The organism is Anaeromyxobacter oryzae, assembly GCF_023169945.1.
GTDB classification, from domain to species: Bacteria; Myxococcota; Myxococcia; order Myxococcales; family Anaeromyxobacteraceae; genus Anaeromyxobacter; species Anaeromyxobacter oryzae.
Genome location: NZ_AP025591.1, coordinates 1008211 through 1123553, shown reverse-complemented (window position 1 = coordinate 1123553; position 115343 = coordinate 1008211). Strand labels below are relative to the sequence as shown.

89 protein-coding genes and 3 tRNA genes (2 of these 92 only partly in view) are annotated in these 115343 nt (G+C 72.7%); 51 read left to right on the top strand and 41 right to left on the bottom strand.

What is annotated here, in order from left to right:
* The 8 genes from AMOR_RS04795 to AMOR_RS04760 form a co-directional block, all read left to right on the top strand.
* Positions 1-35, top strand: partial view of a fatty acid--CoA ligase gene (locus AMOR_RS04795; RefSeq protein WP_248358985.1) — the 3' end only. Its footprint begins 1603 nt before the window's first position; only the last 35 of its 1638 coding nucleotides appear in the window; its start codon lies off the left edge, out of view; the stop codon is at positions 33-35.
* 61 nt (positions 36-96) lie between these two features.
* Complete coding sequence (argJ, locus tag AMOR_RS04790) at positions 97-1416, top strand: bifunctional glutamate N-acetyltransferase/amino-acid acetyltransferase ArgJ (protein ID WP_248358983.1); 1320 nt, start codon at positions 97-99, stop codon at positions 1414-1416.
* 123 nt (positions 1417-1539) lie between these two features.
* The gene (locus AMOR_RS04785) at positions 1540-2145 is read left to right on the top strand and encodes a hypothetical protein (protein WP_248358981.1); all 606 of its coding nucleotides are present in this window, start codon (positions 1540-1542) and stop codon (positions 2143-2145) included.
* An 18-nt stretch (positions 2146-2163) separates the two neighbouring features.
* A tRNA-Cys gene (locus AMOR_RS04780) sits at positions 2164-2235 on the top strand.
* A gap of 419 nt (positions 2236-2654) precedes the next feature.
* Positions 2655-2861 carry a hypothetical protein gene (locus AMOR_RS04775; protein WP_248358979.1) on the top strand — a complete coding sequence of 69 codons (207 nt, stop codon included), beginning with the start codon at positions 2655-2657 and terminating at the stop codon, positions 2859-2861.
* Entirely contained in the window at positions 2858-3076 is a 219-nt protein-coding gene (locus AMOR_RS04770; RefSeq protein ID WP_248358977.1) for a hypothetical protein, read from the top strand. Before AMOR_RS04775 ends, AMOR_RS04770 begins: the two co-directional genes overlap by 4 nt.
* A gap of 105 nt (positions 3077-3181) precedes the next feature.
* Entirely contained in the window at positions 3182-3463 is a 282-nt protein-coding gene (locus AMOR_RS04765) for a hypothetical protein (protein ID WP_248358974.1), read from the top strand.
* A 96-nt stretch (positions 3464-3559) separates the two neighbouring features.
* Positions 3560-4108 (top strand): hypothetical protein, encoded by a 549-nt coding sequence (locus tag AMOR_RS04760; protein ID WP_248358972.1) that lies wholly within the window; start codon positions 3560-3562, stop codon positions 4106-4108.
* Positions 4109-5405: 1297 nt separating this feature from the next.
* Here the strand turns inward: AMOR_RS04760 and AMOR_RS04755 are convergent.
* Positions 5406-5792 (bottom strand): hypothetical protein, encoded by a 387-nt coding sequence (locus AMOR_RS04755; RefSeq protein ID WP_248358970.1) that lies wholly within the window; start codon positions 5790-5792, stop codon positions 5406-5408.
* A 706-nt stretch (positions 5793-6498) separates the two neighbouring features.
* On the opposite strand from AMOR_RS04755, the gene AMOR_RS04750 reads away from it, so the two are divergent.
* Both AMOR_RS04750 and AMOR_RS04745 read left to right on the top strand, forming a co-directional pair.
* Entirely contained in the window at positions 6499-7308 is an 810-nt protein-coding gene (locus tag AMOR_RS04750) for a hypothetical protein (protein ID WP_248358968.1), read from the top strand.
* Positions 7309-7331: 23 nt separating this feature from the next.
* Positions 7332-7730: a type II toxin-antitoxin system death-on-curing family toxin gene (locus AMOR_RS04745; RefSeq protein ID WP_248358966.1), complete on the top strand. Its 399-nt coding sequence runs from the start codon at positions 7332-7334 to the stop codon at positions 7728-7730.
* A gap of 346 nt (positions 7731-8076) precedes the next feature.
* On the opposite strand, the gene AMOR_RS04740 is transcribed toward AMOR_RS04745, so the two are convergent.
* Together AMOR_RS04740 and AMOR_RS04735 are read right to left on the bottom strand one after the other, a co-directional pair.
* Entirely contained in the window at positions 8077-8664 is a 588-nt protein-coding gene (locus AMOR_RS04740; protein WP_248358964.1) for a hypothetical protein, read from the bottom strand.
* On the bottom strand, positions 8661-9269 hold the full coding sequence (locus tag AMOR_RS04735) for a TetR/AcrR family transcriptional regulator (RefSeq protein ID WP_248358960.1): 609 nt from the start codon (positions 9267-9269) through the stop codon (positions 8661-8663). Before AMOR_RS04735 ends, AMOR_RS04740 begins: the two co-directional genes overlap by 4 nt.
* A gap of 247 nt (positions 9270-9516) precedes the next feature.
* Here AMOR_RS04735 and AMOR_RS04730 point away from each other — a divergent pair, with 247 nt between their 5' ends.
* From AMOR_RS04730 to AMOR_RS04715, 4 genes are all read left to right on the top strand, one after another.
* Positions 9517-11337: a hypothetical protein gene (locus AMOR_RS04730; RefSeq protein WP_248358959.1), complete on the top strand. Its 1821-nt coding sequence runs from the start codon at positions 9517-9519 to the stop codon at positions 11335-11337.
* A gap of 348 nt (positions 11338-11685) precedes the next feature.
* Entirely contained in the window at positions 11686-11925 is a 240-nt protein-coding gene (locus AMOR_RS04725) for an SHOCT domain-containing protein (RefSeq protein ID WP_248358957.1), read from the top strand.
* A gap of 225 nt (positions 11926-12150) precedes the next feature.
* Positions 12151-14967, top strand: a complete 2817-nt coding sequence (locus tag AMOR_RS04720; protein ID WP_248358955.1) for an MGH1-like glycoside hydrolase domain-containing protein — start codon at positions 12151-12153, stop codon at positions 14965-14967.
* Positions 14968-15135: 168 nt separating this feature from the next.
* The gene (locus AMOR_RS04715) at positions 15136-16986 is read left to right on the top strand and encodes a sensor histidine kinase (protein ID WP_248358953.1); all 1851 of its coding nucleotides are present in this window, start codon (positions 15136-15138) and stop codon (positions 16984-16986) included.
* A gap of 42 nt (positions 16987-17028) precedes the next feature.
* Here AMOR_RS04715 and AMOR_RS04710 read toward each other — a convergent pair whose 3' ends face one another.
* From AMOR_RS04710 to AMOR_RS04650, 13 genes are all read right to left on the bottom strand, one after another.
* A complete protein-coding gene (locus AMOR_RS04710; RefSeq protein ID WP_248358951.1) occupies positions 17029-17682 on the bottom strand; it encodes a hypothetical protein in 654 nt (217 codons plus the stop codon).
* Positions 17679-18386: a VIT1/CCC1 transporter family protein gene (locus AMOR_RS04705; RefSeq protein ID WP_248358949.1), complete on the bottom strand. Its 708-nt coding sequence runs from the start codon at positions 18384-18386 to the stop codon at positions 17679-17681. Before AMOR_RS04705 ends, AMOR_RS04710 begins: the two co-directional genes overlap by 4 nt.
* 47 nt (positions 18387-18433) lie before the next feature.
* A complete protein-coding gene (locus AMOR_RS04700; protein WP_248358947.1) occupies positions 18434-18883 on the bottom strand; it encodes a Crp/Fnr family transcriptional regulator in 450 nt (149 codons plus the stop codon).
* 23 nt (positions 18884-18906) lie between these two features.
* Positions 18907-20343, bottom strand: coding sequence for an efflux transporter outer membrane subunit (locus tag AMOR_RS04695; protein WP_248358945.1), 1437 nt, complete (start codon positions 20341-20343; stop codon positions 18907-18909).
* A complete protein-coding gene (locus tag AMOR_RS04690) occupies positions 20340-23528 on the bottom strand; it encodes an efflux RND transporter permease subunit (RefSeq protein ID WP_248358942.1) in 3189 nt (1062 codons plus the stop codon). Before AMOR_RS04690 ends, AMOR_RS04695 begins: the two co-directional genes overlap by 4 nt.
* 3 nt (positions 23529-23531) lie before the next feature.
* Positions 23532-24815, bottom strand: a complete 1284-nt coding sequence (locus tag AMOR_RS04685) for an efflux RND transporter periplasmic adaptor subunit (RefSeq protein WP_248358939.1) — start codon at positions 24813-24815, stop codon at positions 23532-23534.
* A 122-nt stretch (positions 24816-24937) separates the two neighbouring features.
* Positions 24938-26422, bottom strand: coding sequence for an alpha-amylase family protein (locus AMOR_RS04680; protein ID WP_248358936.1), 1485 nt, complete (start codon positions 26420-26422; stop codon positions 24938-24940).
* Positions 26423-26641: 219 nt separating this feature from the next.
* Positions 26642-29020: a hypothetical protein gene (locus AMOR_RS04675; RefSeq protein ID WP_248358933.1), complete on the bottom strand. Its 2379-nt coding sequence runs from the start codon at positions 29018-29020 to the stop codon at positions 26642-26644.
* Positions 29021-29091: 71 nt separating this feature from the next.
* The gene (aspT, locus tag AMOR_RS04670; RefSeq protein ID WP_248358930.1) at positions 29092-30774 is read right to left on the bottom strand and encodes an aspartate-alanine antiporter; all 1683 of its coding nucleotides are present in this window, start codon (positions 30772-30774) and stop codon (positions 29092-29094) included.
* A gap of 4 nt (positions 30775-30778) precedes the next feature.
* Complete coding sequence (locus AMOR_RS04665; protein ID WP_248358927.1) at positions 30779-31969, bottom strand: DcaP family trimeric outer membrane transporter; 1191 nt, start codon at positions 31967-31969, stop codon at positions 30779-30781.
* Positions 31970-31990: 21 nt separating this feature from the next.
* Complete coding sequence (locus AMOR_RS04660) at positions 31991-33073, bottom strand: type II asparaginase (protein ID WP_248358924.1); 1083 nt, start codon at positions 33071-33073, stop codon at positions 31991-31993.
* 13 nt (positions 33074-33086) lie between these two features.
* A complete protein-coding gene (gene aspA, locus AMOR_RS04655; protein ID WP_248358921.1) occupies positions 33087-34547 on the bottom strand; it encodes an aspartate ammonia-lyase in 1461 nt (486 codons plus the stop codon).
* A 37-nt stretch (positions 34548-34584) separates the two neighbouring features.
* Positions 34585-35919: an anaerobic C4-dicarboxylate transporter family protein gene (locus AMOR_RS04650; protein WP_248358919.1), complete on the bottom strand. Its 1335-nt coding sequence runs from the start codon at positions 35917-35919 to the stop codon at positions 34585-34587.
* 187 nt (positions 35920-36106) lie between these two features.
* Between AMOR_RS04650 and AMOR_RS04645 the strand changes: the two genes are divergently transcribed.
* Positions 36107-38011: a PAS domain-containing hybrid sensor histidine kinase/response regulator gene (locus AMOR_RS04645; RefSeq protein WP_248358917.1), complete on the top strand. Its 1905-nt coding sequence runs from the start codon at positions 36107-36109 to the stop codon at positions 38009-38011.
* Positions 38012-38083: 72 nt separating this feature from the next.
* Here the strand turns inward: AMOR_RS04645 and AMOR_RS04640 are convergent, their stop codons facing one another.
* Together AMOR_RS04640 and AMOR_RS04635 are read right to left on the bottom strand one after the other, a co-directional pair.
* Positions 38084-39781 carry a L,D-transpeptidase family protein gene (locus AMOR_RS04640; protein ID WP_248358915.1) on the bottom strand — a complete coding sequence of 566 codons (1698 nt, stop codon included), beginning with the start codon at positions 39779-39781 and terminating at the stop codon, positions 38084-38086.
* 65 nt (positions 39782-39846) lie between these two features.
* Positions 39847-40413: a DUF882 domain-containing protein gene (locus tag AMOR_RS04635; RefSeq protein ID WP_248358914.1), complete on the bottom strand. Its 567-nt coding sequence runs from the start codon at positions 40411-40413 to the stop codon at positions 39847-39849.
* Positions 40414-40637: 224 nt separating this feature from the next.
* On the opposite strand from AMOR_RS04635, the gene AMOR_RS04630 reads away from it, so the two are divergent.
* Positions 40638-40991, top strand: coding sequence for a response regulator (locus tag AMOR_RS04630; RefSeq protein ID WP_248362465.1), 354 nt, complete (start codon positions 40638-40640; stop codon positions 40989-40991).
* 72 nt (positions 40992-41063) lie between these two features.
* Here the strand turns inward: AMOR_RS04630 and AMOR_RS04625 are convergent, their stop codons facing one another.
* Positions 41064-41876, bottom strand: coding sequence for a hypothetical protein (locus AMOR_RS04625; RefSeq protein WP_248358912.1), 813 nt, complete (start codon positions 41874-41876; stop codon positions 41064-41066).
* Between the two features lie 638 nt (positions 41877-42514).
* Here AMOR_RS04625 and AMOR_RS04620 point away from each other — a divergent pair.
* Positions 42515-45139 carry a PKD domain-containing protein gene (locus tag AMOR_RS04620; RefSeq protein ID WP_248358911.1) on the top strand — a complete coding sequence of 875 codons (2625 nt, stop codon included), beginning with the start codon at positions 42515-42517 and terminating at the stop codon, positions 45137-45139.
* A 179-nt stretch (positions 45140-45318) separates the two neighbouring features.
* On the top strand, positions 45319-45633 hold the full coding sequence (locus AMOR_RS04615) for a hypothetical protein (RefSeq protein WP_248358909.1): 315 nt from the start codon (positions 45319-45321) through the stop codon (positions 45631-45633).
* Between the two features lie 74 nt (positions 45634-45707).
* On the opposite strand, the gene AMOR_RS04610 is transcribed toward AMOR_RS04615, so the two are convergent.
* The 5 genes from AMOR_RS04610 to AMOR_RS04590 form a co-directional block, all read right to left on the bottom strand.
* On the bottom strand, positions 45708-46727 hold the full coding sequence (locus AMOR_RS04610; RefSeq protein WP_248358907.1) for an NAD-dependent epimerase/dehydratase family protein: 1020 nt from the start codon (positions 46725-46727) through the stop codon (positions 45708-45710).
* On the bottom strand, positions 46724-51505 hold the full coding sequence (locus AMOR_RS04605; protein ID WP_248358905.1) for an AMP-binding protein: 4782 nt from the start codon (positions 51503-51505) through the stop codon (positions 46724-46726). Before AMOR_RS04605 ends, AMOR_RS04610 begins: the two co-directional genes overlap by 4 nt.
* Positions 51502-53115, bottom strand: a complete 1614-nt coding sequence (locus tag AMOR_RS04600) for a lactate racemase domain-containing protein (protein WP_248358903.1) — start codon at positions 53113-53115, stop codon at positions 51502-51504. The genes AMOR_RS04605 and AMOR_RS04600 overlap by 4 nt, the downstream gene beginning before the upstream one ends.
* A 5-nt stretch (positions 53116-53120) precedes the next feature.
* On the bottom strand, positions 53121-53798 hold the full coding sequence (locus AMOR_RS04595; protein ID WP_248358901.1) for an HAD family hydrolase: 678 nt from the start codon (positions 53796-53798) through the stop codon (positions 53121-53123).
* A gap of 75 nt (positions 53799-53873) precedes the next feature.
* Positions 53874-54836 (bottom strand): NAD-dependent epimerase/dehydratase family protein, encoded by a 963-nt coding sequence (locus AMOR_RS04590; RefSeq protein ID WP_248358898.1) that lies wholly within the window; start codon positions 54834-54836, stop codon positions 53874-53876.
* A 145-nt stretch (positions 54837-54981) separates the two neighbouring features.
* On the opposite strand from AMOR_RS04590, the gene AMOR_RS04585 reads away from it, so the two are divergent.
* The 12 genes from AMOR_RS04585 to ccoS all read left to right on the top strand — a co-directional run bounded on the left by AMOR_RS04585 (position 54982) and on the right by ccoS (position 68187).
* Positions 54982-55389: a hypothetical protein gene (locus AMOR_RS04585; RefSeq protein WP_248358895.1), complete on the top strand. Its 408-nt coding sequence runs from the start codon at positions 54982-54984 to the stop codon at positions 55387-55389.
* 54 nt (positions 55390-55443) lie between these two features.
* Positions 55444-57450: a molybdopterin oxidoreductase family protein gene (locus tag AMOR_RS04580; RefSeq protein WP_248358892.1), complete on the top strand. Its 2007-nt coding sequence runs from the start codon at positions 55444-55446 to the stop codon at positions 57448-57450.
* A 107-nt stretch (positions 57451-57557) separates the two neighbouring features.
* Positions 57558-59615 (top strand): PAS domain-containing sensor histidine kinase, encoded by a 2058-nt coding sequence (locus AMOR_RS04575; RefSeq protein WP_248358889.1) that lies wholly within the window; start codon positions 57558-57560, stop codon positions 59613-59615.
* A gap of 180 nt (positions 59616-59795) precedes the next feature.
* Positions 59796-61229 (top strand): cbb3-type cytochrome c oxidase subunit I, encoded by a 1434-nt coding sequence (locus tag AMOR_RS04570; protein WP_248358887.1) that lies wholly within the window; start codon positions 59796-59798, stop codon positions 61227-61229.
* A gap of 14 nt (positions 61230-61243) precedes the next feature.
* Positions 61244-62254 carry a cbb3-type cytochrome c oxidase subunit II gene (locus tag AMOR_RS04565; RefSeq protein WP_248358884.1) on the top strand — a complete coding sequence of 337 codons (1011 nt, stop codon included), beginning with the start codon at positions 61244-61246 and terminating at the stop codon, positions 62252-62254.
* Between the two features lie 13 nt (positions 62255-62267).
* A complete protein-coding gene (locus AMOR_RS04560) occupies positions 62268-62549 on the top strand; it encodes a hypothetical protein (RefSeq protein ID WP_248358881.1) in 282 nt (93 codons plus the stop codon).
* Positions 62550-62616: 67 nt separating this feature from the next.
* Positions 62617-62757: an LPXTG cell wall anchor domain-containing protein gene (locus AMOR_RS04555; protein WP_248358878.1), complete on the top strand. Its 141-nt coding sequence runs from the start codon at positions 62617-62619 to the stop codon at positions 62755-62757.
* Complete coding sequence (locus tag AMOR_RS04550; RefSeq protein WP_248358876.1) at positions 62747-63979, top strand: 4Fe-4S dicluster domain-containing protein; 1233 nt, start codon at positions 62747-62749, stop codon at positions 63977-63979. The genes AMOR_RS04555 and AMOR_RS04550 overlap by 11 nt, the downstream gene beginning before the upstream one ends.
* Complete coding sequence (locus tag AMOR_RS04545; protein WP_248358873.1) at positions 63976-64797, top strand: FixH family protein; 822 nt, start codon at positions 63976-63978, stop codon at positions 64795-64797. Before AMOR_RS04550 ends, AMOR_RS04545 begins: the two co-directional genes overlap by 4 nt.
* Positions 64798-64799: 2 nt before the next feature.
* On the top strand, positions 64800-65474 hold the full coding sequence (locus AMOR_RS04540) for a sulfite exporter TauE/SafE family protein (protein ID WP_248358870.1): 675 nt from the start codon (positions 64800-64802) through the stop codon (positions 65472-65474).
* Positions 65471-67972 (top strand): heavy metal translocating P-type ATPase, encoded by a 2502-nt coding sequence (locus AMOR_RS04535; protein WP_248358868.1) that lies wholly within the window; start codon positions 65471-65473, stop codon positions 67970-67972. Before AMOR_RS04540 ends, AMOR_RS04535 begins: the two co-directional genes overlap by 4 nt.
* Positions 67969-68187 (top strand): cbb3-type cytochrome oxidase assembly protein CcoS, encoded by a 219-nt coding sequence (gene ccoS / locus AMOR_RS04530; RefSeq protein ID WP_248358866.1) that lies wholly within the window; start codon positions 67969-67971, stop codon positions 68185-68187. Before AMOR_RS04535 ends, ccoS begins: the two co-directional genes overlap by 4 nt.
* Before the next feature lie 130 nt (positions 68188-68317).
* Here ccoS and AMOR_RS04525 read toward each other — a convergent pair whose 3' ends face one another.
* Positions 68318-70282, bottom strand: coding sequence for an ATP-binding protein (locus tag AMOR_RS04525; RefSeq protein ID WP_248358864.1), 1965 nt, complete (start codon positions 70280-70282; stop codon positions 68318-68320).
* Positions 70283-70500: 218 nt separating this feature from the next.
* Between AMOR_RS04525 and acnB the strand changes: the two genes are divergently transcribed.
* A complete protein-coding gene (gene acnB, locus AMOR_RS04520) occupies positions 70501-73050 on the top strand; it encodes a bifunctional aconitate hydratase 2/2-methylisocitrate dehydratase (protein ID WP_248358862.1) in 2550 nt (849 codons plus the stop codon).
* 61 nt (positions 73051-73111) lie between these two features.
* Here the strand turns inward: acnB and AMOR_RS04515 are convergent, their stop codons facing one another.
* Both AMOR_RS04515 and AMOR_RS04510 read right to left on the bottom strand, forming a co-directional pair.
* Positions 73112-73576: a DUF2383 domain-containing protein gene (locus AMOR_RS04515; RefSeq protein WP_248358861.1), complete on the bottom strand. Its 465-nt coding sequence runs from the start codon at positions 73574-73576 to the stop codon at positions 73112-73114.
* 72 nt (positions 73577-73648) lie between these two features.
* Positions 73649-74116: a ferritin-like domain-containing protein gene (locus AMOR_RS04510; protein ID WP_248358860.1), complete on the bottom strand. Its 468-nt coding sequence runs from the start codon at positions 74114-74116 to the stop codon at positions 73649-73651.
* 155 nt (positions 74117-74271) lie between these two features.
* On the opposite strand from AMOR_RS04510, the gene AMOR_RS04505 reads away from it, so the two are divergent.
* Complete coding sequence (locus AMOR_RS04505) at positions 74272-74949, top strand: NUDIX hydrolase (RefSeq protein ID WP_248358858.1); 678 nt, start codon at positions 74272-74274, stop codon at positions 74947-74949.
* A 103-nt stretch (positions 74950-75052) separates the two neighbouring features.
* Here AMOR_RS04505 and AMOR_RS04500 read toward each other — a convergent pair whose 3' ends face one another.
* Positions 75053-77431 (bottom strand): OmcA/MtrC family decaheme c-type cytochrome, encoded by a 2379-nt coding sequence (locus AMOR_RS04500; protein ID WP_248358856.1) that lies wholly within the window; start codon positions 77429-77431, stop codon positions 75053-75055.
* A gap of 300 nt (positions 77432-77731) precedes the next feature.
* On the opposite strand from AMOR_RS04500, the gene AMOR_RS04495 reads away from it, so the two are divergent.
* The 7 genes from AMOR_RS04495 (at position 77732) to AMOR_RS04465 (ending at position 83129) form a co-directional block, all read left to right on the top strand.
* Positions 77732-79153 (top strand): aspartate ammonia-lyase, encoded by a 1422-nt coding sequence (locus AMOR_RS04495; protein WP_248358853.1) that lies wholly within the window; start codon positions 77732-77734, stop codon positions 79151-79153.
* 24 nt (positions 79154-79177) lie between these two features.
* A complete protein-coding gene (locus AMOR_RS04490) occupies positions 79178-80443 on the top strand; it encodes a GspE/PulE/PilB domain-containing protein (RefSeq protein WP_248358851.1) in 1266 nt (421 codons plus the stop codon).
* Positions 80444-80464: 21 nt separating this feature from the next.
* Complete coding sequence (locus AMOR_RS04485) at positions 80465-81010, top strand: hypothetical protein (RefSeq protein ID WP_248358848.1); 546 nt, start codon at positions 80465-80467, stop codon at positions 81008-81010.
* 52 nt (positions 81011-81062) lie between these two features.
* Positions 81063-81404, top strand: coding sequence for a hypothetical protein (locus tag AMOR_RS04480; protein ID WP_248358845.1), 342 nt, complete (start codon positions 81063-81065; stop codon positions 81402-81404).
* Between the two features lie 5 nt (positions 81405-81409).
* Positions 81410-81483, top strand: a tRNA-Gln gene (locus AMOR_RS04475).
* Positions 81484-81543: 60 nt separating this feature from the next.
* Positions 81544-81618 (top strand) — tRNA-Glu (locus AMOR_RS04470).
* 644 nt (positions 81619-82262) lie between these two features.
* Positions 82263-83129 carry an alpha/beta fold hydrolase gene (locus AMOR_RS04465; RefSeq protein ID WP_248358843.1) on the top strand — a complete coding sequence of 289 codons (867 nt, stop codon included), beginning with the start codon at positions 82263-82265 and terminating at the stop codon, positions 83127-83129.
* A 106-nt stretch (positions 83130-83235) separates the two neighbouring features.
* Here the strand turns inward: AMOR_RS04465 and AMOR_RS04460 are convergent, their stop codons facing one another.
* Positions 83236-83457, bottom strand: a complete 222-nt coding sequence (locus tag AMOR_RS04460) for a hypothetical protein (RefSeq protein ID WP_248358841.1) — start codon at positions 83455-83457, stop codon at positions 83236-83238.
* A 403-nt stretch (positions 83458-83860) separates the two neighbouring features.
* On the opposite strand from AMOR_RS04460, the gene AMOR_RS04455 reads away from it, so the two are divergent.
* The gene (locus AMOR_RS04455) at positions 83861-84571 is read left to right on the top strand and encodes a sensor histidine kinase (protein ID WP_248358839.1); all 711 of its coding nucleotides are present in this window, start codon (positions 83861-83863) and stop codon (positions 84569-84571) included.
* A gap of 79 nt (positions 84572-84650) precedes the next feature.
* Here the strand turns inward: AMOR_RS04455 and AMOR_RS04450 are convergent, their stop codons facing one another.
* From AMOR_RS04450 to AMOR_RS04430, 5 genes are all read right to left on the bottom strand, one after another.
* A complete protein-coding gene (locus tag AMOR_RS04450) occupies positions 84651-86432 on the bottom strand; it encodes an FAD-dependent oxidoreductase (protein ID WP_248358837.1) in 1782 nt (593 codons plus the stop codon).
* Between the two features lie 108 nt (positions 86433-86540).
* Positions 86541-88469, bottom strand: coding sequence for a hypothetical protein (locus AMOR_RS04445; RefSeq protein ID WP_248358834.1), 1929 nt, complete (start codon positions 88467-88469; stop codon positions 86541-86543).
* A gap of 133 nt (positions 88470-88602) precedes the next feature.
* Positions 88603-89934, bottom strand: coding sequence for a cbb3-type cytochrome c oxidase subunit I (locus AMOR_RS04440; RefSeq protein WP_248358832.1), 1332 nt, complete (start codon positions 89932-89934; stop codon positions 88603-88605).
* Positions 89931-90653: a c-type cytochrome gene (locus tag AMOR_RS04435; RefSeq protein ID WP_248358830.1), complete on the bottom strand. Its 723-nt coding sequence runs from the start codon at positions 90651-90653 to the stop codon at positions 89931-89933. Before AMOR_RS04435 ends, AMOR_RS04440 begins: the two co-directional genes overlap by 4 nt.
* A gap of 162 nt (positions 90654-90815) precedes the next feature.
* Entirely contained in the window at positions 90816-91760 is a 945-nt protein-coding gene (locus AMOR_RS04430; RefSeq protein WP_248358828.1) for a LysR substrate-binding domain-containing protein, read from the bottom strand.
* Between the two features lie 78 nt (positions 91761-91838).
* Here AMOR_RS04430 and AMOR_RS04425 point away from each other — a divergent pair, with 78 nt between their 5' ends.
* From AMOR_RS04425 to AMOR_RS04415, 3 genes are all read left to right on the top strand, one after another.
* Complete coding sequence (locus tag AMOR_RS04425; RefSeq protein ID WP_248358826.1) at positions 91839-93077, top strand: MFS transporter; 1239 nt, start codon at positions 91839-91841, stop codon at positions 93075-93077.
* Positions 93078-93198: 121 nt separating this feature from the next.
* Positions 93199-94320: a hypothetical protein gene (locus AMOR_RS04420; RefSeq protein ID WP_248358825.1), complete on the top strand. Its 1122-nt coding sequence runs from the start codon at positions 93199-93201 to the stop codon at positions 94318-94320.
* Positions 94321-94331: 11 nt separating this feature from the next.
* Positions 94332-96545 carry an Ig-like domain-containing protein gene (locus tag AMOR_RS04415; protein WP_248358823.1) on the top strand — a complete coding sequence of 738 codons (2214 nt, stop codon included), beginning with the start codon at positions 94332-94334 and terminating at the stop codon, positions 96543-96545.
* Positions 96546-96560: 15 nt separating this feature from the next.
* Here AMOR_RS04415 and AMOR_RS04410 read toward each other — a convergent pair whose 3' ends face one another.
* The 3 genes from AMOR_RS04410 to gltX form a co-directional block, all read right to left on the bottom strand.
* Positions 96561-98879 carry a glutamine--tRNA ligase/YqeY domain fusion protein gene (locus AMOR_RS04410; protein ID WP_248358821.1) on the bottom strand — a complete coding sequence of 773 codons (2319 nt, stop codon included), beginning with the start codon at positions 98877-98879 and terminating at the stop codon, positions 96561-96563.
* A 107-nt stretch (positions 98880-98986) separates the two neighbouring features.
* Positions 98987-99382: a hypothetical protein gene (locus tag AMOR_RS04405; protein WP_248358819.1), complete on the bottom strand. Its 396-nt coding sequence runs from the start codon at positions 99380-99382 to the stop codon at positions 98987-98989.
* An 84-nt stretch (positions 99383-99466) separates the two neighbouring features.
* The gene (gene gltX / locus AMOR_RS04400) at positions 99467-100882 is read right to left on the bottom strand and encodes a glutamate--tRNA ligase (RefSeq protein WP_248358817.1); all 1416 of its coding nucleotides are present in this window, start codon (positions 100880-100882) and stop codon (positions 99467-99469) included.
* A gap of 35 nt (positions 100883-100917) precedes the next feature.
* On the opposite strand from gltX, the gene AMOR_RS04395 reads away from it, so the two are divergent.
* Together AMOR_RS04395 and AMOR_RS04390 are read left to right on the top strand one after the other, a co-directional pair.
* Positions 100918-101436, top strand: coding sequence for a hypothetical protein (locus AMOR_RS04395; RefSeq protein ID WP_248358814.1), 519 nt, complete (start codon positions 100918-100920; stop codon positions 101434-101436).
* Positions 101433-102419, top strand: a complete 987-nt coding sequence (locus AMOR_RS04390; RefSeq protein WP_248358811.1) for a matrixin family metalloprotease — start codon at positions 101433-101435, stop codon at positions 102417-102419. Before AMOR_RS04395 ends, AMOR_RS04390 begins: the two co-directional genes overlap by 4 nt.
* Here the strand turns inward: AMOR_RS04390 and amrB are convergent.
* Positions 102416-103219: an AmmeMemoRadiSam system protein B gene (gene amrB / locus AMOR_RS04385; protein WP_248358808.1), complete on the bottom strand. Its 804-nt coding sequence runs from the start codon at positions 103217-103219 to the stop codon at positions 102416-102418. The two genes, AMOR_RS04390 and amrB, sit on opposite strands and share 4 nt — an antisense overlap.
* Before the next feature lie 27 nt (positions 103220-103246).
* On the opposite strand from amrB, the gene AMOR_RS04380 reads away from it, so the two are divergent.
* Positions 103247-103633, top strand: a complete 387-nt coding sequence (locus tag AMOR_RS04380; RefSeq protein ID WP_248358806.1) for a response regulator — start codon at positions 103247-103249, stop codon at positions 103631-103633.
* 196 nt (positions 103634-103829) lie between these two features.
* On the opposite strand, the gene AMOR_RS04375 is transcribed toward AMOR_RS04380, so the two are convergent.
* Positions 103830-109043 (bottom strand): MopE-related protein, encoded by a 5214-nt coding sequence (locus AMOR_RS04375; protein WP_248358804.1) that lies wholly within the window; start codon positions 109041-109043, stop codon positions 103830-103832.
* 138 nt (positions 109044-109181) lie between these two features.
* Here AMOR_RS04375 and mrtX point away from each other — a divergent pair, with 138 nt between their 5' ends.
* Both mrtX and AMOR_RS04365 read left to right on the top strand, forming a co-directional pair.
* Positions 109182-109967 carry a myxosortase MrtX gene (gene mrtX / locus AMOR_RS04370; protein WP_248358802.1) on the top strand — a complete coding sequence of 262 codons (786 nt, stop codon included), beginning with the start codon at positions 109182-109184 and terminating at the stop codon, positions 109965-109967.
* Positions 109968-110034: 67 nt separating this feature from the next.
* Positions 110035-111084 (top strand): deoxyguanosinetriphosphate triphosphohydrolase, encoded by a 1050-nt coding sequence (locus tag AMOR_RS04365; protein WP_248358800.1) that lies wholly within the window; start codon positions 110035-110037, stop codon positions 111082-111084.
* Between the two features lie 34 nt (positions 111085-111118).
* Here the strand turns inward: AMOR_RS04365 and AMOR_RS04360 are convergent, their stop codons facing one another.
* On the bottom strand, positions 111119-111964 hold the full coding sequence (locus AMOR_RS04360; RefSeq protein WP_248358798.1) for a class II glutamine amidotransferase: 846 nt from the start codon (positions 111962-111964) through the stop codon (positions 111119-111121).
* 203 nt (positions 111965-112167) lie between these two features.
* On the opposite strand from AMOR_RS04360, the gene dnaK reads away from it, so the two are divergent.
* From dnaK to AMOR_RS04345, 3 genes are read left to right on the top strand one after another with little or no spacing between them, the layout of a single operon-like run.
* The gene (gene dnaK / locus AMOR_RS04355; protein ID WP_248358796.1) at positions 112168-113778 is read left to right on the top strand and encodes a molecular chaperone DnaK; all 1611 of its coding nucleotides are present in this window, start codon (positions 112168-112170) and stop codon (positions 113776-113778) included.
* A gap of 36 nt (positions 113779-113814) precedes the next feature.
* On the top strand, positions 113815-114378 hold the full coding sequence (locus tag AMOR_RS04350; RefSeq protein ID WP_248358794.1) for a J domain-containing protein: 564 nt from the start codon (positions 113815-113817) through the stop codon (positions 114376-114378).
* A 5-nt stretch (positions 114379-114383) separates the two neighbouring features.
* Entirely contained in the window at positions 114384-115106 is a 723-nt protein-coding gene (locus tag AMOR_RS04345; protein ID WP_248358791.1) for a CvpA family protein, read from the top strand.
* A gap of 5 nt (positions 115107-115111) precedes the next feature.
* Here AMOR_RS04345 and clpX read toward each other — a convergent pair whose 3' ends face one another.
* Positions 115112-115343 carry the end of an ATP-dependent Clp protease ATP-binding subunit ClpX gene (gene clpX, locus AMOR_RS04340; protein ID WP_248358788.1) on the bottom strand. The gene runs 863 nt beyond the window's last position, so the window shows 232 of its 1095 coding nt (coding positions 864-1095); its start codon lies off the right edge, out of view; it ends in the stop codon at positions 115112-115114.

The following is a 115343-nucleotide window of genomic DNA, read 5'->3' as shown; positions in this document are numbered from 1 at the left end:
TGAACAAGCGGGCGCTGCGGGAGAAGCATCTCTAGGCTCCCCGCCGTCGCGTCCGCCCGCGTTGACGCGACCGCCGGAGCGCGATACACGCGCGCCATGCCGAGCACCTCGCTCACGTTCGCGTCGAAGGCCGAGCACCGCGCCTGGCTCGAGGCCCAGGCGGCCCTCCCGGAGGGCTTCCGGGTGGGCACCTGCACCTTCGACTTCGTCCCGGTGGAGGTGCCCAAGCCCGGGCGGATGAAGCTCACGCTCGTCGCCCTCGACCGGCCGTCGCCCGCGTTCGCCGCGAAGTTCACCCGGAACGCGTTCCCCGGCGCGCCCGTCATCGTCGGCCGCCGCCGCCTCGGCGGCGAGGCGCTCGGCGCGCTCGTCGTGAACAACAAGGTCTCGAACGTCTGCGCGCCGGGCGGCGTCGAGGCCTCCGAGCGCGTGTGCGCCGCGGCGGGCCGGCTCCTGGGCCTCGCGCCGGAGCAGGTGCTGCCGTGCTCCACCGGCGTCATCGGGTGGCGCTTGCCCGTCGACCGGATGGTCGAGGAGCTCCCGGCCGCGCACGGGGCGCTCCAGGCGCGCTCGGTCCTGCCCGCGGCCGAGGCGATCATGACGACCGACCTCTACCCGAAGATCCGGCGGGCCGACGTCGGCGGCGGGAGCATCGTCGGGATCGCGAAGGGCGCGGGGATGATCGAGCCGAACCTCGCCACCATGCTCGTGTTCATCCTCACCGATCTCGACGTGCCGCGCGGCGCGCTCCGGGCCGCGCTCGACGCCGCCGTGGACGCGACGTTCAACTGCATCTCCATCGACTCGGACACGAGCACGTCGGACACCGTCGCGCTGGTCTCGTCCCGCGCCCGCCCCGCGCCGCCGGCGGCGGACTTCGCCGCCGCGCTGGCCCACGTCTGTGGCGATCTCGCCGAGGACGTGGTGCGGAACGGCGAGGGCGTGCACCACGTCATTCGCGTCCGCGTGACCGGCGCGCCGTCCTTCGAGGCCGCGCGCACCATCGGCAAGGCCGTGGTGAACTCACCGCTGCTCAAGGCCGCCGTCAACGGCAACGACCCGAACGTCGGCCGGCTCCTCTGCGCTGTCGGGAAGGTCGCCGGCGCCGCCGGGATCCCGGTGGACCCCGCTCGCGCCACGATCAAGGTGGGCGGCGAGACGGTGCTCGAGGGCGGCGCGATGCGGCTCGATCCCGCCAAGGAGGAGCGCCTCGTCCGCCACATGCGGACCGCCGAGCTGTACGCGAGCGCGCCCCCCGCGGATGGGCTCACGTTCCGCCCGGCGGTCGACTTCCCGCCGCACGAGCGGCGCGTGGAGATCGACGTCGACCTCGGCATCGGGTCGGAGTCGTGCGCGGTGCTGGGCGCGGATCTCTCGCACGAGTACGTGACGGAGAACGCGGACTACCGGAGCTGAGCGCCCGCAGCCGCTCCGTCCGCCGCGCGCCCGCTCCGTCCGCGCCCGAGCCGCCGCCTCGCCCGCGCCGCCCGAGATCCCGCGGGATCCTCCCGGCACCGCGGCTGCAAGGCGCAGGTCCGCATGCCAGCCATCCACCGCGCGACGCCGCCCGCTCGCGAGCGCGACGCCACACCGGCCCGGCGCGCGGCTTCGCGATTCGCGGAGGCGCTCCGTTCCGCGCGGCGCGCCGCTGCCGGCGGGAGCCGGGCGCAGGCGGTGCGCGCCGGATCGCCCGCCCGCCGCACCACACCGGCGACGGTCGACGGCGAACGGCGCGCCTCCGGGTCGAGCGAGGAGGCGGCCCGCGGCGCCTGCGAGGTCGCGCAGCAGCGCTCGACCGCCGACGTCCAGGCGACCGCCTCCGTCGACGCGCTCCGGGCGGGGGTCCGGGCGCTCCCCGCCGCGGTGGAGGCCGCGCGCGTCGCCGGCGGCGACCGGGTGGCGCTCGCGTTCGGCAGCGCGCTGGGCGTCGATCTCCGCGGCGGCGCCGCCGGCCTGGAGCTCACGCTCCGCCCCGCCGCCGCCCTCGAGCGCGCCGCCCGCGCCGAGCTGCCCGGCCTCGTCGCCGCGCTCCGGGCGCGCGGGATCCGCGTGGCGCGCGCGACCGTCCGGTCGCGCGACGCCATCACCGATGCGGGCGACCGCCCGGGCACCGGGCGCGTTGACGCCGCCCCGGGCCTCCGGTAAGAAAGTCCGTCTCGGTACGGCACCGTCGCCAAGTGGTAAGGCCCGGGTCTGCAAAACCCGTATTCGGCGGTTCGAATCCGCCCGGTGCCTCTCGGTGAAGGGCCCGAAACCACTAAGGTTTCGGGCCCTTTGTCTTTCCTGGAGAAGGGCGTGCCGACTCGCTCTATTCCCACTCCATTCGCGACCGCAGATCGCTGATGTAGAACGCAGCATGCCCTGGGTCGACACCTGGCGCGGCGGGCGCGTGTGGCAAGAGCAGGACGGGACGCGCGTCTACTACATTCGCCGGAAGGTGAACGGTCGGTCGTAGGAGGTCTCGACGCGGTGCACGAACGAGCGCGCCGCGCTCCATGTCGCGCGGTTCGAGCGCGACCCCGACGGCTACGACCCGCGCACCGCGCTCGCCGGCGAGGCGATCCGCCTCACGACCGAGCTCGCGCTCGACTTCCTCCGCTGGTCCCGTGACCAAAAGGGGATGAGCGTCAGCATCGCCTGGTACCGTTCCGCGCATGAGGTTCGAGGTCGACCGAAGCTGCACAGGGTCGTTTTCGGAGCGAGACGAGCACGGTCAGGTGATTCTCGACGGTCGGCTCATCCTAAGCGTGCCGGACCTGGCAGCGCTCGTGAAGCTCGCGTACCGATACGACTCCGTGCGCGTGCTGCCACCGCGGCCGGATCTGGAGCCGAAGCTCTACCGGCTTGAGCTCATCGGATGAAGTTCGAGACAAATAAGCTCCTCGTCGCGGGCGCCGCGTGGCAACGCATGCGGAAGCGAGACGGCGACACGTTCATGCCGATGGACCGGCCCGTGCTCGACGTCGCCGACCTCGACGCGCTCCTCCGCCTCGTCGACGAGCATGGCAGCGTCGCGATCGAGAGCCCGGTGCCCGGGCGCGACCCGTCGTTGCCTTGCCTCAATATTGGGTCGTAGACGAGCCGCGCTCTGTCAGCCGGCGCTGCTACGCTCTGATCGCGCTCATCAGGCGCCAGGGGCTGCATGTCCGAAGCGAATCGGTCTCGGGACGACGTCCTTGAGATGATCCAGACCATCGACATCGAACTCGTGCGCCGGCACACGCGGCCGGACGCCAGCTACGACGAGGCCGTGGAGGCCTTGGACCATCCCGAGAACGCGAGCACGGAGGCGCTCCTGCACCACCGGCACGCGCTCGAGATGACCATCGCGCGCACGGACCAAGAGACCGCAGTCCAGGCAGCGCGGGAGAGTGCGCGGTGGACGATGATCGCGGGGATCGCGACCGCGCTCGCGACGTTCGCGGCGCTGGTCACGACCATCCTCGCTGTCGTTCATAGGTAGACGGAGGTGAGGCACGTCGCCGGGCAGTCCGTCCTGCTTCGATCGTCGGCGCCTAAGTACTGCACCCTGTCAGCCTCTCCGGGTACACCATCGGATATGGCGGACGGTCCGTTCTGGCAGCAGTGCGTCGTGTCGGCGGTGCAGGGCTTAGGCCTTGGTGCCGCCGCCTTCGGCGGTTGGCTCGTGTTCCGGCATCAAGAACGCGTGAAGTGGGACGAGCATCGTTTCGCCGAACTGCGGAAGCTGCAGCTCGAGGCTCTGCTTGAGGCTCTTAGCGCCGTCGGGAGATATCACTTGCAGCAGACGCGACACTTCATCAAAGCCCGCAAGCTCCCGAACGCTCCTACCGTAGAGCAGCGCGCTCAAGTCGAGGCGGCGCGCGTTGCTGCAGTAGCGGAATTCGATGAGGCGCTGAGGATTGTCGCCGCGAAGAATTTCTTGCTCGGCGGTGAAGTCGGCATCGTTTTGGAGACGCGCCTCGTGGAGATCAGCCACGCGAAGACTTCGGAGGAGGCGCGGCAAGCCTGGACTGCAATGGAGACCGACCTCGCGCGCTGGGTCCCGCCGCTGCAACCCACTGTAGATGGAGGACTGACGCCGCAATTGGTGCAGGCCTTGGAAGCGGCACTGCGAAGCGCCGTCTAGCTTCCCTTGTGGTGATCGTGCATGGACTCCTCCGGTTAGTGGATTCGGAGCGCAGCGTCGCGACCGAGGATGGTGCGCCGGGGCCAGACTTAACGTGAAAAACTATGTCTACAAAGCGACCCCCGACGCATGCCTTCCTTGGGCGGTCGCTCGAAGCGTGGTCAGCAAGGACTCGGTGGCGCGCGGGTTACCCTCCGATCGTCACGACCTCGTTCACGACTCAGTGTGTTGCCGCCGCGTGAGTGTACGAGTACCGTGCGCCGCTCCTGGGCGCAGGGGCTGCGTCGGAGCCATCCCCCCGTGCGCTTCGGTGCGCCCTGCGCCCGGGTTCCCGACGAGGCGGATTAGAGCCCACGCCCCGGCGCTCGCTGGGGCTGCCTAGTCCGGCGCCGGCGCGCCGTCCGCGATCCTGTTCAACTTCGCGAGGAGCGCGCGCGCCTCGGCGTCGCGGCACGTTCGGCAGCCACCGAACGCGGCGACGTCCGCGAGCCGGCGCGGCCGCCTTCATCGCGAAGGTCATGCGCGCCTCGGCGAGCTCGCGGTGGAGCTGCTCGACCCCTCGTCCATGAGGCGGCGCGAGGTCGCGGCGTCGAGCTGCTCGCCGATGTAGAGCGCCCTTCGCCAGGCGGCGAGGTTCTCGGGGTGACACGGGGGCCGAACATGGCGGGAGAGGCGCTACTCGGGTCGGCTGACTCCTGCCAGGCGAGGGACGATGCCGCCGTTCGTGCGTGGCGGCACCCGGCGCGCCCCGCGAGACATGGGCGGAGGCGCGTTCTCGTAGGTTCAGGGCCGTTGCCGTCGCTTGTGCAGTCTCGACTGCGGCTCGGGTGGGGCTGCCCCCCTGCCAGGCGCCCGTGGGGTTGCTTTCTTACCGTCGGGCCCGATACAACTTGGTTGTGGGGAGTGCAGCCATGAAGCGGCGTGATCGCGCACCGGCGCCGAGCGGCGGAACGCCACCCAAGTACTACCGGTTCGTCCGACGGGGGCCCGGTGCGCGTCTTGTTTACCGGTATCGCGACCCCTATTCGAAGACTGAACGATTCGTTGTCGTATTGCCGAGCGGGCGAGTCGTGTACTCAGACGAGAAGGGAAACGTTCCGACACCTGCAGGCTCGGGCTTCTTCACGTCCGGTGCCGCAATCGGCGCGGTCATCGGGGCGCTTGCTGCTGGCCTCATCGGTGCCGGTATCGGTGCAGCAGCGATGGGCGTCGTGGCGGCGGTCGCTGGTTCGTCTTATCGGCACCACGCGATGGCAAAACGGAACTCTGTCGACCCTCACGTAACGTAAGTGGAGCGCTACGCCTCCGGAGGCTTCGGAGGTGTTGGTGCGTTCTTCGGGCCTGGCGGCAACATCACCGTCCGAATCTGTCGAACGACGGAGTTCCCGAGGAAGATCGTGGTGAGGGACCCCGCGACGACAAGTAGAGTCGGAGATGCGCGGTCGACGGCCGGTGGTTTCGTCAGCAGAAACACCGCGACGACGACCACGACCGAGATGATGCTTCCGGCGATGCTCACGAATGGTAGCAGCTCGTCACGACCAGGGACCGTACGGTCGCGCGTGTAGCGAACCAGGAACGTGAGCGCAATGAGCGCGAAGACGACCGCACCAAGAGCACGCGCGTCCTGAACGCAGTCGAGAAGCCAGAGGCCGACGCCGTTTGCGAGCTCTCCGGTTTTCAACGCGAGTACCTTGTGCAGAACAGCGCACGCGACGTTCGCACTGCCGGTCCCCCTGTAAATGCGGCGACGAAACGTACCACGCGTACCGGGATCAAGCACAGTCCTGCGGGCGTCGCGTCCGTTGAAAGCGGCGCGTCGCTGCGACGGGATGCTTTACGCAGCTTCGCTCTCGAGCCCCGCGTCGTCCCCGTACTTGCGCTCCTCGACGTCCTCCGTGAAGTCGAGCGGGATGGAGATCGGCTCCTCCGTCGGATGCGTGCTGCGTCCTCACGCTCTTCGTGATGGCGCCGGTCGCGGAGCGCGCGGCGGGAGCGGATCCGGGCCGCGCCGGGTTGAGCAGGGCATCGCCGGCAGCCTCGCGGCCGCGTTCCTCGATGTCGCCCCGGGACCGGACCCGCGCGCCGGCCGATGACGACCTTGCCATCCTCGTCACGGCGTTCGTCGTGTCCGAGCTCGGCGAGCGCGGCGTCGGCGACGCCGCGTGACAGCTTCGTCGCTCGCGCAGACCCGGGCGAGAGGGGATAAGTCGGTCACGGCGCAGAGCGTACCGGGAACGTTCGCGGGGCGGGACGGCTCTCTGGCGACAAAGCGGCGACCGGTTGCACCCTTGCGTGGCGGCTACCCTGCGAGGAAAACCACTCGGGACGCCATGGGACAGGAACTTGACGGCCCTCCGTAGTATGTACGACTAGCAGAGGAGGCAGGCGTGCAGGAGACGCAGCTCCACATCCACTGGGACGGGACCGCGCCCGGGTTGGCGGAGCACCGGCTCAGCCTTGACGCGTTCGGCCCAGCGCTGACCGCTCTGCTCGCCGCGGTCCGCCGGATCGCGTCCGGACTCGTGCGCGATGCCAGCGACGATCCGAACTACGGCCGCAAGGGCGGCCGCCTCGCCGAGCGCGCGCGGCTCCTCGACCTGGAGCTCACGACCATCGGTGAGGGCTCTCTTGAACTCGGCGCCGTCTGCCGGATGCGTGTAGAGCCCGGCGCGAACATGCCGCTCCTCGAGGACCTGCCTGAGCGCGCGACGCGACGACTGCTGACCGCGATCGAGGCGGAGGGTAGGGGCCGCGCGGAGAACGCGCTCGTCCGTCGGTACCTCTCGCGCCTTCCCAGCGGTATCCATGGGCAGCGGTACGAGCTTCGCCGGAACGGCGCGATCCTCCACGAAGTGAGCCTCGGGACGATGAAGCTGCCGGAGCTCCCGCCGGCGGCTCCCGCGTTGCTTGAGGTGAAGGGCGCGATCGTGGGGCTCGGGTTCGAGTTCGACGCTCCAGAGGTGCGGATCTCGGCGGACGAGCGAAAGTACTCGTGCACCGCGACGATGGAGCAGGTCGAGCGCGCCATCGAGCTTCGGCAGGAGCCGGTTAGAGCGATGATTCTGCGGTCGGGACGTGCTCTGAAGCTGCTCTGGATTCGGCCGATGCGAGAGTCCTTCACGTTTGCGGACCCGCGCGCGCGGAAGGAGTACCTCCTGTCCCACTGGGAGGAGCTCCTCAAGAGGCTCGCGCAGTGAGCGAGACGCCGTGGGATGAGTTCGTGACGGAGGCTCGCCTCGAGGATCTCCACGAGGCGAGCCTCCAGAAGCACGGTGGCGACCCCGGCACGTTGAAGGTCGGCTGCGTGAACGCGAGCCTGGGCGCCGCGTGGAACGCGCAGGCGTACCTGGGCGAGGACGACTCGACTCAGAAGCTCCTGTTCGCGGCGCATCTGCTCTACTACCTCGCGCGAAACCACTGCTACGTGGACGGCAACAAGCGCATCGCGTGGCTCGCCGCGACCGAGGTGTTGGCCGCCATGGACCTCACGGTCGATGCGACAGTGGATGAGGCGGAGGCCTTCGTCACGCTCGTCGTGGAGGGGACGGCCGACCAGAGTGCGGTCCTCGAGTGGGTCGCTGAGCGACTAGCCGCAGCGTTCGCGGTTCGCCCGCAATAGCTGGCCCGCGCGCGCACAGCGCGCCAAGTCCCCGGCTCGATCTCGACGGCGCCCCACGCTGCGCACCTTGCCGAGCGCAACGTCGTCGTCGCCGCTCGGCAGGGCTCGTCGCGGAACGCGAGCGCGCGCAAAACCCGTATTCGGCGGTTCGAATCCGCCCGGTGCCTCTCGGAAGTCCCAGTACTTCGGCGCACCTGAGCGCGCGAGCCCTGCAAACCGGGCTCGCGCGCTTCATCGTTCTGGCCCCACTCGCCCCACTTCGGCGCGAGAACCCGGGGGCGACGTCGGTGGGACGATGGCGCGGCCGGCTCGATCGCGCCCGCCTCCGCGAACCGCCGCAACTCGGTCACGTGCCATTTGATTGCGATTGCGGGTTCGACGTCGTCGCGTCCTCGTGGGTCACTCCTGGGCCAGCGTCCCTCTCGCTCCCGGATGCAGGCGCTGCCCTGGCCGACCACACCACGAAGAACCGGTCCTCTCCGCAGCCCATGGCGCGGATGACGGCCTCGTCGTCGAGGCCCGGTAACCGTCGCTGGAGCGCGTCCAGGAGCTCCGACTGCACCGCGACCTCGTGCGGGACGATGACCTGCGGCATCTCGCTGCCGGTGTGGAAGCCCCAGAAGACATCCTCCAGGTGCGGTCCTTCGGAGGTCGTCCGGATTCGCACCTCCGTGAGGTCCGCCCAGGCGGCTCGCCGGCAGACACCGCCGGGGTATGCGCATTCGATGCCGGCCTCGTCCACGCGCAGGCGCAGCTGCGTCTTCCTTTCCAGCCGTTTCTGCAAGCGCTTCAGGAGCGGCAGCGCGGCCAGCACGATCACGATGACGACGAGGGCGGTCGTGGGGACCTCCTCCCGGCCGGCGGCGTGATGCTGCACGGGAGGCGCACCGATCGCGCCCAGCGCGCCGAGCACCAGAAGACAGGGACCGGTCATGGCAGAGCCCCCTGGATCAGCATGCGCGCGAGCCGTCGCGTGGCTCCAGCCGCGGAGCCCCGAGGGACGAGCTCCGGCGCCGTCACCGACACGAGCAGGTAGCCCTGGATGGCGGCGTGAAGCGCGGCGGCGATGACCTTCGCTTCTGCAGGCTTCCCGCCCGAAGCCGCGAGCGCCTCCATGACGAGGGCCTCGACGGCGGCCGCGGAGGTCCGGAGCGCCACGCCGTAAGCCTTCTTCACCTTCGCGTCCCGGATGGCTTCCGCTCCGATGGCGACCCAGCACGCGACCGCCTCGGGGTCAGGGTCAGCCTCTCTGGAGAGGAAGGCGTCGAGGTATACCTCCAGGCGCTCCAGCGGCTCCTTGCCACCGCGCGCGAGGGCGCGCTGCGCGCGCTCGCCGGCCTCCCGGACCAGCTGCTCGAGGAGGGCGAGGAGGATCTCCCGCTTGTCGTGGAAGTGGTAGTGGACGAGCCCCGGCGCGAGGCCCGCCGCACGGGCGATCTCGGCCACGGACGCACCCTCGTATCCGCGGCGCGCCATGACCTTGCGGAGGCCGGCGACGATCTCGGCGCGACGCTCCTCGGTGTTGGTCGGGCGTGCCATAGTTGGTTGGTTGACCAACCCAGTAACAAGCGATGAATCCTCCGTCAACCCTCCCGGTCACGTGGCCTGAAGAGGGCGCTCGGACGCGACGAGCGAGGCGTCATCCGTGTGCGGCTGCGTCAGAAGAGCGCAGCCATTGCGTACCCCTCGCCGGGGCGCGAGCAGCGGAATCCTTGCTGGCTGCCGATTTCCGGGCGGCATGTGCGCTGCAGCGACCGCGCGCCATACCCACGAATCGAGCGTCGACATGAGAGTCGGATCCATCGTCCCGGCGTGCGCCTCCCTGCTGGCGGTCCTCGCGTGCGGGGGCTCCGCGACGAGCCCGCAGACGGGCACTGCCGGCGGCTCCCCGCCGAGCCCACAGACGGGCCCCGCCGTCGCGAGCAGCGCGACGATCACGCAGTATCAGGACCTCACGGCGAGCGTGCAGTCGGCCGCGGTCTCGTACGGGACCACGATCGCGGGACCCACCATGACGCTCGGGGGTTGTGCTGCCGTGCACGACGCCTACGACGCGCAGGTGCGTCCGTGGATCTCGCAGATGGCGCAGATGAGCGGCAGCATGGACGCGTTCATGGACGCGCACAGCGGGTACACGTACGCGGACATGGCGTGCGTCGCGAACGCGATGCTGCAGGAGCTCGACGCGCACCGGCTCGTCGCGTGTACCTTTTCGACGCTCGGCGGCGACCAGACCGAAGCCGCGCGCCACGTCGGCGTGATGACCTCGTTCGCAAGCCACGCCTACGACCGCTGCGGCCAGATGATGGGCGGCCAGTACACGTGGGCGCCGCCGGCGCCGGTGTGCGGTGGAACCTCGGGCGGCACCCCGACCGATCCCGTGGCGCTCGGCCAGCGAATCTTCGACACGGGCATCGGTACGGACGGGCAGCCGATCGTCCGCAACGGCAGCTACGGGATGATGATGTCGAGCGGGTGCGCCAGCTGCCACGGGTATGACGGGCTCGGCCGCACCATGATGATGTTCACGACCCCGAACATCACGTACGGGAACCTCACCGATCCGTCTGGCATGCTCGACCCGGACGGCAGCCGCGGCCCGACGTACACCGACGATCTGATCCGCCGAGCGGTCACCCAGGGCCTCGATGTCGACGGGAGCGCCCTGTCCACGATCATGCCGCGGTGGCAGCTCGGCGATCTGGACTGGGCCGATCTCCTCCTCTTCCTGAAGACGCTCCCGGCTGCACCCAGCGCGGGCGGCGGGCCGCCGCCGCCGTCGGCCGGCTCCGGAACCATCGCCGGCACGGTGTTCATGGGCGGGATGCAGTCCGGCGCGATCGCGGCCTACGCGGTCGACGGCGGGACGATGGGTCCGCTGCTCGGGACGAGCCCGGTCGCCGCCTCGGGGACCTTCAGCATCCCGGTCGCAGGGTATGCCGGAGCGGTCGTGCTGCGGATGACCGGCGGCACGTTCGTGGACGAGGCGACTGGCACGACGATGGCGATGCTGCCCAGCGACGTCGTGACGAGCTCCGTCCCGTCCTTCGCGGGGGGCTCGGCGATGACCGGAGTCCAGGTCACGCCGCTCACCTCGATGGCCCAGGCCCGCGCGCAGTACATGGCAGGCGGCATGACCGCGGCGAACATCGCGGCCGCCAACACGGCCGTGGGCAACTACTTCGACGTCGGCGACATCCTCATGACCGCGCCGATGAACCCGGCGGTCGCCGGGGCGGGGGCTGCCGCGGACCTGAGCGCGAAGAACTACGGGATGACCATCGCGGCGATCTCGCAGTACGCGCGGACGGTCGGGATGACCTCCTCTTCGAGCATCTTCACCGCCATGATGAGAGACGCGTCCGACGGCGTGATGAATGGCGTGATGGGGTCCACGCCGATCTCGATGAGCGGCATGGGTGGTGGAATGATGGGCGGCGGTGGAATGATGGGCGGGTACACGATGCAGGTGAGCGCCGGCACGAGCGGGCTCGCCACCGCGATGACCACGTTCGTCGGCTCACCTCGGAACGCGTCCGGCGTCTCGATCGCTGACATGCAGCCCCTCGTCGACAAGCTGAAGGCCTCGAGCGGGGCAATCCAGTAGACGCTCAGTTCGCGTCGTCCGGAGCCGCGGGGCCGCTCGCTCGCATCCGCGCCGCGCCACCAAGTTGCGGAGGCCGGCGGGCGCGACCGCAATCCATCTGTGCCTCTCGGACGACATACGGAAACGCGGAGGGCCCCGGAGACGGGGCCCCCTTATTCTTACAACGGGCGCGCTGTGGTTCTCCCGGCGAGCCGGGCCGGCGGTCGACGGCGCCGTGGCGCCAGCTCGTGCGTGCGCGCGGGCAGAGTCTTCGCTGGCGAGCCGTCATCCACGAGCAGTGGATGGACGGCGCGCGAGGTGCGGTACGCCGGCTGGCCCGCCCGCACTCTGCGAGGAGGGAGGCGTCCCATGTGGCACTGGATGGGCAACGGCTTCGGGTGGTGGTTCGGGATGTTCGGCATGGCGCTCTTCTGGCTCGTGTTCGCCGTGGCGCTGGTCTGGGTCATCCGGGCGGTGTGGGATCGGGGACCGGTGCGCGAAGGGCCCGGACGTGCCCCCGACAGCCCGCTCGAGATCCTGCAGCGGCGGTATGCGCGCGGCGAGATCGATCGGGCCGAGTTCGAGGAGAAGCGCAGGGATCTCTCCTGAGCGTGTGCGAGGTCGCGACGCCAGTCCGCTCGTACGCCCCCGGCGGACCGAACCGGTCCGGGTGAAGCGTGCTCCGCGTCTCCGCGCCCGGAACGGAGCGCCGAGGCGATCGAACGGGTGCCCGCGCCCGGGGCGCGCGCGCGTCGGCTGAGACCATCGTCCCATCGCCCGCGCTCCGCGATCGCGCCACGCTGCCTCGTCGAGACGAGCGACGAGGAGACCGCCATGCTGACGACCGCAGGGGTAGGCGCAGAGTCCCGGAGGCTCGACGAGGCGCGCGAACGCGCCGTCCCGTGGAGGAAGTGGGGCCCCTACCTCAGCGAGCGCCAGTGGGGAACCGTTCGCGAGGACTACAGCGAGAGCGGCGACGCCTGGAACTACTTCTCGCACGACCAGGCGCGGTCTCGCGCGTACCACTGGGGCGAGGACGGCCTCGCCGGCCTCTCCGACGACAAGCAGCGGCTCTGCTTCGCGCTCGCGCTGTGGAACGAGAAGGACGAGATCCTGAAGGAGCGGCTCTTCGGCCTCACGAACTCCGAGGGCAATCACGGCGAGGACGTGAAGGAGTACTACTTCTATCTCGACAGCACGCCGACCCACTCGTACATGAAGTACCTCTACAAGTATCCGCAGCGGGCGTACCCGTACGCGGATCTCGTGGCGACGAACGGGCGGCGCGGCCGCCAGGAGCTCGAGTACGAGCTCCTCGACACGGGGGTCTTCGCGGAGGACCGGTACTTCGACGTCTTCGTCGAGTACGCCAAGGCGGCGCCCGAGGACGTGCTCGTCCGGATCACCGTCGCGAATCGCGGACCGGAGGCGGCCCGCGTGCACCTGCTGCCCACGCTGTGGTTCCGCAACACCTGGACCTGGTGGGCGGACCCGCCGAAGCCGTCGCTCCGCCAGGTCGGAGGCCGCGGCGGGTCGACGGTCGTCGCGGCGTCGCACGCGACCCTCGGCGACCGATGGCTGTACGTGGAAGGCGACGTGCCGCTCCTGTTCACCGAGAACGACACGAACACCCAGCGCCTCTTCGGGACGCCGAACGCCGGGCCGTTCGTGAAGGACGGCTTCCACGAGCACGTGGTGCACGGGAACCCGGACGCGGTCAACCCGGCGAAGACGGGGACGAAGGCCGCGGCGCACCGGATCGTCGAGCTGGGGCCGGGCCAGACGTCGGTGCTGCGGCTCCGGCTCTGCGACGTCGCGCCGGAGTCGCTCGACGCGCCGTTCGCCAAGTTCGAGGAGGCGTTCGCGGAGCGGCTCCGCGAGGCCGACGCGTTCTACCGTGCCATCACGCCGCCGAAGGCCACCGAGGACGAGGCGCGCGTGCTGCGCCAGGCGCTCGCGGGGATGCTCTGGTCGAAGCAGTACTACTTCTTCGACGCGGAGAAGTGGCTCCGGGAGCACAAGGTCGATCCGTTCCAGTCGCAGGGCGGCAGCGTCAGCAACGTGCGGAACCAGGAGTGGAGACACATGGTGAACGACCACGTGATCTCCATGCCGGACAAGTGGGAGTACCCCTGGTACGCCGCGTGGGACCTCGCCTTCCACGCCATCGCGCTCTCCGCCGTCGACGTGGACTTCGCGAAGGGGCAGCTCGACGTCATGCTCCGCGAGTTCTACCTGCATCCGAGCGGGCAGATCCCCGCGTACGAGTGGAACTTCAGCGACGTGAATCCCCCGGTCCATGCGTGGGCGACGCTGTTCATCTACCGCATGGAGCAGCGCCTCCGGGGCCAGGGTGACCTCGAGTTCATGAAGCGCTCCTTCGGGAAGCTGCTCTCGAACTTCAACTGGTGGGTGAACCGGAAGGACCGGTTCGGGAAGAACGTGTTCGAGGGCGGGTTCCTCGGCCTCGACAACATCGGCGTGTTCGATCGCTCCGCGCCGCTGCCGACGGGCGGCCACCTCGAGCAGGCGGACGGCACGGCCTGGATGTCCCTCTTCTGCCAGACCATGCTCGACATCGGCACGGAGATCGCGGCGACGGATCCGGCGTTCGACGACCTGTCGGTCAAGTTCGTCGAGCACTTCCTGTGGATTGCCAACGCCATGAACCGCTCCGGCGCGGAAGGCATGTGGGACGAGGAGGACGGCTTCTACTACGACATCCTCCGGCTCCCGGACGGCACCGCCACGCGCCTCAAGGTCCGGTCGATGGTCGGGCTCCTGCCCCTGTGCGCCACGACGGTCTTCGAGAGGTTCGAGCTGGAGCGGACGCCGCGGCTCGTCGCGCACTTCCAGGAGCGGGTGCGGCGGTTCCCGCACCTGCTCGAGACGATGCACGCGCCGGCGAAGGCCCGGCTCGGCGCCGGGGAGGAGCAGTACGCCTACGCGGACCGCGCGATGCTGGCCGTCGTGACCTCGCAGCGCCTGCGGCGGATCCTGGCCCGGATGCTCGACGAGAACGAGTTCCTCAGCCCCTACGGGCTTCGCGCAGTGTCGCGGTACCACAAGGACCACCCGTACGTCTTCCACGTCGCAGGGCAGGAGTTCCGGGTGGACTACCTCCCGGCCGAGTCCGACAGCGGCATGTTCGGTGGCAACTCGAACTGGCGCGGCCCGATCTGGATGCCGGTGAACGTGCTGCTCATCCGCGCGCTCCTCAACTTCTACCTCTTCTACGGCGACGCGTTCCGGGTCGAGTGCCCGACCGGCTCCGGCCGGATGATGAACCTCTACGAGGTGGCGGAGGAGCTCGCGAAGCGCCTGACGCGGATCTTCCTGCGCGGCGCCGACGGCAAGCGGCCCGTGTACGGTGGAACCGAGAAGTTCCAGACGGACCCGCACTGGCGCGACAACCTCCTCTTCTACGAGTACTTCCACGGCGACCTCGGCGCGGGGATCGGCGCCTCGCACCAGACCGGCTGGACCGGGCTCGTGGCCACGCTGATCCGGATCTTCGGCACCATGGACGCGAAGAGCTTCCTCGAGCTCGGCAACAAGGACGCCGCGCGGCGGGAGGTGTCCGGGCAGGCCGCCGGCAAGGGCAAGGGCAAGGGGGGAGCCGCACCGCCCCCTGGAGCGGCTGATCGCTGAGCGACGATCGCTGCCGGAGCGCCGAGCGGTCGCCGCTCCCGCGGGAGGGAGTCACGTTCCGTGACGGCCGCGGCCGATCGACGCGTCCCCCGGAACGGGGCGTCCAGGCGTCCCGAGCGCTGCGTACATATCCGCTCGATGCGGGGAGATGTGCTGCTCCGAGGTCGGGTGGTCGCCGCGTTGCTCACGGTGGCGCTCTGCGGAGCGGCCGGCGCAGCCGAGCCGGATGCGCGCCCCCGCCGCGTCCTCGCGGTCCACGCGTTCGAGCCGGGCGTGCCGGCGAACGCCGTCTTCACCGCTGCGCTCCGGGCCGCGCTTCCCCTCGGGACCGATCTCGCGCTCTTCTCCGAGCACCTCGATCGCCTGAGGTTCCCCGACCCCGCGTACGAGGAAGGCTTCCGGAACTGGCTCCGGGCCAAGTACGCGCGGACGCCGCCCGACGTCATCATCGCGGTCGGCGTGGACGCGCTCGACTTCCTGGCGGACCCCGGGACGACGCCCTTCCCGGGCGTGCCGATCGTGTTCGGGCTCGCCGAGGAGGGCGCGGTCGCGGCGCGGCGTCTGCCCGCGAACGTCACCGGCGTCACGGAGCACTTCGCCGTCCGCGAGACCCTCGCGCTCGCGCTCGCGCTGTTCCCGGACACGCAGCACGTCGTGCTCGTGGGGGGAGCGTCTCCGCAGGACCGACCGCTGAACGAGCTGTTGCGGCGCGAGGCGGCAGGGGCGGGGACCCGGCTCGACGTCGTGGAGCTGTTCGGGCTGCCGATGAAGGGGCTGGAGGAGCGGCTCCGCGCGCTCGCGCCGCGATCGATCGTCCTCGTGCTCGCGCTCTTCCGGGACGGCGCGGGGCGGCAGTGGGCGGGCACGGAGTCCATGCCCCTGATGGTGTCGGCCTCCTCCGCGCCGATCTTCACGCTGCACGCGCACCTCGTCGGCTCCGGGACGATCGGGGGCGTGCTCGTCGACTACGGGGAGACCGCGCGGCTCGTCGCGCGCACCGCGCTCCGCGTCCTCGCGGGCGAGCGCGTCGAGGCGATCCCGGTCCAGCGCAGCGGAGCGAACCGGACCGTGCTCGACGGCCGGCAGCTCGAGCGGTGGAACGTCCCCGACCGCCGGGTGCCCGCCGGCGCCGAGGTCCGCCTCCGCGAGCCGTCGCCGTGGGTGCGCTACCGCTGGGCGATGCTCCTCCTCGCGACCGGGTTCCTGCTCCAGTCGACCCTGATCGCGCTGCTCCTCCTCGAGCGCCGCAAGCGCTGGCGCGCCGAGGCGAAGGCGCGCGAGAACCTGGCGGTGGTCGCTCACATGAACCGGGTCTCCGTCATCGGGGAGCTGGTCGGCTCGCTCGCGCACGAGATCAACTCGCCGCTCGGCGCCGTGCTCAGCAACGCGCAGGCGGCGCAGCGCTTCATGGCCGCGGGGCCGGGGGACGAGGTCCGGTCGTGCCTCGAGGACATCGTCCGCGACGTGAACCGCGCAGGCGAGGTGATCCGGAGGATCCGCGGCGCGCTGCGCCGGGAGAGCTGGACCGCTGCGAAGCTCGACGTCGGGGCCGTGATCCGCGACGCGGTGCGTCTCGTGATGGCGGACGCCCGGGACCGGGGCGTGAGCGTGGAGGTTCAGGTCGCGCCGGGGCTGTCCCCGGTCACCGGCGACGAGGTGCAGCTCGTGCAGGTGTTCCTGAACCTGCTCGTGAACGCTCTGGACGCCGTCGCCGGCCTGCCGGAGCAGCAGCGGCGCGTCCGGATCATCGCGGAGCCGAGCGGCGAGGCGGTCGCGATCCGCGTCGTGGACGCGGGGCCGGGCGTGCCGCCCTCCCTCGCCGCGCGCATCTTCGAGCCCTTCTTCACGACGAAGCCGGTCGGCCTCGGGATGGGGCTCTGCATCAGCCGGTCGATCGTCGAGGCGCACGGCGGGTCCATCCGCGTCTCGCAGGCGCCGGGTGGCGGCGCCGAGTTCGAGGTGCTGCTGCGGGCGACGGGCGGAGCCGCCGGCGGGGGGGAGGCCGAGGCGGTCGGCTGAGCCACGCCTCCGCCCCGGCCGCGGGTCGGTGAGGGAGGGGCTTCAGAACGCGGCCACGACGGCGAGCACGACGGTCGGGTCCGTCCAGCCCAGGTTGAACACGTAGCCGGCGAGCTCGACGTTCCGGTACGAGAGGCCGACCAGGAACCCCCGCTGGAGGTCCAGGGAGGTCTGGTAGGCCTTGGTCCGCTGGATCGCGAGCCCTGCCCGGAGCCACTCGGTGGGCGACCAGTCCAGCTCCGACCACGTGTAGAGGAAGCTCTCCTCCGCGCCGGTCGTGGCGACGAGGTACTCACCCTGGCTCGAGAGGGAGAGGTCCCGGTACGTGATCGAGAGGAGCCAGCCCGGCGCGATGCCCGAGACGCTCCCGAAGACGCCGCCGAGCATCGGCGTGAGCTCGAGCGCGAGCTCCTCCCCGGCGGCCAGCTTCGCGCCGACCCAGAGCGAGCCCGCCTCGATCGCCTCGTAGTTGTACCGCGCCTCGAGGTGGAGCCGGCCGCGGTCCGCCGTGACGTTCGGGTTCACGTAGTCCCGCTCGTGCGGCACGATGAAATAGTACGCGGACGCCGAGACCGCCCAGGCGGCCGCGCCTTCGCCGGTCACGTCCTTCGCCTCCGTCGCGTCGGCGGCTGCGGCCCGGCCGGCCGGCCACGCGAGGAGCGCGACGAGGAGCGCGAGCGGGCCGGAGGGCCTCATCCGCCGAGCGCCACGATGCCGGCGACGAGCACGGCGCCGAGGAGGACCATCGCGAGGCCGAACCGCCAGGGCCGGCCGCCCGCCTGGCGCGCCGCGAGGTGGCCGAGCGCGTACAGCATCACGATGGCGACGGCGTTGGAGAGCCGGAGCGCGGTCCGCGCCTCCTCGACGAAGAAGAACGGGATCACGACCGGGAACGTGGCGACGAACACGAGGAGGCAGACCGCCAGCGCGGCGAGGACGTCGTCGCGCCCGAGCCACGGGCGCGCGGGCGGTGGGGGCGCGCCGGCGAGCCGCTGGCGCATGGTCTCGAGGTCGGCCTCCGTGAGGACCTCCGCGACCACGGGCGGCAGCGCGCCGGCGATGGCGGCGTGGGCGCGCCGGGGATCCGGCGCGCTCCGGACGGCACGCAGGAGCACGATGCCCCGCCCGCGCGCGATGAGCGTCGTGAGGACGTACATCACCGCGTCCGCGATCCCCCAGGCCAGGTTGCAGCCGAGGGCGCCGCGGAGCATCGTGCCGACTTCCTCGCGTCCGCCGGCGGTGACGCTGATCGTCCCCGTGATGGTGACGACCATGATGAGGCCGAACAGGACCTCCGCGAACCGCTCGTCGGGATCGAGGAGGCGCCGGAAGAGGCCCCGGTCCGCTGGGACCGCGAGGTCTTCCGCCGGACGGGTCGGATTCTCCGCCGTGCTCGCCACGATGACCTCCTCGGCTCCGTGCGCCAGCGCGCGGGCGCAACCGGCCCTCAGGGCTCCCCGCCGTCGCGCGCGAGGGAGATCGCGTCGAGGGCCCGGCGCAGCCGTCCCGCCAGCGACCTCGCCACGGCGCGGTACAGCTGGAACGCCGCCTCCGGGTTCGCGCCGAGCTTCTCGACGAGCCTCGCCGGCCGCAGGGCGACCGCATCGACGCGCTCGAGCGCGACGGCCTCCATGCCGGCCGGCCCGCCGTCCAGGATCGACACCTGTCCGATCGACTCCCCCGTGCCGAAGAGCACGGGCGCGCTCAGGTCCTGCCGAGTCGCACGCACCGTCCCGCTGCGGATCAGGTAGAGCGCCTTCGCCGGGTCGCGCTCGGTCGCGATGGTCTCGCCGGGCGCGAAGGTGACCTCCTCCGCGGCCTCCGCCACCAGCGCCAGGACGGGGTCCGGGACGTGCTTGAAGAGGAAGATCTGCTTCAGATCCTGGGCGGTCACCATGTCGTCCTCCGGTTCACGAAGGCTCACTGCTTCAGCGTCCCCGGCGGGGGGGGCGGTGGTTCCTGGGGCGGGGGAGGCGGGGCCTCCTGACGCCAGCCGCCGCCCAGCGCGCGGTACAGCAGGACCAGCGACGTGAGCTCGTCGCGCATCGCGTTCGCGAGGCTGAGCTGCGCGTCGAACTGCTGCCGCTGGGCGTCGAGCACCTCGAGGTAGCTCGAGACGCCCCCCTGGTACCGGGCCATCGCCAGGGTCGAGGCCGCCGTGGTGGCCGTGACCTGGGTCTGGAAGGCGGCGCGCACGTCGCGCAGCTTCAGCACGCCGGCCGACGCGTCGGCCACCTCCTGGAGCGCGACCTCGACCGTCTTGCGGTAGGCCGCCACCGACTGCTCGAGGCGGGCCCGCGCAGCCTCCTCCGCCGACTTGAGGCGGCCGCCCTGGAAGATCGGCGCGAACAGGCTCCCCGCCGTGTCCCACGCCAGCGCCGACGGGTCGAAGACGTCGTTGATGTTCCGGGCCTGCAGCCCGATGAACCCGGAGAGCGACAGCGTCGGAAGGCGCTCCGCCACGGCGACGCCGACGCGCTTGCCCGCCGCGATGATGTTCTGCTCGGCGGCGAGCACGTCCGGGCGGCGCTCGAGCAGCTGGGCCGGGACGCCGGCGGGCAGCTCGGGCGGCTCCGGAAGGTCGGCGAGGGCGGTGCCGCGCTTGATGGACCCGGGCGCCCGCCCGAGCAGCACGCACAGCTCGTGCTCCTTCATCCAGATGAGCATCTCGGTCTGCGGGATCGCCGCCAGCGTGACCGCCAGGTCGGCGCGGGCCTGGTTCACCTCGAGGTCCGACGCGATGCCCCCCTGCCCCCGCGCCTCGAACAGCTGCAGCGTCCCGCGCCGCGTCTCGGCGTTCGACCGCGCGATCTCGAGCTGGAGATCGAGCGCGCGCAGCTCCAGGTACGCCTGCGCCACGCCGGAGACGAGCGACAGCACCACCGCGTGCCGCCCGTCCTCGGTGGCGAGGAGGTCCGCGATCGCCGCGTCGCGCCCGTTCCGCACCCGGCCCCAGATGTCGAGCTCCCAGAAGACCGACGCGTCGACCGAGTAGTGCGCCCGGGGCTTGCCCTCGAGGACCTTGTCGGAGATCGGCTGGCCGTAGCCGCCGGTCGCCTGCGCCGCGAGCTGGGGGAAGAGATCCGCCCGGGCGATCCCGGCGTTGGCGCGGAACTCGGCCACCCGCGCCGTCGCGAGCGCGAGGTCCTGGTTCGCGGCGAGCGCCTCCGCGATCAGCTCCTGGAGCACGGGGTCGCTGAAGACCTGCCACCACGGCAGATCGGCGATCGAGTTCGCCTCGCCGGGCCTCGCGAGCCGGTACTCGGCGGGGACGCCGGCGTCGGGCCGGCGGTAGGCCGGGGCGAACGAGCAGCCCGCGGCGGCGAGGGCGGCGGCGACGAGCGCGGTGCGGTTCACGGGTTGCCTCCCGCCGCCTTGCGCGGCTCGGGCGCGGCCGCCTCGGCGGGCGCTCCTCCCTTGCCCTTCTTCCCGAAGAGCCGCTCGACGACGACGAACAGCACGGGGACGAGGACGACGCCGAGGATGGTCGCGATGAGCATGCCCGCGAACACCGCCATCCCCATCACCTTTCGCCCCTCCGCGCCGGCGCCCGCGGCGCGCACGAGCGGCACGACCCCGAGGATGAAGGCGAACGCCGTCATGAGGATGGGCCGGAGGCGGAGCTTCGCGGCCTCCATGGCCGCCTCGATGTAGCCGAGCCCCTCCTTCTCGCGCGCCTCCTTCGCGAACTCGACGATGAGGATCGCGTTCTTCGCGGCGAGGCCGACCAGCATCACCAGGCCGATCTGGGCGAAGACGTTCGTCACGTACGCCGGGCTGGTGAGCCGCGCGAGGTAGAGCCCCAGGAAGGCGCCGAACGCGGCGAACGGCGTCCCGAGCAGCACGCTCAGGGGCAGCGACCAGCTCTCGTACTGCGCCGCGAGGACGAGGAACACGAGCACGATCGCGAACACGAACACCAGGCCGGCCGTGCCCTCCGCCTGCTTCTCCTGGTACGAGACGTTGGACCACTGGTAGCCCATCTCGGGCGGCAGCACCTGCTTCGCGGTCTCCTCGAGCGCGGCGAGGGCCTGGGACGAGCTGAAGCCCTCCGCCGGCTGGCCGGTGACCTCCGCGGCCCGGTAGAGGTTGAAGCGGTTCGTGAACTCGGGGCCGGCCGCGGACCGGGTCGCGAGGAGGGTGTCGAGCGGGACGGTGCCGCCGCTGGCGGTCCGGACCGAGAACAGCCCGAGGCCCTTCACGTCGCCGCGGTACTCGGGCTCGGCCTGCAGGTACACCTTGTACGTCCGGCCGAACCGGTTGAAGTCGTTGACGTAGGTGCCGCCGAGCAGCGCGCCGAGCGTGGAGTTCACGTCGGTGACGGGCACCCCGAGCTTCGTGACCTTGTCGCGGTCGATGTCGGCGAAGATCTGCGGGACGGCGGCCCGGAAGGTGGTGCGCGCCGACCCGATCTCCGGCCGCTTCCGCGCGGCGGCGAGGAACTTCTCGACGTTGTCCGCGAGGAACTCGGGGGACCCGCCGCTCCGGTCCTGCAGCATGATCGTGAAGCCCGAGCCGGACCCGAGGCCGATGATCGGCGGGGGACCGAAGGTGACCGCGATCGCCTCGGGGACCTTCGCGGCGAGCTCGCGGTTGAGCGCGGCCATGAGCGCGAAGGCGTGCTCCTCCTTGGCCTTCCGCTCCTCCCAGGGCTTCAGCGAGACGAAGAGGAAGGCGGTGTTCGAGGCGTAGGCGCCCGAGACGAGCGAGTAGCCGGAGATCGTGGTGACGTACTCGACGCCCGGCGCCTTCCCGATGAGGGCCTCCACCTTCTTCGAGACCGCGTCGGTCCGCTCGAGCGACGCCGCGTCGGGAAGCTGGATGTTCGCGAAGAAGTAGCCGTTGTCCTCGTCCGGCACGAAGCCGCCCGGGATGCGCCGCGCCACCACCACCGCGAGCACCGTCACGACCGCGACGAGGAGCGCGCTCCGGAACGCCTTCCGGACGAGGATCCCGGTGAGCGACAGGTACCCGTCCGTGAACCGGCCGAACATCCGGTTGAACCAGCCGTAGAACGGCTGCAGCAGCGAGCGCTTCCCGCTCTTCGGCTTCAGGATGAGCGAGGAGAGGGCCGGGGAGAGGGTCAGCGCGTTGATGGCCGAGAAGATCACCGAGATCGCGATGGTGATCGCGAACTGCTGGTAGAGGCGGCCGCTGATGCCGCTGATGAACGCGACCGGCACGAAGACCGCAGTGAGCACGAGGGCGATGGCGATGACCGGCCCCGAGACCTGCCGCATCGCCTCGGCGGTCGCCTCCTTCGGAGACTTCCCCTGCTCGATGTGGTGCATCACCGCCTCGACCACCACGATCGCGTCGTCCACCACGATGCCGATGGCGAGCACGAGGCCGAGGAGCGACAGCGTGTTCACCGAGAAGCCGAGGAGCGGGAACACCATGAAGGTGCCGAGGAGCGACACCGGCACGGTGAGCAGCGGGATGAGGGTGGCGCGCCAGTTCTGAAGGAAGATGAACACCACGATGATGACGAGCACCACCGCCTCGAACAGCGTGGTGATGATCTCGTCGATGCCGGCGGTGATGGCGGCGGTGGTGTCGAGCGTCACCTTCTGCTCGATGCCCGCCGGGAAGCGCCCCTGGACCTCGGCCATCGTCTTCCGCACCGCCTTCTGGACCTCGAGCGCGTTCGAGCCGGGGATCTGGTAGATGGCGATGACCGCGGCCGACTTCCCGTTGAGGCGGCCCACCGCGTTGTAGAGGACCGAGCCGAGGTCGAGGCGCGCGACGTCGCCGAGCCGGACCACCGAGCCGTCCGGGTTCGCGCGGACGATGATGTGCGCGAACTCCTCCGGGGTGAGGAGGCGCCCCTGCGTCTTGACCTGGTACGTGAACTCGGTCCCCTTCGGCGCGGGCGGCCCGCCGATCTGCCCGGAGGGCTGGAGCAGGTTCTGCGACTTCACCGCGTTCACGAGGTCGATGACGGTGAGCCCGAGCCTCTGGAGCCTGTCCGGGCGGACCCAGATCCGCATCGCGTAGTCCGACCCGCCGAACAGCGTCACCTGCCCGACCCCGCTGATGCGCGCGAGCTGGTCGTTGATGTTGATGAGCGCGTAGTTCGAGAGGAAGTTCGAGTCGTACGTGCCGGACGGCGAGGTCAGCGTCACGAGCATGAGCGGGAAGGACAGCGACTTCTTCACGCTCACGCCGTAGTTCTTCACGTCGGTGGGCAGCGACGGGGTCGCCTGCGACACGCGGTTCTGGGTGAGGACGTTCGAGATGTCGAGGTCCGACCCCACCTCGAACGACACCTCGAGCTTCAGGGTGCCGTCGTTCGCGTTCGTCGACTTGAGGTAGATGGACCGCTCGACGCCGTTCACCTGCTGCTCGATGGGCGTCGCGACGGACTGCTCCACGTCGAGCGCGCTCGCGCCGATGTAGGTCGTCGTGACCTGGATGAGCGGCGGGGTGATCTCCGGGTACTGCGCGATGGGCAGGCGCGAGAGCGACACGAGGCCCACGATCACGGTGACGATGGAGATCACCATCGCCACGATCGGGCGGCGGATGAAGAAGTTGCCCATGGCTCACCTCGCCTGCGAGGTCGGCCCCTGCCCGCCGCCCGTCGAGGCCGGCTGGGTGCCCGCGCCGCCGGCCGCGGTGGGCGCGGCGGGAGCGGGTGCCGCCGCGGTGGGCGCCGCCTCCGCCGGGACGGTCGTCGCCTTCACGGGCATTCCGTCGACGACCCGGCGCGCCCCCTCCACGATGACCTTCTCCCCGGGCTTCACGCCCTCCTCGAGGATCCAGAGGCTGCCCACGCGCGGGCCCACCTTCACCTTGCGCGTCTCGGCCTTGCCCTCCGCGTTCACGACCACCACCGAGTACTGCCCCTGCACCTCCACGACCGCGCGCTGCGGGACGAGGAGCGCGCCGGTACGCCGCTCGGCCGCGTACCGCACCTTGCCGTAGAGCCCGGGGCGGAGGAGCTTGCTCGGATTCCGGAACGCGAGGTCGGCGCGGAGGGTTCCGGTCTGGGGATCGACGGCGCGGTCGACGAGGACGATGTGGCCGCGCTCCGGGAACACCGACCCGTCCGCGAGCACGAGCTCGGCGCCTGGGCCCTTGACGGGCGTGCCCTTCGGCGCGGGGGCGTCCGTCCTCGGAAGCGAGCTCGCGAACTTGAGATACAGCGCCTCCGGGATGTTCACGCTCACCCGGATCGGGTCGATGGACGAGATGGTGGTGAGGAGGGTGGCCTCGCCCTTGCCGACGAGGTCTCCGACCTTGCGCTGCGCCTGGCCGGCGAGGCCGGCGACCGGCGAGGTGATGCGGCAGTAGCCGAGGTCGAGCTTGGCGTTCTCCACGAGCGCCTTGGCCGCGTCCACCACGGCGCGCGCGGAGCGCTGGGCCGCGATGGCGTTGTCGAGCTCCGCCTGGCTGATCGCGCGCTGGGCGGCGAGCGGCTTGAACCGCGCCACGTCGAGGTCCGTCTTCGCGAGCGCGGACTCGGCGCGCGCGAGCTCTCCCTTCGTCTCCGCGAGCTTCGCGCGGTAGGGCTGATCGTCGATCGTGAAGAGGAGCTGCCCCTTCTTGACCTCGAACCCCTCCCGGTAGTCGACCGAGCGGAGGTAGCCCTCGACGCGCGCGCGGATCTCGACGTCCTCGTAGCCGCGCAGCGTCGCGGTGAGCTCCGCGCCGATCGGTACGTCGCGCTGGATCACCTCCGTGACCGTGACCTCCGGCACAGGCGGTGGTGCCGGCGCCTCCTTCTTCCCGCATGACGCGGCGAGCAGGGCGACGGCGAGCGCGGCGTGAAAGGGGATCGAACGCTTCGGATCGGCGGACGCGGAGCGACTCTTCGTCGGCGACATGTGATCCTCTCTGTTGCGACCCTGGCGCCGAGTCTCCGGCGGTGACGTCGGGCGATCGAGTGGACCTTGGTCCGAGGAGGACCCGGGCGGGGTGCGGCTGCCGGCCCCGCGGCGCGAATCGATCAGCGGAGCGTGACGAGGTGCCATGCGCCCGCCTCGAGATCGACGAAGAGGCCCGGCCCGGCCAGGTCCGCCCCGGCACGGTCGAACGCCGTGCCGTCCAACGCGTCCTCCAGCCGCCAGCTCCTGCCGGCGACCTCGGGCCAGGGCACGCGCACCAGGGCCTGCGATCGCGCCGGCCCGAGGTTCACGACCACGAGCCGCCGCTCGTCGCCGAGCTTCCAGCACCAGGCGGCGAGGTTCCGGTACGAGCGGTTGTCCTCCCAGCCGTGGAGCTCGCAGGTCGCGAAGGCGCCCTCCCGGTACACGGGGTGCGCGGCCTCGGCGAGGAGCTTCCGGTAGAAGCCAGGGAGGGCGGGGGCCACCGGCTCCTCGGGGCGGCGGGCGAGGAACACCGGCAGGCGGACCTTGCGCCCCTCGAACTGACCCTCGTGGAAGAGGCGCGCGCCGGGAAGCGTCGCGACGGCCACCGCGGCGGCGCGCGAGCGCGGCCCGAGCGCGGCCGCTGCGCGCGGCTCGTCGTGGTTCTCGATGAAGCGGACGAGCCGCTCCTGGTAGTCGAGCCCGGCGCGGAGGTGCTGCATGACGCCCTCGCCCGAGCCCTCCACCATCCGGTCGTAGAGCCGCTTGTCGTAACAGAAGTCGAAGCCGAGCTGCTGCAGCTCCCACTCCATCTCCCAGTACGCCTCGGCGAGGAAGCGGAACCCGGGGCTCCGCCGCCGCACCTCGGCGAGGACCTCCTTCCAGAGCTCCGTGGCGGGCGCCGGCCCGACTCGTGCGCCCCAGGTCCGGGCGAAGACGCGGTTCACGAGCAGCATGGCCATGTCCGCCCGGACGGCGTCGCACTGACCGGCGATCTCCGAGAGCGTGCTCGTGAGCGCGTTCCGGTAGCCCGGGGAGAACGCGTCGAGCTGCACGACGTCAGGCCACGGCGGGAAGTACGGGTCGCGGCCGCGCGCGAGCACCGCGCCGCCGACCCGGAGGAACGCCTCCGGCGAGCGCGCCGCCTCGTCCTCGCCGCCGCGGACGAAGTACTCCGGCGCCTCGCGCGTCCAGGGATGGTCGGGCGCGACGTGGTTCGGCACGAGGTCGAGGACGAGCCGGATGCCGCGCTGCGCGAGCTGCGCCCGCGCCTTCGCGAGCCCGGCCGGACCGCCGAGCCGCGCGTCGACGGCATATCCACGGATGCAGTAAGGCGACCCGACGATGTCGTCGTCCGGCCGCAGGTCGGGCAGCGCCTCGTGGAAGGAGCGGACGAGCTCCTCGTTCGCGAGCGCGATGCGCCGCCCCTCCGGGCTCCGCTCCCAGACGCCCATGAGCCACACCGCGTCCGGCTTCCACCCCGCGAGCGCGTCCCACTCCGCGTCGGGGACGGCGCCCAGCGCGACCCGCTTCCCGCCGGCGCGCAGGCCGACCTCGCGCAGCCACGCCCAGGTGTTCACCTCGTAGATGATCGGATTCCGGGGCCAGGCGGCGCCGAGCGGCATGTCGGACCTCCTCGCGGCTCGCGGGGTTCGGTCGGTCGTCGGCCCGCTCCCCCACGTCGGTCAACCCATGTCGCGACGGTGCGGGCGCGTCGATTGGACGAACGTCCCACGCAGCGCCGCAGGGGAGAGGACGCGCTGCTCGCGCCTGGCCGCGACGACGAGGCTGCCACTTCGGGGCGGGTAAGGCGGTCGCGCGGAGGTCCGGCGCCGGATCCCGAACTATCTCCTGCCGCCGCCCCCGCGCCCCCCACCGCCTCCGCGGCTCCCGCCACCGCCGTAGCCGCCGCTGCGGCCACGTGCGGCGGCGTCGGAGCTCAGGCCGGCGGGGGCGCCCCCGCCACGTGGCGCCGCCTGCGCCTGCGCCTGCGCCGGCGCGGAGCGCGCGCCGCCTCCGCCACCGTACTGCCCCGCGGAGGGGCCTCCGCCCTGCGCCGGGGCCTGCCGCGGCGACGCGCCCGCCTGCTGCCATCCACCGCTGGTGTTCTTGTCCCAGCCGCCGCCCTGGTTCTGGCGGTACACGTTGCCGTTCCGGTCACCGTAGACGTTGTTCGGCTGGTTCGCGACGGACGGCTGACGGACGTCGCCCGTGCTCGAGCGCGGGGCGTTCCGCTTCGCGTTCTCCGGGCGGTTGTAAAGGTTGTTGGACGGCAGCTGCGACGCTGACGGCGGGCCGCCCGGGCGCGCACCACCCGGCCCACCGGGTCCGCCGACGCCACCGGCACCACCGACGCCGCCCACACCACCGGCGCCGCCGACCCCACCCACCCCACCCACACCGCCGACACCGCCGGCCCCGCCGGCCGGCGGCCGCGTGCCGGGATAGCTTCCCCCGTAGCCCGGATAGCGGCCCGGAGGCGGCCGGTACCCCGGCGGCGGCGGGCGGTAGCCGTACGGTGGCCGGGGCGGGTAGCGATAGCCGACGGGGCCGTAATACCCGTGGTACGGGGCGCCGCCGAAGTGGACGCCGACGGAGAAGAACGGCGTCCCGTAGCTCACGCCGACGCCCCAGCCCGTCCACGGGTTGTAGCTGACATGCATGCCGAAGGTCGCGGGCTGCGGGTAATAGACGGCCGGCCCGACGTACGGTGGGTAGTAGAACCCGGTGCCGTAGACGACGGTGCCATAGTACGGGTACGCGCCGACGTAGCCGGGGACGTAGCCCACGTACACGACCTCGGGCGTGGACTGGTACACGTAGACGTACTTCGTGTTGTAGACGGGCGCGCTCGGCGGGACCTGGTCGATGGACGGCGGACGCTTGTCGCTCACCGTCCAGGGCCCCTTCGGCGCGGGCGACACGTACCAGACGGCCTGGTGGCAGCACCAGTACTGGCCCGAGTCCTGGATCACCGAGAACGGCGTGTTCACCGCGTACGCGAGCTTCGTCCCCTCGATGGCCTTGAACTTCGGCTCGCCGTCGTAGGTGACCTCGAGCTTCTGGTCGCGCTTCACGGCGGTGGTCTGGGGGATCTGCGCGTCCGCGATGGCGTCGTCCGCCTCGCGCGTGCCGCTCACGAACGGGCGGACGTCGGCGACGGGCGAGTCCGGCGGGATGGACCGGAACGGCGCCGGGAGCTTGTCCGGACGCACCGGGGTCCACGGCCCCTCGAAGGAGGCCGCCCTGTACCAGCGGCCCGACACGAGGACGAACGTCTCGCTCGTCGGCACGTGCACGAGCACCTTGCCGTCGCAGTTGTCCGCGTAGAGCAGGTTGCCGTCCTTCCCGACCGGCGCGTAGCTGGGCTTCCCGTCGAAGACGATGAGCTCGGTCGGGACGGTCGCGACGACGATCCGGGGCGGCTTCTCCGGCTTTTCCGGCTTGGAGGGCGTCTTCGCCGACGTCGTCGTGACCTCGTCGCCCTCCGCGGCCGGCTGCGGCGGCGGCTTCGGAGGATTCTTGTCGTAGACCGCCTTCACGGCGGGCGAGGGCGCCGCGACCGGCGTCCAGGGCCCCTTGGGATCCGTCGCCTCGTACCAGAAGCTGCCGCCCCCGAGGTAAAGGCGCTTGGTCGCCGGATCGCGCACCACGAAGAGCGGCGTGTTCACGACCCGCTCGAGGCCGGTCTGCTCGAGCGGCCGGAGCGTGGGCTCCCCGTCGTAGAGGAGGAGCACCGCGGGATCGTAGGAGAAGACGAGCTTCGGCGGCGCGACGGCGAGCCCCTTCTCGCTCGCGCGCTCCTTCTGCGTCACCGCGATGGCGGCCTGGATCTCGTCGAGGCTCCCGTGCACGTCCCACCTCGGAACCTCGGCCTCGATGATCTGCGCGACCGCCTTCTCCTTCTCCGGCGTGATGTTCGGGAAGCGGACCTTCGTGACCGTGACCTTCTCCACCTGCAGCTCGCGGCGGTCCTTGTCGATGAGCACCTGCGCGTCGAACCAGAAGACGCCGAACACCGGGGCGCCCGCGCCCTTGGCCTGCCACGAGACGGCGGACCGGCCCGAGAGCGTCACGCCCTCGAGCTTCTCGAGCTGTGGCTGGTAGACGAGCAGCGTGCCCTGCTCGTGCTCGATGGCGCGAGGCCAGCGACGGGCGGGCGGCTCCTCGGCGGCTGCGGCGCTCGCGAGCGTGGCGAGGACGAGGATCGCGATGGTTCTCATGAAGATCCCTTGCCCCGGGATCACCCCGCGGCGGTAGGCGACCTTGGACCGATCCACCTCCGGGTGCGTCCTCAGGTCATCAGCGCCACGATGACCGGGCCCCAGGCGGTGAGCAGGATGTTCCCGAGCGCGTACGGAACGGTGTAGCCGAGCACGGGCAGCTTGCTGTCGGCCGCGTCCTGGAGCGCCTTGAGGCCCGCGGTGGTCGTCCCCGCGCCGGACTCGGCGCCGAGCAGGATCACGGGGTTCATCCGCAGCACGTACCGGCCGAACAGGATCCCGATGACGTGGGGCAGGATCGCGACCACGAACGCAACGAGGACGAGGCTCGGCCCCGTCTGCCGGACCCCGGCCACGAACCCGGGGCCGGCGGCGAGCCCCACCGCGCCGATGAAGGTCGTGAGCCCCACCGTGTCGAAGATCCAGAGCGCCGCCTCGGGGATGCCGCCGAACGTCGGGCTGACGGAGCGCAGCCACCCGAGCAGGAGCCCCGTGCACAGCGCGCCGCCGCTCGTGGTGAGCGTGATCGACACGCCGCCCACCTTCACCGCGATCAGCCCGACGAACCCCCCGAGGACGATCCCGAGGCCCACGAACACCATGTCCGTCGCGGGCGACGGCCGGACCACGTACCCCAGCGCGCGCGCGGCGCGCTCGGCGTCACGCTGGTGCCCCGCGATCTCGAGCAGGTCCCCTCGGTTCACGACCGTGCCCGGCTCGAAGGGCAGCTCCTGGCCGGAGCGCACGAGCTTCCGCAGGACGACGCCACGCCCGTGGGCCGCGGCGAGCTCCGCGAGCGTCCTGCCGGCGAGCGCGCGGTTCGTGACCACCGCCTGCAGCACCGCGAGGGGGAAGTCGAGCAGCTCGCGGTCCTGCACCTCCGCGCCGAGCACGGGCGCGTGCGCGACCAGGACCTCGCGGCGGCAAGCGAGCGCGATCCGGTCTCCGGGGCCGACGACGGTCTCCGGGATGGGATCGACGAGCACGCCGCCGCTCCGGACGCGCTCGACGACGGCACGCGCCCCGCCGAGCGACGCCTCGAGCTGCGCGACGGTGCGGCGTGGGCCGCCGAGCTCGAAGGCGCGCAGGTCCCAGTCGCGATAGGCGGAGCTCACGCCCTCCTCCTCCGCCGCCTTGCCCGAGAGCTTCACCTCGAGCTCGCGCGCCGCGGCGCGGAGATCGATCCGCATGAGCCGCGGGGCGAGCGAGGACAGGAACCAGACGAGCGTGGTGGTGCCCACGAGGTAGGTGACCGCATACGCGACCGGGATCGCGTTGACGAGCCGCGCCCGCTCGGCGTCCGGGAGCGGAAGGCGCTGGATGGCCTCGGCCGCGGTCCCGATCACCGTGGACTCGGTGAAGGCGCCCGCGAGCAGGCCCGCCGCGGTGCCGACGTCGTACCCGAGCAGCTTCGACGCGATCACCGCGGTCGCGAGACACGCGACGCACACGACCACCGTGAGCGCGAGCTGCGGGAGCCCGTCCTTCTTGAGCCCCCGGAAGAACTGGGGACCGACCTTGTAGCCGGTCGCGAAGAGGAAGAGGTCGAAGAAGACCACCTTCACCACGCCCGGCACGTCGACGCCGAGCTGGCCGACGAGGACGCCGGCGAGGAGCGTCCCCAGGACCGATCCGACCGTGAAGGTCCCGATCCGGATCCGCCCGACGGCGAAGCCCATCGCCAGCGTGAGGAAGAGGGCGAGCTCCGGATGCGACCGGAGCACCTCCGCCGCGCTGGCGAGGGGTCCCGCCATGCCGTCAGCTCCTCGGGCCGGACGAGAACGCGTACTTGAAGGAGATCTGCAGGCGGACGTCGTCGCCGCTCGCCCCGCTCTTGTCCTTGCGCTGACCCCAGAGCAGCTCGGGGCCGAAGAGGATGTCCGAGGTCGGGTGAACGAGCACGTTGCCCGAGGCGTACTGCCCCGTCTTGAACGCGGCCGCGGGCTGCAGGCTCGTGTTGTCGAGCCGCACCGTGCTGTAGCCGAACGAGCTCGTGAGGAGCGGGTGCCAGGTGACGTCCGCGTACGCCGAGATCCCGATCAGCTTCACCGCCTCGGGCTTCGGGTCGGCGGCCGATCCGCCCGCGGCGAGATCGGGCGTCGCGTCGTTCATGTAGTTCGAGATGCCCGCGCCGCCCGCCACCGCGACGAGCAGGTTCAGCCGGTCGGGCAGGACGCGGATCGTCGAGCTGGCGTTCAGGCCCCACCCGGTCACGTCGCCCTTGGGCTCGTTGTTCGGGGTGCCGGCCGAGTCGTAGCCGAGCCGGCGGAGAATGCCCGAGAGCTGGACGTACCCCCACTTCTGCGTCACCCGGTACCGCGCGGTCAGGTCCGGCAGCTTGTTGTCGGAGACGAGATCCGGGAGGTCCTCGGGATAGGCCTGGAGGTCGGACCCGGGCCGCTCGAGCGCGATGGCGATGGACTGGGGACCGCCGAACCGGGGCGAGTAGCGGATCTGGACGTTCCGGTAGAACACCATCCCGGAGGGCCCCCAGTAGTCGATGATGTTCGGCCAGTAGTCGTCGTCCATGAAGAGGCTGTCCGTGAGGCCGCCGAGGATCGGGCCCCACTCGCCGTACGCCCGCCGCAGGCGGATCGTGGCCTGGCCGGCGGCGTCGGGCCGGTCGGTGCCGCGCCCGTAGAAGTCGAACTCGATCTTCGCCCGCAGGTCCTGGGGGCCGCCGGGGAAGGTGCCCTTGACGCCGAGGCGGCTCTGGCGCGCGCTGAAGATCGCCTGGCCGTCGCTCCCGAACGTGCCGGACACGGTCGGGACCCGCGTCGGGCGCAGCGTCGAGTCCCAGGTCGGATCGATGCGCCTGAAGTCCTGTATGTAGTCGACCATCGCGAAGCCGTACACGTCGACGGTCGGCTTGGTGGGCTTGTCCTGGGCGCCGGGCAGGGCCGGCAGAAGCGCGGCGGCAGCGAGCGCCGCGAGGGCGGTCCTCGTCATGGTCTTCCCCTCCTGGTACCGCTAGTACTGCTCGAACATCTCCTGGATGGCGGCGCAGTCCTTCGTCTTCGTGAGGGCGAGCTGCAGCAGCACCCGCGCCTTCTGCGGGTTCAGCTCCTGGGCCGCCACGAACCCGAGCTTGTCGTCGTCGAGCTCGACGTTGCGCGCGACCGCGCCGGAGTTCGTGCGGGAGCTCCGGACCACCACGACGCCCTTCTTCGCGGCGGCGGAGAGCGCCTCGATGAGCGCCTGGGTGCCGTTGCCGTCGCCGACGCCGGCGAGGACGAGCCCCTTCGCGCCCGCCGCGAGCGACGCCTGGACGTACTCCGGACCGACGTTCGCGTGCGCGTAGATGATGTCCACGCGCGGCAGCGTGTCCGGGATCGCGCCTGCGAAGGCGCTCTCGGTCGTGTGCCTCCAGGTGGGCTTGGAGAACCAGCGCACCTTCCCGAACAGCACGAAGCCGGCCGGCCCGCGGTTCGGGGAGGCGAACGTGTCGAGCGAGGTGGTGTTCGTCTTCGTCGTCTCGCGGGCGTAGTGGACCACGTCGTTCAGGACGACGAGCACGCCGCGGCCGCGCGCGTTCGGGTCCACCGCCACGGCCGTCGCGTTGTAGAGGTTCATCGGGCCGTCCGCGCTCACCGCGGTCGCGGGCCGCATCGACCCGACCAGCACGACCGGCTTGTTGCTCTTCGTGACGAGGTTCAGGAAGAAGCCGGTCTCCTCCATCGTGTCGGTGCCGTGCGTGACGACCACGCCCGAGACGGAGGGATCCGCGAGCACCTCGTTCACCCGGCGCCCGAGCTTGACCCACACGGCGTCCGTCATGTCCTGGCTGCCGATGCTGGCGATCTGCTCGCCCGAGATCTGCGCGATCTCGTCGATCCCCGGCACCGCCTTGATGAGCGCGCTCACCGGGTACGCGCCGGCCTTGTAGCCGACGTCCCCGGGCTTGGGCTGCGCGCCGGCGATGGTCCCGCCGGTCGCGAGGATGACGACCTTCGGCTTCGGGTTCGCCTTCGGCTCCGCCGCCCCCGACGGCAGCGCGAGCGCGACGGCGAGGAACGCCGCGGACAGCATGCCCCAACGCTTGGTGACCTGCATGATCCCTCCCCGTTCAGCGGGTCTCGTCCTGGTCCTTGAACCAGACGTCCTCGTGCTCCTTCTGCTTGCCGGAGCCGGCGATGCCGGGGCTCGTCATCTCGAACGGATCGAGGATCGCGTCGAGCTGCTCCTGCGTGAGGACCTTGTCCCGCAGGATGAGCTCGCGGACCGGCTTCCCGGTGACGTTCGCCTCGCGGGCGATCCGCGCCGCGGTCTCGTACCCGACGTGCGGGTTGATCGCGGTGATGACGCCCACGCTGTTGTCCACGTACGCCTTCATCCGCTCCGTGTTGGGCGTGAGGCCCTCGATGCAGAAGGTCCGGAACACGCGGAAGGCGTTCGTCATGATGGTGGTCGACTGGAGCAGGTTGAACACCAGCACCGGCTCCATCACGTTCAGCTCGAACTGCCCGGCCTCGCTGGCGAGGCAGATGGTGTGGTCGTTCCCGATCACCTGGAACGCGACCTGGTTCACCACCTCCGCCATGACCGGGTTCACCTTGCCCGGCATGATCGACGAGCCGGGCTGCCGCGCCGGCAGGTTGAGCTCGCCGAGCCCGCACCGCGGCCCCGACGCCATGAGGCGCAGGTCGTTGGCGATCTTCGAGATGTTCATCATGCAGACCTTCAGCGCCGCCGAGACCTCGGTGTAGCAGTCGGTGTTCTGGGTCGCGTCGACGAGGTTCTCGGCGGTCCTGATCGGCCAGCCGCTGAGCTCCGCCAGGTACTTCACGACGGCGGTGATGTACGCGGGATCGGCGTTGAGGCCGGTGCCGACCGCCGTCGCGCCCATGTTCACCTCGACGAGCGTGTTGCCGACGCCCCGGAGGCGCTCGATGTCGCGGCCGATCACGCGCCGGTAGGCGCCGAACTCCTGCCCGAGCCGGATGGGCACCGCGTCCTGCAGGTGCGTGCGGCCCATCTTGATGATGCCCTCGAACTCCTTCTCCTTCGCGGCGAACGCCTCGTGCAGGAGGCGCAGCTCGGCGACCAGCTGCTTGCCGACGTCGAGGGCGGCGATGTGGACGCCCGTCGGGAACGCGTCGTTCGTCGACTGCGCCATGTTCACGTGCGAGTTCGGGCTCACGACCTCGTAGCGGCCCTTCGGCTCGCCGAGCAGCTCGAGGGCGCGGTTCGCGATCACCTCGTTGGTGTTCATGTTGATCGAGGTCCCGGCGCCCCCCTGGATCGGGTCGACGATGAACCAGCGGTCGAGCTTGCCGGAGATGACGTCGTCCGCCGCCTCGGCGATGGCGTTCGCGATGCGCGGCTCGAGGTGGCCGGTGTCCCGGTTCGCCAGCGCCGCCGCCTTCTTCACGGTCCCCATCGCGTGGATGAGCGCGGGGTGGATGGGGAGGCCAGTGATGGGGAAGTTCTCCGAGCCGCGCAGCGTCTGCACGCCGTAGTACGCGTCCAGGGGCACCTCGCGGTCGCCGAGGAAGTCGTGCTCCATCCGGAACTGGGTCGAGGCCATGTCCTTCTCCTTTCCGGCGGGCCGGGGCCCGGCGGCGCTACATGAGGATCTTCCCGAGCACGAGCCCGGTCACGACCGCGACCGTCGTGGCGACGAACCCGGGCAGCTGGAAGCTGTGGTTCAGGACCCACTTCCCGATGCGCGTGGTGCCGGTCCGGTCGAAGTTGATCGCCGCGACGAGCGTCGGGTAGTTGGGGATGAAGAAGTAGCCGTTCACGGCGGGGAACGCGCCGATGAGGCCGAAGGCCGGCAGGCCGAGCGCGACGCCGAGCGGGCCGAGGGCGCGGATCGTCGCCGCCTGGCTGTAGAGCAGGATCGACATGACGAACAGCGCCACGGCGAAGAGCCAGGGCACCGCCTGCACGAGGCGCTCGAGCGGTGGCTGGATCTCGGCGAGGTGGGCCTGGAAGAAGGTGTCGCCCAGCCACGCGATGCCGAAGATCGCGATCACCGCCTGCATCCCGGCGCGGAAGACGGTCCCCTTCGCCACCTCTTCCACGTTGGCCTTGCAGAAGACGACCATCAGCGCCGAGACCGAGAGCATCACCATCTCGATCGCGTGGGCCATGCCCATCTGGACGACCTTCCCGTCGACGGTCCAGGCGGGGCGCAGGCCCGGGAAGGATCCCAGGAAGACGATCGCCACCGCCGCGGCCAGGAACAGCAGGACCGCGATCTTCGCCGTGATGGGCGTCACCGGGACCCCGCCGTCGGCCGCCGCGGCCGCCTTCGGCTCCGGGGCCTTGAGCTCGCCGGCGGCGAGCCGCTGCTTGTAGACCGGGTCGTCGGCGAGCTCCACCCCGCGGTGGAACACCGCGAGCGAGCCGGCGAGCACGCCGAGGACCGTCGCCGGGATGCAGATGGAGAGGATGTTCAGGAGGGTCACGTGCGCCGGGGCGAGGAGCCCGAGCAGCGCCACGGTGGCCGCGGAGATGGGGCTCGCGGTGATGGCCTGCTGCGAGGCGATGACCGAGATCGAGAGCGGCCGCTCGGGGCGGACCCCCGCGTCCCGCGAGACCTCGGCGATCACCGGCAGGATGGCGTAGGCGACGTGCCCGGTGCCCGCGAAGAGCGTGAAGACGTAGGCGACGAGCGGGGCGACGAACGTCACGGCGGGCGGGTAGCTGCGGAGCGCCTTCTCGGCGAGCTTCACGAGGTAGTCCATCCCACCGGACGCCTGGAGGCACGCCGCCGCGGTGCAGACCGCGGCGATCATCAGCATCACGTCGATCGGCGGCTCCGTGGGGCGCTCTCCGAACACGAACGCGAGCAGCGCCACGCCGAGGCCGCCCATCATGCCGAGACCCGCCCCGCCGACGCGCGCGCCGACGAAGATCATCGCGAGCACCACCACGAGTTCCAACCAGAGCATGGCCCGTCCCCCGCGCCGCCATCATCCCGGGACGGGCCATCCCCCGAACATGGGACGATGGTCCCATGCTCCGCGGGGCCTCCCGAAAGACACGCGTCGACCTGCCGCGGCCGGTCGCCGGTCCGAGCGGCGAGCACACGGCCGCGCGGGGTAGAGTGTCGCTCGGTCCCTCTGCGACGGAGCGCACGTGAACCAGGAGCTCGCGGCGATCATCCCGGCCGACCTGCTGCTCGACGAGCGGCTCCGGGCCGTCGCGGACGACGCGCCGTTCGCGGTGTTCGCGAAGCGCGCGGACGGGCGCTACGTCTTCGCGAACCGCTGGTTGGCGAGGCTGCTCGGCGTCGCGCCGGAGGAGCTGGTCGGCCGCACCGTCGCGGACGTGCTCCCGGGTGACGTCGCGGTCCGGACGCGAGAGCGAGAGCTCCGCGGGGCCGTCAGCCACCTCTGGACCGAGGACGCGATCCCGACGCCGAGCGGCGAGCGCACGCTGCTCACCGCGCGCTTCCCCATCGCGCTCGCGGGCGAGATGGGCATCTGCGGGATCGCGTTCGACGTCACGGACCGGGATCGAACGCAGCAGGAGCTCCGGGACACGGAGGAGAGGTTCCGCTCGGTGCTCGACCAGGCCGGGGCCATGGCGCACCTCGGCGCGTGGTGGATCGACGTCACGAACCCCGAGGACCTCGACTCGAGCCCCCTGCGCTGGTCCGACGAGGTCTACCGGATCTTCGGGTACGAGCCGGGCGAGGTCGCGGTCTCGAACGAGCTGTTCTTCCGGCACGTCCACCCCGACGACCGCCGCCGGGTGGCGGACGCGGTCTCCGCGGCGCTCTCGGAGCGGCGCAGGTACGCCATCGAGCACCGGATCGTCCGCCGCGACGGCGTCGAGCGCGTCGTCCTGGAGCACGGAGAGGCGCAGCACGACGGGGCGGGGCGGCTGTTCCGGATCGTGGGGGCCGTCCACGACGTCACCGATCGCAAGCGGGCCGAGGAGGCGCTGCGCGAGGCGGACCGCCGCAAGGACGAGTTCCTCGGGATGCTCTCGCACGAGCTCCGGAACCCCCTCGCGCCCATCCGGAACTCGATCTACGTCCTCCGGCACACCGAGCCGGGCAGCGAGCAGGGCAACCGCGCCCAGGAGGTGATCGAGCGCCAGACCGAGCACCTCACCCGGCTCGTCGACGATCTCCTCGACGTCACCCGCATCGCCCGCGGGAAGATCGAGCTGAGGCGCACGCGGGTCGACCTGCGCGACCTGGTGTGGCGCGCCGCGGACGACTTCCGCCACCTGATGCGGGATCGGTCGGTCGAGCTCCGGGTCGTGGCCGACGACGAGAAGGTCTGGGCCGACGCGGACCCGACCCGGATCAGCCAGGTCGTCGGGAACCTCCTCCACAACGCCTCGAAGTTCACGCGCGGGGGCGACGAGGTGACGGTGTCGCTCCGGGCCGAGGGAGGGGCCGCGGAGATCCGCGTCCGCGACACGGGCGCGGGCATCGAGCCGTCGCTGTTGCCCCACGTGTTCGATCCCTTCGTCCAGGGCGAGCGGACGCTCGCGAGGACCGAAGGCGGCCTCGGCCTGGGGCTCGCGCTGGTGAAGGGCATCACCGAGCTGCACGGCGGGACCGTCCGCGTCGAGAGCGCGGGGAAGGGCAGGGGCGCGGAGTTCGTCGTTCGGCTCCCCCTGGCGACGCCCGCCGGGACGCGGGACGCGACCTCCCCCGTGGCGCGGTCGAGCGGCGGGCTCCGGGTCCTCGTCGTCGACGACAACGCCGACGCCGCGGACTCGCTCGCCGAGATCGCGAGGATGCTCGGGCACGACGCCGAGGTGGCGTACGACGGGCCCAGCGCCCTGGCGAAGGCGCGCGCTCTTCCGCCCGACGTGGTGCTGTGCGACATCGGGCTGCCCGGGATGAGCGGCTACGAGGTCGCGCGGGCGCTCCGCGCCGGAGGCGCGAGCGGCATGCAGCTCTTCGCGGTGAGCGGGTACGCCCAGCCCGAGGACGTCAGGCGCGCGATCGAGGCCGGGTTCGACGGGCACGTGGCGAAGCCGGCGGATCCGGCGCTCGTCGAGCGGCTGCTCGCGAGGTAGCCGCCCCGTGGCGCACGTCGCCGCCGTGCCGGTTCCGGGCGGGCGCGCCGGACCGCGGGCGAGGGGCCGCCGTCAGTCCGGGTACGGGCGACGGCTCGCCAGCGCCCGCTCCAGGGCGGCGTCGTGCCCGTACACGTCGTCGAGGAAGCGCACCTCGCCGCGCTCCGAAACCACCGCGGTCCCGTAGACGATCAGCACGGGGATGGGCCGGCCGACGTCCACGACGCGGGTCCGGGTCCCGTTCATCGCCGCCGTGATCGCGTCGGCGCTCCAGCGAGGGTCGTCGTGGAGCACCCACTCCGCGAGCGCCAGCGGGTCCTCGACGCGGATGCAGCCGTGGCTGAAGTCGCGCCGCGAACGCGCGAACAGCCTCGGCGAGGGCGTGCCGTGCAGGTAGACCTCGTGCGTGTTCGGGAAGACGAACTTGACGAGCCCGAGCGCGTTCGCCGGTCCCGGGCGCTGGCGGAGCCGGAGCTCGCCGGTGCGCAGCAGCCGCAACGCCTCGGGGGTGAGCTCGACCCCCGCCACGTCGCCGCGGCGATCGACGAGGTCGTACCGCTCGCGCGCGAGCAGGTCCGGGTCCCCGGCGAGCCGTGGCAGCAGCTCGTTGCGGGTGATCCCGCGGGGCACGTTCCAGTACGGCCGGAACACGACCGTCCGCAGCCCGGCGACGAAGACCGGTGTCTGGTGACGGTAGGCGGCGCCCAGGACCACCCTCATCGCGAGCTCCGGGCGGCCCTCCGCGCCGAGCGCCCGGAGCCGGTACTCCGGGATGTTCACCACGATGAGCGGCGCCGCGACGCTGCGCGGCCCCGAGCGCCAGCGCTCGAGCGTGAGCGCGAGCTGCATGACCCGCCGGGAGAGCGGAACGTTGAGCGCGCTCACCGTCCGCGCGCCGAGTCGGCCGTCGGGGTCGAGCCCGTGTCGCGCCTGGAAGCGCCGCACGGCCTCGACGAGCGCCGGAGCGTAGACGGTCTCGTCCCGCGCCGCGCCCTCGCCGTCCCGGAGGTCGCCCAGGCGACGCAGGACCGTCGCGAGCCGCGGGGCGGCCGGATAGAAGGCCCCGGGCTCGAGCGGCGTGGCCGGCACCGGGAGCGGCTCGCCCGGGGCCTCGCGCGCGAGGCGCAGGTACGTGCGCAGCGCGTCGAGCGTGCGGCGGTACGCGGCGAACGGCGGCTCCAGCCGCTCGAGGACGAGCCGGACGTCATCCGCGCCGGCCAGCTCGCCGGCAACGCCGGCGAGATCCACCGCGGCGGCTTCGCCGAGGCCGACGCGCAGCGGCCCGGGATCGACCCGGCCGAGCCGGACGTCCGAGACGTAGCGCAGCACCGAGACGGTGAGCGCGACGTCCAGGCGGACCCGGCCGGCCTCGGACGGCGGCCGGGCGCCGGGCTCGAGACGCCTGGCCCAGCGCGGCCCGTCGTAGTCGCCGGGATCGAGCCCCATCGCCTCCGAGCTCCGGAGGACGTCGGCGAGCGCGCGGGCCTGCGCCGTCGGCCCCGAGCGCCGGATCCAGGCGAGCGTCTCGCCCCGTGCCTCGTAGAACCGCCGAGCGTCCTCGCGCAGGCTCGCGAAGTCGGGCCAGAGGAGATCGGGGTGGACGCCCGCCTCGAGCAGCGCGCGGAGGGCGGCGACGCCGTCTGCCGAGAGCTCCCCGGATCCGGGGTCGGGGTCACCGGTCGCGGGATCGCCCGGGGGCGCGGCGGGCGCCGCCGGCGAGCCGTCGCTCGTCGACAGCAGCGCGATCGCCGCGAGCAGCGCCACCCTCACGACCGCGATCGTACGCGCTCGCTGCCGGGCGGCCGGGCGGGCGAGCGAGAGTCACTTGGGGCCGCTCACCAGCGGCGCACGCGACCCGTGTCCACGTGCACGAAATCGGACTCCGGATAGAACCCGACCCCGCCGCGGCGGAGCGACAGCGCGAGGTCGCGCAGGTGCGCGGTCTCGACGCCCTCCAGGCGGAGGTCGATCGCGCGGCCCTGGAGGTGAAGGCTGTGCACCGCGACCCCGGCGCTCGCCTCGTGGAGGAGCGCGTTCGTCGCGGCCGAGCGGTACCCGCTCACGATCTCGAAGGTCCCGAGGGAGCGCCCCGCGGACCGCGCGAGGCTCCAGGCGATGTCGAGCACCCCGGGATCCATCCGGTGCACGTCCCCCGTCCGGAAGTCCCGCAGGAAGAAGTCGAGCCGGGCGAGCGCATCCGGAAGGTCACGGCCGTCCTCGAAGTAGATGATGTCGACGCGCTCGCCGGTGTGCGGGCTCATCATGCGCAGCCTCCGCGGCTCTTCCGCGGCGGCGCGGGCGCGGCCCGGACCGAGCGCGAGGGCGAGCAGCGAGAATGCGCCAGCGCGGAGGAGGGTGCGCCGTCCGGTGGTGCGCGCGGCGTCGCAGAGGCGATTCGCCATGGCCGGCACGTATTCCACGAGAGAGCACCTCCGTTCAACGCGCAGCGAGGTTGACCGGATCGGGGGTTGCGGGCGTCTAGGCCGGGAGGCCGTCCGCCCGCCTGGGTGCCCGAGCACCGGACGCCGCGGAAGTCGTGTCCGGCGGTCTACCGCCCGTTAGTCACTCGCCGAAGGAGGGGGAGGCCCCGCCGTCGCGGGGGCAACGTGGAGGATGCGTGGATCACATGCGAGGCCGGGTGCTCGTCGTCGAGGACGAGCCGGACATCCGCGAGAGCGAAGCGGAGGTCCTCGAGTCGGAGGGTTACGAGGTGTCGACCGCGGGAGACGGCGTGGAGGCGCTCCGGCGCGCGCACGAGGCCATCCCGAAGGTGATCCTGCTCGACCTGATGATGCCGACGATGGACGGGTGGCAGTTCCGCGAGGCGCAGCTCAGGGATCCCGATCTCGCGCCGATCCCGGTGATCGTCGTCTCCGCGATCCCGCCGCCGACGGGCGTAAACCCCGCCGCGCACATCACGAAGCCGTTCGACCTCACGCAGCTCCTCGACACCGTCGAGCGGGTCGCGGCGACGCCGTGACGCGAGGTCGAGCCGGGACGCGCCCGCCGCTCGGGTCCGGCGCCGGCCGCCCGTGGCGGCGACGGGCGCCGTTCACTTAGCGTACGGAATCCGCTTCGCGAGGCCGCAGAACGCGCCCGTCTCGCCGTCGGCGACGAACGGCCCCGGCCAGCGCACGTCGAGGAGGTACGCCGGCGCGTCGGTCGGGCCGACGGGGACGTTCACGCCGAGCTGGTGCGCCGGGATGAGCGCCTGGCCGGCGGCGCCGGGCGCGAACGCGCGGAGGGCCGGGTCGTAGCCGCGGAGCGTCGCGGTCCCGGAGATCCCCGCCATGGCGGGGATGCCGCTCGGGTTCAGCGTGAGGTCGGACGTCCAGGTCAACGCCAGCGTCGACACGCCCGCGAGGCTCGCGCCGGCCGCCGGCGTCGAGGTCATCGCGACGTCGGCGGGGCAGGGGAGGACCAGCTGGCGCTCCAGCGTGCCGGAGCGGGCGACGAGCACGAGGGCGCCGCTGGAGCGGACGGCGGGCTGCGGCCCGGCAGGATCGACCGCCCAGTACCGGTCCGACGGCGCAGCGGGCGTGCCCACCTGCCAGCGCACGAGCGCCACGCCGTTCAGGGTGACGGCCGTGTCCGCCGGCGGCGCGGTCTTGTCGAGGTTCACGAGGACGAGGCCCTGCACCGCGGCCTCGCCCGCCGCGGGATCGACGATGTACAGGCCGAGCGGCGAGCCGATCTGGAACCGGTTGCTGCCGGAGCCGCCGGAGACCGGCGGCGGCTCCGTCGCCGGCGCAGGCGTCCCGGGCGGCGGTCCTCCACCGGCCCCGGGCCCGCCGCCGGCGCCGCCCGCCGCGCCGCAGGCGGCGGTGAGGAGAGTCACTGCTGCCGTCGCGATCCGTGTCCGCATGGCGAGCTCCCGGAGGCCGCCGTGCGCCGGGGGGCGCGCGGGCGGTGGTGCAGCGACAGGTAAGCACCGGTGCCGGAGGACACCTGTCCACCCATCTCGGCTCCCGGGCAGGGGCGAAAAAATTCGCTGATCTCGCGCGTCGAGGTTGATCGACCCCTCGCGACGGCTGCATGGGCCGCTCTGTTGGGTCGCGCCGCGAACGCGCTCGGCGGCATCGGGTCGGAGTCCATTGACGTACCGTGAACGAGCGCCGTCGCGCTATGGCGCCGGATGGACGCGACGCGATGGCGCCGAGGAGCCGATCCGGCCCGCCCGTCGCCGCTGAGGATTTCCTCATCCCGGCGACCTCGCCGCTGGCGCGAGCGGCGCCTCACCGCTCGTGAACCAGGCCGGCCGCGTGTACCGAGCGCGCGGGGCCCCGCGTCCGTGTCCTCTCCTCCAGCGTCCCGAGACCCTGCGACTCCTTTGTTGCGACTCGGTTTCGCACGTTCAGCCCCGGCCCGAGCCGGCATGCGGCCGAGCACGGGAGGGCCGCCGCCAGCGGCCCGGGGCACGCGAGGAGCGAGGTCGTCCACATGGAGAGCGGGATCCGGGGCACGAGGTCGAGCAGGAGCGTGGTTCCACGAGCCTGGACGGCGATGGCCGTCCTCGCCTCACTCGCGGCGGCGCGAGCCGCGTCGGCGCTGCCGCCGCCGCAGCCGGTGTCGCCGTTCGACATGACGGGGTTCATCGAGGCGGCGAGCCTCGACGGGACCGACGTCCTCGCGGGCGGCACCATCACGGTGAACGGGACGCGCATCATCGTCCCGAGGAACACCGTGCTGCAGATGCCTGCGACCGCCCTCACATGGGAGCAGGTGTTCGAGCTCGCCCCGGCGCCGTGGGGGCCGACGCAGACCGGCCTCGCGCTGACCGACAACCCGGCGCCGATGGCGACGTACGAGGCCCACGTCATCGGGAACCGCGTCGGCGACGCCTACGTCGCGGGCCTCGTCTTCCTCTCCCAGGCCTCGCTCATGACCGGGCAGGGTTTCATCAACTCCATCGACTACATCTCCGGCGAGCTGCGCGTCGGCGGCGTCATCGGCGACCCTTTCAGCGGCACGCGCGTTCGGATCAACGATCCCGCCGGCCGGTTCGGGCGCAGCTGGACGTTCGACCCGCGCTTCACCATCGACGAGGACAACCCCACCATCCGCACCGGCACCGGCTTCCCGATGTGCATCCCGCGGATCGATCCCGCGACCGGCGACGACCCGCTCTGCCCCCAGACGAACCGCCCGAAGGACCCGGGGAGCGCAACCGGCTACCAGCCCATCTTCACCATGCCTCCGCCCGGCCCCGGCGTCACGCCGGACGCGCGCGTGATGGCGCCGTTCGAGGTCGGCGACTACGTCGAGTATGCGGGCGTCGTCGCGCACGACGGCGCGACGCCCACGGTGAACCCGTTCCCGAGCGTCATCGGCGACACGTTCATCTCCGCCTACCAGGTGATCGGCAACGTCGGCATCTACACGTTCCCGGGCACGGACCCCGCCTACATCGCCCTCGACGTGATGCTCCTCGGCGTCGCGGGCACGCCCGACCCCGTGCTCGTGCAGGAGGCCACCACCCGGACGCGCTTCGAGGGCTTCAGCACGGACCCGAGCCGGATCGTCACGCTCTGGGGCGTCGACGTCGACCCGTGCACCGGCGCGGCCTCGGAGCGCGACTGGGGGTCGATCGACGTGGATCCCGGCCCGCCGACCGGCGCGGTGAAGGGCCGGTGGCGCTTCCGCCCGCCGTCGAAGATCCTGAGCGGCCCGTCCGCCGGCACGTTCCTCCCGCCCACCCGCGAGCTGCGCGCTCGCATCTCCGGCGCGCTCGACACCGCCACCCCGACCGGCCTCGTCGCGGGGTCGTACAAGGCGCCCATCTTCGAGTTCCTCTTCCCCGAGGGCCTCGGCATCGGCGCCGGGCCCGTCCCGGCCAACTTCCAGGACTTCCCGTTCCTCGCGCAGGGCTCGGGCGCGCTCTCGCAGGGCGGCGCCGTCGTCGGCCAGCTCGTGCCGTGGCCCGGCGCCACGCCGCCCACCGCGCCGAGCTGCGCGCCGCCGGTCCTCGGGTCGCCGGTGGCGAACGCCGGCTCCGCGCAGACCGCCGGCTCGGGCGCGACGGTGATGCTGGACGGCAGCGCGTCGAGCGATCCGAACGGCCTCCCCCTCACGTACGCGTGGACGCAGCTCGACGGGCCGGTGGTGCTGCTCTCGAGCCCGGCCGTGGCGACGCCGATCTTCACCGCGCCGGTGGTCCCGTCCGGCTCGCCCGACGTGACCCTCACGTTCCAGCTCGTCGTGAGCGACACGTCGGCCGGCCCGTCCGCGCCCGCGACCGTCACCGTCACCGTCTCGGCCGCGCCGCCGGCGCTGCTCGCGCCGATCGCGAACGCCGGGGCCGCCCAGACGGTGGCGTCGAACGCGACCGTCCGCCTGAACGGCACCGCGAGCAGCGATCCGAACTCCCCGCCGCTCGCGCTCACCTACTCCTGGACGCAGATCGCGCCGCTCTCGCCGGTCCCGACCCTCACCGGCGCGAACACGGCCACGCCGTCGTTCGTCGCGCCGGTCGTCACCGGCACGGCGCAGGTCTTCACCTTCATGCTCACCGTGGTGAGCTCCGCCGGCCTCGGCTCGCAGTCCACCGTCGACGTGACGGTGAACCCGGTGCTGCCGCCGACCGCGATCGCGGGCGCGAACCAGACGGTCCAGTCCGGCGCGACCGTCACCCTGGACGGCAGCGCGAGCCGCGACGCGCAGGGGCTCCCGCTCACGTACACGTGGCTCCAGGTCTCCGGGCCGCCCGTGACCCTCACGGGCGCGAGCACCGCGAAGCCGACCTTCGTCGCCCCGGCGATCGCCCCGTCGAGCCCCTCGGTGGCCATCGCGTTCACGCTCACGGTGAATGACGGGTACGTGTCCTCGTTCCCCGCGGCGACGAACGTGACGGTGCTGCCGGCGGCGGACCAGATCCAGATCACCCTCGTCGAGTACCGGACGCAGAAGCAGCGCCTCACCGTGAACGCCTCCGACCTCACGGTGACCGACGGCTCGGCGACGCTCTACCTGCAGCCGCTCACCGCCGGCGGCGTCCCGCTCCAGCTGCAGAACCTCGGCGGCGGCCTCTACACCATCCAGCTCGTGGGCGTGCCGCAGCCGACGACCGTGACGGTGACCTCGAGCCTCGGCGGCACGGCCACGTCGGGCATCACGAGGCTCCGCAACTAGGTTGAATTCCGCGCGGCCTCGGGGCGGCGGGGATCCGGTGGGATCCCCGCCGCCGCGCGGAACCCGGGGCGCCGTCCTCGCCGTGCGGGCGCGCGGCCGGGACGGCGCCCCGGGACCTTTCCTCGTCCGGGGCGGGGCCCGGGAGTGCGCCGCGGCGGGCCGGCGATTAGACGAGCAGCGTGGCGACCGAGCTCTGCCAGTACTGTGGCGCGGACCTCGACGCGGTGCCGCCGCGGCTCGAGACCGGCTACCTCTACGGTGTCGAGTGCAGCGCCTGCCCACCGGCGCGCCGGACGTCGGTGATCCTCGCGCGGCCGGTGCGGGTCGAGGCGCTCGCGTGTCCGGGCTGCGGGATCCGCATCGCGCCCGCGGACGCCCACCCCGACGTCCTCGTCGTGAAGGAGCTCACGTACGAGGTCTGCGTGGCGTGCGGCGAGCGCTGCGGCGTGGCGGCGGTGCGGAAGCTCAGGGACGTATCGAACGGGACGATGTGAGCGCGCCCTCCCCCGCATCGCGGGGGAGGACCACCTGAACGCCGTGCGGGGCGAGGCCGGGTGAGCGGTTCCGCTCAGCGGCGCGCCAGGTCGTCGAGCGTCGCGGGCCGCGACCGGCCGCGCACGTGAGCGTCGAGCCAGCGCACCGTCTCGAACAGGGTCTCCTGCGGATCTCGCGCGACGAACCCCAGCTCCTCCTCGGCCCTCGTCGAGGCGCAGTACCAGAAGTGCTCGCCCATCTCGACGGAGCGCGCGTCGATGGGCGCCTCGGCGCCGCGCCAGGCGGAGAGCTTCTCGAGGAGCCGCACGCCGGCGACGTTCACGCGCGACGGGAGCGCGACGCGTGGGGCGGGGACGCCGGTGAGCCGCTCGAGCCGGCCGAAGAGCTCGCGGAAGCTCATGTTCGCGCCGCCGAGCAGGTACCGCTCGCCGGGGCGGCCCCGGACGAGCGCAGCGGCGAACGCGGCCGCGGCGTCGCGGACGTCGACGAACGAGAGCCCGCCCGACGGCATCGCCGGGATGCGCCGCTCCATGAACTTGAAGACGACGTCGGTCGAGGAGAGCCGCGCGTCGCCCGGACCGAGCAGGAGCGACGGGTTCAGCACGACGACCGGGAGCCCGGTGTCGCGCTGGATCCGGAGGGCGGCCTTCTCCTGGTAGATCTTCGAGAGGTAGTACGGCCACCCCCCCACGACGTCGAACGGGTAGGGGTCGGCCTCCGTCGCGATCCGGTCGTCCCGCGACACCGCGATGGTGCCGGAGGACGACGCCAGCACGACGCGCTTCACGCCCGCGGCCGCGGAGGCCTCGAGGAGGCGCCGGGTCCCCTGGACGTGCAGATCGTACAGCCGCGCGGGATCGCCGGGATCGAAGGAGACCTGCCCGGCCAGGTGCACCACCGCTTCGACGCCGTCGAGCGCGGCGCGGATCGCGTCCGCGTCGCCGATGGCGGCCCGGACGACCTCGGCGCCGAGCCGCTCCGCGTCCGCGGCGGCCGACCGCTGCAGGAGCCGGAGCCGGTGCCCCTCGCCGGCCAGGATGGGGACGAGGGCCGTCCCGAGGAAGCCGGTGCCGCCGGTGACGAGGAGGTTCAAGGCTCCTCCGGCTTCGCGGCCACCTTGCCGGTCGGGGCGGGCGCGCCCTTCGACTCCGCGCCCGCCTCGCGGGCGCCACGCTCGGGGCGAACGGAGATGGGGGGCACGGTCGCCGTCGAGGTCGCGGTCGGGTCGCGGGGCACGGGATGCGGGCCACGGGCCACGGGACGCGGGTCAGAGGCACGGGGTGCGGGCGCGTTCAGGGGCACGGGCACGGCGGTCGCGCTCGCGTCCGGCGTCGCCGGCGCGGCCCCCTTCCGTTCGCTCCTCCACCTCTCCCCCAGCGCCCGCACCGCGTCCTCCATCACCTCGGTCGCGGCCTTGTACGCGTCGCTCCGTGGGAGCGCCGCCGTCCGCCGGCGCAGCTCCGCCACCGGGATCGGCGGGCCGAACCAGACCTCCAGGTCGGTGCGCTTCGGGAGCGTCGCGCCCGGCGGCAGCGCGGCGCGGGTGCCGGCGATCCAGACCGGCAGGACGTCGACGTCGCACTGCAGCGCGAGGTAGCCCGCCGTCGGGTAGAACGCGCGCATCTCGCCGTCCCGGGAGCGCGTCCCCTCCGGGAAGATGAGGAGGTGATACCCGCGCCGGAGCGCCTCGGCCGCCGCCCCGAGGCTCGCACGGAGCGAGCCCTCGCGCTCCATCGGGATGAGGTTCGTGAAGTTCTCGAAGTAGGCGCGCTTCACCGGCGTGTCGAAGAAGTAGTCCCTGGCGGCGAGCGCCGCGAGGCGTGCGCCCTCCTCCCCGAGGGCCACCTTCACGAGGCCCATGTCGAGGTGGCTCGCGTGATTCGCCACGACGAGCACGTTCCGGTCGTGCGGGATGAACGCCTCGCCCACCACCCGCGTCCGGTAGAGGTCCTGGTACAGCGCGCGCTGCCCGATGGCGAGGATGCGCCGCCCGAGCGCCGCGAGCGGCGCCGGGATCGCGAGCGCGCCGTCCTCCGCGGGCTCCTTCGCGGCGCGCCGGTGCGCCGCCTCGTGCGCCGGCGGCTTCCGGGCCGCGGCCCTCACGGCGCGCGCGAGCTCGCCGACGGTCTGGACGTGGTGCAGGTCCTCGATCGCCGCCGCCGGCACGCCGGCCGTCTCGAGCGCGGCGGCGAGCTCGGTGAGCATCAGGGAGTCGAGCCCGAGGTCCGCCTCGAGGCGGCTGTCGTGGGCGATCCCGGCGCGGGGCCGTCGCGAGACGTCGGCGAGGAGGTCGAGCAGCCACCCGTCGGCGGCGGCGCCCTCGCCGAGCTCGCCGGCGCGCTCGCGGGCGCGGCGCCCCTTCGCGGCCGCCGCCTCGAGCCGCTGCAGCTCCTCGCGGACGAGCGGCCGCTTCACCTTCCGCGTCGCGGTCTTCGGGAGCTCGGCGTCGAGCACGTGCCACACCTTCACGCGCAGGTGGAACGGGAGGGACGCCGTGACGGCGCGGACGTGCGCGTCGAGCGCGGCCCGGACCTCGCCACGATCGCGGTCGCCGTACTCCGGCACCACGATCATCGCGACCTTCTCGGCGGTCCCGTCCGGCAGGCCGACGACGCACAGCTCCTTCACCAGGTCCGGGTCCCGGTACCGCTCCTCGACCTCGTCCGGGTACACGTTCTTCCCGTTCGCGTCGATGATGACGTCCTTCTCCCGCCCGACGAGCGTCAGGTTCCCGTCGGCGTCGAGCTTCCCGAGGTCGCCGGTCCGGAGCCAGCCGTCCTCGAGCACCTCGGCCGTGAGCGCGTCGTCGACGCCCGGCGCGTCGCCGCCCCGCCAGTAGCCGGTCATGACGTTCGGGCCGCGGGCGAGCACCTCTCCCACGCCGCTCGCGTCCGGGTCCGCGATCTTGAGCTCCACGCCCGGGAGCGCCGGCCCGACGCTCCCGGGCGGCACGCCGCCGCCGGGCTTCGCGACGGCGAGCACCGGCGCCGCCTCGGTGAGGCCGTAGCCCTCGTACAGGTCGAAGCCGAGGTCGTGGAACGCGCGCTGGACCTCCGGATCGAGCGCCGAGCCGCCGGACACGAGGAGCCGGAGGCGCCCGCCGAAGCGCCGGTGCACCGGCCAGAAGAGGAGCTTCCCGAGGTTCCAGCCGAGGTCCGACGCCCGGAGCTTCGCGTTCCCCTTCCGGAGCGCGTTCATCACGCCCTCGACGAGGCCCGGCTTCGCCGCGATCTCCTGCGTGATGCGGCGGTGCAGCAGCGACCAGAGCGCCGGCACGCCGATCATGGCCGTCACGCGCCCGCTGCCCAGCGCCTCGCCGATGCGGTCGGCGGTGAGCTCGTCGAGGTACTCGACCTCGGCGCCGCGGGAGAGCGGGACGAGCAGGCCGGCGGTGAACTCGAAGGTGTGGTGCAGCGGCAGCACCGACAGCATCCCGTCGCCGGGCCCGAGGTCGAAGATCCCGACGAGCTTCGCGACCAGGCTCGCGAAGTTCCGGTGGGAGAGCATGACGCCCTTCGGCGTCCCGGTGGTGCCGCTCGTGAAGATCAGCGAGGCGAGGTCGTCGGGCGATACGCGCGTCGCGGGCGGGGCGGGCCCGCCGGCGAGCGCCTCGCCGAGGAGCACGGCCCGCGCGCCGGGCACCGCCTCCGCCGCCCGCGCCGCGAGCCCGGGCGCCGCCTCCGCGGCGTCGTCGGAGAGGAGACCGATCCGCGCTCCGGCGGTGCGCCAGAGGTTCAGGAGCTCCGCCTCGGAGAGCTTCGGATCCACCGGCACCGCGGCGGCGCCGGCGCGGAGGATCCCGAAGTACGCGACCGCCCACTCCGGCCGGTTCTCGGACGCGAGGAGCACGCGATCCCCCCTCGCGACGCCCGCGGCGGCGAGGAACGCCGCGACGCGATCCGAGAGGGCGCGCAGCTCCCCGTAGGTGATCCGCTCCTTCGCGCTCCCCGCCATCCGGAGCGCCACACGGTCCTTCCACCGGACGCAGGCGGAGTCGAGGAGCTCGAGGAGGTCGCGGTGCGCCCTCGGCGCGTGCACGCGCCGGTCCGCCTCCTCCTCGAGGCCCGGGAAGACCCACTCCTCCATCCCCTTCATGTGCACGTCGAGCCAGTACCGCCTCCAGTCGAGCGCCTCCGGGTCCCACGGGACGAGGGCGCGGTCGGCCTCCGGGAGGCGCTCGCGCAGCGCGCGGATCCCCGCGCAGCGGAAGACGTAGTGGTTGTCCCAGACGAAGGGCAGGTAGAGGTTCCAGAGCGCCTCGAGCTGCTCGAACTTCCGGGTCCACTCGTCGAGCTCCCCGGCGACGCGGTGCGCGAGCGCGGAGAGCCTCGGGGCGCCCCAGCGCGGCGCGTGCTCCTCGACGAGCCGGCGCGCGCCCCGGGCCAGCGCGGCGAACGCGGGCGACGAGAACACCCGGTAGTGCGCGCGAGACACCGGGTACGGCTCGACGCGCGAGAGGACCTTGTTCCAGGTGGCGTTCCCCTCGGTCCGCTCGCGGTAGAACCTGCGGCGGTAGAGGGCGGTCAGCTCGACGGCGCGCGAGGCCCAGAGCGGGTTCACGTCGCCGGAGGCGAGGTGGAAGACCCTTCCCGCCGCGGGGACACCCGCGTCCGGCTCGCGCCCCCCCGGTCTCCCCGCTCGCTCCGGTACGGCCTGGTCCGGCTGGACCTTCGCTCGCAAGGCGTCCCGGCGCTCGAGCAGCTCCGCGGAGACCGCGACGAGGCCGGCCGCGACCAGGTCCACCGGCACCACGTCGAGGATCGCCTGGTCGGAGATCGGGAACGCGCGCTGTCCCTTGAGGCCCATGAACGCGAGGGGCGCGCTCGTCGTGAAGCCCTCGTTCCAGCCCGGGAACGGGTACCGGAGCGCGCTCTCCACGATCGACGGCCGGACGATCGCCCACGGGACGTCGCTCGCCGCGATCGCCTGCTCGCCGAGCGACTTCGTGTACGTGTACGTGTTGGGCCAGCCCCAGTGCCGGGCGCGCTCCATGCCGGCCTCGACCAGCCGCTCGGACACCCAGAGCCGCTTCTCCCGGCCCACGGCGAGCCGGAGCGCCTTCTCGTCGTCGCGCGGCCGCCCCTCGGCCTCGAGGCGCTCCAGGGCGCGGTCGCGGAACCGCGACTGCTGGACGCGGTCCTCGGCCTGCGCGCGGATCTCCGCGATCCGCCGCTCGGCGTCGCCGAGCTCCGCGGAGAGCTCGAACTCCGCGCCGTCGAGCACGGGCGCCTTGGGCCGCCCCTCGACGCCGGCGCGCCGCGGGAAGTACCCGGGGATCTCCTCGTCCTCGAACACCACGCCGTCGCGGTTCCCGGCGACGTAGCAGGTCGAGACGTGGACGAGGCCGGCGCCGGTGCGGCGGCAGAGCTCGACCGCGTTCCGCGGTCCGTGGACGTTCACGCCGAGCGCGAGCTCGAGGGACGGATCGAAGTCGACGAGGCCCGCGGAGTTGAGGACGAGGTCGAGCCCGTCGAGCCGGGCGAGGTCGGGCGCGGACAGGCCGAGGAGCGGCGCCGACACGTCGCCCGCGAGCGGAAGGCACTTCTCGCGGACGAACGCCTCGAAGGCGCTGCCGTGGCGGGCGCGGAGCGGATCGAACGGCCGGCCCGGGACGATCTTCCCGAAGAACCGCGCGTCGGGCGTCCCGCCGGTCCCCGGCCGGACCAGGACGAACACGCGGCCGACGCCGGGGTAGCGGTCGAGCAGCAGCGAGAGCGCGACCTTGCCGACGAACCCGGTGGCGCCGGTGACGAGGAGGCGCCGCCCCTCGAGCAGGCGCGCGACGTCGAGCGGCGGCGGCCTGCCCCCGGGCGGCGCCCGGGTCGCGGGGACGTGGGGCCCGTGCGCCCCGTTCTTGCCGTGCGCGTTCATCCGAGGTTCTGCGTCATCACGATGGGCGGGTGGTGCAGCATCGCGATCTCGGCCCCGCGGCCATGGGTGGACCGCGCCATGTCGATGGCCTCGGCGAGGGTCTCGGCGGGCTCCCACCCGAGGAGCCGCGGCACGTGCGCGTTGTCGGCTCCGACCGCGATGATCCTCCCCATGTGCGCGCGCCCGTTCTCGCCCCAGTACCACATGAAGAAGGGGTGGGCGCCGTGGTACGCGTGGCCGGTCCGGTACAGGTGCACGTACGTGGGGTTCTCGGCGAACTCGCGCTCGTACTTCGCCTCGAGCACCTTCGCGTCCCTCGTCTCGGGCAGCAGCCGGTGGAAGAACTCGATGTAGCTCGGGTGGTGAACCGGGTCGAAGGCGTCGGAGCAGGGGTGGGTGAGGATGAGCGTGCCGCCCTTCTTCAGGAGCGGCTTCCCCCGGTAGAAGTTGAAGAAGTACCCGCACGCCATCACCTGGACGAGGAGCGGGTTCAGGATCGAGTTCACGTTGTAGGGCGAGATGAACGGCACGCCGTACACCAGCACGTCGGCCTGGAAGTCCACGTCCACCGCGTACTGCGCCCAGCTCGCCTTCAGGATCTTCGCGTGCGTCGGCTCCGTCTTCCCCGCCGCGACCGCGATCACCTCGTAGGCCGCCGGGACCGCCTGGAACATCTTCCGCTTCGCCGCGGCGGGCATCCGCGAGAGCGCGGCCTTCATGGCCGAGAGCTTCAGGCGATCCACCTCGCCGTACGCCTCCTCGCGCTTCATGAGGAAGTCGAGCGGGCCATCGAACATCCGGTTGTTGATCGTCGTCTCGACGTGGAACACGTTCAGGTTCGCGTCGATGACCTTGCCGATTCGCTCCACGGAGCGGTGCAGCTCCGACCGCGCCGGGTCCATGTACGAGTCGCTCTTCCGGATGTGGTCGGGCGTGTGGTGCGCCTTCACGCCCTCGTAGGTCGTGAGCCCGGTGCCGACCGACTTGTGGCCGCCGTCCATCGGGACGAGGTTCAGGTTCACGTAGATGAGGAGGTCGGACTCCGCCGCGCGGCGGTTCACGATCACCTGCTCGCCGTGGCGCGTCTCGCCGATCACGACGTTGCCGCCGGGATCCTCGGCGTCGTGGTTGTAGTAGCGGTCCGGGTAGAAGGCGTCGAAGATGTCCGCCCCGACCATCCGCTTCATCTCGTCCCGCGTCATGTGCCGGTGCAGGCAGACCGCGATGACGAGGTGCACGTCGTCCACGCCCGAGTCGGCGAGGAGCGGGAGGATCACCTCGAGCACCTGCTGCCGCACGTCGGGCGTCCGCATGGGCGGGAGCGGCAGGGAGATGTCGTCGAGGGCGATCGTCACCTTCATGCCCGGCCGGAGGAGGGCGTGCAGCGGCGGCGACTCCTCCGGCTGGTTGATCGCGCGGCGGATCGCGGCCTTGACGTTCGGGAGCCCCGCGACGGGCGGCCGCGGGTAGATGACCTTCGTCCCGACCGGCAGATCCTCCACGAGGAGGTCCTCGCCGGAGAAGAGGACGCGGGGCGGCGAGTCGGTGTCGATGGTGACGATCGGCTCGGTCGTCTCGTAGAACCGGCCGAGGCTCCGCGGCGTGCGCATCGTGGCTATTCCTCCGTGGTGCGCAGGATCGGCCACTCGTACGCGCGGGCGACGCGCGCGAGGCGGGCGTCGGGGTTCACGGCGGCCGGGTGGCCGACGACCGCGAGCATCGGGTAGTCGCTGAACGAGTCGGAGTAGGCGAAGCTCTTCTCGAGGGCGACGTGGTGCTTCACGCACCAGTCGCGGACGACGAGCGCCTTGTGCGCGCCCTCGATGATGGGGGGCACGACGCGCCCGGTGGCGATGCCCTGCACGAACCGCATCCGGTTCGCGAGCACCTCGTCCGCGCCGAGGTGCTCGGCGAGGCGACGCACGGTGAAGTCCAGCGCGCCGGTGACGAACACGATGCGGCACCCGGCGCGGCGCGCCTCGTCCACGAGCCGGCGCGACCCGGAGTGAACCGCGGGCTTCAGCACGTCCTCGAAGAGCTCGTCCGCGAGCGTCTCGAGCCGGTCCTCGCTCTGGCCCCGGTAGTACGCGTAGAACAGCTCGTTGAACGTCTTCCGGTCGACGCGGTCCGTCGCGAGGAAGAGCGGGATCGAGAGGACCGTCTTCGCGGTCTGCCATGCGGTCCCGAACAAGGACCCCTGGTTCATGGCGTAGTAGGCGAACGCGTGGACGATGTTCGTGCGGACGAGCGTGCCGTCCACGTCGAAGAACGCGGCCTTGCCGGATTCCGCCATCGGTCCGGACAAGTAGACCGCTGCGAGCGCAATTGGCAAGGCGGAAGGGACCCCCCTCGAGGGATGCACGCTCCGTCAGAGCCACCCGTGCGCCCGGTACCAGTCCGCCGCGCGTGCGACGGAGGTCGCGAGGGGCGTGTCGGCCACGAAGCCGAGCCGGTCGCGCGCCTTCGCTGGATCGCACCGCCACCCCGGCGCGAGCACCTGGGCCGCGAGCTTCCGGTTCAGCGGGAGCTTCCTCCCGGTCAAGTCGGTCAGGAGGTCCGCGAGGCGCGCCGCACCGCGCACCACCGGGGCGGGGACGGGCACCCGCCGCGCGCGCACCCCGAGCGCGCGCGCCGCCTCCTCCATGAGCCCGCGCGCGCTGGTCGGCTCCGGCGAGGCGAGGAAGAACACCTCGCCCCGCGCCTCGGGAGCGTCGGCGAGCAGCAGGAGGCCCCGGGCGCAGTCGTCGACGTCGATCCACGAGAGGGGGCGATCGCCGAAGTCGAGGGCGAGGCCGGCCCGGGCGATGCGGAAGAAGAGGAGGTTCTCCCGGTCGCCCGGCCCCATGATCCGCGGCGGTCGCGCGATGGCGACCGGCACCCGCCCGGCGTACGAGAGCGCGATCCGCTCCGCCTCCGCCTTCGACGCGCCGTAGGGCTCGACCGGCGAGAGCGGCGCGTCCTCCCGGACGGCGTCGCGAGACGGGCCGACCGCCGCGCGCGACCCGGCGAGGACGAACCGCGAGAGCCCGGGCGCAGCGGCGAGGCATGCGTCGAGGAGGAGCCGCGTCGAGCCCGCGTTCACCCGGAGGAACTCCGCGGGGTCCGTCGCGCGGCGCACGCCCGCGAGGTGGAACACCACGTCGGCCCCCGCCACCGCGCGCCGGAGCGTCTCCGGGTCCGTCGCGTCGCCCACGATCGGCTCCGCGCCGAGCGCCGCGACGACCTCCGGATCGCGCCGCACGAGCGCCGCGACGCGGTCTCCCCGCGCCGACAGCGCGCGAAGGAGGGCCTGGCCGAGGAAGCCGCCGGCGCCGGTGACGAGCGAGCGCACGATCGCGCGGATGAGAACCACACGCCCGCGCGAGCGTCAACCCGGCGTGACCGGGTCCAAGGCACCCTTGTCGGGATGGCGAGCGCGTCCCTACGGTGAAGGAAGGGACCCCCGGCCGGGAGAGGCCAGGGAGGGGGGAGGAGGCATGAAGAGGATCATCAGAGCGGTGGTGGCGGTGCTGGTCGGGGTGGCGCTCTGCTTCGCGAGCGTGGCTCGCGCGGAGGAGGTCTACGTCCGCCAGGGGAGCGCCGCGGGCACCATCGCGCGCGACGCGGTGGGTGGCACGGTGCTCGGCTCCGCGGTGGCAGGCGGCATCATTCTGTACCAGACGCAGATCAACGACCGGAGCAACTACGACTGGCAGCGGACCCTCGGGTACGGAGCGCTCATCGGCCTCGGCGTCGGCCTGGTGTGGGGCGTCGTCGACGCGACCACCGGGCCGGCCTACGGCATGGCGACGCCGGTCCACGACGGGAACTCGATGTCGCTCGACCTCCGGCGCGTGGATCAGAGCAACGAAGCGCTGTTCCCGGTGGCGCTGGGCCGGTTCTAGGAGCGCCGGGGGGCGGCATCGCCGCGGGCTCGTCGCCGCGGTATGTTCGCGGTGATGCCGACCCTCGCTCGCTCCGTCTGCCCGTTCGACTGCCCCGATGCCTGCGGCCTCCTCGTCGAGGTCGAGGGCGGCCGCGCCCTGGCGGTGCGCGGGGACCCGGAGCACCCGTACTCGCGGGGCACGCTCTGCCCGAAGATGAACGGCTACGACCGGACGGTCCACGCACCCGACCGGATCGCGCACCCCCTCGTCCGCACCGGGCCGAAGGGCGCCGGCGCGTTCCGGCGCGCCACGTGGGACGAGGCGATCCGGATCGTCACCGATCGCTGGAAGGCGATCGCGGCCGAGAGCGGCGGCGAGGCGATCCTGCCGTACTCCTACGCGGGCTCGATGGGGCTCGTGCAGCGGAACGCCGGGATGGCGTTCTTCCATCGCCTCGGCGCGACCCGCCTCGAGCGGACGATCTGCACGCCGGCGCAGGCGGCCGGCTGGAGCGCGGTGATGGGGGCGACCCCGGGGCCGTCCCCGGACGTCGTGCGGGAGTCCGACCTCGTCGTCCTGTGGGGCATCAACGCCGTCGCGACCAACCTCCACTTCGTCGCCCGCGTGAAGGAGGCGCGCCGGAACGGCGCGCGCGTGATCCTCGTCGACACCTACGCGAACGACACGGCGGCCATCGCGGACGAGGTGGTCCTCGTGCGCCCCGGCGCGGACGCCGCCCTCGCTCTCGGCGTCGTGCACGTCCTCGCCCGCGAGGGGCTCGCGGACGAGCGGTTCCTCGCCGCCGAGGCGATCGGCTGGCCGGAGCTCCGGGCGCGGGCGCTGGCCGGGTACGCGCCCGCCGACGTGAGCGCCCGCACCGGCGTCCCCGCCGAGACGATCGAGACCCTCGCGCGCGCGCTCGGCCGCGCCCGCGCGCCGTTCATCCGGATCGGCGGCGGCCCGTCGCGCTACGGGAACGGCGCCATGACGATCCGCAGCATCGTCGCGCTCGCGGCGGTGCTGGGCGTGCACGACCGGAGGGGCGGCGGCTGCCTCGCGTCGACGTCGTCCTCGGCGGCGTTCGACCTCTCCCCGCTGACCCGCGAGGACCTGCTGTCGCGCCCGACGCGCGCCGTGAGCATGAACCAGCTCGGTCGCGCGCTGAACGAGCTCTCCGACCCGCCGATCCGCGCCATGTACGTCTGGTGCTCGAACCCGGCCGCGGTCGCGCCCGACCAGAACGCGGTGCTCCGCGGGCTCGCGCGCGAGGACCTGTTCCTCGTCGTGCACGAGCGCTTCATGACGGACACGGCGCGCCTCGCCGACGTCGTCCTCCCCGCGACGACGTCGCTCGAGCACGCCGACCTGTACCGGTCCTACGGCCACTACGCCGTCCAGCGGGTCCGCCCGGCGATCCCGCCCGTCGCCGAGGCGCTGCCGAACTGGGACGTGTTCCGGCGGCTCGCCGCGGCCATGGGCTTCGACGAGCCGCTCTTCCGGATGAGCACGGACGAGGTGATCGAGCTCCTCCTCGCGCGGACCGCGCCGCGGTGGCTCGGGGAGGCCGACCGGGCGCGTGTCGCGTCGGGCGAGCCCGTGGTGCTCGCGCCGCCACCGGGCCCGCGCTGGGGGACGCCGTCCGGCAGGATCGAGCTCCTGAACGCCGCGCAGCCCGAGCCGCTCCCCGGCTACCTGCCCGCTCACGCCGACGCGGGCACGCTGCCGCTCCGCCTCGTGACCGCCCCCGCCCTGTACACGCTCAACTCGTCGTTCCAGGAGCGGCCCGAGCTCCGGGAGAAGGCGGGCGGGATGATCCTGAAGCTCGCGCCGGCCGAGGCGGCCCGACGCGGCCTCGCGGACGGCCAGGCCGTCGTCGCCTGGAACGAGCTCGGGGAGGCGACGTTCGTCCTGCGCATCCTGGACGGCGTCCCGCCAGGCGTGGCCGTCGCCGAGGGTGTCTTCTGGCTCACCCACGCACCCGGCGCGCGCAACGTGAATGCGCTCACGTCGCAGCGGCTCACGGACCAGGCGCGCGGCTCGACCTTCTACGACAACCGGGTGGACGTCCGCTCCGCCTGACCGACCCTCCAATCGGGCGGACGGGGAGAGCGGGTCCGGCGCGACCGCTTCCGCCCGCCTCGCGCGAACCGCTACGATGCGCGCTCCGGGGGGAGCCGGAGGGGCCGTTGGCGGACCAGCACGACGCGTCGAAGACGGATCCCGCCGGCGCGCCCGCGGCGACCGAGCTGGAGCGCCGCTTCCAGTCGATCCTCGACGCCGTCCCGGCGCCGATATGGTTCAAGGACCTGGCCGGCATCTACCAGGGGTGCAACGCCGCGTTCGAGCGGTACCTGGGCCAGCCGCGCGGCGGGATCGTGGGCCACACCGTGTTCGAGGTCGCGCCGCCGGACCTCGCGCGCACCTACCGCGCGGCGGACGACGCGCTGTTCCGCACGGGCGACACGCAGGAGTACGAGACCCAGGTGGAGTGGGCGGACGGGTCCCGCCGCGAGGTGGTGTTCCGGAAGGCCGTCATCCGCGACCGGGACGGGGCGACCGCGGGGCTCGCGGGGATGATGCTCGACGTGACGGAGCTTCGCGCCGCCGAGCGTCAGCTCAGGGCCCGGCTCGCGCAGCAGGCCGCGCTGGCCGCGCTCGCGGGGCGCGCGCTCGGGAGCGAGCGCCCGGTGGACTTGGTCGTGGACGCGGTCCGGACCGCCGTCGACGCGCTCGGGTTCACGGGCGGCAGCGTCCTCGAGCTCGCGGACGGCGGCGAGCTGCTCCGGCCGCTCGGCGCCGTCGGCGTGCCGCCGGGCCACGGGGTCCCGCTCGCACAGCTCCCGCTGGCCGATGCGGTCCTCTCCGCCGACCGGGCGGTGTGGCTCGAGGACGCCGCCGCGGCGCCGGCCTCGGCCATCCCGCCCTCGCTCCGCGCAGCGGGCGCGCGCCGGCTCGCGGCGACGCGGGTCGGGAGCAGGGACGCCCCGCTCGCGATCCTGCTCGTACACGCCGACACGCCGGGAGCCGTCTCGGAGGAGGACCTGGGCTTCCTCGACGCGGTCGCGCACGTCCTCGCCATCGCGCTCTCGCGGCGGACGGCCCTCGCCCTCGCCCGCGCGCACGCCGACAGCTTCCAGCGGCTCGTCGACGCATCGCCGGACTACGTCGTCCTCCACCGCCGCGGCGTCATCCTGTACGCGAACGCCGCGCTCGCGCGCCGGCTCGGCCGGCCGGGCGAGGCGCTCGTCGGCACGTCCGTCCTCGACTGGACGCACCCCGACGACGCGGCCGCGATCCGCGACCGCGTGCTCTCGACCAGCGAGAAGCCGCCGCTCGAGGTGCGGATCGGGACCGCGGGCGGCTGGCGCTGGGCCGAGTTCCTCGGCGTCGAGATCGACGTCGGCGGCGAGCCGGCGCGCGTGGCGCTGGGCCGCGACCTCACGGAGCGCAAGGAGGCCGAGGTCCGGCTCGCGGTCGCCGACCGGCTCGCGAGCGTGGGCCGCGTCGCGGCGGGCGTCGCCCACGAGCTCAACAACCCGCTCGCGTTCGTGCGCGCGAACCTCGAGTGGGCGGTGGAGCAGCTCGCGGAAGGCGCGACCGATCCGGCCCGGATCCGCGACGCGATCGGCGCGCTCGAGGAGGCGGTGGAGGGGACGGACCGCATGCGCGTCATCGTCCGCGACCTCCGCACGCTCTCGACGGCCGGCGCGGAGGAGCACGGGCCGGTGGACGTCGCGCGCGCGCTCGAGTTCGCCGTGAAGCTCGCCGCGCCGGAGCTGCGGGGGCGGGCCCGCGTGATCGTCGACGTGGAGCCGGTCGCGCCGGTGCGCGGGAGCGAGGCGCGGCTCGGGCAGGTGTTCCTGAACCTCATCGTGAACGCCGCGCACGCGGTGTCCGACGAGGCCGCGGTCGCCCGCGAGGTGCGCATCCGCGCGCGCGCGCACGGCGCGGACCGGGTCGCGATCGAGATCTCGGACACGGGGCCGGGCATCGCGCCCGAGCTCCAGTCGCGGATCTTCGAGCCGTTCTTCACCACCAAGCCGGCGGGCGTCGGGACCGGCCTCGGCCTGTGGGTCTGCCGCAACATCGTCGCCGCGCACGGCGGCGCGCTGGAGGTGGAGAGCGCGCCGGGCGAGGGGGCGACCTTCCGCGTCGTGCTCGACGCGATCCGCGACGGCGCTCCGGCCGCGGGCCGCCGTCCGGCGGATGCGGTCACTCCGCGCCTCCGGTCGAGCAGCCGCTAGCCGGCGCCAGGCTGCGCTTACTGCGACCGAGTCGCGTCGCGGGAACACATCCGCTGCTCGTGTCGGTTCTTGTATCAGGCCACGAAGGGGCCAGGACTTACCGCCTCTTTCCTGATCCCGGTCACCCTCGGGTATCCTTGCGCGCGATCATTTCCCGGACAACGGGAGGGAATGGGGCACATGAACGACTATCGGTACGACCACCGGACGGTCCAGGGGTTCATCCTCTCGGCCATCTTCTGGGGGGTCGTGGGCATCGTCATCGGGCTGCTCATCAGCGTGCAGCTGTGGCTGCCGGCGGCGAACTTCACCCCGTGGCTGACCTACGGGCGGCTCCGCGCGGTCCACACGAACGGCCTCGCGTTCGGGCTCGGCGTCGGCGCGATCTTCGGGCTCACCTATTACGTGGTGATGCGCCTCTGCAAGCGGCCGCTCCTGTTCCCGCGGCTCGCGCGCGCGCAGCTGTGGCTCTTCAACGTCGGCATCGCCGCCGCCGCGGTGAGCCTGATGATGGGCTACACGCAGTCGCTCGAGTACGCGGAGCTCGAGTGGCCCCTCGACATCGCCATCGTGGTGCTCTGGGTGATGTTCGCGGTGAACGTCTTCGGGACGATCATCAAGCGGAACGAGGAGCAGATGTACGTGTCGCTCTGGTACGCCATCGCGACCGTCGTCGCCGTCGCCATCCTCTACCTGGTGAACAACCTCGCGATCCCGGCGGGCGGGATGAAGAGCTACCACCTCTTCGCCGGCGTGAACTCCGCGAACGTGCAGTGGTGGTACGGGCACAACGCGGTGGGCTTCGTGTTCACGACCCCCATCTTGATGATGTTCTACTACTTCCTCCCGAAGGCGACCGGGCTGCCGATCTACAGCCACCGGCTCTCCATCGTCGCGTTCTGGTCGCTCATCTTCTCGTACATGTGGACGGGCGCGCACCACCTCGTCTACACGCCGCTCCCGGACTGGATCCAGACGCTCGCGATCGTCTTCACGATGTTCCTCATCGCGCCGAGCTGGGGCTCGGTGGTGAACGGCTACTACACCGTCGGTCAGGACTGGTCGAAGATGAAGACCAACTACCTGACCAAGTTCTTCGTCCTCGGGATCACCTTCTACGGCCTGCAGACGGTGCAGGGGCCGACGCAGGCGCTCCGCGTCGTCTCGCAGCTCATCCACTACACCGACTGGGTGCCGGGCCACGTGCACATGGGCACCATGGGCTGGGTGACGATGACCGTCTGCGCGTCGGTCTACTACGTCATCCCCAAGATCTACGGGACCACGATCTACTCGGAGAAGATCGCCAACGTCCACTTCTGGCTCGTGCTCGTCGGCCAGCTCCTCTTCTCGGTGACGATGTGGATCACCGGCATCCAGCAGGGCTGGATGTGGAAGGCCACCGACGCCTCCGGGACCCTCAAGTACTCCTTCATGGAGGGGCTCGAGCGGAACTATCCGTACTGGCACACGCGCACGCTCGCCGGGATCATCTTCACCGTCGGCATGCTGTTCTTCATCTACAACGTCCTGAAGACCATCCAGAAGGGCAAGGCGCTCGAGGCGGCGCAGGATCGCGCCCGGCCGGCCCCGGCTGCGGTCTCGGCGGCGTAGGGAGGGACGACACCATGAGCGGAAACATCTACCGGAAGCCCGTCGCCTTCGCGGTGCTCGCGACCGTCGTCGTCCTCGTCGGCACCATCGTCATGATGGTCGTCCCGATCTTCACCCCGGGCACGCACCCGCCGCCGCCCGCCGGCATGAAGCCGCTCGACGGCCTCGCCCTCGCCGGGCGCGACGTCTACCAGCGCGAGGGCTGCGTCAACTGCCACACCCAGACGGTCCGGCCGCTGAAGAGCGAGGTCGTCCGCTACAAGGGGAACCGCGCCAAGGTGCCGAGCGAGCAGTACTCGCTCGCCGGCGAGTTCGTCTGGGACCACCCGTTTCTCTGGGGCTCGAAGCGCACCGGCCCGGACCTCGCGTTCGAGGGCTGGGTGAAGCCGTCGAAGGACTGGCAGGCGGCGCACCTCGAGAACCCGCGGGCGCTCGTGCCGCGCTCGAACATGCCGGCGTACCGGTTCCTGAAGGACGGGAAGCTCGACGCCGCGGACATCCAGGGCCACATGCGGGCGCTGCGCACGCTCGGCGTCCCGTACACCGACGCGGACATCGAGGCCGTCCCGGCGGTCGTGGGGGGGAAGAGCGAGCTGGACGCCCTCGTGGCGTACGTCGTCTCGCTCGGGCGCGGCGTGGACCGCGGCGGGGCCGCCGGCGGCGAGGTCGACCTCGCGGTGGCGAACCCGCACGCGAACGACGTCGCGGCGGTCGTGAAGGGGAAGAAGCTCTTCGAGGCGAACTCGTGCAGCGCGTGCCACGGCGACGAGGCCCAGGGCACCGAGGGCGTCGCGCCGAGCCTCATCGACGACACCTTCCTCGGCGTGAAGGGCGATCTGCCCGACGCGGCGTACTTCGCGGTGATCAAGGGCGGCTCGGACGCGAAGAAGGCGCTGGGCCGCCCGGGCCAGCCGGACGGCGGGATGCAGGCGTACGGGAGCGATCTGTCCGACGACGACATCTGGTCGATCGTGGCGTGGCTCAGGAACCAGAAGGCGCACGAGGCGGCCGAGGGCCACCACTAGGAGGCCGACCATCATGTCCGAACCGCAGCTGGACGACATCGAGGCGTTCGAGGCGAAGGGCACCGCGAGGAAGCTGCCCGCCGGCTGGCTCCTCCTGTTCTGGGGGCTCATCGTCTTCGGCGCGTACTACCTCTGGGCGTACACGCCCGCGCTCGGCGGCTGGTCGCAGTCGCAGGACCTCGAGGGGAACGGCGCCGCGGCGTCGTCGAACCTCCTCGCGACCATCCTGTTCACCGCGATCCCCACGATCGCCGCCGTGCTGATCATCCTCACCCAGCGGAAGAAGAAGGGCTGAGCGACGGCGCTCCGGGCTCCGCCTGCGCGGGGCCCGGAGCCGCTCCGCTCCGCACCCCGAGAGAACCATGGGCTCCGACACCGCCTACCTGATCTTCGGCGCGACGCTGTGCCTCGCGCTCGCCGGGATCATCGCCTTCTACTTCTCCCGGCGGCGGAAGGACCGGGTGGAGCACGCGAAGTACAAGATGCTCGAGGATGACGACTAGCTTCCAGAGGTGGCGCAGGATCGCGGGGGCAGCCCAGGCGCTCGTCGTCCTCGGGCTGCCCTTCGTGTCCGTCGGCGGGGAGAGCGCGCTCCGCCTCGACGTGCCGGGCGGGCGCCTCCTCGCGTTCGGCGCGACGTTCGCGGTAGACGAGGGCTTCGTCGTGCTCGCGGCGGTGCTCTTCCTCGCGGCGGCGTTCCTCCTCGTCACCGTGCTCTTCGGGCGCGTCTGGTGCGGCTGGTCGTGCCCGCAGACGGTGCTCGGGGAGTTCACCGCGCCGGTCGCGCCCGAGCGGCGCGCGCGGCCGCGGCGCTGGCGCCGGCCGGTCGGGTTCCTCCTCGTCTTCCTCGTCTCCGCGCTCTTCTCCGCCGCGACGCTCTGGTACTTCGTCCCGCCGCAGGAGTTCCTCCGCCGCCTCGCGGCCGGCGCGCTCGGGCCGGTGCTCGGCGGCGCGTGGGCCGCGCTCGGCGCGGTGCTGTTCGCGGACCTCGCCTTCGTGCGCGGTACGTTCTGCGCGACGGTCTGCCCGTACGCGAGGCTGCAGGGCGTCCTCTTCGACCCGTCGACGCTCGTCGTCGCGTACGACGCGCGCCGCGCCGCGGACTGCGTGGACTGCGGCGCGTGCGTCCGGGTCTGCCCGACCGGCATCGACATCCGCGACGGCCTGCAGATGGAGTGCATCGCCTGCGCCGCGTGCATCGACGCGTGCCGGCCGATCATGGCGAGGCTCCGGCGCGCGCCCGATCTCGTCGGCTACTTCCACGGCGCGCCGGGCGCCCCGCGCCGGCTCGTCCGCCCGGCGACGGTGGCGCTCGCCGCCGCGACCGCGGCCGCGCTCGTCGGCCTCGTCGCGGTGGTCGCCGGCCGCGACCTGGTGGGGCTCGTCGCGAGCGCCGACGCCGGCTTCGCCGCGCGCCGGGGCGCGGACGGGCGAGTCGTGAACGCCTACGCCGTCGCGCTCGAGAACCGCGCGCGGACGCCGGTCTCGGTGACCCTCGCCCTCGCGCCCTCGCGCGCCGGCGCGGAGGGCTGGGACGTCTCGGTCCGCCCCGACACGATCGCGCTCCACGCGGGCGAGCACCGGCAGGTCCGGGTCGTCGCGACGGCGCGCGGGCTCCCCGCCGGCGTCGAGCCCGCGCTCCTCGTCGCGGAGGTCCGCGCCGGCGAACGCGTGCTCGAGCGGCGCTCCACGAAGCTCTCGATCCTGGTCCCGGAGGCTCCTTGAAGCTGCTCATCGCCGTCGCCGCCGTCGCTGCCCTCGGCGCGGTCGCAGCCGCCATCTACGTGGGCAGCCAGGTCCGCGAGGACACGGTCGTCGCGAAGCCCTACGAGGAGGGGCTCCAGCACGACGCCGAGCACCACGCCCGCGCGGCGCTCGGGTGGACGGTGACCGTCCCCGGCGAGCCGCTCCCCGCGGCGGGGCCGATCGTCTTCGAGCTCCGGGACCACGCCGGCGCGCCGCTCGCGGGCGCGACGGTCTCCCTGACCGTGACGCGCGCCGAGAGCAGCCACGGTCAGTGGACGGCCGAGGCGCGGGACGCGGGCGGCGGGCGCTACGTCGTGGACTCCGCGTTCGCCGCGCCGGGCGGGTGGGAGCTCCGGTTCGACGTCCGCCACGGCGCGGACCGGTCGAGGCTGTCGCGCGTCGTGTCGGTCGCGGCGGCGGCCGCGGCGCCCGGGCCCGCCCGGTGCGATCTCGCCGCGAACCCGTGCACGCTCGACCTCGGCGGCGGCGGCGCGGTGACGCTCGAGCTCGGCCCGCGCCCGCTCCGGACGATGGCGGACCTCGTGGTCGCGGCGGAGGTCAGGCAGGGTGGCGCGCCGCTGGACGGCGCCGCCGTCGCGGTCGCCTTCGAGATGCAGGGCATGGACATGGGGCCGAACCGGACGTCGCTCGCCCGCGCCGGCGCGGGCCGCTACGCGGGGAAGGCCGTCCTCGTCCGCTGCCCGAGCGGGCGGAAGGACTGGAGCGCGCGAGTCACCGTGGCGCCCGCGGGCGGCGCGCCGCGCACGGCGGACGTGGCGTTCCGGGTGGAGGAGTAGGCGTGGCGGGCACCATCGCCATGGCGTTCGTGACCGGGCTCCTCGGGGGCTTCGGCCATTGCCTCCCGATGTGCGGCCCGCTCGTGGGCGCCTTCGCCCTCGCCGGCGCGCCGCGCGGCACGGCCCGGGCGCTCCAGGGGCAGCTCGCCTACCACGCCGGGCGGCTCACCACCTACGCGATGGTGGGCGGCGTCATGGGGATGACCGGCTCGTTCGTGAACGTCGCGGGGCGGCTCGCCGGCGTGACGGCGGCGGCGTCGGTCATCGCGGGCGTCGTCATGGTCCTCATGGGCCTCGGCGCCGCCGGCCTCGCGCTCTCCGTCCGTCGCATCGAGGCCCGCGCGGCCGGAAAGCTGTCCGCCCTCGCGCGCACGCTCCTCGAGGGCGGCGCGGCCGGCCGCCTGTACCCGCTCGGCCTCGTCCTCGGCTTCCTGCCGTGCGGCCTCTCCTGGACGCTCTTCCTCGGCGCCGCCGGGACCGGCCACCCCGCGACCGGCCTCCTCCTCGCCCTCGTGTTCGGCCTCGGCACGCTGCCGGCGCTGCTCCTCGCCGGCGTCGCGACGAGCTGGCTCGGCGCGCGGGCGCGCGGCGTCCTCTACCGCGCCGGCGGCCTCCTCGTCGCCGCGCTCGGCGTCGTCTTCGTCCTGCGCGGGCTCGGGGTCGGAGGGCTCGGGTGACGGCGCTGCGCTGCGATCACTGCCTGGCCGACTTCCCCGCGCGCGAGGCGGTGCGCGCCGAGATCGCCGGTGCGCCGCGCGTGTTCTGCTGCGCGGGGTGCCGGGGCGTCTTCCAGCTCGTTCACGACGAGGGGCTCGCCGCGTACTACGACACGCGCCGCTGGTCGGAGACCGGCCCCGCCGGCGCGGCGCCGCTCGATCTCGCCGCGTTCGAGGGCGCGGTGCGCGAGGCGGGCGGGATCGCCGAGGTCGACGTCGCCATCGACGGCATCCGCTGCGCCTCGTGCGTCTGGCTGAACGAGAAGCTCCTCGCCCGGACGCCGGGCGTGCTCGCGGCGCGCGTGAACTACGCGACGCACCGGGCGCGCGTCCGCTTCGATCCGGCGGCGGTGGACCTCGCGCGGATCCTCGATCGGATCCGGGCCGCCGGCTACTCGCCCAAGCCGTGGTCGGACACCGAGCAGCTCGCCGCGCGCCGTGCGGAGGCGAAGGACCTGCTCGTCCGGCTCGGCACCGCGGCGTTCCTGTCGATGCAGCTCATGGTGTACCAGGGCGCGCTCTACGCCGGGTACTTCCAGGGCATCGATCGCTCGACGCGGCGGCTCATGGAGTGGATCGCCCTCGCGCTCACGCTGCCCGTGGTCCTGTACGCCGGCGCGCCGTTCCTGCGGGCGACCGCGCGCGGGCTCCGCCACCTGCGGTTCAACATGGACGCGCTCGTGGTGATCGGCTCCGGCGCGGCGCTCCTGCAGAGCGTCTGGGGCATGCTCCGCGGCGGCGAGGTCTACTTCGACACCGCCGCGATGATCCCCACGCTCGTCCTCGTCGGCCGCTACGTCGAGGCGGCGGCGAAGGGGCGCGCGTCGGAGGCGGTGGCGCGCCTCGCCCGGCTCGCGCCGCGCGAGGCGCGGCGGGTCGAGGCGGGCTCCGGCGGGACGCCGGCGCGGCGGAGCGTGCCGGTGTCGGAGCTCCGCCCGGGCGACCGGATCGAGGTGCTTCCGGGCGAGCGGATCGCGCTCGACGGCACGGTGCTCGAGGGTGCGTCGGAGGTGGACGAGGCGCTCCTCACCGGCGAGTCGCGGCCGGTCGCGAAGGCGCCGGGCGCGGCGGTGATCGGCGGGACGGTGAACCAGCACGGCGCGCTCCTCGTCGAGGTGACGCGCGTCGGGAAGGACACCGTGCTCGCCGGGATCGTCCGCGCCGTGGAGGACGCGCAGGCCCAGAAGCCGCGGATCCAGGCGGTGGCGGACCGCGTCGTCGGCGGGTTCGTGCCGGCGATGCTCGTCCTCGCCGTGGCGACGTCGGCCTTCTGGCTCGCGCGCGGCGCCCCCGCGGAGCGGGCGCTCATGACCGGCATCGCCGTGGTGGTGATCGCCTGCCCGTGTGCCCTCGGCCTCGCGACGCCGATCGCGGTGCTGGTGGCGACCGGCGCGGCGACCACCCGCGGGATCCTCGTCAAGGGCGGCGACGTCCTCGAGCGCGCCGCGAAGGCGACCGACGTCCTCCTGGACAAGACCGGCACCGTGACGCGCGGCCGTCCCGCCCTGCGCGAGGTCGTGCCGCTCGCCCCCGGGCTCGATCGCGACGGGGCCCTCGCGCTGGCGGCCGCCGTCGAGCGGCGGAGCGAGCACCACGTCGGGCGCGCGGTCGCGGAGGCCGCGCGCGCGCTCGTCGCCGGCGCCGAGCGGGAGGCGACGGGGTTCCGCGCCGTGCCGGGCCAGGGCGTCGTCGCGCTCGTCGGCGGGGACGAGGTGCTGGTGGGCAACCGCGCGCTGCTCGCGGCCCGCGGCGTCGCGCTGCCGCCCGACGCGGACGCACGCGCCCGCGTGTGCGAGGCGCGGGCGGAGACGGTCGCGTTCCTCGCGCGCGGCGGACGCCTGGAGGCGCTGCTGTCTGTGGCGGACCCGGTCCGGCCGGAGGCGCCCGCTGCCATCGCGGCGCTCCGGGCGCTCGGGGTCGAGCTCGCCCTCGTGAGCGGGGACACCGCGCTCACCACCGGGGCCGTCGCGGGCGGGCTCGGTCTCGCCGCGCTGGCTGGCGCGTCGCCCGTCGAGAAGCGCGCCGAGGTGGCGCGCCGCCAGGCGGCGGGGCGGCGCGTGGTGTTCGCGGGCGACGGGCTCAACGACGCGCCCGCGCTCGTCCAGGCCGACGTCGGCGCGGCGATGGGGCGCGGGACGGACGTCACGATGGAGAGCGCGGACGTGGTGCTGGTCCGGGACGATCTCCGCCTCCTCCCGGAGCTCGTCTCCATCTCGCGGCGCGCGTACGCCGTCATCCGCCAGAACGTCTTCTGGGCGTTCTTCTACAACCTCGTCGCGATCCCGCTCGCCATGGCCGGCGTGCTCCACCCCATCGTCGCCGCCGCGGCGATGGCGGCGAGCTCGGTGTTCGTCGTCGGGAACTCGGTGCGACTGCGGCGCCTCGCGGTGCCCGTGCCGGTGAGGGCGGTCGCGACGGCGCCCCGCGCGGCCGCGGCGCCGGCGGGGATGGCGCCATGAGCATCGGGCTCCTGATCCTGCTCTCGCTGGCCGTCGGGATCGGGGCCTGGCTGCTCTTCATGTGGTCGGTGAAGAGCGGGCAGTACGAGGACCCCGAGGGGCCGAAGTACCGGATGCTGGAGGACGAGGAGGAGGAGGGTGCCCCGCCGGCCCGGGATCCCGGGCGCGATCACGGGGGGCGTGACGATCGCGGGCGTCCGCGCGGCGGTGCGTGACCGGGAACGGGGCCACGGGCCGCGGGGACTCGGGCATCGGGCCACGGGAAGCGGGTCATGGGCACGGAGGGACTCGGGCACGTTCACGGGCACGGGCACGGGCACGCCGTGCGTGTCCGATCGCCGGCCGTCACTGGCGCGCCGCCCGGATCCGCTCGTCCACCCTCGCCCGGAGCTCGGCGGGCTCCACCGGCTTCTCGAGGTACGGCCGCCCCGCCGCGAGGAACGCGCGGGAGCGGTCGGTGAACGCGCCGCCGGTGAGATAGATGACGCACGGCACGAGCGCCGGCGCGACCTCGGCGATCCGATCCTCGAGGTCCATCCCGGAGAGCTCCGGCATCATGAGGTCGCAGAGGATCACGTCCCAGCGCTCGCCTCCGGCGATGCGCCGGAGCGCCTCCGCCGGGGACACGAGCGCCTCGACGTCGTGGCTCGACTGGAGCAGGCGGACCAGGCTCCGGCCGACGAGCGGCTCGTCGTCGAGCACGAGCACGCGCCCGCGGCGCGGCGCGGCCGGCGGGACCGGCGTCGCCGGCCCCGCCTCCCGTTCCGGCTCCGGGGCGATGGGCAGCGACACCCGGAAGCGCGCGCCCTGCCCGGGCAGGCTCTCGACGTGGATCCGCCCGCCGAGCCCGGTCACGATGCCGTGGCAGACCGACAGCCCGAGGCCGGTGCCGCAGCCCACCGGCTTCGTCGTGAAGAACGGATCGAAGATCCGGGGCAGGTCCGCCGGCGCGATGCCCGCGCCCGTGTCGCGCACCTCCACGACGACCCAGTCGCCGTCGATCCCGGCGGCGATGCGGACCTCGTTCTCTGCGGCGCGCCCCTCCGGGATCGCCTGCGCCGCGTTCAGGAGGAGGTTCACGAGCACCTGCCCGAGGTCGTGCTCGCCGGCGATCACCCGCGGCAGGCTCGCCGGCACGTCCACCGAGACGCGCGCCCGGTGGACGAGCTCGTTCCGGGCGAGCCCGAGCGCCGCCTCGATCTCCGTCGCCACGTCCACCGGCTCGTGGGCGGCGGCGCGCTCCGGCACCGCGAACTGCCGCAGGCCGCGGACGATCGCGCGGACCCGGCCGGCGCCGTCGAGCGCGTCCCGGAGCGCCTGGCGCAGCTCGCCCGGCGCGGGCGCGCCCGGCGTGCCCCGCTCGAGCTGCGCGAGGGCGTCGTTCACGAAGCCGAGGTTGGACACCACGTAAGCGAGCGGGTTGTTCATCTCGTGCGCGACGCCCGCGGCGAGCGTGCCGACGCTCGCGAGCCGGTCGGCGGCCTGGAGCTGCGTCTGGAGACCCTTCAGCTCGGTCACGTCCGTCATCGTGCCGGCGGCGCACGTGGGCCGGCCCGACGCGTCGCGCTCGTACACGCGGCCGCTCGCGACGATCCAGCGCCACCCTCCGTCGCGCGCGCGGACCTGGTACTCGGAGCGGAGCCAGGGCGTCAGGCCGGCGACGTGCGCCTCGAACGCGGCGCGCGCAGCGCGGCGGTGGTCGGGGTGGATGAGCGCGCGCCACGACTCCATCGTGCGCGGGAACTCGCCCTCGCGGTAGCCGACGAGCGTCCAGGGCGCGCCCGCGACGAGCGCGGTCCCGGGGAGCGCCACCTCCCAGAAGGCGTGGCGCGCGCACTCGAGCGCGACGCGCAGGCGCGTCTCGCGGATGCGCACCGCCTCGCGGGCCGCCCGGACGTCGGTCACGTCGCTGAACGAGGTGACCACCGCGTAGGGCCGAGCCTCGCCGGGCCGGAGGAGCGGCTCCGAGTTCATCATCAGCCAGCGCACGGCGCCGTCCGGCACGCACACGCCCATGAGCGTGCCGCGGACCGGGCTCCCGTCCCGGAGCGTGCGGTTGGCGGGGTACTCGTCGGCCGGGAACGGCGAGCCGTCGTCGCGGATCACCCGCCAGATGGGATCGGAGGAGGTCCGGCCGAGGATCGCGTCTCGGTCGACGCCGAGCAGCCGCTCCGCCGACGGGTTGCAGTCCAGGATCCGGCCCCGATCGTCGAAGAAGACGACCCCTTCCGACATCGCCGCGACGACGGACCGGTAGCGCTCCGCAGCCTCGCGCAGCGCCTCGTCCGTCCCATCCAGTCGTCCGCTCACGGGTGCCCCCCCCCGGGGCCTGATTCTGGCAGAACGCCGCAGGGGCGGGCAGTGCTGGAAAACCCTGGCCAATGTGGACTGGTCAGGTCCCAAAAAGCTGCGTTCTTCCGGGTGGTTCTGCGGGTGGGAGCGGCTGACACCCGTGGCGGGCCGTGCTATAGGGCATCGCTTCCGAAGCCTATCCACCCGCAGTCCCGAAACTCCCCAAGGAGGAGCCAGTGATCGAGGCGTACCTGAAGCACGAGGCCGAGCGGAAGGCGCAGGGGATCCCCCCCAAGCCCCTCGATCCCGAGCAGACCCGGGAGCTCGTCAAGCTGCTCGAGAGCCCGCCGAAGGGCCAGGAGGCGTTCCTCCTCGGGCTGCTCCGGGACCGCGTCTCCCCGGGCGTCGACGCCGCCGCCGAGGTGAAGGCGGCGTTCCTCGCCGACGTGGCCTCGGGCAAGAAGAAGTGCCCGCTCGTCTCCCGCAAGGACGCGGTCGAGCTGCTCGGCACGATGATGGGCGGCTACAACGTGCCGCCGCTCGTCGCCGCGCTGAAGGACGCCGAGCTCGCCGACGCCGCCGCGAAGGCGCTCTCCCACACCACCTACGTCTACGGCGCCTTCGACGACGTCCTCGCGCTCTCGAAGACGAACGCGGCCGCGAAGAAGGTCGTCGACGCGTGGGCGAAGGCGGAGTGGTTCACGAACCGCCCGGCCTTCCCGGAGACCTTGAAGCTCAAGGTCTTCAAGGTCGACGGCGAGATCAACACCGACGACTTCTCGCCCGCCGGCGACGCGTCGACCCGCCCGGACATCCCGCTCCACGCGCTCGCGATGGGCAAGACCCGGTTCAAGGGCGGCCTCGACACGATCGCGAAGTTCCGCGCCGAGGGCTTCCAGGTCGCCTTCGTCGGCGACGTGGTCGGCACCGGGTCCTCCCGCAAGTCGGCCTGCAACTCGGTCCTCTGGCACATCGGCGAGGACATCCCGTTCGTCCCGAACAAGCGCCGCAACGGCGTGATCATCGGCGGCGTCATCGCCCCGATCTTCTTCAACACGGCGCAGGACTCGGGCGCGCTCCCGATCCGGACGGACGTCACGAAGCTCAAGACGGGCGACGTGATCGTCGTCGACACGAAGAAGGGCGAGGTCCGCACCGAGAAGGGCGAGGTCCTCTCCACCTTCAAGATCGAGCCGGTCACCGTCGCGGACGAGTTCCGCGCCGGCGGCCGCATCCCGCTCATCATCGGCCGCGCCCTCACCGACAAGGCCCGCAAGGCCCTCGGGATGCCGGCGATCACGATCTTCGCGGAGGTGAAGAACCCCCAGCCGAAGCCGGGCCAGGGCTTCTCGCTCGCGCAGAAGATGGTCGGCAAGGCCTGCGGCATCCCGGGCGCGCTGCCCGGCGGCTACTACGAGCCGAAGATGACGACCGTCGGCTCCCAGGACACGACCGGCCCGATGACGGCGGACGAGCTGAAGGAGCTCGCCTGCCTCAAGTTCCTGGCGCCGATGACGATGCAGTCGTTCTGCCACACGGCCGCGTACCCGAAGCCGGCCGACGTGAAGATGCACAAGACGCTGCCGCAGTTCATCCAGGAGCGCGGCGGCGTGGCGCTCCGGCCGGGCGACGGCGTGATCCACTCGTGGCTGAACCGGCTCCTCCTCCCGGACACGGTCGGCACCGGCGGCGACTCGCACACCCGGTTCCCCATCGGCATCTCCTTCCCGGCGGGCTCCGGCCTCGTCGCCTTCGGCGCGGCGCTCGGCTTCATGCCGCTCGACATGCCGGAGTCGGTGCTGGTCCGGTTCAAGGGCAAGCTGAACCCCGGGATCACGCTCCGTGACGTCGTGAACGCGATCCCGTACTGGGCCATCAAGCAGGGCCTCCTCACCGTGCCGAAGAAGAACAAGAAGAACGTCTTCAACGGGCGCGTCCTCGAGATGGAGGGCCTGCCGGACCTCACCGTCGAGCAGGCGTTCGAGCTGACCGACGCGGCGGCGGAGCGCAGCGCGGCCGCGGCGGCGGTGGACCTCTCCGAGAAGAGCGTCGCGACCTACCTCCGGTCGAACGTGGCGCTCATGCGGAAGATGATCGCCGACGGCTACGGCCACAAGGCGGCGCTCGAGAACCGCATCGCCGCCGTCGAGGCGTGGCTCGCGAAGCCCGAGCTGCTCCGCGCCGACAAGAACGCGGAGTACGCCGCGGTCATCGAGATCGACCTCGCCCAGATCACCGAGCCGATCCTCGCCTGCCCGAACGATCCCGACGACGTGAAGCTCCTGTCCGAGGTCGCCGGCACGAAGATCGACGACGTGTTCCTCGGCTCCTGCATGACCAACATCGGCCACTTCCGCGCCGCCGGGGAGATCTGGAAGGGCGCGAAGTACACGGGCCAGGTCCGCACCTGGCTCTGCCCGCCGACGCGCATGGACCAGCAGCAGCTCAAGGACGAGGCGTACTACGCCACGTACAGCGCCGTCGGCGCCCGGATCGAGATCGCCGGCTGCTCGCTCTGCATGGGCAACCAGGCGCGCGTGCCGGACGCGGTGAACGTGTTCTCGACGTCGACCCGCAACTTCGACGACCGGATGGGCAACGGCGCGAAGGTGTTCCTCGGCTCCGCGGAGCTGGGCGCGGTCGCGGCGAACCTCGGGAAGCTCCCGACGCCGGCCGAGTACTTCGCGGCGTACAACGAGAAGATCGCCCCGAAGGCGGGCCAGGTGTACCGGTACCTGCAGTTCGACGAGCTGCCCGAGTACAAGGGGCTCCGCGTCGTCGCGTAGCGCCGCGGGTTCCGTGAGGTGACGAGGGCCGCGTCCGGGAAACGGGCGCGGCCCTCTCGTTTCAGATGTGCGCCCCCGCGTCCTGCTCCCAGATCCGCTGGTCGAGCGCCCGCTCGATCCACGCGAGGTGGCGCTGCTCGTCGCCGGAGTTCTTCCTCACCAGCTCGAGGACGTCCGGCGGGAATGGCTTCGCGAGCATCCGCGCGTACGTCGACGTCGTGAGCTGCTCGTTCGAGCGCATCGCCTCGAGCGCCTGCTGGGTCCCGAGCCGCGCTCGCAGCCCCGTCATCCCGCCGAGGATGGAGCCCTTCACGTCCGGCTTCGCCTGCGGCGGCTTGCGGCTCATCCCGAGCAGCACCTGCGACAGCTCGAGGATGTGCCGCTGGTGATCCACCTTGAACGCGGCGAGCGCGTTCCCGACGGGATCCTCGCCGATGCCGGCGATGGCGCGGTCGTAGGCGAGCACCGCGTCGATGTCGAGCTGAACGAGCTCCTCGAGCGCCTCCGCGATCTCCTGGTTCGTCATCCCTGGCCTCCTCCCGGAGAGAAGCTGCGGATGGCTGCGCCGCGGTGCAGCACGGCGACGCCGCGCCGGTCGCTAGGGGTGCGCGGCGGCCGCGGCGCCGGCGGCCGTCCCCAGGCGGGAGAGGGCGCGCTCGATCCAGTCGAGGTGGTGCCGCTCCTCGCCGTGGGCGCGATCGAGCAGCTCACGGATCGTCTGCGGGAACGACTTCGAGCGCGCCTTCGCGTACAGGGACGTGGTGAGCTGCTCGTTCCCGCGCAGGGCGTCGAGCAGCTCCGCGAGGGACCGGATCGCCCGGGGCGTGAGCGCGCCGATCACGACGCCCTTCACGTCGGGCTCCACCTCCGGCGGAGTCTTCGCGAGGCGCATGAACACGTCGTAGAGCGCCATCGCGTGCCGCTGGTGCTCCAGCCGGAACAGCGCGAGCTCGTCGTGGACCGGCCCCGCCGGGAGCAGCTCGAGGGCCGCGTCGTACGCCGCGACGGCGTCCGCCTCGAGCTGTACGAGCCTTGAGAGCTCCTCGATGATCTCCGAGACCTTCATCGCTGGCACGTCCTCCGCAGGGAAATGATGCGGATGCGCGCGCGCCGCGGGGGGTCCCTGGCCGGGGGAGGGCGCTGAAGGGCGCCTCCCCGGCCGGACGGTCTCGAGGAAGGTTCCCCTTCTCCCCGGCGTCGCCGCCGTGCACCATTGCAGACATGCCGAAGGTGCGCGCGATCGAGATCGTCGAGGACTACACGGCCCGGGCTCGCCTCGACGAGGGGTTCCTGCGGCTGAAGCGCTTCCGGGCGGTGAACCGGCGCGAGGACGGGAGCACCTCGCCCGAGTACCGGATCGACGTGATCGACCGCCCGACGCTCGATGCCGTCGCCGTCTGCCTGTGGGCCCGCACGGCCGCCGGCGTGGAGGTGCTCACGAGGCGCGGGCTCAGGCCCGCCGCGTACTTCCGCCGCGGGAAGCGCGCCGCCCTGCCCGAGCCGGAGTACCTGCTCGTCGAGGAGATCGTCGCGGGCGTGCTCGAGCCGGGGGAGGTCGGCGTCGAGGCGCTCCGGCGGCGCGCTGCCGACGAGGTCCTGGAGGAGGCCGGCCTCGAGGTACCCCTCGACGCGTTCCGCCCGCTCGGCGGGCCGTTCTTCCCGCTGCCAGGGATCGCCTCGGAGAAGATCCACGTGCTCGAGGCGGAGGTCGCCCGCCCCGCCGTGGCAGGCCGCTACGACGCGCCGCACGAGGGCGACGGCTCCCCGCTCGAGGAGGGCGCGGTGCTCGAGTGGCGAACGCTGCCCGGGGCGCTCAGCGCCTGCGATGCGGGCGAGATCGAGGACGCGAAGACCGAGCTCGCGTTCCGCCGCCTGGCGGCGCGCCTGCGGATGGGCTGAGCCCCGCGGCGGCGCCGGCGTGCCGAAGGCGCCGGACGCCGAGGGCCCGACCGCCGGAGCGGCCGGGCCCCCGTCCCTCTCGTTCCCCCGGGGCGCCCCGCGATCAGGGCGTCGTCGCCGGCTGCACGATCGGGTGGACCTTCTCCACCGCGAACTGCGCCCCCGCGCCGTGGCAGAGCTGGCAGTTCTGATCGCTGAGCTGCCCGTTGTTCTGCTGCGGCCCGCCGCTGTGGTTGCACTCGCCGGTCGGCGTCGTGTTGCAGGCGTTCAGGCCGGCGGTGTTGTCGAAGTGCACGCGGTCGTGGCAGCTCGTGCAGACCGCGATCGTCTTCGGGATCCGCACGTTGTCGGTCGGGTCGGCCAGGTTCGCGCCGGTGTCGACGGTGGTGTCGTGCGCGGCCGCGTTGATGGGCAGCTGGTACGTCGTGCCGTCGTGGCAGATCGCGCAGTTCCCGGCGTCGTTCGGGAAGCCGATCGGGAACGTGTTCGTGGACCCGCCGAAGCCGATCACGACGAAGTCGTGCTCGCGCACGCGGTCGGCGTGGACCGAGTGGATGAGGTACTTGAGGTCGATCGGCGCCTCGGGCTTCAGCGGCGGCGGGGTCGCGGCGGTCTGGGCGTCCGCGCGCTGCCCCTCGTCCGTCGCGTCGGGGTTGTGGCAGACGGCGCAGACCTGCGTGTTCCCGGTCCGGTTCGAGCCGTGCGCGCTGAGGAGGCCGTGGCAGGCGTTGCACTTCGCCGTCGCGACCACGACGCGCCGCGCCGGCCCGTTCGCGCCGCCGCTCGCGTCGAGGTACTTGATGTCGTTCGTCACCGGGATCCGGATGTAGGTGGTGTCGTTCACCTTCACGCCCGGATGACCCTCGAGGACGACCGTGAACGAGCTGCTCGCCGGGACCGCGACGGGCGAGGTGACCTGCCACACGCCGTCCTGGCCCGACACCGGGGTCGCGGTGGTGAGCGCGTTGATCTGCACCGCCTGGCCGGGCGCGTCGTGGCCGCCGGGGCTCTTGTTGCCGCTCCCGGCGTTGTTGTAGTCCTCGTTCGCCCACCCGACGTCGACGAAGAGCCGGCTCGCGCCTCCGATCGGCGGGGCGCTGCTCGTGTAGCTCCAGGGCGCGTCCACCGTGCCGCCTCCGGAGCCGTTGAGGACGTACGCGCGGCCGCCGTTCGTCGGGTCCGTCACGCGGAACTGGACCACCGGCAGGCGGTCGGCGCCCATGGTCACGTTCGTGATCTCGTACTTGAACTTGGCGCCCTCGACCGTGAACTGGTTCACGTGGTTCTGCTGGACGCTCGCCGGGTTGTGGCAGTTCGCGCACGCCGTGTTCGGCGAGATGTCGACCGGGTGACGGCAGTCGGCGGTGACGCCCGCCGCGCAGGTCGGCATGCCGGCGTTGTTCGCGAACTTCACGTTGTCGTGGCACGACGTGCAGGCGTTCTGGGACGCCGCCGTCCAGCGATCCGCGTTGGCGCCCTGGTGGCAGGCGGTGCAGTCGTGGATGTCGCGCGGGAACCCGACGTCGCTGAAGTCCTGGATCGCGGAGGCGGGGAGGGTGGCGGGGTTGTTCGGCGCGAACCCGACGATGAAGAACGGCTTCCCGTTCTGCACGGAGGGGAGGCTCGATCCCCGGTGGATCTTGTGGATCATCCACTTGAAGTCGACGGTGTTGCCGGACTCGGGATCCGTGGTCTGCGGCGAGTGGCAGGTGATGCAGAGCTGGGTCCCGGTGCGCCGGTCGTGCGCCTCGAGGGAGCCGTGGCACACGTTGCAGGCGGAGTCGATGACGACCTGGTACGTCTGCGGCGTGCCGCCGCTCGGGACGAAGTTGAACGACGCATGGGCCGGATGGCCCGGATCGCCCGCCGCGGCGAGCGTCCGCGTCGCCCACGACGCCACGGTCCACGTCTTGGACCGGTCGAGGTCGGTCCGGACCGGCGCGTCCATCTGGAACTTGTAGACGCCGTTCCCCTGGCTCGTGAGCCGCTGGTCCAGCGTCGCGTCCGTCGGGACGTTGGAGGACACCGCCTGCGTCGCGCTCGGGAGCGCCGCCTGCACGACGCCGGCGTCGGTCGTGTAGGGCTTCCCGGTGACGGTCCGCTCGTACGCGGAGACGTAGTCGCCCGAGTCCTGGAGCTGTGCCAGCGTGAACCGCGGAGCCGTGACCTGGTTCGTGCCGGCGGCGCTCGCGGCGCCGTTCTTGATCTCCTGGATCAGATCGATCGCCGCGCCGCTCTTGTCCGTCACCTTGAAGGTGACGGTCGGAGCGCCGGTCGCCGGGAGGTCGAGCGCCTGGATCTCCATGTTGAAGTCGGTCGGCGCCGGGGTCCCGCCCCCGCCGCCGCCGCCCCCACCGCCCCCGCCGCCGCCGCCACCACTGCCGCCGCTGCTGCTGCTGCTTCCGCACCCGCCTGCCGCGATCGTCAGGACGAACGTCACCACCGTCGCAAGGAACGCGAGCCCGCGCCACCAACGCCGCATGCGTCCTCCCTTCCAGGTTCAGGCCGCGGCCGCGCACGGCTGCGCGACGGGCGCGACGCACCTCGTGCCACGGTGGGACGCCCCGCTGGCGGGCGCACCCCTCACGGCGGGGGCGCACACAGGAGGGCAGGCGGGAATGTGGCGAGGAAGCTTGACGCCTGTCACTCCCCGTGCATCCGTTCGTCGTGACGCGGTCGACGCTCCGTTCGCCCGCCCGGTCGGCACCTCCCCCGGGAGGCAGCCTTTCCCGCGCGCGGATCCCCCGTGTTCCGTACACTCTCGACGGAGAGGAGAGCCGAGATGCCCGAGCGCAGCCGCCCGTCCCGCGCCGCCCGCACCCGCGTCGAGAAGGACACCATGGGGGAGATGACCGTCCCCGCGAGCGCCCTGTACGGCGCCCAGACCGCGCGGGCGGTGGAGAACTTCCCGATCTCCGGGCTCCGCGCCCACCCCGCGTTCGTCGACGCGACCGTGCGCGTGAAGCTCGCCGCCGCGCGGGTGAACGCGCGCCTCGGCCTCCTCCCGCGCAAGAAGGCCCGCGCCATCGAGCAGGCCGCGCGCGAGGTCCTCGCGGGCCGGCACCGCGACCAGTTCGTCGTCGACGTGTACCAGGCCGGCGCCGGCACCTCGCACAACATGAACGTGAACGAGGTCCTCGCGAACCGCGCCTGCGAGCTCCTCGGCGGGCGCCGCGGCGACCGGGCGCTCGTCGACCCGAACGACGACGTGAACATGGCGCAGTCCACCAACGACGTGGTCCCGACGGCGATCCGGCTCGCGGCGCTCGATCTCGCGCCCGCGGTCATCGAGGCGCTCGCCGGGCTCTCGGCGACGTTCGAGCGGAAGGCGCGCGCGTGGGAGGGCGTCGTGAAGTCCGGCCGCACGCACCTCATGGACGCGACGCCGATCCGGCTCGGGCAGGAGGTCTCCGGGTGGGCGGCGGCGCTCTCGGCGGCGGCCGGCCGCGTCCGCGACGCGCTGCCGGAGCTGTCGGTCCTGGGCATCGGCGGGACCGCGGTGGGGACCGGCCTCAACGCGCACCCGCGGTACGCGCGCGAGGTCGTCGCCGAGCTCGAGCGCCTCACGGGCGTGCCGCTCACGCCCGCGCCGAACCCGTTCTACGCGATGCAGTCGCTCGCCCCGTTCACGAACCTGTCCGGCGCCCTCCGCACCGCGGCGCTCGAGCTCCTCCGCATCGGCGGCGACGTCCGGCTCCTCGGCAGCGGCCCGAACACCGGCCTCGGGGAGCTGCGCCTCCCGCCGGTGCAGCCGGGCTCGTCGATCATGCCGGGCAAGGTGAACCCCTCGATGGCGGAGATGCTCGCGATGGTGTCGTACCAGGTCATCGCGCTGGACGCCGGCGTCGCGTGGGCCGCGAGCGGCGGGCAGCTCGAGCTGAACGTCATGATGCCGCTCGTCGCCTTCGACCTCTGCCACGCGCTCGAGATCGCGGCCGGCGCCGTGCGGGCCTTCGACGCGCGCTGCGCCCGAGGGCTCGAGCCCGACGTGGCGCGGGCGCGGTTCTACGCGGAGCGGACCGTGAGCCTCGCGACGGCGCTCGCGCCGCGGCTCGGGTATGCGAGGGCAGCGGAGATCGTGAAGGCGTCCGTCGCGACCGGCCGATCGATCGTGGACCTCGCGGTGGAGCAGGGCGGCCTCTCCCCCGCGGAGGCGCGGCGCATCCTCGACGCCGGCAAGCTGACGCGGCCCGGGCGCGCCTGATCCCCCTCTGGTATCATCGACCGCGTGGCCGAGCGGCTCGGGGAGATCCTGGTGCGGGACGGCGCGTGCACCGCGGACGCGGTGCGCGCGGCGCTGAAGAACCAGGTGATCTTCGGCGGGCGGCTCGGCACGAACCTCCTCGAGCTCGGGCAGGTCTCCGAGGCGGCGCTCGCCGACGCGCTCGGGCGGCAGCACCGCGTGCCCTCGCTGTCGGGCGAGCTCGTCCTCGACCCGAAGGCGGTGCCGCTCCTCCGCGCCGACCTCGCCGACCGGCTCGACGCCGTGCCCTTCCTGCTCGTGGATCGCCGCCTCGCGGTCATCGCGGTCGACCCGTCCGACCTGTCGATGCTCGACGAGGTCGCCTTCGCGACGGGCAAGCAGATCCACCCGATCGTCGCGCCGGAAGCGCGGATCTGGGCGCTCCTGAAGCGGACGTACGGCGTCGCGCGCGAGCTCCGCGGGATCGACGTGGACTTCGACACGATCCGGCGCGCCGCGCCCTCTGCCGTCGCCGCCCCGCCGCCGCAGGCCGCGCCGGCCGGCGACCTCATGGGCGAGGCGGACTTCGACGCGCTCTACGGGAAGACGGGCTCCTTCGCCCTCGACGCGCCGGCCGCGCCGTCCGCGCCCGCGGCGGTCGCCGCCGCACCGCCGGGCGAGGACGACGTCATCGAGCTCGGCGACGAGTTCCTCGAGCCGCTCCCGCCGACGCCGGACCTCATCGAGACGCTGGCGCGCGGCGCAGGCCACGCCCCGCCGGCCCGGCTCTCGCCCGCCGCGCCGCGGCGCGACGAGCCCGAGCCGTCGCCGCTCCGGTTCGACGAGGCGCTGCGCTTCCTCGAGGGCGTCGAGGAGCGCAACGCCATCGCGCGGACGGTCCTGCGCTACGCCCGCTCGAAGTTCCGCCGCGCGGTGCTGCTCACGGTCCACCACGGCGCGGCGCAGGGCTGGTCCGGCCTCGGCGAGAACCTGGGCGCCGACGTCGTGCGGCGGATCCGGATCCCGCTCGGCGCGCCCGGGATCGTCGACACGGTCGTCCGGGCCCGGGCGCACTTCCTCGGACCCATCCCGAAGACCGAGGCGAACGTCCGCCTCCTGAAGCAGCTCGGCGGCGGCGTCCCGGCGAACGCCCTCGTCGTCCCGATCCTCGCGATGGGGCGGGTCGTGAACGTCTTCTACGGCGACGCCGGCCGCGGCGCGACGCTCGACGCGAGCGGGGTGGGGGAGCTGCTCATCCTCGCGACCCGCATCGCGCAGAGCTACGAGGCGATGCTCGCGCGCATCCGGTGAGCCGGTGGTAGGCTCCGCCCGATGGCCGCGACCCTCCACTACTTCATGCTGCCCGAGGACGAGCGGGCGGTCTTCCGCCACCTCGCCCGCCGCGAGCTGACCCTCTACCCCGAGCTGGTGCCGCCCGGCTGGACCCCGCTCCCCGTCCACGAGGACACGATCCCGAAGCTCGAGGGCTCGAGCTGGTACATCGCCGCCGAGCGGTTCGGCCCCGTGATCGTCCACCCGGTGAAGAAGGGGCCGGACAAGGGCCTGCTCGTCATCGAGGAGATCCCCTCGCCGGTGTTCCACTACGAACGGTCCATCCGGAACGAGGAGGGCGAGCTCGTCGCGGGCCGGCTCTGGGCCGAGCTCGAGGTCACGGACGACCCCATGGACCGGAAGGGGAAGCCGCTCGCGCTGAAGAGCATCTTCGAGGAGGTTCACCACCTCTTCCGGAAGAACTGGCGGCGCAGCGATCCCAAGGGGTTCTGGGTGGGGCCGGCCGCGGGCGCCGCCTGGAAACGCGGCGATCTGGTGCTCCGCGAGGCGGGCCACAAGGGGCGCGAGATCGGGGTGTGGCGCTGAGCCGTCTTGCCGGTTGACGGCGAGGCGAGGGCCCGGTACACGGTGCTTGACTGTGCCCCGAATTGCTCGCTATAAGGCCGCCCTCGTCGCGGTCCTCGCGCTGGTCCCGGGGCTCGCCCTCGCCGAGGTGAAGGTGGCGGGCGCGCTGCTCCCCGACGGCGCGGAGAAGGTCTCCGAGAACCGGTACCGGGTTCCGAAGACGTATGACGAGACGCTGAAGTTCTTCCGCCAGACGTACGGCGCACGGTACACGAGGCGGCCGATCGCCGATCAGCCCGGCGTGAAGGCGATGCACATCGAGAACCCGGACGCGAAGCCGGGGCAGTGGGAAGGGCTGAACGTTTACGAGCTGAAGGGCGAGACTCGCGTCTTCGTGCTCTTGAAGGGGAGATGATCTACTGGGGGATCGTCTAACGGCAGGACGCCAGACTCTGGATCTGGCTATCTAGGTTCGAATCCTAGTCCCCCAGCCACTTTATGCAGCTCCCGGCGTTGACTGCCGCAGCGTCCGGGGATACACAAGCGAAGGAACTGGCCCGTTAGTCTAGCGGTCAGGACGTCGGCCTCTCACGCCGAAAACATGGGTTCAAATCCCGTACGGGTCACCATCTGTGCCCCCGCAACTTCGTCCGGTTGCGGGGGTTTTTCTTTGATCGGGCCCGTGGTGCGCGATGCGGTTCACCGCGCCCCGCCGCCCCGCCGGCGCGGCAGACGTTCCGGAACGTGCGCGGGTCTCGTACGGTCGATGGCGCGGGATGCCGCCACGGTCGAGGTCGGCGTGGAGGGCCTCGCACTTCGTCTGCGCGGTACGGCGTGAGCCCGTGGTTCGGGACGATGAGGTCGTCGGGCCGGGGCTTACGGCACGAGCTCGCTGCCGGCAAGCTCGCGGCCGTCGTCGCGAGGAGCGCGAGTCGCGACGTGCTCGATGCCCGCGAGCTACTTCGCCCCTGCTCGGATCGCGCCAGGCTACGCCTCGGTTCGTCGTCGGAGCCTCCCCGCAGGCGCTTCATCCGGTAGACGAGCCCTCCAGCCTCGGCCGCGTGGTGGCGCACTCTGGCGTGCGCATTCACGCTCTTCTGCGCGGCATGCGCCTTCGCGGAGGGGACTCGAGCCGCGCGGTCGTGATCGCGATCGCGAAGTGCCGCTTACGACCCATGCGGCCGCGAAAACCTCGTGGCGTACCACGGGCCCTCGAGACACAGCCGAGCGCGACGCACAACGACGAAGGGCCAGGACGGAAAGGAGCCAAGCGATGAGCACCTTCACGACGCGTGACGGTACGGAGATCTTCTACAAGGACTGGGGCGCTGGGCAACCGGTGGTCTTCTCCCACGGGTGGCCTCTCACCGCGGACGCCTGGGACGCGCAGATGATGTTCCTGTGCGAGCGCGGCCATCGCGTCGTCGGCCACGATCGCCGCGGTCACGGCCGCTCGAGCCAGCCGTCGAACGGCAACGACATGAACACGTACGCGGACGATCTCGCGGAGCTGATCGAGGCGCTCGACCTGCGCGACATCGTCCTGGTGGGGCACTCGACGGGAGGCGGCGAGGTCACCCGCTACGTCGGCCGCCACGGCACGGAGCGCCTCGCGCAGGTCGTGCTGGTCGACGCCGTCGTGCCGCGGATCCTCAAGACGGACGCGAACCCGAAGGGCATCCCGCTCGCGGTCTTCGATCAGCTCCGCGCCGCCGTCCTCGGCAATCGCTCGCAACTCTGGAAGGACTTCGCCATGCAGTTCTACGGCTACAACCGGAAGGGGGCGAAGATCTCACAGGGAGTCCTCGACGCGTTCTGGTTGCAGTCGATGCAGGGTGGGATCAAGGGCGAGTACGACTGCATCAAGCAGTTCTCGGAGACGGACTTCACGGAGGACCTGAAGAAGTTCGACGTGCCGACGCTCATCGTCCACGGCGACGACGACCAGATCGTTCCGATCGAGACGTCCGCCCTCATGTCCTCGAAGCTCGTGAAGGGCGCCACGCTGAAGATCTACAAGGGCGGCCCGCACGGCCTCGCCACCACGCGGGCCGATGAGCTCAACGCCGATCTCCTCGGGTTCATCCAGTCCGGTGCGCAGCGCGTCTCCGCACCGTCCGAGGGCGCGCCGCTCCACTAGGAGAGCTCGGCCGTCGCGGCTCGCGCCCGCGACGAACGCGCCGGCTCCTGACCTCACGATCGCGCCCGGATCCGCGAGCATTGCGGGTGGACCGGGCGCGCCGTCGCTAGCTCCAGCGTCGCTGCACCGGGACCGTGATCCTGGGGGACACGGCTCCGCTCGCCGGGCGGAGTCGTGCTCCGCTTCTCGGCTCGATCCGTGCCAGCCTGGTACCTGGCTGGTTCAGGGACGGGGGCCGGTTCCCGCGGACGCTCATCGCGAAGAGGACGAGGACGAGCGCGAGGAGCTCGACGGTTCCGATTACGGCGACGATCCAGCTGAGCGTCATCTCGAGCTCCTTCCGGCGCGCGCGCTTCCGCCGCGACGGAGGAGGGACGCTGCATCGGGCGAGCCGGAGCTGCGCGGCCGTCGCATGACGCGCGCTCGCCGGTCCCCGCACCGACTGAGCGCGGTGAACGCGGCTCGCGATCGTTGGGGGGCGGCGACCGGACCGGTCCGGAGGTGCCGTCGAGTTCGCGCAGATCGCTCAGCTCCTGACCACCTTCCCGCCGCCGGAGCGGAGCGCTGTCCCGGTCAGCCGGCGGCGCGAGTCCGACGGATCGCGGCCGGCCCGTCGCCCGCGCGCCTGCGAAACGGAAGCGGAAAGGTCCCCAGGATCCGCGGCCTCACCGGGTGGCGGCCGGGGTTGTCCGGATGCGCGGCTCTCGATCGTCGACCGGATGGGAGACGGCATGAACCGTGTGGAGACGGAGGCGGTCGGCGATGGCGCCGTGGTCACGGCCAAGGGCCCGCCCCGGCGCGCCGTGCAGCTCGGCCTCGAGGTGGCGCACGACCTGAAGAACTCGATCACTGCGGTGAAGGCGCTCGTCCAGCTCGGCTTGCGCAACCCCGCCGAGTCGGCGTCTCACGCGCGCCTCGCGATCATCGAGAGCGAGATCACGCGCATGCAGGAGCGGCTGCTTCGCTGCCTGTCGATCGCGCGGGCGCTCGACGAGCTGACGCCCACCGTCGTCGACCTCGGGCCGCTCGTGTCCGACGCGCTGCTCGTGCTGTCCGCGCGTGCGGAGTCCGCTCGCGTCCGGCTGCGGACGAGCGGCGACGCCACCGTGGAGGCCGATCCTCGGCGCCTCACGGAGGCCGTCCTCAACCTCGTCGCGAACGCCATCGAGGCCACACCGGCCGGTGGAGAGGTGAGCGTCCAGGTGCGCTCGTCCGCCGGCGGGGCCGAGATCGTCGTCCGCGACACGGGGCGAGGCATGCACCCGGAGACGCTGCGGCGGCTGGGGACCCCGTTCTTCACGACGCGCGTGGATGGCACCGGGCTCGGCGTGGTCCTGGCACGTTCGGTCCTCGCGCGGCACGGCGGCTCACTGCGCTACGAGAGCGAGCCGGGCAGGGGCACCACGGTGAGGGCGACGCTCCCGGCCCGGATGGCGCCGTGACGCGCAAGCGTGGTCCAGCGGACGACGCGGCTACGAAGCGCGAGACCGGCAGCGGCGCTCCTGGAGCCGGGGTATCCCTTCACCGGGCCTCGGGTTGCCGGGCTCCGTCCCGCCCCGCGTCGTGACCGGTGACGCCGGTTCGCTCTCCCGTGGCCGCCAGGAACGCGTGAATGGTCGCGATGACCTGCGCGCCCTCGCCGACCGCCGCGGCGACCCGCTTGGTCGACCCCGCCCGCACGTCGCCGATCGCGAACACGCCGTCCCGGCTCGTCTCCAGGGCCCGATGCCCGGCGGCGACGTCCGCGCCCGTTCGCACGAACCCCTTCGCGTCGAGCGCCACGCCGGACCCGGACAGCCACGACGTGTTCGGGTCCGCGCCGATGAAGAGGAACAGATGCCGCATCGGCCGGCGCGTCTCCTCGCCCGACGGCGCGTGCCGCCAGCGGATCGCCTCCAGGACACCGCCCCCGCCCTCGAGGGCGACCACCTCCGTCTGGAGCAGCACCTCGACGTTGGGCAGGCCGGCGATGCGGTCGACCAGGTAGCGGGACATGCTCGCCTCGAGGCTCTTGCCGCGCGCGAGCAGCCAGACCTTGGTGACCGCGCTCGCGAGGTACACCACCGCCTGGCCCGCGGAGTTGCCGGCTCCGACCAGCGCCACTTCCTTCCCGACGCACAGCTTCGACTCCAGGGGCGATGCCCAGTAGTGCACGCCCGCCCCCTCGAACGCCGCGAGGTTCGCGACGCTCAGGCGGCGATACCGCGCGCCGCTCGCGATCACGACCGCGCGGGCCCTCACGCGCTCCTCGTTCGCGAGCGACAGCTGGAAGCGCCCGCCGTCGCCATCGTGGTCGCGCTCGAGGCGCACCGCCTCGACCGGGATCGCCATCTCGGCGCCGAACTTCTGGGCCTGGTTGAAGGCACGCGCCGTCAACGCCAACCCGCTGATGCCGGTCGGGAACCCCAGGTAGTTCTCGATCCGCGCCGACGCCCCCGCCTGGCCGCCGAACGCGCGGCAATCGAGCACGATGACGGACAGGCCTTCCGACGCGCCGTAAACGGCAGCCGCGAGGCCGGCCGGCCCGGCGCCCACGATCGCGACGTCGTAAACCCTGTTCGGATCGATCGCACGGACGAGGCCGAGGCAGCCGGCCAGCTCGGCCTCGCCCGGATTCCGCAGCGTGCGGCCGTTCGGGCAGAGCACGATCGGCAGCTCCGAGGGGTCGACGTGGAAGTGCTCGAGGAGCGTCCGTGCGCTCGCGTCGGTGTCGGGATCGAGCTCGTGGTGCGGATGCCCGTTCCGCGCGAGGAATCCGGCCAGCCGCAGCACGTCGCCGTCGCCCGCACGCCCGACGATCACCGGTCCGCCGACGCCGCTCTCGAGCAGACCGACGCGGCGCAGGATGAGCGCGCGCATGATGCGCTCCCCGACCTCGGCCTCCGCCACCAGCAGGTCGCTCAGCCTCCGGGTCGGGATGACGTACGTCTCGACCTCGGTCGTCGCGCGCGCGTCGATGAGCGAGGGCTGGCCCGAGAGCTGGGCGAGCTCTCCCAGGAACGAGCCAGGGCCGTAGTTGATGATCGGCTGCTCGTCCCCGAGCACGCTGTGCTGGCTGAGGGCGACCTCGCCGCGCACGAAGACGAACAGGCCGGGGCTGACCTCGCCGGTCGCCACGAGGCGTTCGCCTGCGCGGTAGGTCCGCCTCTCGCCGAAGCGCCGGAGCCGGTCGATCTCGACGGCGTCGAGCGTCGGAAACATCTGGTGGTAGCGGCTCTCGAACGTGGAACCTGCCGGCGAAGCCATGAGCGGCGCCTTTCCGTCGGAGACGATCCCGACCGCGGCGTGGTGCGTTGCCCACATCTAGGAGCCGTGATGGCCGCGCGCCCCGGATCCGGGCCTCGAGCTGCCTGTCGGCCGACCACCGCGACGATGCCACGCTCGGGTGCCCGCTCATCCCCGGCGGGATCGTCACCACCACGGCCGGAGGGTCCTGCCGAACCGGGTCCGGTAGCGCACGTCGAGCCGCTCGAGCTCCTTGGCGTCGCCGAGCTTCTCGTAGACGGCACCGAGGCGCGCCCAGGTTCCCTCGTCGTCCTGGTCGCGCTCGAGCGCGGTGCGGAGGTGATCGCGCGCGTCGGGCCAGCGCCCCTCGTGTCCGGCGACGACGCCGAGCACGAACGGAGGCTCCGGCGCGCGGGGCGCGGCCCGGTCCGCCGCGGCGCAGGCGGCGCGCATGGCGGCGGGATCGCCGCCCCGGGCCTCCGCGAGGCACCGCACCAGCGGGCCGCCCGGCGCGCGCGGGAACGCGGCCTCGAGCGCCGCCGCGGCCGAGCGCGCCGCCGCGACGCGTCCGGCGTCCACGTCCGAGCGCCCGCGCAGGACGGCGTCGACGTACTCCGGCTCACGCTCCAGGTCGACGGACGGATCCGCCGCTGGAAGGGCCGCCTGGATCCGCGTCCTGGCGCAGACGGAGACGGCGCTGCGCGAGCCGGTGGCCGAGGGAGCGCGCGCGGCGGCGCGCTCGGCCGCCGTGCAGCTCCCGACGACGGACAGCGCCAGCGCGAGCTCGCCCCAGGCGGCTGCCGGCGGCGGCGGGGTGGCCTTCGCGAACGCGGCCTCGGCCCGACGGAGCGCCGCGACGGCGCCGGGGCGGTCGCCGCGCTCGACCAGCACGCGCGAGAAGAGGACCGACGCCTCGGTGGCCGGGAGCTTCCGGCCGGTGCCGCACGCGGCCCTCGTGGCGGGCGCGGAGGGCTCCGCCTTCCGCCGCAGGTGGCACGCGTACTCCTGCAGGTACCCGCGCTCCGGGTGCCGCGCCGCGACGGGCTCCACCGCCCGCCACGCGCGGGCGGCGTCGCCGAGCCGGTCGTTCGTCTCCGCGAGGGAGAGCGCCGCGCCCTCGTCCCCGGGCGCGCTCGTCGCGGCAGGGGCGATCGCGAGCGGGGAGGACGCGGCGGGCGGCGCCGGGATCGGGAGGTCCGCGGCGGCGCGGGCGGCGGACGGCGGCGGCGCGGGCGGGCCCTGCGCCTCGAGGGCGTCGGCCAGCGCCAGCGCCTCCGCGACGGTCGCCTCGTCCCACGCCGCGGCTCGCCCGCGCTCGACCTCCGCGCGGTACGCCCGGCCCCACGCGTGCCCGTCGGAAGCCGCCGCGGCGCGCTGGTCGAGCCCGAGCCGGACGATCCGGGCCGCGACCGCCGAGAAGGCGGCGGCGGACGGGTGGTACCGCGGGGACAGGATGCTCTCGTCGTCCCTCTCGTGGAACGCTCCGAGCGTGTGCGCCCACTCGTGGAGGAACACCGCGGTCTCGCGGTGGAGCTGCCGCTCGCGGAGGAGCGCGTCGCGCTCGCGATCGGAGAGCGCGTCGAGCGTTTCGCGGAGCGCGGCCGCCTCGTCGGTGGAGATCACGCCGCGGAGCACCAGGTGGCGCCCGAAGATCCTGGCCATCCCGAGCTGCTCGTGCGACCCGGAGAACAGCTCGGACGAGGACACGAAGCCGACGACCCACTCGACGTCCGCCGCGGGATCCTTCGCCACGAGGTCGCCGAGCGCGGCCGCGAGCCCCGTCTCCCGGCCCGAGCGGGCCCACGGGAGCGTCTCCTTCGCGACGAGCCGGACCCCGAACTGCGCCTCGAGGATCTGGTTCGCGCGGGCGAGCTGCGCCTCGATGCGCTCGCGCCAGCGGAGCGTCTCCGCCCGGTAGTCGTCGGCGACGTAGATCCGCACCGGCAGCGCGCGGACCGCCGCCGCGGCGGGCGCCGTGGCGAGGCGGGCGGGGGCCAGCGTGCGCGCGTAGTCGCGCTGGATGTCCGCCTTCGTGCGCCAGCACGCGGTGACGAGGAGGAGGAGGAGGCAGAGGGTGCGTGGGCCGGTGCGGAGGTCGCGTCGGTTCGAGCTCACCGCCGGAGGCTAACCCATGTGACGGTGGGTTCAAGGCCTGCTGATTCCGGTGGGGCGGGCTCGACCCGGCGGTGAGCCCTGCGGCTCCGGCCGGGCGGCGCACGATCCCTGCGAAGCGACGCGCGAGGACCGTCTACCGCGCGAGTGCCGGCTTCAGCGTGAGCAGGTGGACGATGGCCAGCCCCGCGCCGGCGAGGACGCCGATGCCGTGCAGGAAGACGACGAGCATCCAGAAGCGCATCGGCTGCTGCGCCACCATGTAGGCCTGGCCCTGCACGCGCTCGAGGTACGTCTGCAGGACGCCTGCGATCGCAAACGCGAGGCTCATCCCGAGGAGCGAGATGCTCATCACCCAGAAGCCCCAGTGTCCCAGGGTGGAGCGGTACTCGTCCGTCGGGAAGCGCCTGAGGCGCGGCATGGCGAAATAGAAGAAGCTCAGGTTCAGGAGCACGTACGCACCGTAGAACGAGAGGTGGCCGTGCGAGACGGTCACCTGGCTGCCGTGCGTGTAGTAGTTGATCTGCGGGAGCGTGTGCGCGAAGCCGAAGGCGCCGGCGCCGACGAAGTGCAGCACCGCCATGCCGAAGAGGAACACCCAGGTGAGTCGTGGCCTGAGTGGCCGCCGGCTCTCGCGCATGTGATTCCAGGTGTCGAGCAGCATGAGGGCGATCGGCAGCGGCTCGAGCGCAGAGAAGACGCCCCCGGCCCACAGCCAGTACTTCGGCGCGCCGAGCCAGTAGTAGTGGTGGCCGGTCCCGACGATCCCGGTGAACAGGAACAGGCCGAGCTCGACGTAGAGCCACTTCTCGACCACCCGCCGGTCGACGCCGGTGAGGTGGATGATCATGAACGCGACGAGCGCCGCGGCCACGAGCTCCCACGCGCCCTCGACCCACAGGTGGATGACCCACCACCAGTAGTACCAGTCGACGGCGAGGTTCCGGTAGAAGGGGATGCCGAACAGATACATCAGCGCGAGGAAGACCAGGCCCCCGAGGAGGCTCCCCTGCGTCGCGGTGAACCGCCGCGCTCGCAGGATGGTCATCCCGACGTTGCCGAGGAACATCAGCGCGCCGGCGACGATCAGGAAGTCGAGGGGCCGCGGGATCTCGAGCAGCGGGCGCCCCTGGGTCCAGCCGAACAGGAACCCCACCAGCGAGACGACGCCCGTGGCCACCAGGAGGACGAGCTGCACGATCGCAAGCCTCGGCCACGCGAGCTCGGACTGCGTCTCCTCGGGGATCGCGTAGAACGTCGCCCCCATGAACCCGAGCAGGAGCCAGAGCACGAGCAGGTTCGTGTGCATCGCGCGCGCGGTCGAGAACGGGAACACGTCGACGATCGCCTGCGGCACCGTGAACCAGTAGTTGAAGGCGATCCACAGCCCGAGCACGAGCTGGAGCGCAAACAGGAGGAGCGCCACGACGAAGTACGGGTAGGCCACCCGCTGGCTCTGGTACGTCACGGCTCCCTCCCGCGGTTCGGGGCGAGGCTCACGATGAACTCGGCGATGGCCTGGCGCTGCGCCGCCGGGAGCGCGTCATACGCGGGCATCGACGTCCCGGGGGCGAGGCGCTGCGGGTCGGCGACGTACGCGGCGATCCAGGCGACGTCCCGACGTGTACCGATCCACTCGAGCCGCGGGGCGACGCGCGCGACGTTGTCGCCGAGTGCGTGGCACGCGAGGCAGTTCTCCTGCTGGACGAGCGCCGCGCCTGGCGAGAGAGCGGCGCCTGCGATCAGGCGGCGGGTGGACGCCTTCCAGCGGTTCTCGGAGTCCTGCGGCGGCCACTCGTTGTTCTCGATGGCCGAGACCCAGCGCAGGAACGCGACGAGGGCGGTCACCTCCGCGGCAGGGACGTGCTGCTGCGGCATCTTCCGCCACGACGACGCGAGCACCAGCTCCGGACGCTCGAGGCGCGCCCGGATCGTCTCCTCGCCCACGCGCGTGTAGGCACGCGTGAGGTCCGGGGCGTAGTAGCCGCCAAAGCCCAGGATGGTGTGGCAGTCGTTGCAGTTGTGCCGCTCGAACGCGCGCTTCCCGGTGACGACCGCCTCGTCCAGGCGATCGGCGTGCGTGAGCGCATCGAAGTGGCGGTGGGTGTCGAGGGTCAGCGCGAGGAACAGCGCGAGCGACGCGACCGTCCCCACCCAGAACACGAGCTTCGCCGAGCGTTCCGTCATGTGATCTCCGGCCCCGAGACCCAGAGCTGAAGCACCGTGCGGAGAACACCGTCGAGCGGGCCTTTGGGGAAACCCGCCCTTGGCGGCGCGAGATGCCGCAACTGACCCCTTCGCGCGCGGTGAGCTGACTCCGCGTGCGGCGGAGTGTCCCGCCGGGCGCGCCTACGGCCTCGACCGCGAGCGCGCGTGCGGCGACGCCGCCGTCGCGCGGCGCCGCGCGCCCGCCCCGCGGAGCACCTCCCGCGCCACCGCGAGGAACCGGTCGACGACCGGCAGTGCATCGCCGGGTCGCCGCAGCGCGAGCAGCGTCGTGCGCGGCGCGGGCGGGCCGAGCGGTCGGTACGCCACGCCCTCGCGCCGGAGGTCCCGCACGGACGCCGGGACGAGCGTGACGCCGAGCCCGGCGGCGACGAGCGCCATCGCGGTCGCGAGATCCGGCGCCTCCTGGCCGACCACGGGCTGGAAACCCGCTCCGCGGCAGACGCCCAGGACGAAGTCGTACCAGCCTGGCCGGCGGTCGCGCGGGAAGAGCACGAACGGCTCTGCGGCGAGCGCCCGGAGCCGCAGCGCGCGGCGGGCGGCGAGCGCGTGGTCCGCGGCGAGCGCCGCGACGACGGGCTCCTCGACCAGCGCGTCGGCGACGAGGGTCTCGTCGCCGAAGGGCGGCCGCGCGAGGCCGAGCTGGATCTGGCCGGCGCGCAGCGCGGCGACCTGGGCGCCGGTGCTCATGACCGCGAGCGAGACCGCGACGTCCGGGTGGCGGGCCCGGAACGTGCGGAACACGCGCGGCACGAGGCCGTAGGTCGCGGACGCGACGACGCCCACGGCGAGCGAGCCGGTCTCGCCCCGGGCGGCGCGGCGGGCCGCGGTCACGGCGGCCGCCGCGCGCTGCAGGATGCCCCGGGCCTCCGCGAGGAACACCCGGCCCGCCTCGGTGAGCGCCACGCGCCGGCGCGCCCGCACCAGCAGCTCGGCGCCGAGCTCGTCCTCGAGCTGGCGGATCTGCTGGCTGAGCGGCGGCTGGGCGATGCCGAGGCGCGCGGCGGCGCGGCCGAAGTGCAGCTCCTCTGCGACGGCGACGAAGTAGCGGAGGTGGCGGAGCTCCATCGATCGATACTCCAAACGTCTCGGTTTGAGAGCCAAGATATATTGGACGTATGGACGGCGCCGCCTCATCCTCTCGCCGTGCCCCTCGCTCCTCCCCCGCCGCCCGGCGCCGGCACGCCGGACGACCGCTCCTGGGCGGCCGCGCGGATCGGCGTCGGCCTCGCCGGCTTCTGCGCCTTCCTGTCGGTCTACGCGACCCAGCCGCTCCTCCCGCTCCTGGAGCGCGTCTTCGGCGTCTCCAAGGCGGAGGCCGCGCTCACGGTGAGCGCGCCGACGATCGCCGTCGCGATCGCCGCGCCGTTCGCGGGTGCGCTCGCTGCGCGGCTCGGCCACCGGCGGGTCATCGTCGCGTCCCTCTTCGCGCTCGCGGTGCCGACGCTGCTCGCCGCGACGTCGACGAGCGTGCCCGCGCTCGTCGCGTGGCGCTTCGCGCAGGGGCTCGTGGTGCCGGGCGCGTACGCGGTCGCGGTCGCGTACATCGCCGAGGTCTGGCCGGCCCGGGGGCTGGGCCGCGCGATGTCGGCGCTCGTGACCGGGAACGTCATCGGCGGCTTCACCGGCCGGGTCCTGTCCGGTCTCGCGGTGCGCTGGGGCGGGTGGCGCGCCTCGTTCGTCCTGCTCGGCGTCCTCACCGCCGTCGGGGCGTTCGCCGCGTCGCGCGCGCTCCCCCGGGCCCGCGCGCCGCAGCGGCGTCCAGCGGCGTCCCCCGCAGGCCTCCGGCTCGACCTCCTCGTCACCGAGCCCCGGCTGCTCGCGACCTGTGCGGTCGGCTTCAACGTGCTGTTCACGCTCGTCGCGACGTTCACGTACGTCACGTTCTACCTGGCCGGCCCGCCGTTCCGGCTCGGCGCGACCGCGCTCTCCTGGATCTTCGTCGTCTACCTCGTCGGCGCGCTCGTGACGCCGTTCGCGGGGCGGTGGATCGACCGCGTCGGCTCGCGCCGCGCGATCTCCACGGCGCTCGGCGCCGCCGTCGTGGGCGGCGCGCTGACCCTCGCGCACGCGGTCTGGTGGATCGAGCTCGGGCTCGCGGCGACGTGCACCGCGGCGTTCGTGAGCCAGGCGGCGTCCACCGCGTTCCTCCGCACGGCTGCGCCGGAGGACGCGCGGAGTGCGGCGTCGGGCCTCTACGTCTCCTGCTACTACCTCGGCGGCGCTGCCGGCGGCGTGCTCCCGGCCGCGGCGTGGCGCGTCGGCGGCTGGCCGGCGTGCGTCGCCCTCGTCGCGGCGGTGCAGGTCGCGACCATCGCCCTCGCGTGGCGGTTCTGGCGGCCGGCGCGGCGCGCGGAGGTCGAGGCGCCGGCGCTCGCCGCGTGAAGAGGCCCGGCGCGGCGCGCGAGGACGGCCCGGGTCCGCGGTGACTCGGCGCGAGGGGTTTCCCGCCTTTACGGACCGTCGGTGAACGTGGTTCTCTGGGCGACCACCCGGAGGGGAACCGATGGTCAGCCTGCTCGTGGTCGGCGCGCTCGCGATGCTCGCGGACGCGCCCACCGTCGACGCCTCGCAGCCCGCTGCCGACGCCGCGGTCCCGGCGCCGCCTGCCGCGCCACTCGAAGCCACCGCCGCCGCTGCCGCTCCGGCCACGCCGGCATCGGCGCCGCTCGATCCCGTCGCCGACGGCCAGGACGGCGTGGTCGTCCTGCGCGACGGCCGGACGGTCCGCGGGCACGTGATCGTGGTCGCGGGCGGGAAGGTCTCGGTCCGCGACGAGGCCGGGAAGGTGCACGTCCTGAAGCTCGACGAGGTGCTCGGCCTGCTCCACGACGTCGCCAAGCACGGCGCGGTCGCGGCCGGAGACGCACCGGAGGTGCAGGTGGTCTTGCGGGACGGGAGCGTCGTCGCGGGCCGCGTCGTCGAGCGCGGTCCCGAGGGGCTCGTCGTCGAGAACGCCGGCGGCCGGCGCGCGCTCGCCGAGACGGACGTGGCGCAGGTCATCCCGATGCGCGAGGAGCCGCGTCCCTTCCGGCCGGCGCCGCGTCACCTCGCCGCGCCGTCTGGGTATCTGCTCCGCAGCGGGGAGGTCCAGCTGTCCGCCGCGAACGTCGTCGACGTCTCGGCGTCCGCCGGCATCGGGGATCACGTGACGGTCTCCGTCGGGTCGACGATACCGGCGCTACATGCGTGGGCGTACGGCTCCAACGTCCAGGGCTCGGTCCGCACCGGGCTGGCGCTCGGCGACTGGGTCCACGTCGCCGGCGGCGTGCACGGCGCGTGGGGCGAAGGGAGCCGGACCGCGGCCTACCTCTCCGCGACGCTGACCGTCGGGAGACCCAGGGCCCATCTCACCGTGTACGCGGGCCCGACGTTCGGGGGCGCGAACCGGCTCGCGAACCTGGGCGACGTCGGCGTGGCGGTCTGCGGGACGGTCGAGGTCGCGCACGGGATCTCGGCGGTGACCGAGAGCTGGTTCTCCCGGGCGGCCGGTGAGACGGACGCGCTCCTCGCCCTCGCCGGGCGGTACCGGCTCGGGCGCGGCGCGCTCGACGCCGGGATCGCCTACAGCGTCCATCGCGCCGAGGTCCTCCCGTGGATCGGCCTCGCCGTGGACGTGACGCCGTGAGGGGGCTCGCCATGTACTCGCGCTCGTTCGCCTTCGCTGTCGCACTCGTCGCGATGTCCGGCTGCACGCTCGCGGAGTCCGAGCCGGCAATCCGGCTCGTCGCGGTACGGTCCGTCTCGAACGTCGCCCCCACCGTCCGGGTCGAGACGCACGGCGTGGACCGTGCGCTCCTGTTCGTGGACGGGCTGGAGCTGCCCGGCACGGCCCCGGTCGGCCAGGAGGTGCCGGTGAAGCTCCCGACGGTCGGGGCGCACCGCGTGCACGCCCGCGTCTATCGCGGCGCGTCGGCACAGGACAGCGCGCCGCTCGAGCTGATCTGGGACGTGACGCCTCCCTCCGTGACCTTCTCACCGCGGGAGGGGCTGGTCTACTCGACGGAGCCGTTCGCGGTCACCGCGACGTTCGACGAGCCGCTCGACCCTGCGACGGTGACCGGCGAGACGGTGACCCTCACCTCCGGCCCGACGCGGAGCGCCGTTCCCACCCTCGTGACCCTCTCGCCGGACGGCCGTCGGATCGAGATCCGCACGAACTCGGATCTCCGGACGTTGGGATACGCCGAGCTGCGGCTCGCCGTTCGCGACCTCGCGGGGAATCCGCTCGCCAACGACTTCCGGACCTACTCGTGGGGATCGCCGACGGTGGAAGTCTCCTGGCAAATCTCGCGACCGGACGTCTCCGGCACGGCGCAGATCGGCGTCTGGTGGGAGTTCGGGCCGGACGTCTTGACGGTGCTCCTGGACGGGAACCCCATCGGGACGGTTGCGCGTCGCGGCTCACTCGCGTGGGACACCACGACCGTTCCGGATGGCTCCTACGCGCTGACGCTCTCGGCACCACAATGGTTCGTACACGCTCCGCAGTTCACGGTCTTCGTCAGGAACGCGCCTCCCGCGCTCCTCGGCTGTACCGTCTCGGCAACCGCGCCGTCGTCGCTTCTCGTGGAGGCGCGCTTCGATCAGCCCGTCCGCTACGTCGGGGGAAGTGACACGTCGACCTGCGTCCAGGTCGCGTCCGACCTGATCGCGTGCAAGCCAGCGCAGGTGGTGCCGGCCCTCCCCGGCCCCTGGACGCTCGACGTGACGCGCACCGTGATGAACCTCGCCGGCGTCCCGCCCGCCCCGCCACAGACCTGCACGGTCGAGCTGCCGGGCTGGCGCGCGCCGTTCGGCGAGGGCCCGATCCGCTCGGTGACGTCGGCGCTCGGGCCCGAGATCGTGAGCGCCCGGACCGTGCCGGCACCTTCCTATGACGTGTTGCCGGACTCCCTCGAGATCGCTCGCCGGAGCCTCGCGGGCGACGCGACGCCGGGCCGGATCGAGCTCCTCCAGGCGCAGGGTGCCCAGCCGCTCGCGCTGGCCGATACGCTCGTCGCGTCAGGCGCGACGGAAGTACGCGCTTACTCGGATTCGACCGGATGTTCGCTCCTCTGGCTCGAACCGGCCGCGGGCGGCGATGTCACCGTCCGCACGAGCGCGGGCGCGGGGGTGGCGGTGACGCGATCCGCGAGCGCGGATGTGCGGCTCGTGCGGACGTTCGATGGCTTTGCCCAGGCCTGGACCGAGCTCGACAACGGCCGGCGCGTGTTCCGCATGATGGGGTTCGACTCGACGCGTACGATTGCGTCGCTTACGCTGACCCCGCCCGCGAACGTCGCGGTCGACGGCTCGGTCATTGACTCGGCCGCGAGCTGGTACCATGTCGCTCTCGTCGAGACCGGCCCGGACGGCGTCGCGCGGCTCTACGTGCGTGCGTATCTGCCGAACCGGCCGACTCTGCCGGACGTCTGGAGCACCCTCGGTGGCGTCCTGAATGCTGACCCGGCGGCGGGCGCCTCCGAGCCTGCGGTGGGCGGCGACGGCGGCTCGTCATACGCGCCGTTCGTCGCGTGGGTGGAGGGCGGGCGCGTGCTGGCCCGGGAATGGGACATGGCGTCCGGCCAATGGTCCGCGCCGGTGTCGCTGTCGGATGGGCGAGCCGGAGCGACGGTCCGGTCACCGGTCATCGTCGGGCGGAAGGTCGTGTTCGTGGAGCGGGAGAAGGGCGTCGACCGCTTCATCTTCCACCGCTGGGGAACCGTCTACGCCGGGGACCCCGGGTTCCACCCGATGGCGCCGCTCGAGACCGGCGGCGTGGTGACCAGCTTCACCGCCGGCGGTGACCCGCTCACCATCTCCTGGACCGATGACGCCGGCGCCGTCCGCGTGCGGGTCGCGGTGCCCTGACGGGAGCGACCCGGCCTACCCCAGCCGCTCCGTCAGCACCTTCCGCACGAGCGCCGCGTCCGCCGCGCCGCCGGTCTCCTTCATGACCGCGCCGAGGAGCACGCCGAGGAGCTTCTTCTCGCCGGCGCGGTAGCGCTCGACCTCCTTCGGCTGCGCCGCGAGGACCTTCGCGATCGCCGCGTCGACCGCGCCCCGGTCCTCGACCTTCTCCAGGCCGAGCGCCTTCAGGCGCGCCTCGGGCTCGCCGCCCGACGCGACGAGATCGGCGAGGAGCGTCTTCGCGGCGCCCGCGGTGAGCCGGCCCTGGTCGACGAGCGCGACGAACCGGCCGAACGCGGCGCCGGAGAGGGGGAGGGCGGTGAGGGCGCGATCGCCGGCGAGGCCGGCGAGGTCGTTGAGCAGCCACTTCGAGACCGACGCGGGCTTCGCCGCGCCGGAGAGGGCCGCGTCGAAGTACGCCGCCGTCGCGACGTCTCCGGTGAGGAGGTCCCCCTCGTCCTGCGAGAGGCCGAGCTCCTTCAGGTAGAACGTGTAGCGCGCGAGGAGCTTCGGGTTCTCCGCGCGGGCCTCGGCCCGGAACTCGGCGCGGGTCTTCCGCGGCGCGGCGGGCGCCCCGGGCGGCTCCTTCCGCTCGCGCGCCTTCCGCGCGTCGGGGGTCTTCTGCGCCGCCTTCGCGGTCCAGGTGTCCTTGAGCGTGATGGTGCGGTTCCAGGCCGGCGCGCCGGGGCGCGAGTCGACGGGGTCGGCGAAGAAGTAACCTTGCCGCAGGAACTGGTAGCGGGCGCTCGGGGCCGCGTCGCGAAGCGCCGGCTCGGTGCGCGCGCCCTTTGCGACCTGGAGGGAGTCCGGGTTCAGCGTGTCGAGGAAGCTCGGCTCCGCGTCCGGCTGCTCGACCGCGAAGAGCCGGTCGTACAGCCGGACCTCCGCCGGGATCGAGCGGGCCGCGTCCACCCAGTGGACCGTGCCCGAGACCTTCCGCGCGCCGGCGCCCTCGCCGCGCGAGGCCGGATCGTAGGTGCAGCGGAGCCCGACGACCTCGCCGCCGGGGCCGCGGACGGCCTCCTCGCAGCGGATCACGTAGGCGCCGGCGAGGCGGACCTCGCGGCCCGGCGCGAGGCGCTTCCAGTCGGCCGGCGGCTCGAGGGCGAAGTCGTCCCGCTCCACGAGCAGCTGGCCCGAGAACGGCACCTTCCGGCTCCCGCCGCGCGCGGGCTCGCCCGGCCACCACGGCAGGTCGAGCTCCTCCACCTTCCCCGCGGGCCAGTTCGCGATCGTGACCGGCAGCGGAGCGAGGACGGCGAGGGCGCGCGGCGAGCGCCCCTCGAGGTCGCCGCGGATGGCGAACTCGAGCTTCCCGATGTCCACGAGCGAGTTGTTCTTGGCGACGCCGATGAGGTCGGCGAAGTCGCGGAGCGCCTCGGGGGTGACGCCGCGGCGGCGCATCCCGGCGACCGTCGGCATCCGCGGGTCGTCCCAGCCGGAGACGCGCTTCTCCTGCACGAGCTGGAGGAGCTTCCGCTTCGACATCACGGTGTAGCCGAGGGCCAGGCGCGCGAACTCGTACTGCCGGGGCCGGGGATCCCACGGCCCGAGGGCGTCGAGCACCCAGTCGTACAGCTCCCGGTTCGACTCGAACTCGAGCGTGCAGATCGAGTGGGTCACGCCCTCGAACGCGTCCTCGAGCGGATGTGCGTAGTCGTACATCGGGTAGATGCACCAGCGGTCGGCGGTCCGGTGGTGGCTCGCGTGCCGGATCCGGTACAGGAGCGGATCGCGCATGAGCACGTTCCGGTGGCTCATGTCGATCTTGCCGCGGAGCACGCACGCGCCGTCGGGGAACTCGCCCGCGCGCATGCGGCGGAACAGGTCGAGGTTCTCCGCCACCGTCCGGTCGCGGAACGGGCTGTTCACGCCCGGTCGCTCGAAGCTGCCGCGTGCCTCCCGGATCTGCTCCTGCGTCTGCGAGTCGACGTACGCCTGCCCCTCGCGGACGAGCCGCTCGGCGCACTCGTACATGCGCTCGAAGTAGTCCGAGGCGTAGTAGAGGTGGCTCCCCCAGTCGCCCCCGAGCCAGCGCACGTCGTTCTCGATCGCCTCGACGTACTCCGTCTCCTCCGTGACCGGGTTCGTGTCGTCGAAGCGGAGGTGGGTGCGGCCGCCGTACGCCTTCGCGAGCCCGAAGTTCAGGAGGATCGACTTCGCGTGCCCGATGTGCAGGAACCCGTTGGGCTCGGGGGGGAAGCGGGTGACCACCTGCCCGCCGTTCCGGCCGGCGCGCAGGTCCGCCTCGATGATGTCCGCGATGAAGTTCTGGGGCTTGCGGGCGTCGCTCATGCGAGGTCAGGTGGTATCCCAGCGGGGCCGCCCTCGCAACCTCGGTTGCTCGCCCCGGACCCCGCCGTGGAGGGCGGCGCCAGAGCTCGGTTCCGTCTGCGTCGCGGCTAGTGGTGGTAGCCGCCCGGGCTCGACCACGAGGGCGGCGTGTGCGTCGTCGGCTGGGGCTGGCCCGCGGTCGCATTCCGCTGCCGGGCCTCCTCCTCGAGGGCGATCACGAGCGCGCCGCCCGTGACGGCGGCGCCGCCACCCTCGACTTCCGCCCGGGGCTCGGACGCGGGTGGCGCAGCGGTTCCCTGCGCCGGCGGCGCCTCGCGCGGCTGGCAAACGCACCCCGCGGCGTTCTTGATGAGCACCACGGCCCCGAGGCGCATGCCGAGCTGCTCGCAGTGCGCGGCACACTCGGGGCGGGTCTCGGGGCGGAGCCGCACCGAGGGATCCACGGCGGGTGAGGTGGCGCAACCTGCGGCGAGCAGGGCGACGACGGCGGCGACGAGACGCATGGGGGCCTCCCTCCGAGCGAGAAGGAGGCATGCTGCTGCAACAGCCGCTGACCGCCAAGCGGCCTGTTGCCGCAACGGGGAGCCCTACGGAACGAGCCGCAGCGCGTCGTCGAGCCGCTTCAGCGTCTCGTCCTTCCCCAGGATCTGGACGACGTCGTACATCCCGGGGGACGCCGTGCCGCCGGTGAGCGCCACGCGGACAGGCTGCGCGACCTTGCCGAGCCCGACCCCGCGCGCCTCCGCGGTGCCGTGGAAGAGCTTCTCGAGCGCGGCGGTCTCGAGCGCGGGCAGCGCGGCGATCCCGTCGCGGATCGCCTGCAGCACCGGCTTCGTCTCCGCCGTGAGGAACTTGTCCTTCGCCTTCGGGTCGAGCTGGGGCGGGGCGTAGAAGTAGCGGAACTGCTGGACGTACTCGCCGAAGGTCTTCGCGCGCTCCCTCGCGACCGCGCAGACGTGGCGGAGCTTGGCGTCGTCCTCCGCGGGCAGTTCCGCCGCCCGGAAGTACGGCAGCGCCTTCCGCGCGAGCTCGTCGTCGGGCAGCTTCTTCAGCCACTCGTGGTTCACCCACGCCATCTTCTCGGGGTTGAACACGCCCGCCGTCGCCCCGACGTCCTTCAGGTCGAACTTCTGGATCAGCTCGTCCCGGGTGAAGAGCTCCTGGTCGCCGTGCGACCAGCCGAGGCGGACGAGGTAGTTCACCACCGCCTCGGGCAGGTAGCCCATGTCGCGGTAGGCCGTGACGCTGGTGGCCCCGTGCCGCTTCGAGAGCCGCGCCTTGTCCGCGCCGAGGATCATGGGGAAGTGCGCGAACGTCGGCACCGGGTATCCGAGCGCCTGGTACATCAGGATCTGCCGCGCGGTGTTGTTCACGTGGTCGTCGCCGCGGCCGACCAGGTTGATCTCCATCGTGATGTCGTCCACGACGGCGCCGAAGTTGTAGAGCGGCATGCCGTCGCCGCGGAGGATCACCTCGTCCTGCAGGGTGTCGTGCGGCGTGGAGATGACGCCCTTCACGAGGTCGTTCCAGCTGGTCGCCCCGACCTCGGGGACCCGGAACCGGATCACGTGCGGCTTCGAGGGATCGTATGGCTTGTTCCGGCACGTGCCGGGGTAGCGGAACTGGCGCTTCTCCGTCTCCGCCTTCTTGCGCTGCACGTCGAGCTCCTCGCGCGTGCAGTAGCAGGCGTAGGCCTTGCCCTCGGCGACGAGCTTCTCGGCGTGCCGCTTGTAGAGGTCCAGGCGCTGCGTCTGGAAGTACGGCGGGTGCGGCCCGCCGATGTCCGGCCCCTCGTCCCAGTCGAGGCCGAGCCACTTCATGGCCTCGATGATCGCCTCCACCGCCTGCTGGGTGGAGCGTTCACGGTCGGTGTCCTCGATGCGCAGCACGAACTTGCCGCCGGTGCGGCGCGCCCAGAGCCAGTTGAAGAGGGCCGTCCGGGCACCGCCGATGTGCAGGTAACCCGTTGGGGATGGGGCGAAACGAACACGCGGTGTGGCCATGGCGGGCGCACCCATAACATGTTTACGATAGCGGCGTGCAACGAGCGCTCGCCTCGGTTCTCGTCCTGTTCTCGCTGTTCTCGGCGGCCCCTGCCGCGGCCGCGCTGTTCAAGGCCACCACGGTCGAGGAGGCGGCCCGGACCTCCGACGCGGTCGTCCGCGGGACCGTCCTCCGCAAGACGTCGCGCTTCGCCCCCGGCAGCGACCGCATCGTCACCGACGTCGACATCGCGGTGACGAGCACGTGGAAGGGCGCCGCGGGGAAGACGGTCACGGTCACGGTGCCGGGCGGCGTCGTCGGCGACCTCGGCCAGTACGTCGACGCCGCGCCCACGTTCGAGGTGGGCGAGGACGTCGTCGTGTTCCTCGCCCGCCGCCCCGGGGCCTGGGGCGTGAACGGACTCGCCCTCGGCAAGTGGACGGTCGCGGGTACGAGCGCGCAGCCGGCGGTGCACCAGGAGGACATGCGGCCGGAGGCGCTCCGCGCCGGAGAGGCCCTGATCGCACCGACGTCCGTCGCCGACCTCGAGCGGCGCGTGCGAGGCGCCCGGTGACCGCGCTCAGAGCGACCCTGGTCGCCATCCTCGCCGCTGCCGCGACCCCGGCGGCTGCGTTCGTGCAGACGTGCGTCGGCACGCCGAAGCTGTGCCTCAAGTGGCCCACCCCGAGCATCACCTGGAAGATCAACCCGTCCCAGCCGAACGCCGCCCCGAGCTGCCAGCCCGGCGACGCGTCCGGCCCTGCGATCGACGTCGCGAAGGCGTCCTTCGCGACGTGGCAGGGCGCGACGCATCCGGGCGACACGGCGGCCTGCACGAACCTGTCGTTCACTTATGGTGGAGTGACGTCCTCCATCAAGGCCGGCGCGGATACCTCCGAGCACGTCGTCCTCTTCCGGCAGGGCTGGTGCTCCCAGAACCCGAGCGCGGTGAGCGACCCCTGCTTCCAGGCGGTGCCGCCCACCTGCGGGAACAAGTACGGCTGCTTCGACGACGAGGGCGGCGCCGGGAGGAGCACGCTCGCGCTCACGAGCGTGTCGTACAACGCCACGAACGGGACCATCCTCGACTCGGACACCGAGATCGTCGACTGGAACGGAGGCACCGGCGCCATCGACACGAACGTGACCAACGGCATCTACGTCACCTGCTACACGAGCGCTGCCCCGGCGGCGACGTGCAGCAGCTACGGCCAGGCCGATTGCGTCTACTACGACCTGCAGAACACGCTCACCCACGAGATCGGCCACTTCATCGGGCTCGCGCATCCTTGCGAGCCGAGCAAGGGGATCGCGTGCACCGCCGCGATGGCGGACGTCACGATGTACCCGTACGAGCAACCCGTCGAGACGAAGAAGCGGACGCTTTCACCCGATGACGTCGATGGCGTCTGCACGCTCTACCCCGCCGGCAGCACGAGCGGCAGCGGCGGTGGCGGCCCCAGCAGCAGCCACGGCGGCTGCGCCACCGGCCCCGGCTTCGCCGGCACGACGCTCCTCGCGCTGCTCGCGCTCGGGCTCCGGCGGCGCCGCCGCTAGGCCACGAGGATCCCCGCGTACCCCACGACGTGCCGGTGATCGCCGGTCACGTCGCCGGAGTTCGCGTACCGGACGAGCTCGGCGCGCGTCGCCCCCCGGGCCCGCGCCGCGACGAGCATCACCGTCGCCGGGATGATCCCGCACATCGAGATCTCCTCGGCGTGCACGACGTCGTAGAGCCCCTCGGGATCGAGCGCGAGGATCCGCTCGATGGCGCGCCCGTCGGCGGCGCGAGCCGCCTCGGCCGGGATGTAGTGGCTCATGTCCGACGACGCGACCACGAGGGCGCCGGCGGCCAGGGCCGCGTCCGCGACGGCGCCGCCGAGGGCCTCGCACTCGTCGTACGACAGGTGCGCGAGGCACAGCGCGGCGATGGAGAGGCCCTCCGGCCGCGCCCGCTGCAGGAACGGGATCTGGACCTCGAGCGCGTGCTCGCGGAGGTGGGCGAGCGGATCGGGCCTCACGCCGGGCGCCGCGGCGAGCGCACGGGTGAGGCCGGGGTCGACCGGCACCTCTCCGAGCGGCGTGCGCCACGCGCCCTCCGGGTAGAGCGCCGCGCGGGCGCGGCCGAGCCCGGTGTGGTTGGGGCCGAGGACGATGACGCGCGCCGGCACGTCGACGCGGCCGAAGACCGCGCCGGCGACCGCGCCGGAGTAGACGTACCCGGCGTGCGGCGCGACGATCCCGAGCGCCTGCGCGCGCGCCGGCCCGGCGCCGGCGAGGAAGGCGTCCACCTCGACGGCGAGCGCGGAGGCGCCGCCCGTGTAGAAGCTGCCGGCGACCGCAGGTTCACGGACCACGGTGGTTGGAGTATAACGCCCGACAGGATGTCGAACCGGAAGACCGTGCTCGTCGTCGACGACTCCCAGGCGATCATCGACGCCCTCACGTCCGCGTTCGAGGACGCCGGGTACGAGGTCGTCACGGCCGGGGATGGCGAGGAGGTCTTCCGCAAGATGGCGTCGGCCGATCCCGACGCGCTCCTCCTCGACATCTACATGCCCAAGCTGAACGGCGCGGACGTCTGCCGCCTGCTCAAGGCGCACCCGCACTGGAAGAAGACCTACCTCGTGCTGATGTCGTCGCGGATCAGCGACCGCGAGCTCGACATGTATCACCGGCTCGGGGCGGACGAGATCCTGAAGAAGCCGTTCGATCCGACGAACGCGGTGGCCCTGGTGGGCAAGGCCGTCGGGGCGCCGCCGGCGGCGTAGGAGCCATCTCGCCTCTGCGATCGAGCCCCCTCACCCCGGCCCTCTCCCCCGGTGGGGGAGAGGGAGTACGAACGAAGGAAGCGAGATCGAAGCCCTCACCGGCCGTCTCCCCCGGTGGGGGAGAGGGAGCACGAACGAGCCTCACCCTGCCCCTTGCACGTCGGGGAGAGGGGAGGTCCCGACGGCGCGCCCCGCTCTACGGGCAGGCGTTTCCGATCTTGAGGCTCCGATCGGAGTTCGATTGCTGCGGCCCCGGCGGGTTCCACACCGCGACGCCGTAGATCGTGTAGCCCGCGGACGGATCGACGACCGCGTCGCGCGTGTCGAGCAGGACCTGGATCTCGGTCGCGCTCTTCACCGTGACGACCGCGGACGCGGGAAGCGCGACGAAGCTCCCGCCGAGCGCCGTCGACGTGATCATGACCTGGGACACCGGCGCGCCGCTCGCGTCGGCGGCGAAGTTGGTCCCCGTGATCGTGACCGTCGCCGGCGAGTCGCTCTGGACGAGGCAGGCCGGCGACACCGCGGTGATCGTCGGCGGGCCGGGCGTGACGCTGAACGAGACGGCGTTGGACGCGGCGGCGCCGGGGTTCACGACCGAGAGCGCGTAGGTGCCGGTCTCGAAGCCGCGGAGGTCGAGGGGGACGACCACGGTCGTCGGGAGCGAGGGCGCCGCGGGAGCGAACGAGGTCGGGACGAGCGTGCGCGCCGGGCCGGCCGCGCCGGGCCCCTGGAAGACGACGCGGATCGAGGCGCGGGGCTCGCGGAGGTTCGAGGCGGTCAGGGTGGTCGAGACGACGTCGCCCTGCTTGCCGCCCGCCGGCGTCGCCGAGCGGAGGACCGCGACGTTCGAGAGGACGCGGAACTGGAAGCTCGAGGACGTGACGCCCCCCGGGAAGACGACCTGCGCCGAGTAGAGCCCGTCCGGCGTTCCGGAGAGCGACAGGGTGCCCTTCACCTCGGTCGCGGTGGGCGTCCCGGAGAGGGACGCGGCGAGCGCGGCGCCCACCGGCGGCAGGACCGAGATCCCGGTCGCCGAGGCGAGGCCGCTGCCGGTGAACGTGAGCGTCGCGGTGTCGCCCTGGTACAGCGGCGAGGGCGCGACGCTCAGGTTGTCCGCCTTGGGCGCGGTCGCGGCGACCACGAACGGCGCGGTGTTCGACGTGACGGACGCGTTCCGGACCGCCACGCTGGACGAGCAGGTGCTCGCGCAGGCGGGGAGGGTGAGCTGCTGGACGAGCAGGTGTCCGGGATCGAGGTACGTCGTCGGCTGCGCGGTGCCGTCGAAGAGGACCGCGCTCGTGAGGTCGAACCCGGTGCCCACGACGGACAGCGCGACGACCGCGCCGGGCTGGCCGGTCGACGGGTTCACGGCGTCGAGGTGCGGCGTGGCGCTCTGGATCGCGAGCGCGAAGTGGTTGGAGGCGAGCGTGCCCTCGTTCACGACCCAGAGCTCGTACGCGCCCGGCGCGAGCCCGGCGGTGTCGAACGTGCACGTGAGGGCGGTGCCCGAGGCCGGCGTGGTCGGGAGCGCCTGCTCGGCGAGGCGGGCCCCCTTCACGCGGCACTGGCTCGCCGGCATGAAGCCGCTCCCGGTCACCGCGAGCGACTGCGCGGCGCCGGCGGAGATCGTCGCCGGGGTGACCGCGTTCACGATGGGCGTCGGCGTGATCACGTCGAACTGCGCCGCGTTCGAGATCACGTGATCCGGGTTCACGACCCGGAGGTCGAGCGACGTCGTGGGCGAGTCGGACAGGTCGAGGACGGCCGTGAGGTGGCCCGCGTCCTGGACCTGCGCCGCGACTGTGCTCGTCCCGCGGGGCGAGACGAGGCGGAGCGTGGCGCCGTCGGCGAACCGCTCGCCGGTGAGCGCGACCGGCGCGGTGCTCCCCTTCGCCGCGGCGGCGGGCGTCACGGCCTTGATGAACGGTGCCACCGCCGTGGCCGGGCCGCAGGTCGCGTCGACGCAGATCTGCCCGGCGCCGCAGGCCGTCTCGCAGCGGCCGCAGTGGACGGGATCCGACAGCACGTCGACGCACCGCTGCTCGCCACACGTCTCGGCGCACTTCGTGGGATCGAACGGATCGGACGCCTTCTGGCACCCCGCGCCGATCAGGGCCGTCGCGAGGAGCAGCACGGCCAGGACGCCCGTGGCGCGGCCGCCGCCCGCCGGGCGCCGGCGCCGCCGCGCGAGCGGCGCGGCGAGGAGGAGCAGCAGCGCCGAGAGTGGGCTCCCCGCGCCCGAGCCGCAGCCACAGCCCGAGGACGACGGCTCGTCCGGCTTCGGCGACGCGGTGAGCGTGCCCGCCGCGTAGCACTGGCCGCGGAGGCACTGGCCGGCGGGGCACGTGATCGCGGCGCAGGGGTCGTCGACGCAGCTGCCGCCGTCGCAGACCTGGCCCTGGCCGCAGGCGATGCCGAGGCATGGATCGGCCTGGCACGTCCCGTCGACGCAGGTCTGCTCGGGCGGGCAGCTCTTCCCCGTGCAGAGGTCCGGGACGCAGAACCCGTCGCCGCCGCAGCGCTGGCCCGCGGCGCAGGTCACGAACGTGCACGCCTGGACGCAGTCGCCCGCCCGGCAGAACGTGCCGCTCGGGCACGTGAGGGCGGCGCAGGGGTCGGCCTCGCACGCGCCGTTGCGGCAGACGAGGCCGGGGTCACAGCCTGTGAAGTAGCAGCCGCCGCCGGAGCACGCGCCGCTCGCGCAGGTGGAGCCCGCGCCGCACTTCACCGACGCGCAGGGATCGACGCACGCGCCGAACTCGCAGATCTGGCCGTCGGCGCACGTCGCGCCGTTGCACGTCGAGCGGACGCACGCGCCGCCCTGGCACGCGTAGCCATCGGGGCAGGGCGACTCGACGCCGCACGTCCGCGGTATGCAGACGCCGTGCACGCAGGTGAAGCCGGCCATGCAGAGCGTGTCCGGGTTCTCGTCCACCTGGCCGTCGCAGTTGTTGTCCTTGCCGTCGCAGATCTCCGGCGCGGGCAGGATCATCTGCTCGCAGGCGCCGAGGATGCCGTCCGCACAGCTCCGGACGCCGTTCGCGCAGAGCCCCTGCGGCGCGGAGTGGTCCGCGTTCACGTAGCAGACGCGGGCCGGATCGGCCGGGGCGGGGCAGGTGTTGCAGACCACCGGGTCGTCGACGATCCCGTTGCAGTCGTCGTCGACCCCGTTCCCGCAGATCTCCTTCTGCGGGAGCACCTCGCCCTGGCAGGCGCTCCACTGGCCGACGGCGACGCAGGTCTGCGTCCCCTTCCGGCAGCTCCCCACGCCGGCCGTCGCCGGCGGACCGTCGTAGCAAGACTGCGGTTTCGACGTCTCGGGCACGCAGCCGCAGGTCTCCGCGACGGCGCCGTTGCAGTTCATGTCGACCTGGTTCCCGGCGCCGTCCGCCTGGCAGAGCTCCGCCTGCGGGAGGATCTCGCAGCTCGCGTACGCCGGGTTGCTGCGGTCCGTCCACGCGTCCGGGCCGCAGACCTGGCAGGCCCCCCAGGTGCCGGCGCTGCAGGACTGGAGGCCCGCCTTGCAGATGCCGAGCGGCACGCCGGTCGCGGGATCGACGGTATCGGTCGGCCCGGTGTAGCAGGCCTGGGAGAGGCCCTTGGTCGTGTCGACGGGATCCTCGTCCACCTTCCCGTTGCAGTTGTCGTCGAGGCCGTTGCAGACCTCGTCCGACGGGAGAAGCTGGCCCGTGCACGCGCTCATGGCGTAGCTGCCGTCGGCGCGCCGGCTGCACGAGCGGACGCCGTCCCGGCAGAGGCCGACGTTCCGCGTCGCGACGGGGCCGTCGTAGCAGCCCTCGTCGAGGCCGTCGTCCACCAGTCCGTTGCAGTCGTTGTCGAGGCCGTCGCAGATCTCGGCGGAGCCCGCCGTGACCTGCTTGCAGATCGCCTGCCCCTGCGCGTCGCAGGCCATGACGCCCTGCGCGCAGACGCCGAGCTTGCCGGTGTTGCAGGCGACGCCGCTCGCGACGCAGCTCGCGCCGAGGTTGAAGAGGGTATTGAGGACGAGGCGGCTTCCGCCCACCTCGAACGCGCCGTCGCTCCCCGAGTAGCTGTGGCCGCCCAGGTACACCACCGTCCCGTGGGCCGCCGTGCCCGGCACGAGGGTGAAGATGTCGTAGGTATTGTCGGTCGAGTCGGAGATGAGCCGCGTGGTCTCGGCCTTGTACGCGGAGGCCTTGAAGTTCTGGATCGCGCCGTCGCGCGGGATGAACGGGTAGTCGCCGAGCTGCATGAGCGGCGAGGCGAAGTTGCCCCAGAGGTACGCGGAGCTCGTCGTCTTGTTGATCCAGAAGCCGGTCGGCGCCTGGGTCTCGAAGTGCGTGTTGGCCGCGCCTGACTGGTAGGTGCTGCCGTACGTGCTCGTCGTGGACGTGCTGCTGAACACGCCCTCGAAGCTGCCGAGCCCGGCGCACTCGGCGAAGACGTCCTTGCCCGCCACCGAGAAGGCGCCGATCGTCTGGAGAGCCTGGGCGATCGTCGCGGCGGAGTACTTGTTCGCGCAGGTGCACGAGGCGCCCGGCGGGCAGTCGCTGCAGGAGCTCGGCGCCGCCCAGTGCGGAACCCAGAGCACCTGGTAGCCGTTCTTGTAGAGGTTCGTCGTCTTCCAGTCGCCGCTCGCGTCCGGCAGGAAGTCGGACATGAAGAGCCGGTCGTAGATCTGGCCGTGCGTCCCGGTGGCCGTGCCCGCGGCGCCCGGGGTGTCGAGGCCCGCGCGCTGGAGATAGCCCTGGATCACGATCTCCGAGTTCTTCGCGCCCGCGCCCGAGCTGCCGATGTCGAGCAGCGCGAGCTTCGGCGGAACCGTCCCGCCGGCGCTCCAGCCGCCCGCCATGGTCTTCGCCACGTTCCCCTGGAACGCGACGTTCGAGACGTGGACGCGCACCGCGCCGAACGTGGCCTTGTACTGCTGGAGCACCTGCGACGCGCGCGCCGCGTCGGTGCCGTCCACGACGAAGGGGCCGCCGAGGTAGCGTACGACGTGCTGCGCGGTCGGCGCGGTGCCGCTCCCGCCGCTCGCCCAGTCGTAGCGGAGGACCGGGAACCCGCCGTCGTACTGGATGGCGAGGTCGGTACCGGTCACGGCCGTCTTCGTCGGGTTGATGACCCAGTACACCGCGATGTTGTTGCGGATGAGCTGGTAGACGAGGCCGTACGCCTTGATCACGTCCCCGGGATCCGGCGCCTGCGGGCACGCGAACGGCGTGTAACCGCTCTTCACGCCGTCCGTCATGTACTGGTAGCAGACGTCCATCGGGATGATGAGCGAGCCGCGGGAGAAGGTCTTCAGGCCCGGCTGGCTGCCGTCGCAGGTGGGCGCGAGCAGCGGCAAGGCGCCGAGCGCCACCAGGAGCGGGAACAGGCGTGCGACGAGCCGGCGACGGACGGTCGGGCGTGCTGGGTTCATGGGTGGCCTCGCTCGGAGCGTAGCACGTACACCAGCGGTGCACCCAGCCGCTTGCCTGCTTCGGTCGCGAGGTCGGAGCGCGTCGCACATCCGGCGACGTGTCGTTGACGGGAGCGCCGCCGCATGCGAAGCGGGGACGTGCCCGAACCTCGCCCCGACGCAGCGGCGCCGCCCGCGCCCGCGCCGCCCGATCCACCGCGCGTGCTGGCGTCGACCTGGGCGAAGGCGGTCCTCGGCCTCACGGCCGCGAAGCTGCTGTCGCTCGTCGATCCCACGGGCCTACTCGGCGGGAACCTCGCCGGCGTCGCCGCGTTCCTCTTCATCGCGCTGCCCGACGCGCGGCTGCGGGCGCGCGGGGAGGGGTGGGACCACTACGGCCTGCCCTGGCACGGCGCCGCGGACCCCCGGACCTGGCGCGCGTGGGGCCGGGGCGCGGCCCGCGGGCTCCTGTTCTGCGCGCTGATCTTCCCGCTGTTCGGCGCCGCGTTCTGGGCGTACGCCGAGATCCTGCCGCACCTCCCGCGCGGCCTCTCGAGCGCGCTCGCGCCGTACGCGGGCACGCCGCGATTCGCGCCGCGCCTGCCGGACCGCCTCGCCGTCCTCGTCGTCGTGCAGGTGCTCGTGGTGGCGCTGCCGGAGGAGCTCTTCTACCGGGGGTGGATGCAGACCTCGTGGGCGCGAGGCGCGCCCGCCTCCGGCGTCTCCGTCCTCGGCGCCTGGCTCGGGGCGGGCTTCCTGTGGACGCAGGTGCTGTTCGCGGCCGGGCACCTGGTCGTGCTGCAGCCCTGGCGGCTCGCGACCTTCTTCCCGGGCCTCCTCTTCGGCTGGCTCCGCGAGCGGACCGGCAGCGTCGCCGCCCCCGTCGTGGTGCACGCGCTCTCGAACCTCTTCATCGCCACGCTCGAGGCGAGCTTCTACGGGTGACAGCCGGGCGCCGTGGCGCTACGAAGGGAGCGCGCGCGAAGGCGGCGCGCCGACGGCGGGAGCGGCGATGCGCGGATCCATCCGGGAGATGCTGGAGGCGCTCGAGGACGAGACCCTGCACCCCCGCGCCGCGCGGTCGTCGCGGAGCCGCGGGCGGGAGCGCCCGGAGGAGCCCGACGTCGAGCGCCCGGTGTTCCAGCGCGACCGCGACCGGCTCATCCACTGCAAGGCGTTCCGGCGGCTCGCCGGGAAGACGCAGGTCTTCCTCGCGCCTCGCGGCGACCACTATCGCACCCGGCTCACCCACACGCTGGAGGTCGCACAGGTCGCGCGCTCCATCGCGCGGGCGCTCCGGCTGAACGAGATGCTGGTCGAGGCGATCGTGATGGGTCACGACCTCGGCCACACGCCGTTCGGGCACGCAGGCGAGCGGGTCCTGAACGAGGTGGTGCCGGGCGGCTTCCACCACGTCGTGCAGTCCGTCCGCGTGGTCGAGGTGCTGGAGAACGACGGCCGCGGCCTGAACCTCACCGCGGAGGTGCGCGACGGGATCCTCCGCCACTCGAAGGGCAGGGGGAACGTCCTACTCAGGGGCTCGGGTGAGAAGGCGCTCACCCTCGAGGCCGAGATCGTCCGCATCGCGGACATCGTGGCGTACGTGAACCACGACCTCGACGACGCCCTCCGCGCCGGGCTCTTCGGCGCGGACGACGTGCCCGCCGGGATCCGGAGGGTGCTCGGCGACAGCCGGTCCGCGTGGTTCCGCACCCTCGTCCACGACGTGATCCACGGCTCGGACCTCGACGGCGGCGGCCACATCGAGATGACGCCGGACGTCCACGCGGCGCTGCTCGCGCTCCGCGACTTCCTGTACGCGCGCGTCTACGAGAACCCGGTCGTGCACGACGAGTTCGTGAAGGCGCAGCGGATCCTGCGCGACCTCTGGGTCTGGTGCCTCGAGGACCCGGCGCGGCTCGCCGCACGGTACGGCGTCGTGCGCCGGGACGGAGAGCCCGTCGAGCGCGCCGTCACCGACTGGCTCTCCGGCATGACGGACCGGTTCGCGCTCGCCACGTGGCAGGAGCTGTTCTTCCCGCGCCCGTGGGGGCTGGTCTAGCTTCGGCGGCGGCGCCTCGCCGCCGGGGCGCCCGCTACGACACGTTCAGCGACGAGACGGAGACCTGGAGCGTCCGGCTCACCGAGACGACGCTGCCGTCCGGCACCTCGATGAACCCGTTCGGCGCCGCGAGCCGCGAGGCGAAGCAGACCGCCTTCACCCGGCGGTGCGGGCGGACGCGCGGATCGCTCTCGGGCGTGTCCACGGTGATCTCGTCCAGCGCGCACGGAACGATGCCCTCGAGCAGCGCGTAGAAGAGCGGGCCGCCGCGGCGCGTCGCCACGAGGACGCGGCCGTTCGTCGCGACGAAGTTGAGGCGAGACGGCTTCTGCGCGCCGACCTCGCGGCACAGCGCCTCGATCTGCTTCACGGTCCGCCCGAGCGCGCGCCCCGCGGTCTGCGCGTCGAGCTCGAGGTCGTCGACGGCGTTCTCGTCCTTCAGGAGCTTCACGAACGCCATGAACGCCACCTCGGAGTCGGTGTCGCCCATGATCGAGCGGCGGAGGTGGTCCGGGAGCGTGGCGACGAGCCGCGGCCGGACGCGGTCGAAGCCCTCGATGGTCCCGTCGTGGGCGAACACCCACTTCCGGTAGCGGAACGGGTGCGTGTTCTCGTCCTTCGTCTTCCCGATCGTCGCGCGCCGCGCGTGCGCGACCAGCGCCTCGGACTCGATCCGTCCGACGAGCTCCGGCAAGGACAGCAGGTGCGACGCCCCGCTGGGCCGTTTCCCGAGCAGCACGTTCCCGGCCTGGTAGTAAGCGAAGCCGTACGCATCCGGCGCGACGTCCCCGTCCTGCAGCGAGACATGGGACTTGAGCCGGTCGACCTGACAGCGCATCAGGTTGGGATCGCTCTGGAGGATGGCGACGAGCGCGCCCATGGAGTTCCTTTCCGCGGTGGCGTGGCGGGGGCGGAAGCGTCTCTCGCCACCCAAACAGTAATAACGGCCCGCTCCGACGCGGACATCCTTCCCCCTCCGAGCGTCCGGCCGGCGTCCGGCCTGCGAAACGGTGGTTTGACAGGGTCCCGACGCCGCCGCTAGGATGCGCTAACCCGGCGAAACCGCTGGGATCGCACCCTCCCATGAGCGACGACATCGCCGTCGGAATCGACCTCGGTACGAGCTACAGCTGCGTGGCGTCCGTTCAGGGGGCGGGGACCGCCCCTGCCGTGCTCCCGAACGAATGGGGGGAGCGGACGCACGCCTCGGTGGTGTCCTTCCTGGAGGACGGGACCGTCCTGGTCGGGAACGACGCCAAGAAGAACATCATCACGAACGCCGAGAACACCGTCTACTCGGCGAAGCGCCTCATCGGCCGGTTCTTCTTCTCCGACGAGGTGAAGAAGGCGCAGGCGGTGATGCCGTACCGGATCGTCGAGGGGCCGAACAACTCGGTCCGCATCGGCGTGAAGGACCGGATCTTCGCGATCCCGGAGATCTCGGCGCTGGTCCTGAAGGAGATGAAGGCGATCGCCGAGACGGCGCTCGGCCGCGAGGTCACGAAGGCGGTCGTCACCTGCCCCGCCTACTTCAACGACAACCAGCGGCAGGCCACGAAGGACGCCGGGAAGATCGCCGGCCTCGAGGTGCTCCGCATCATCAACGAGCCCACCGCGGCCGCGCTGGCCTACGGGTTCGGGAAGGACATCAACCAGAAGATCTGCGTGTACGACCTCGGCGGCGGCACGTTCGACGTCTCGATCCTCGAGATCGGCAAGGACGTCTTCGAGGTGCTCTCCACCGCCGGTGACACGTACCTCGGCGGCGACGACTTCGACGACCGGATCATGGCGTGGCTCGCCGACGACTTCCTCGCGAAGCACGGGCTCGATCTCCGCCAGAACAAGTTCTGCCTCCAGATGCTCAAGGAGGCCGGCGAGCGCGCCAAGATCGAGGTCGGCCGCGACGGCGCGGCCGAGATCCTGGTCACGGGGATCTGCCAGTCGCCGGAGGGCGAGGTGCTCGACCTCGTCCACAAGCTCACGCAGGACCAGTTCAACCGGATGGTGATGGACCTCGTGCAGCGGACGTTCAAGGTCTGCGACGAGGCGCTCCAGTCCGCGCGGCTCACCGCCTCGGACGTCGACGCGGTGATCCTCGTCGGCGGGCCGACCCGCCTGCCGATCATCCGGAACAGCGTCCGCCACTACTTCCAGAAGGAGCCGATGACCGGCGTCGATCCGGACGAGGTCGTCGCGCTCGGCGCCGCGATCCAGGCGAGCGCGCTCCTCTCGACGAGCGCCGCCGAGCTCGGCCAGGCGAGCTACCTCCTCGACGTGACGCCGCTCTCGCTGCGGGTCGGCACGGTGGGCGGCTTCACCGAGCGGATCATCGAGAAGAACACGCCCATCCCCATCGAGAAGTCGAAGACGTTCACCACGAGCCGCGACGGCCAGGACCGGGTGCGCATCCGCGTCTACCAGGGGGAGTCGAACCGCGCCGACGGGTGCGAGCTGCTCGGCGAGTTCGAGTTCACCGGCTTCCGTATCGGCTACCGCGGCGAGGTGCAGATCCAGGTGACCTTCGAGATCGACTCGAACGGCATCGTGAACGTCTCCGCGACCGACCTCGAGACCGGCCAGAAGACCTCGACCACCATCAGCCTGTCGTCCGGCCTCTCCGAGGGTGACCTCCAGAAGGCGATCGACGACAACGCCGAGATGGAGCTGGCGCGCGGATCGCGGGCCGCGTAGGCGGCCGCGAAGACCGCACGCTCCGGGAGGCAGAGCTTGGACGCCCAGTTCCTCATCGAGGTGGAGGCGCTCGCCGCGGCCCTCGACCAGCTCGACTACTACGGGGTCCTCAAGATCCCGCAGAGCGCCACGCCCGCCGACATCAAGGCCGCGTACTACCGCGAGTCGCGCGCGTTCCACCCCGACCGCTACGCGGCCGTGCCGAGCGCCGAGATCCGGGAGCTCGTCGGCCGCGTCTACCGGCGGGTGAACGAGGCGTACACGGTGCTCCGCGACGACCGGAAGCGGGTCCGGTACCTGCAGGACATCACCGGGCCGGACCGCGCTCGGAAGCTCCGCTTCACCGAGGCCGAGGAGGCGCAGGTGAAGGAGGAGCAGAAGAAGAAGATCGAGGAGCAGTTCGGGCAGACGCCGAACGGGCGGAAGTTCTACGCGGCGGCGCTCACCGAGATCCAGGCCGGCCGGTGGGAGGCCGCGGAGCGGTCCCTGAAGAGCGCGCTCATGTACGAGCCCGCCAACCCGAAGTTCAAGGAGCAGCTCGCGTTGGTCACCGTCGAGGTCGAGAAGCGACGCCCGAAGGGCGACTACCGGATCAAGTAGGCCGCGTGCTCCTCGACCTCCTCGCGCTCGCGCTCCTCGCCGCCGTGGCGATCCTCGGCGCGACGAGCGGCGCGCTGCGCCAGCTCGTGCAGCTCGGCGCCGCCGTCCTCGGGTGGCTCGCGGCGCGCCACCTCGGGCCCCCGGTGGCCGCCGGCTTCGCCCGCTCGGTGCCGGCGTTCCTCGCGCGCGCGGGCGCCTCGGCCGTCCTCTTCCTCGGGGTCTTCGCCCTCGCGACGCTGCTCGGGGCGCTCGCGCTCCGCGCGACCGGCCTCGCACGCGTCGTGCGCGGGCCGGCCGACCGCGGCGCCGGCGCGCTGCTCGGCGGCGCGAAGGCGGCGCTGATGGTGTGGGTGCTGCTCTCGGCCGCGCTCCTCGCGGGCAGGGCGGTGCCCGGTCCGCCCCGGCTCCGCCGCGAGCTCGCCGCGAGCGACCTCGCGGCGCTCGCGCGGGATCACAACCTGCTGCTCCGGATCGATCCCGGCGCGGCCCGCGCGCTGGAGCGGGCGCTGCGCGCCGCGCGCGACGCCGAGCGCGCCGGTGAGCTCGGCCGGGATCCCGAGGCGCAGCGGCTGCTCGAGGATCCGCGCGTCCGGACGCTCGTCGACGGCGAGCGGGAGGCGGATCCCGGCGAGCTCGAGCGCGCCCTGGAGGATCCCGATGTCGCGCGGATCGTGGAGCGGATCCGCGCGCGCGCCGCGGCGCGGGATCGGGCGACCGCCATCCGCTGAGCGCGTCAGTCGCGGAGCGAAGCGGGATCGATCCGGTCGACGCGGCGCCGCACGTACGGTGCGTCCACCGTGACCCGCGTGCCGCGCCGCTCCGGCGCCTCGAAGAGCAGATCCGCGACGACCTCCTCCACGACGGCGCGGAGCCCGCGCGCGCCGGCGCCCCGCTCCGACGCGAACCGGACGATCTCCCGGAGCCCACCGTCGGAGAACGAGACGTCGACCCCGTCCGCCGCGAGC

Bases quoted from the DNA above. Each gene is read 5' to 3' on its own strand.
- argJ (WP_248358983.1), top strand. From the start codon at position 97: ATGCCGAGCACCTCGCTCACGTTCGCGTCGAAGGCCGAGCACCGCGCC.
- AMOR_RS04785 (WP_248358981.1), top strand. From the start codon at position 1,540: ATGCCAGCCATCCACCGCGCGACGCCGCCCGCTCGCGAGCGCGACGCC.
- AMOR_RS04775 (WP_248358979.1), top strand. From the start codon at position 2,655: ATGAGGTTCGAGGTCGACCGAAGCTGCACAGGGTCGTTTTCGGAGCGA.
- AMOR_RS04770 (WP_248358977.1), top strand. From the start codon at position 2,858: ATGAAGTTCGAGACAAATAAGCTCCTCGTCGCGGGCGCCGCGTGGCAA.
- AMOR_RS04765 (WP_248358974.1), top strand. From the start codon at position 3,182: ATGATCCAGACCATCGACATCGAACTCGTGCGCCGGCACACGCGGCCG.
- AMOR_RS04760 (WP_248358972.1), top strand. From the start codon at position 3,560: ATGGCGGACGGTCCGTTCTGGCAGCAGTGCGTCGTGTCGGCGGTGCAG.
- AMOR_RS04740 (WP_248358964.1), bottom strand. From the start codon at position 8,664: ATGACCGGTCCCTGTCTTCTGGTGCTCGGCGCGCTGGGCGCGATCGGT.
- AMOR_RS04735 (WP_248358960.1), bottom strand. From the start codon at position 9,269: ATGGCACGCCCGACCAACACCGAGGAGCGTCGCGCCGAGATCGTCGCC.
- AMOR_RS04730 (WP_248358959.1), top strand. From the start codon at position 9,517: ATGAGAGTCGGATCCATCGTCCCGGCGTGCGCCTCCCTGCTGGCGGTC.
- AMOR_RS04725 (WP_248358957.1), top strand. From the start codon at position 11,686: ATGTGGCACTGGATGGGCAACGGCTTCGGGTGGTGGTTCGGGATGTTC.
- AMOR_RS04720 (WP_248358955.1), top strand. From the start codon at position 12,151: ATGCTGACGACCGCAGGGGTAGGCGCAGAGTCCCGGAGGCTCGACGAG.
- AMOR_RS04710 (WP_248358951.1), bottom strand. From the start codon at position 17,682: ATGAGGCCCTCCGGCCCGCTCGCGCTCCTCGTCGCGCTCCTCGCGTGG.
- AMOR_RS04700 (WP_248358947.1), bottom strand. From the start codon at position 18,883: ATGGTGACCGCCCAGGATCTGAAGCAGATCTTCCTCTTCAAGCACGTC.
- AMOR_RS04690 (WP_248358942.1), bottom strand. From the start codon at position 23,528: ATGGGCAACTTCTTCATCCGCCGCCCGATCGTGGCGATGGTGATCTCC.
- AMOR_RS04685 (WP_248358939.1), bottom strand. From the start codon at position 24,815: ATGTCGCCGACGAAGAGTCGCTCCGCGTCCGCCGATCCGAAGCGTTCG.
- AMOR_RS04680 (WP_248358936.1), bottom strand. From the start codon at position 26,422: ATGCCGCTCGGCGCCGCCTGGCCCCGGAATCCGATCATCTACGAGGTG.
- AMOR_RS04675 (WP_248358933.1), bottom strand. From the start codon at position 29,020: ATGAGAACCATCGCGATCCTCGTCCTCGCCACGCTCGCGAGCGCCGCA.
- aspT (WP_248358930.1), bottom strand. From the start codon at position 30,774: ATGGCGGGACCCCTCGCCAGCGCGGCGGAGGTGCTCCGGTCGCATCCG.
- AMOR_RS04665 (WP_248358927.1), bottom strand. From the start codon at position 31,969: ATGACGAGGACCGCCCTCGCGGCGCTCGCTGCCGCCGCGCTTCTGCCG.
- AMOR_RS04660 (WP_248358924.1), bottom strand. From the start codon at position 33,073: ATGCAGGTCACCAAGCGTTGGGGCATGCTGTCCGCGGCGTTCCTCGCC.
- aspA (WP_248358921.1), bottom strand. From the start codon at position 34,547: ATGGCCTCGACCCAGTTCCGGATGGAGCACGACTTCCTCGGCGACCGC.
- AMOR_RS04650 (WP_248358919.1), bottom strand. From the start codon at position 35,919: ATGCTCTGGTTGGAACTCGTGGTGGTGCTCGCGATGATCTTCGTCGGC.
- AMOR_RS04635 (WP_248358914.1), bottom strand. From the start codon at position 40,413: ATGGCGAATCGCCTCTGCGACGCCGCGCGCACCACCGGACGGCGCACC.
- AMOR_RS04630 (WP_248362465.1), top strand. From the start codon at position 40,638: ATGCGAGGCCGGGTGCTCGTCGTCGAGGACGAGCCGGACATCCGCGAG.
- AMOR_RS04625 (WP_248358912.1), bottom strand. From the start codon at position 41,876: ATGCGGACACGGATCGCGACGGCAGCAGTGACTCTCCTCACCGCCGCC.
- AMOR_RS04620 (WP_248358911.1), top strand. From the start codon at position 42,515: ATGGCCGTCCTCGCCTCACTCGCGGCGGCGCGAGCCGCGTCGGCGCTG.
- AMOR_RS04605 (WP_248358905.1), bottom strand. From the start codon at position 51,505: ATGAACGCGCACGGCAAGAACGGGGCGCACGGGCCCCACGTCCCCGCG.
- AMOR_RS04600 (WP_248358903.1), bottom strand. From the start codon at position 53,115: ATGCGCACGCCGCGGAGCCTCGGCCGGTTCTACGAGACGACCGAGCCG.
- AMOR_RS04595 (WP_248358901.1), bottom strand. From the start codon at position 53,798: ATGGCGGAATCCGGCAAGGCCGCGTTCTTCGACGTGGACGGCACGCTC.
- AMOR_RS04585 (WP_248358895.1), top strand. From the start codon at position 54,982: ATGAAGAGGATCATCAGAGCGGTGGTGGCGGTGCTGGTCGGGGTGGCG.
- AMOR_RS04580 (WP_248358892.1), top strand. From the start codon at position 55,444: ATGCCGACCCTCGCTCGCTCCGTCTGCCCGTTCGACTGCCCCGATGCC.
- AMOR_RS04570 (WP_248358887.1), top strand. From the start codon at position 59,796: ATGAACGACTATCGGTACGACCACCGGACGGTCCAGGGGTTCATCCTC.
- AMOR_RS04565 (WP_248358884.1), top strand. From the start codon at position 61,244: ATGAGCGGAAACATCTACCGGAAGCCCGTCGCCTTCGCGGTGCTCGCG.
- AMOR_RS04560 (WP_248358881.1), top strand. From the start codon at position 62,268: ATGTCCGAACCGCAGCTGGACGACATCGAGGCGTTCGAGGCGAAGGGC.
- AMOR_RS04555 (WP_248358878.1), top strand. From the start codon at position 62,617: ATGGGCTCCGACACCGCCTACCTGATCTTCGGCGCGACGCTGTGCCTC.
- AMOR_RS04550 (WP_248358876.1), top strand. From the start codon at position 62,747: ATGACGACTAGCTTCCAGAGGTGGCGCAGGATCGCGGGGGCAGCCCAG.
- ccoS (WP_248358866.1), top strand. From the start codon at position 67,969: ATGAGCATCGGGCTCCTGATCCTGCTCTCGCTGGCCGTCGGGATCGGG.
- AMOR_RS04515 (WP_248358861.1), bottom strand. From the start codon at position 73,576: ATGACGAACCAGGAGATCGCGGAGGCGCTCGAGGAGCTCGTTCAGCTC.
- AMOR_RS04510 (WP_248358860.1), bottom strand. From the start codon at position 74,116: ATGAAGGTCTCGGAGATCATCGAGGAGCTCTCAAGGCTCGTACAGCTC.
- AMOR_RS04505 (WP_248358858.1), top strand. From the start codon at position 74,272: ATGCCGAAGGTGCGCGCGATCGAGATCGTCGAGGACTACACGGCCCGG.
- AMOR_RS04500 (WP_248358856.1), bottom strand. From the start codon at position 77,431: ATGCGGCGTTGGTGGCGCGGGCTCGCGTTCCTTGCGACGGTGGTGACG.
- AMOR_RS04495 (WP_248358853.1), top strand. From the start codon at position 77,732: ATGCCCGAGCGCAGCCGCCCGTCCCGCGCCGCCCGCACCCGCGTCGAG.
- AMOR_RS04485 (WP_248358848.1), top strand. From the start codon at position 80,465: ATGGCCGCGACCCTCCACTACTTCATGCTGCCCGAGGACGAGCGGGCG.
- AMOR_RS04465 (WP_248358843.1), top strand. From the start codon at position 82,263: ATGAGCACCTTCACGACGCGTGACGGTACGGAGATCTTCTACAAGGAC.
- AMOR_RS04460 (WP_248358841.1), bottom strand. From the start codon at position 83,457: ATGACGCTCAGCTGGATCGTCGCCGTAATCGGAACCGTCGAGCTCCTC.
- AMOR_RS04455 (WP_248358839.1), top strand. From the start codon at position 83,861: ATGAACCGTGTGGAGACGGAGGCGGTCGGCGATGGCGCCGTGGTCACG.
- AMOR_RS04450 (WP_248358837.1), bottom strand. From the start codon at position 86,432: ATGTGGGCAACGCACCACGCCGCGGTCGGGATCGTCTCCGACGGAAAG.
- AMOR_RS04435 (WP_248358830.1), bottom strand. From the start codon at position 90,653: ATGACGGAACGCTCGGCGAAGCTCGTGTTCTGGGTGGGGACGGTCGCG.
- AMOR_RS04430 (WP_248358828.1), bottom strand. From the start codon at position 91,760: ATGGAGCTCCGCCACCTCCGCTACTTCGTCGCCGTCGCAGAGGAGCTG.
- AMOR_RS04420 (WP_248358825.1), top strand. From the start codon at position 93,199: ATGGTCAGCCTGCTCGTGGTCGGCGCGCTCGCGATGCTCGCGGACGCG.
- AMOR_RS04415 (WP_248358823.1), top strand. From the start codon at position 94,332: ATGTACTCGCGCTCGTTCGCCTTCGCTGTCGCACTCGTCGCGATGTCC.
- AMOR_RS04410 (WP_248358821.1), bottom strand. From the start codon at position 98,879: ATGAGCGACGCCCGCAAGCCCCAGAACTTCATCGCGGACATCATCGAG.
- AMOR_RS04405 (WP_248358819.1), bottom strand. From the start codon at position 99,382: ATGCGTCTCGTCGCCGCCGTCGTCGCCCTGCTCGCCGCAGGTTGCGCC.
- gltX (WP_248358817.1), bottom strand. From the start codon at position 100,882: ATGGCCACACCGCGTGTTCGTTTCGCCCCATCCCCAACGGGTTACCTG.
- AMOR_RS04380 (WP_248358806.1), top strand. From the start codon at position 103,247: ATGTCGAACCGGAAGACCGTGCTCGTCGTCGACGACTCCCAGGCGATC.
- AMOR_RS04375 (WP_248358804.1), bottom strand. From the start codon at position 109,043: ATGAACCCAGCACGCCCGACCGTCCGTCGCCGGCTCGTCGCACGCCTG.
- AMOR_RS04365 (WP_248358800.1), top strand. From the start codon at position 110,035: ATGCGCGGATCCATCCGGGAGATGCTGGAGGCGCTCGAGGACGAGACC.
- AMOR_RS04360 (WP_248358798.1), bottom strand. From the start codon at position 111,964: ATGGGCGCGCTCGTCGCCATCCTCCAGAGCGATCCCAACCTGATGCGC.
- dnaK (WP_248358796.1), top strand. From the start codon at position 112,168: ATGAGCGACGACATCGCCGTCGGAATCGACCTCGGTACGAGCTACAGC.